Source organism: Streptomyces sp. NPDC016851 (assembly GCF_055562795.1).
In genome coordinates, this window is sequence record NZ_JBVHEP010000030.1 from 1 (window position 1) to 115,343 (window position 115,343).

Below are 115,343 nucleotides of genomic sequence, written 5' to 3' on the forward strand. Positions count from 1 at the left end.
TCCAACGGCCGCCCGATCGGCACCACGCCATTGAGACCACCGGAGTCACCCACCTCGTGCTGCGTCGCACACAAGGTCACCTCGGTCGGCCCGTAGAGGTGGCGTACCACCACACCCGGGTTGGCCTCCAGCACCCGCCGCACCGACCCGGCCGGCACCACATCCCCGCCCGTCAACACCTCCATCACACCGGCGAAACAGCCCGGATCCTGATCCGCCAGCACCCGCAGCAGACCCGCCGTCACATGCACATGCGACAAGCCGTGACCGGTGATCAGACGACGCAACACCGCCGCGTCCACCGCCTCGTCCGGCGCCACCACGACCGTGCCACCCGACAGCAACGGCACCCACAGTTCATAGGACGACGCATCGAACGCGTGCGGAGCATGGAACAGCACCCTCGGCGTCGCCCCCCAGCACCGGTCCCGGGCCAGCGCCACCACGTCCCGGTGCGTGGCCACCACACCCTTGGGCACACCCGTCGAACCCGACGTGTACATCACATACGCGGCCGCCGAGTCCTCCACAACCGGAAGCAGCCCCCCGTCCGAAACAGCAGCCACGGACACTTCCGCGATCCCGAGGTCCTGCCCGGCCGACGCCTCGCTCACCAGGACCAGTCCGGCGCCCGCGTCCGCGACCACCGCACGCATCCGCGCCACCGGCCACGTCACATCCAGCGGCAGATACGTACCACCGGCCTTCAACACGGCCAGCAACGCCACCACCAACTCCGCCGACCGCTCCATCAACACCGCGACAGCCGACTCCCGCCCCACCCCCGACGCCACCAGAGCCCGCGCCAACCGGTCCGAGCGCGCGTCCAACTCGGCGTACGACATCCCGGCATCGCCGCACACCACGGCCGGCGCCTGCGGATGCGCCGCCAGCCGTTCCGCGAACGCCTCCGGCAGCGACATGCCGCGCATCGGCACCGCGGTGTCGTTGAATTGCTCCACCAGCCGGGAAAACTCGTCCGGGCCCAGGACATCGGCCGAGCCGATGCGCATGTCGGGGTCGTCGGCCATCGCCGTCAGCACCCGCACCATGCAGCCCGCGATCCGTTCGACCGTGCCCGCGTCGAACAGGTCCGCCGCCCCCGTGACCACGCCCCGTAAGCCCGCCGGGGCGCCGTCGTCGAAGGCCTCGCCCAGCGACACCTCCAGGTCGAACTTGGCCGTGACACGGCCGAACGAGAGCGTGTCACCGCGCAGGTCGTGGAGGTCGGTCGGTGCCCCGGCGTCGAGCGGTGCGAGGACGACCTGGAACAGGGGGTGACGCGCCAGGGAACGGGTGGGGGCGAGTTCCTCCACGAGGCGCTCGAACGGCACGTCCTGGTGGCCGAAGGCGCGCACGGCCGTGGTGCGCACCCGGTCGATCACCTCGGCGAACGTCGGGTCTCCGGCGAGGTCGGCCCGGACCACCAAAGTGTTGACGAAGAAGCCGATCAGGTCGTCGAGAGCCTCGTCGGAGCGCCCCGCGGTCGGCGTCCCGATGGGAATGTCGTGACCGGAGCCGAGCCGCGACAGCGTCACGGCGAGCCCGGCCTGGAAGACCATGGACGGGGTGGCGCGGTGGCGGCGGGCCACCGCGGCCAGCAGGGCGTGAGTGCGGGCGGGCAGGCCGATCGCGACCGCGTGCCCGCGGTGGGAGGGTGTCACCGGGCGGGGCCGGTCGGTCGGCAGGGCCAGCTCCTCCGGGGCTCCCGCCAGGGCGTCACGCCAGTAGGCGATCTGGCGGGAGAGGACGCTGCCCTCGTCGGCCCGGCTGCCGAGGAGTTCACGCTGCCACAGGGTGTAGTCGGTGTACTGCACCGGCAGCGGGGCCCAGTCCGGGGCCCGGCCCTGGCTGCGGGCGGTGTACGCGGTCGCCAGGTCGCGGGTGAACGGGCCGGCCGACCAGCCGTCGGTCGCGATGTGGTGGACGACTGTCACCAGTACGTGCTCGTCGGGAGCCACGGCGAACAGCCATGCCCGTACGGGGATCTCCGTGGACAGGTCGAAGGTGTGGGCCGCGACGCGCGCGACCGCGCCGGGCAGGTCTCCGGCGTCGATCCGGCCCGTCGGCAGGTCACCGGTCGCCTCGGCGGTCGGCAGGGCCAGGACCGGTTCGTCCCAGCACAGTTCGTCCATCGTGTACAGCCGTTGGTACCGCGTACGGGCTTCGCCCCCGGTCACCTCGACCACGGGCAGTTCCCAGTCCAGTTCGGCGGCGGGCACGATCCGCTGGTGGGGTTCGCCGTCCACCTCGGGGAAGACGGTGCGCAGGGCTTCGTGCCGGGTGACGACGTCCCGCAGCGCGGCGTCCAGTGCCCGCCGGTCCAGATCTCCGGTCAGCCGCAGGACGGTGGGGCTGTTGTAAGTGGCGCTGGGCCCCTCGATCCGCCATTGCAGCCACAACCGCCGCTGAGCGAACGACGCGGGAATCATGTGAACCCCTTTCCTTCAGCGCATCGGGCGCAGCGCGGGCCTGGTGCTCCCGGTCCGGCCACCGTGCTCGGCAAGCCAGGCCGCGAGTGCGGCTGGTGTAGGAGTCGCGAACAGTTCCTCGATCGGCAGTTCCGCACGCAGCGAGGTACGGATGCGGGCGATGAGCCGGGTCGCCAGCAGGGAGTGCCCGCCGAGTGCGAAGAAGTCGTCGTCGACCCCGACGGACGGCAGGCCCAGCACCTCGGCGAAGGCCTGGCAGAGCAGTTCCTCCTCGGGGCCGGCCGGGGCACGGCCGCCGCCCGCGGTGTACGCCGGCGCCGGCAGAGCCCTGCGGTCCAGCTTGCCGTTGACCGTCAACGGCAGGACGTCCAGCACCACGAACGCCGAGGGCACCATGTACGACGGCAGCCGCTGCGCGGCGAACCCACGCACCAGCTCGGACAGCCCACCGGCGTCCACGCCCTCACCGGGAACGACATAACCCACGAGTCGCCGGTCACCGGGCGAGTCCTCTCGTACGGTCACCACGGCCTGGGCGACGGCCGGGTGGGCCGCCAGTACCGCCCCGACCTCGCCCGGTTCGATCCGGAACCCGCGGATCTTCACCTGCTCGTCCGCACGGCCCTCGAACACCAGCCGGCCGTCCGGGGTCCACCGGGCCCGGTCACCCGACCGGTACATCCGCTGCCCGCCCGCACCGAACGGGCACGCCACGAACCGCTCACCGGTCAGCCCCGGACGACCCGCGTAACCACGGGCCACCTGGGGCCCGGCCACGTACAGCTCGCCCGCCACACCCACCGGAACCGGGCGCAGCCACTCGTCCAGCACGAACACCGACAACCCGGGGAGCCCACGGCCGATCACACTGCCCTGCCCGCTGGTGTCCGGAGACAGGTCGTGATGGGTGACATGCACCGTGGTCTCGGTGATGCCGTACATGTTGACCAGCCGCGGCCCGGAGCCGCCGTACCGCTCCCACCAGCCGGCGAGCCGCGCGGGCTCCAGCGCCTCTCCGCCGAAGACCACCGTACGCACAGCACCGAGCCCACCCTCGCCGTCCGGCAGCGCGGCCGACAACTGGTAGAACGCCGACGGCGTCTGGCTCAGCATCGTCACCCGCTCGCGCTCGACCAGCTCCAGGAACTCCACCGGCGACCGCGACACCTCGAACGGCACCACCACGACCCGCCCGCCGTGCAGCAACGCCCCCCACAACTCCCACACGGAGAAGTCGAAGGCCAGCGAATGGAACCAGCTCCACACGTCATCCGCACCGAAGTCGAGCACCTCCCGCGCAGCGGCGAACAACGCCACGACGTTGCGGTGCGGCACCAGCACGCCCTTCGGGCGGCCGGTCGATCCCGACGTGTAGATCACATACGCCGCCTGATCCGGGCGCGCGGCCTCCAGCGGCTCTCCGCCGGTCTCCTCGTCGGACTCGGGAGCGTCCGTCACCACCACCGGCACGTCTTTCGGCAGGACCGACGCGAAGTCGGCCGTCGTCACGGCGCAGGCGGCCCGCGCGTCGGCCAGCAGGAACGCGATGCGTTCGGCCGGGTGGTCCGGGTCGACGGGCAGATACGCGCCGCCCGCCTTCAGCACCGCCAGCACCGCCACCACCAAGTGGGCGGAGCGCGGCATGAGCACACCGACGATCGACTCCGGGCCCACCCCGCGCCGCACCAGACGCCGCGCCAGCCGGTCGGCACGGGCGTCCAGCTCCGTGTACGACACGGCCACCTCACCCGCCGTCACCGCCGTCGCCTGCGGTGCCCTCGCCACCTGCGCCTCGAACAAGGACAGCAGCGTCGCTTCGGGTACCTCGGTGCCGGGGGCGTGGACCTCGACCAGCAGCCGGTGCCGCTCGTCGGCGGTCAGCAGATCCAGGTCGCCCAGGCGCCGCCCCGGGTCGTCGGCCACCTGCTCCAGCAGCCGGACGAGCCGGTCCAGGAGGGTCTGGACGGTACCGGCGTCGAAGAGGTCGGCCGCGTACTCGACCGTCCCCTCCACACCGGCCGGGGCTCCGCCACCGTCATGACGGTCGGTGAGGTTGATCATCAGGTCGAACCGGGCGGTGTCGGTGCCGACCGGCTCCGGCCGGGTGTCGAGGCCGGGGAGTTCGACGGCCCCGGGTGAGACGTTCTGGAGGCTGAGGCTGATCTGGAACAGGGGGTGGTGGGCCGGGGAGCGTTCGGGGTTGATCACCTCCACCAGGTGCTCGAAGGGGACGTCCTGGTGCTCGTAGGCGGCCAGGTCGGTCTCCCGGACCTGGTCGAGGAGGTGGGTGAAGGCCGGGTTCCCGCCGGTGTCGGCCCGCAGGACCAGCGTGTTCACGAAGCAGCCGGCGAGGTCGTCGAGCGCCTCGTCGGTGCGCCCGGCGATCGGGGCGCCCAGCGGGATGTCGGTGCCGGCGCCCAGCCGGGTCAGCAGTGCCGCCACGGCCGCGTGCAGCACCATGAACAGGGTGGCTCCCCGTTCCCGGGCGAGCCGCGTCAGCGCCTGGTGCACAGGCGCCTCCAGCCGGAAGCTCCGCAGGCCGCCGCGGCGAGAGGCCACCGCGGGGCGGGGCCGGTCGGTGGGCAGCTCCAGCCGGACGGGCAGCCCGGCCAACTGGTCCTGCCAATAGCGGATCTGGCGTCCGATCAGGCTGTCCGGGTCGCTTTCCGCGCCCAGCAACCGGTGCTGCCACAGGGTGTAGTCCGCGTACTGCACCTGCAGCGCCGCCCAGTCCGGCGCCCTGCCCCGGCTGCGGGCGGCGTACGCCGTGGCCAGGTCACGTGCCAGCGGGCCCACCGACCAGGCGTCGGCGGCGATGTGGTGCACGACCAGGACCAGTACGTGCTCCTCCGGCCCCTCGGTCAGTAGTTCGGCCCGCAGCGGCACCTCGCGGCTGAGGTCGAAGGCGTACCGTGCGGCGGCCTCGAGCTGCCCGGGCCCGCTCGCCCGGGTGGTCTCCAGCCGGGGGCGCGCCTCTTCCGGGGTGAGGATCCGCTGGCGGGGCGCCCCGTTTTCGTCCGGGAAGACGGTGCGCAGTGCCTGGTGGCGGGCCACGACGTCACCCAGCGCCGCCTGGAGGGCTTCTCGGTCCAGCGCCCCGGTGATCCGCAGTCCCAGGGGGACGTTGTAGGTCGCCGACGGGCCCTCCAGGTGGTGCAGGAACCACAGGCGGCGCTGTGCCGGGGACAGCGGCAGGGGGTCCGGGTGCGGTACGGGCCGCAGGGCCGGCCGGGCGGGCCCGCCCCTGTCCAGCCAGGCGTCCAGGGCCGACACCGTGGGCGCGGCGAACAGCGCCTTCATCGGCACCTCGGCGCCCAGGGTGGCCCGGATGCGGCTGATGAGCCGGGTGGCCGGCAGCGAATGCCCGCCGAGGGCGAAGAAGTCGTCGTCGACCCCCACCCGGTCCAGGCCGAGCACCTCGGCGAACAGTCCGCACAGGATGGTCTTCCGCGGGGTGCGCGGCGCGCGATCCGAGATGGGGAACACGGGTGCGGGCAGCGCACGCCGGTCGGCCTTCCCGTTCGCCGTCAGCGGCATGGCGTCCAGCGGCATCACCGTCGCGGGCACCATGTGTGCCGGCAGAGCGCGCGCGGCGAACCGGCGCAATTCCCGTGGGTCCGCGTCCTGCCCGGGGGTGGCGACCACGTAGGCCACCAGCTGCTGGGGGCCGCCGGGTGCCGTGCGGGGCACGACGACCGCCCGGCCGACCGCGGGGTGCCGAGTCAGTGCGGCCTCGATCTCGGCGGGCTCGACCCGGTATCCGCTGATCTTGATCTGGTCGTCGGCCCGGCCGGCGAACTCCAGTTGCCCGTCGGCGGTCCACCGCACCAGGTCGCCGGTGCGGTACATCCGCTGCCCGGCCGGCCCGAACGGGCAGGCCACGAACTGTTCCGCGGTCAGTCCCGCGCGCCCGGCGTATCCGCGGGCCAGTCCCGCACCGGCGACGTACAGCTCTCCCAGGGTGCCGACGGGGACCGGGTTGAGGACGTCGTCCAGCGCGTACAGGCGGGTGTTGGCGATCGGCCGGCCGATCGGCACCGTGTCGCCCACGGGTTGCCCGGGGGGTATCTCGAAGACGCAGCAGCCGACGACCGTTTCGGTCGGGCCGTAGTGGTTGACCACCACCGTGTCGGGCGCGTTGTCCCGCCAGGCCCGTACGAGGGCACCCGGCAGTGCCTCGCCGCCCACCACCAGCCGCCGGGCCGCGGAGCCCTGCTCGCGGGCCGTGAGCATCGTGGCCAGCAGCGGGAGGTGCCCGGGCACCATCTTGACCAGGCCGAACCCGTCACCGGCGCGCGCCTTCATCAGCGCGGCGAGCCCCTCGGCGCCGCCTTCGGGGCTGATGTCCACCGTGCCGCCGCACACCAGCGGTACCAGCACGCCGGTCAGGGGCAGGTCGAAGGCCATCGACGAATGCAGGGGCGATCGGTCGCCGGGGCGCATCCGGAAGAACCCGGCCGCCCAGAGGGCGTAGTTGGCCAGGCCGGCGTGGGTGACCGCGACCCCCTTCGGGACGCCTGTCGAACCGGAGGTGAACATCACGTAGGCCAGTTGGCCGGGCAGCAGGTCCCGCGACGCGTGCGGTTCTCCGGCCTCGGGGGCGGTCGTTTCGGGGGCGTCCGGGTCGATGAGCGGGACGCCACTCCCCCGCAGGTCGTCGAGGAGCTCCCCGGTGGCGATCAGCGCGGCTGCCCGGCTCTCGGTGAGCGTGAGGTGCGCCCGCTCAGCGGGATGTTCGGGATCCATCGGCAGATACGCCGCTCCGGCCTTCCAGGCCGCCAGCATCGCGGTCAGCAGGAGCGGGCCGCGCGGCAGGCACAGCGCGACCACCGACTCGGGGCCGATGCCGTGGCGGCGCAGCCGCCGGGCCAGTCGGCCGGCCCGCGCGTTCAGTTCCTGGTAGGTGATCTCCGAGGCGCCGCACACCACGGCGATCGCGCCCGGGTCGCGGGCGGCGTGCGCCTCGAAGCAGCCCAGCACGGTCCGGCCGCTGTCGCCGGTCCCGGTGCGGTTCCACGTCACGAGGACCTGCCGCCGTTCGTCCTCGTCCAGGGCGTCGATCCGGTCGGCGTACTCGTCGGCTGGTGCCTCGGCCAGCCGGCGGAGCACCGTGCGGAACCGGCGGGAGATCTCCGCTCCCGCTCCCGGCGCGTGCCGGTCGGGGTTGGTCTGCACGATCGTCCGGAGGCCGCCGTCCGTCTGGTCGTACATGTCGATCGTGACGTCGTCGACCGGGCCGCTCGACAGGCCGGTCCGCGTGGCGACGGCGTCCGCGAACCGCAGCGGCCGGTTCAGGAACATCAGGTTGACGCTCAGGTCGCGCAGCCGGCCGCGGCCGACGAGTCCCAGGTCGGCGAGGATGTTCCCGTACGGGTAGCGCTGGTGCCTCAGGCAGTCGGACACCGCGCCGGCGGTCCGCCGCAGGAGTTCGGCGACGGTGATGCCGCGGTCGACGGCCAGTCGGAGCGGCACCACGTTGGAGGTCATGCCGGGGATGCCGAGTTCCCCTCTGGTGGTCCGCCCGGTGACGGGGACACCGAGGACGACGTCGCGCGTTCCGGTCGAACGCTGCCGGTACAGGGCGGCGGCCGAGAGGGCGAGTCCGGCGAGGCTGGTGCGCAACCGGCGTGCCGCCGCCCGCAGGTCGGCGGCCGCGGCCGCGTCACTGTCGTGCACGTGCAGCAGCGGCGGCCCGGGAAGGTCCCGGGTGCGGTCTCCTCGCGCGCCGTCCGGGTCCGGCAGGTCCGACAGCGACTCGCGCCAGAAGGCCCGGTCCCGTTCGTATGCCGCCGACCGGAGGTAGGAGCTGTCCGCGTCGTGCAGTACGGACCACGGCTTCAGCGCGCCGTCCGTCGGTTCGCGCCCGGCCGCGAGCGCCGTGTAGACGTCCGCCACGCGGGCGGCGAACGTCGAGAGGCTCGTCCCGTCGAGGACGATGTGGTGGGCGCGCTGGTACCAGACGACCTGGTCCGGCCCCAGCCGGAACACGGCGTGGGCGGACAGCGGACCGGTGAGGAGGTCCGCCGGACGGTTCAGGTCGGCCGACATCCACTCCTCGGCCGCCGCGCGGGGGTCCTCGGCGGCGCTGAGGTCGGCGACGTGCACGGGAAGGTCCGCCGCGTCGTCGACGTACTGCCGGGGTGCCCCGTCCCGCAGCCGGAACCGGAGCCGACAGGTCTCCGCCTCGCGCACGGCATGCCGCAGCGCCGACAGGAGGAGCTCGATGTCCACGTCACCGCGGATCTCCATGTACTCGGCGACGTTGTACACGCTGCTGCCGGGTTCGAGTTGCTGGGCGTACCAGATGCCGAGCTGGCCGGACATCAGCTCCCGAAGGTCCTGTCGACGCATCGTCCTCCCCCCTCGAAGGCCTTCAGTCGGCTGTGAGTTCGGCCAGATGGGTGGTGAGCCCGGCGATGGTGTCGACGTCCCAGAGCAGGACGGGTTCGACGACGAGGCCGAGGTCGTCCTCGATGTCGCCGCAGAGCGCGAAGGCGTACACCGAGTCCAGTCCGTAGTGCGGCAGCGGAACGTCGGCGTCGATCTCTTCGGCGGGCACCTTGGCGTAGTAGGCGACGCGTTCGACGAGCCAGGACCGGATCTTCCCGGGCGTCGGCCGGGTGGCCGGCGGGTCGGAGGCTGACAAGAGGGTCCCTCCCTCGGCCCGGCGGGGCGCCAGGCGGCCGATGCGGAAAGTGCGCGGGGACTTGGATGAGCATCAGGGGCTCACGGCGCCCAATATGGCTCAGCCCCGAGCAGCGGATCAACCGTCGGCCGGGCCTACTTGGACGCCGTCGGCGCGCGTCCAACTGAGGGCGTTACCGCAGTTGGACGGGTGGACAGGGGGTGTCCAGGCCGACGCTTCGCACCCACTGCACCACGCCGGGGCCGCGTGCGATAGTGAGCCGCCCCGAAGACCAGGACGCAGCGGAACGGCACTGCCCTGCGCCGACGAGGAGGGAGAGGTGGCATGGGCTACGCCGCGGGCCGACGCGCCACGCACTTCGTCACGGTGGGCGGGGTCCGGCTCGCCTACGAGCGTTCGGGCCAGGGCGAGCCGGTGCTCATGATCATGGGATCGGGATCGGCCGGCCACGCCTGGACGATGCACCAGACACCGGCGCTGCACGCGGCCGGCTACGCCTCGGTCGTCTTCGACCACCGCGGCATCCCGCCGTCCGACGCACCACCGGGCAGGTACTCGCTCCTGGACATGACCGCCGACGTCAAGGGCCTGATCGAGGCGCTGGACCTGGCTCCGTGCCGGGTCGTCGGCACCTCCCTGGGGGCGATGATCGCGCAGGAGCTGGCGATCGGCCATCCCGAACTCGTACGGTGCGCCGTGCTCATCGCCACCCGGGCCCGCGAGGACGCCGCGCGGCGGGCCCAGACCCAGGCGGAGATCGCCCTGGTGGAGAGCGGCGTGCGGCTGCCGGCCGGGTACGAGGCCGCGACGACGGTGTTCAAAATGTTCTCGCCGGTCACGCTCAACGACGACGGCGCCGTGACCGCCTGGCTGGACATCTTCGAGTTGTCCGGGGGCGGGGACGCTCAGGCCCGGCATGCCTGGGCCGACCTCGCCGACGACCGCCGTCCGGCGCTGCGCGGCGTGACCGCGCCCTGTCGGGTCGTGACTTTCGCCGACGACCTCATCACTCCGCCGCACCTGGGCGCGGAGGTCGCCGAGGCCATCCCCGGCTGCGATCTCGTCGAGATCTCCGGCTGCGGGCACCTCGGGTATCTCGAACGGCCCGATGTGCTCAACGCGGCGATCATCGAGTTTCTCGACAACCACTGAGGAGTTTCTCCGTGACCCCAGGACACGACCCGACCATGGGCACGATCGGATTGCGCGTCGAAGGGTTGGTGGATCCGCAGCGGGTCAAACCCGGCACGTTCAAGCGCATCATTCCCTACGCCATGCGCTACCGCCGGGCACTGGCCATCGTGATGCTGGCGACGATCGTCGACTCAGTCATCACCGTGTCGATCCCGCTGATGCTCAAGATGATCGTCGACGACGGCATCGTGGCCGGCAAGGCCTCGGTCGTGTTCGGTCTCGCCGGGCTCGTCGCGGGCCTCGCCCTGCTGAACGTGGTGGCGATCTACATACAGGCCTGGTTCTCCGGCCGGGTCGGCCAGGGCCTCATCTTCGACCTGCGTACCAAGGTCTTCGCGCACATCCAGCGGCAGCCGGTGGCGTTCTTCACCCGCACGCAGACCGGTTCGCTGGTCAGCCGGATCAACACCGACATCGTCGGTGCGGAGCAGGCCCTCACGACGCTGCTCTCGCAGTCGCTGTCCACCATGCTGACGCTGATCCTGGTGCTCGGCGCGATGTTCTACCTGTCGTGGCCGATCACGCTGGCGGCGCTGGTGATGATCCCGCTGTTCTTCATCCCGGGGAAGATCATCGCCCAGCGGATGGAGAGGCTGGCCCGCAGCGGTATGCAGAAGGACGCCGAGCTGGGCTCGATGATGACCGAGCGGTTCAACGTCTCCGGCGCGATGCTCGTCAAGCTCTACGGCCGACCCGAGGAGGAGTCCGCCGAGTTCTCCAAGAAGGCGCGCCTCGTGCGCGACATCGCCATCTCGATGGATGTGCACGCCCGTCTGCTGTTCATTCTCGTCACCCTGCTCACCACGGTCACCACCGCCCTGGTCTACGGCTTCGGCGGCTGGTTCGTCATCGACGGCCAGATCCGGATCGGCACGCTGGTGGCCATGGTCGCCCTGCTGATGATGCTGTACAGCCCCATCAACCAGCTGACGAACATTCAGAGCGACATCATGACCGCGCTGGTCAGCTTCGACCGCGTCTTCGAGGTGCTGGACCTCCAGCCGCTCATCACCGAGCGGCCCGAGGCGCGCGCACTGCCGGCCCGGGTTTCGGAACACCGGAACGGCGTGGCGCCCCACGTCGAGTTCGACAGCGTCGCCTTCCGCTACCCCAGCGCCGAGGAAGTGTCCCTGCCCTCCCTGGAGTTGCTGCCGCTGCGCAAGAGCGAGCACGGTCCGGGCGCGCTGGTTCTGAACGACGTGAGCTTCCACGCCCCGGCCGGGCGGCTCACCGCGCTGGTCGGGCCGTCCGGGGCCGGCAAGACCACCATCACCCAGCTCGTGCCGCGGCTCTACGACGCCACCTCGGGATCGGTGCGGATCGGTGGTCACGACGTCCGTGACCTGACCCTCGACTCGCTGGGCGACACGGTCGGCGTCGTCACGCAGGACGCGCATCTGTTCCACGACACCATCCGGACCAACCTGCTCTACGCGCGCCCGGACGCCACCGAACCCGACATCGTCGAGGCGTGCGAGGCGGCGCTGATCTGGCCGACGATCTCGCAGCTGCCCGACGGTCTCGACACGGTCGTCGGTGACCGCGGCTACCGGTTGTCCGGCGGCGAGAAGCAGCGGCTGGCCATCGCGAGGCTGCTGCTCAAGTCGCCGCCGATCGTCGTCCTCGACGAGGCGACCGCGCACCTGGACTCCGAGTCCGAGCTGGCCATCCAGCGGGCGCTCAAGGCCGCTCTGACCGGACGGACGTCACTGGTCATCGCACACCGCCTGTCCACCATCCTGGACGCCGACCAGATCCTCGTCATCGACGGGGGACGGATCCAGGAGCGCGGCACCCACGAGCAACTGCTCGCCCATGGCGGGCTCTACGCCGAGTTGTACCGGACCCAGTTCGCCCACCAGCAGGGCCGCAGCCCCCAACCAGCCGAAAGTACGGCCGCCGGCAACGGGAACCGTGCTTTGGACTGATGCTGGAAAAGGCGGGGAATTCGAGGATGGGGACATGCCTCACGCAGACGCCCCTCCCGCACTTCACGCAGAGGGCTTGACGAAGAAATACGGCCGCCGCGGCAGGCTGGCCCTGAGCGACGTCAACCTCACCATCCCCGCCGGCCGTGTCATCGGCTTGGTCGGCCCGAACGGGGCCGGTAAATCCACCCTGCTGCACCTGGCCTGTGGGCTGACCGAGCCGACCTCCGGGTCCCTGGCCGTGCTGGGATCCCGTCCGGCGGCCAATGCCTCGCATCTGGCCCGGGTGGGGTTCGTCGCTCAGAACACGCCGGTGTACGGCTCGTTCACCATCGCCGAGCACATGAAGCTCGGGGCGAAGATGAATCCGAGCTGGGACCCGGTCCTGGCCGAGCGGCGTATCAGCCAGGTGGGGCTGAACCCGGAGCAGAAGGCAGGGCAGCTCTCGGGCGGTCAGCGGGCGCAGCTGGCGCTGACCATCGCGGCGGCCAAACGCCCCGAGCTGCTGATCTTCGACGAGCCGGCGGCGGCCCTGGACCCCCTGGCGCGCAAGGGGTTCCTCCAGAACCTGATGGAATTCGTCCTGGAACTCGGCGCCAGCGCCGTGCTCTCCTCGCATCTCCTCGGTGACGTCGAACAGGTCTGCGACTACATCATCGTGCTGTGCGACTCGCGGGTACAGGTCGCCGGTGACACCCGGGACCTGCTGGCCGGCCACGCACGACTGGTCGTGCCGCGCGGCGAGTTCGACCATCCGCCCGCCGGGGTCGAGGTGATCTCGATCGAGCACAGCGGCAAGCACAGCAACGCGATCGTCCGCACCAGCGGCGCGCCCGGGGAACTGCCCTACCAGGCGGAACCCGTCACGCTCGAGGAACTCGTCCTCGCCTACATGACCCGGGCGGCCGCCGTGCCCGCCGCCCGGACCGAAGCCGCAGCCTGGGGGGCCCCGCGATGATGTGGCTGAGCTGGCGGCAGTTCCGCGTCCAGGCGCTGGTCGGCGCCGGTGCGCTCGCCGTGATCGCCATGTACCTGGTGTATCTCGGCGGGGACATCCGTGACGCCCATGACGTCTACCGAGCCAACTGCGAGAACTCGGCCAACTGCGCGCAGGCGCGAGCCCAGTTCCGCAGCGCCTACCAGAACACGCTGCTGTTCATGGCGACCGGACTCGCCCTGATCCCTGCCCTCATCGGCACCTTCTGGGGCGCTCCCCTGGTCGCCCGGGAACTCGAGAACGGCACCCACCGGCTGGTGTGGAACCAGAGCGTCACCCGGCCGCGCTGGCTCCTGAGCAAGATCCTGCTCATGGGCGCGGCCGCCGTGGTCGTGACCGGCACTGCCGCGGCCCTGCTGACCTGGGCGGCCCGGCCCTTCGACAATGTGGTCAAGGAGCAGTTCGACACGTTCGTGTTCGGGGCGCGCAACATCGCCCCGATCGGCTACGCCGCGGTGGCCTTCACGCTCGGCACCGTGATCGGGCTGCTGCTGCGCCGGACCCTGCCGGCGATGGCGGTGACGCTCGTCGTCTTCCTCGCCTTCCAGTTCTTCTTCCCCAACGCGGTGCGGCCCAGCCTCATGCCGCCGGAGAAGGCCACGTTGCAGATGACGGAGCAGGCCATCAACCAGGCGCAGAATCTCGGCAGTCTCGGTGGCGGTTCGGTGATCGGCGGGGTGAAGATCCCGGGCGCACCCGACGCGTGGATCGCCGAGACGAGCCCGCTGCGCACCGCGGACGGGCAGACATTGAGCGGGACCAAGTTCAACGACTGCCTCGACAGCCCGCCCAAGACAGGGGCCGGCGGCACCTTCGGCGACACGGCGGTGTGCCTCGCCAAGCAGAACCTGCATGTCGATGTCCTCTACCAGCCGCGCAGCCGTTACTGGGCCTTCCAGGGGCTGGAGACCGGGATCTATCTGGTGCTCAGCGTGCTCCTCACCGCCTTCGGTCTTTGGCGAATCCGGCGACGGGTGAGCTGACCCCCGTCTCGACCGCCGCCGGTACGGGCGCCGCCGGGAATTCTCCCGGCGGCGCCTTTTTCTGTTGCGCGGCGCGTTTCCCCAGGTGTCCAGCCACGGGAAATCGTCCAGCCTTTGGGGGATGCCGGATCTGTGGAACGCTGACAAAAGAGTCACCAGCGCAATGATCACATCGGTGCGTTCCGGGAGGCCGAATGAGCACAGCACAGCACGAGGAATTCGACGTGGTGGTCGTGGGCGGTGGCCCGTCGGGGTCGACATTGTCGTCACTGGTGGCCATGCAGGGGCACCGCGTCCTGTTGCTGGAAAAGGAGAGCTTTCCCAGGTACCAGATCGGCGAGTCGCTTCTTCCGTCCACCATTCACGGCATCTGCCACCTGCTCGGCGTCACCGATGAACTCGCCGCGGCAGGATTTCCCCACAAGCGCGGCGGCACCTTCCGATGGGGCGCGAACCCCACGCCGTGGAACTTCTCCTTCTCCGTCTCGTCCAAGGTCTCCGGACCGACCTCGTTCGCCTATCAGGTCGAGCGGAGCAAGTTCGACAAGATCCTGCTCGACAACGCCGTCCGCAAGGGCGTCGACGTCCGCGAGAACCGCACGGTGACCGAGGTCGTGGAGGGCGACGACGGGCGGGTGAGCGGGCTGCGGTACACCGACCCGGACGGCACCGAGCGCGAGGTGTCGGCGCGGTACGTTGTGGACGCCTCGGGCAACACCAGCCGCATCTACAAGCGGGTCGGCGGCTCGCGGAAGTACTCGGACTTCTTCCGCAGCCTGGCGCTGTTCGGGTACTTCGAGAACGGCAAGCGGCTGCCGGCACCGAACACCAACAACATCCTGTGCGTCGCGTTCGGCAGCGGATGGTTCTGGTACATCCCGCTCAGCGACACACTGACCAGCGTCGGCGCCGTCGTCCGCCGGGAGGACGCGGCCAAGATCCAGGGTGACCCGGAGGCCGCGCTGCGCAACCTCATCGCCGAGTGCCCGCTGATCCAGGAGCACCTGGCCGACGCCACCCGTGTCACGGAAGGCCAGTACGGCCAGATACGGGTGCGCAAGGACTACTCCTACCACCACACGAACTTCTGGCGGCCGGGCATGGTGCTGGTCGGCGACGCGGCCTGCTTCGTCGACCCGGTGTTCTCCTCTGGAGTCCATCTGGCCACCTACAGCTCGCTGCTGGCGGCCCGCTCCATCAACAGCGTCCTGGCGGGGAAGATCGGCGAGCAGCGGGCCTTCGACGAGTTCGAGGCGAGGTACCGCAGGGAGTACAGCGTCTTCTACGAGTTCCTGACGTCGTTCTACGACATGCACGTCGACGAGGACTCCTACTTCTGGTCGGCGAAGAAGGTCATCAACAGCGACCACGCCGAACTGGAGTCATTCGTCGAGCTGGTGGCGGGCATGTCCAGCACCGACTTCGACCTCTCCGACGCCGAGTCGGGCGCCCTCCGGCTCAAGCAGCGGTCGGCGGAGTTCGCCGACGCCATCGACAGCCTGGTCGACCAGCGGGAGGAGAGCATGGCTCCGCTGTTCCGGTCGTCGGTGGTGCGCCAGGCGATGCAGGAGGGTTCGCAGGTGCAGACCCGGGCCCAGCTGGGCGAGCACGCGGGCGATGACGTTCCCGTCTTCGACGGCGGCCTCGTCGCCTCGTCCGACAGCATGTTCTGGGAGGAGCCGGATCCGGCCTGACCGTACGGCACCCGCCCCGCGGACGACGTGGAGGGCCCCGCTCGTGGGAGCGGGGCCCTCTGCGTCGTCGCGGGGGTTCAGCGCACCGCGTCCGCGCTCTCGAACTCGATGAACTCGGCCAGCCGTGCGATTCCCTTCTCGATGTCGGTGTGGGTCAGATAGCTGGTGGAGAGCCTGATGGTGTGGCCGCCGCCGCCCTGCGGATAGAAGTACGACATCGGCGTCCAGATGACCCCGAAGTCCTGTGCGGAGCGGGCCAGTGCGGCGTTGCCGGCACGGAACGGCACTTGGAGCGTCAGGAAGAAACCGCCGCTGGGCTCGTTCCAGCTCACCTGCAGTCGGCTCCTGCGCTCGGCCGGGAACTCCCGCGCCAGGCACTCCAGGGTGAAGCGCATGGCTTCCCCGTAGTGGGCGGCGGTCAGCGTGTTCAGCTCCGAGACGCGGCCGTCGCACTCCAGCAGGGCACCGGCCACCGCCGCCTGGCTGAGCGGCGAGGTGTTCACGGTGACCATGCTCTTGATCTTGGCGATCTGGTCCGCCAGGAGAGTCGTGCTGCCGTCCGGCGCCAGCACCGGCTGGTCCGCCACCGCGAACCCGATGCGTGCCCCGGGGAAGACGGTCTTGGCGTACGAGCCGAGGTGGATCACACGCCGGGTCCGGTCGAGGGACTTCAGCGACGCCACCTGTGCGCCAGGGCTGACGTGCCGGTACGGGCTGTCCTCGAGGACGAGGATGTCGAGCCGCTCGGCCAGGTCCACGAGGGCCAGTCTGGCCTCCAGCGGCATGCTGACGCCGGACGGGTTCGAGTGGTCCGGCACCAGATAGACGGCCCGCGGACGTCTGCCCCGCGCCCGCTCCGCCGCGACGGCGGCCTCCAGGGCGCCGCACGACAGTCCGTTCTCGCCCTCCTCGACGGCGGTCAGCCGGACGTCCAGCAGCCTGGCGGCCCCGGTGATCCCCACGTAGCAGGGGCTGGAGACCAGCAGCACGTCGTCCGGCCCGGACATGAGCGCACGCAGCGTCAGGAACATCGCTTCCTGGCAGCCGACCGTGACCACGATCGACTCGGGCGGCACGTCGATGTCCTCGTCCACCCGCAGGGAGTGGGCGATCAGCTCGCGGATCAGGCCCGCGGACGGCCCGTACTGGAACAGCGCGTCGCGCACCTGCGCCTGCGAACGGCCCTGCTCGGTCAGGTGATCCATGTAGCGGCGCAGGTAACCCATGACCTGATCGGTCTCGAAGAACCCCGCGTACGGTCGGCCGGGGGCGAAGGACACCGCCTCGGGGTAGCGCAGCGTCACCTCGTTCAGGAAGTTCATGGTGTCCATGACCGGGTCGGCGACGCTCGGATGCAGGTCCGCGATCCGCAGCGCTGCCCCGCCCCCGGTCTCGGTGTGCCCGTGCGCCGCGGCCGTCGCGGTGTCCGGGCGAGGAGCGCGCGGGGCCGGGCGGACGAGATCGGGGCCGATGTCCGCGACGGTCTTCAGACCGGCCAGCGACATGGCGTCGGTCAGTTCCTCCAGGAGAACGGAGAAGACGCCGGTCACCCCCTCGGCTCCGCCGGCCGCCAGGCCGTGCAGCACCGGGCGCCCGATGAGGACCGCGTCGGCGCCGAGCGCGAGCGCCGCGAGAACGTCCCGGCCCCGGCGCACCCCGCCGTCGAGGAGGACGGGGAGGCGGCCGCCGATCGCCGCCGTGACCTCGGGCAGGACGTCGAGCGTGGCCGGCACGCCGTCGAGCTGCCGGCCTCCGTGGTTGGAGACCACGATGCCGTCCGCTCCGGCCTCGGCCCCGCGTACCGCGTCGGTTCCGGTGAGGACCCCCTTGATCAGGATCGGCAGTGTGGAGACCGAGCGCAGCCAGTCCAGCACCGACCAGTCCAGGTCGGGATCGAACTCGGCACGCGAGTGCGCGGCCGGCGCCGCGAAGCCGTCACCCGCGAGGTTGGCGGGGATCATGCCCGGGGGCAGCCGGAAGTCGTTGCGCAGGTCCCGCAGCCGGCGGCCGAGGCGGGGCGTGTCCACGGTGAGGACCAGCGCCTCGAAGCCCGCGTTCTCGGCCCGCTCGATGAGGCCGCGGGTGACCGAGCGGTCCCGCATGCAGTACACCTGCAGCCAGAGGGGGGTGGTGGCCTCGGCGGCGATGTCCTCGAAGGTGCGTCCGGCGAAGGTACTGATCACGACCGGGACCTTGGCGGCCGCCGCTGTTCCGCGGACGGTGGCCTGCTCGCCGAGCGGGTCCGCGAGCGTGTGGTAGGCCACCGGGGCGACCGCCAGGGGCGCGTCCCAGGTCCGGCCCAGGATCCTGGTGGCGGTCTGCGGGCTGCCCGCCCCTGTCAGCACCGACGGCCGCAGCAGGACACGGTCGAACGCCGCGGTGTTCGCGGCGAGGGTCCGTTCCTCTCCGGCGCCGCCTTCGATGAAATCCCAGACCGCGGGATCCAGCCGTTCCTGGGCACGTAACGCGAATTCACCGAGCGACAGTTCCATCAAGGCCCCACTTCACGGCTCACGACGAGATATCTGCGGCGGTGCCTCATGCCAGGTGGGCGGTTTCCGCCGCCTGCTGGCGCTCCACGGCTTCGTACAGGGCGTGGATGTTGTTGCTGCCGAACGTGTGGGCCCCGCGGCGGTCGATCAGTTCCCAGAACAGGGTCCGCCTCGGGTGCGTCGACTCGGTGAAGATCTGCAACATGACCCCCGACGGGTCGCGGTCGGCGAGGATGTGGAGCGCGCTGAGCTCCTCCACCGGCACGCCGATCCGGCCCAGCCGCGCGGGCAGCATCTCATAGTAGCTGGGCGGCGTGGTGAGGAATCGCACCCCGCGTTCCCCGCAGGCGCGTACGGCGACGGCGATGTCGTCGGTGAGGAACGCGACGTGCTGCACGCCGGCCCCGCCATGGGACGCGACGAACGCGTCGATCTGGCCCGGGTCGCGGGTGGCGTCGGGCTCGATGATCGTGAAGGTGACCGTCTCGGACTCGTTCTGGACGACTTTGGAGTCCATGGCCTGCGAGCCCACGACGATCCGTTCCTCGAACGTCTGGGTGAGGCCGAAAGCCTCCTGGTAGTGGCGGACCGTCTCGTCCAGCTCACCGGCCGGCACGCACACCGCGAAGTGGTCGACCCGCTTCAGCATGCCGCCGGGCTCGTGGGGGACCGTCTCCTCGATGACGGGCGCGAACGGCCCGCGGGGGTTCTCCCGGGAGACGAAGCGGTGCTCCACGTCGCCGAACCCCGTCACCGACGCGAAGGTGACTCGCGCGCCGACGGGCCCGAACTCCTCGGGCGGGGCCGTCGGGACGGCTCCGCGCGCCACCGCTTCGGCGAACGCGGTGTGCGCGTCGTCCACGCGGATGCCGATCACCGCGACGCCATCGCCGTGCAGGCGAACGTACTCGGCGGCACGATGGTCGGCGCCGGAGGCCGTGGTCAGCAGCAGGGCGATGTCGTTCTGACGCAGCAGGACCGATTCACAGCCCTTCAGGCCGGTCGCCGCGCCGCCGCGGCCGGCGAGCGTGAAACCGAAGGAGTCGCACAGCTGACCTGCCGTCTTTTCCGCGTCCTCGACAAACAATTCGACGTGATCGATCGATCGTATCTCCATGGCCGCCTCCGTAAAGCTTCGTAGTGTGGACACTTCTCGGGGTCGCGCCCTTCCGCTAGCTCAGGTCCGAGGCATTTCGTTCGATACGTGATGCGATCTCGGACCATTTCTCGGCGCAGGAGCGGGCCAGTTGGGCCACCGTCTCCATGCGGTGCGGCGGAACACTTTCGATGATTCGGTTCCAGTCCTCGGACCGTACGATGTGAATGTTCAGAAGCCGCAACAGGTCGCGCCCGCTCTGGTTCAGGCGCAACGCGGGATCCGCGTGCAATCGCTTCACCACGAGGGCCGGCGCCGGCTTCGCCTCGCATTCGGCGGGGGCTTTCGTGACGAGTTCGGTCCGGTGGCCGCCGGTACGGTCGCCGGCACCTTGCTCGACGAGGTCGCGCGGCCGCGCCCTGGGAACCGGGTCCTCGCCGCGGAGCATCCGGTGTCTGACGTCTCTGACGGTCTCCGGCGAGATCCCCGCGGCACGGGCCACCTGACGCAGCGACAGACCGGGATCGCGGACGATCATTTCGTGGGCCAGCTTCCGGCCCTCGCTCACGTCGACCGGCCGGACCCGGCCGTCGCGTCCGATGCGGGTGGATCCTGCCGTCCCACCTGCGTCGGCAGTGCGGCGGATCTCGGCGACGGTCTTGGCGGACGTGCCGACGACCGAGGCGATCATCCGGTCGGACCAGCGGGGGTGCGTGGCGATGATGCGCTCGGCGGCGTGCCTGCGGTCGGTGGCCGACAGCGGCAGACCGTGCGTGATGTTCGACTTCACGGCCAGGACGAAGGCGTCCTCTTCGGTGCCGTCGAAGAACCTCACCGCGATCGTCTTGCGGCCCATGAGCATCGAGGCCCTGAGCCGGTGCATGCCGTCGATGACCCGTGTGGTGGGCCGGTGCACCATGATCGGTGGAAGCGGTACGTCGACAGCGGCCAGCATTTCCACGTGTTCCGGGCTCTCACCGGAAATTCGCGGGGAGTCCCCCATGGAAAGAGAGCTGATTTCCACTTCTTCTATCGGATGCAGGTCGTCGTGGTTCAGTGCTGACAGCAACGTCCAACTCCTTAGATCCGGCGAGAACCACACCTGTGCCGCAGACGGAACACAATGCCCCAGCGATTCGGCATGTCGCCACCGTGTTCGACTGCTGCCGTGCCGCAGTTGAACACCGTCGCCCGTGCTCGGTCGGCATGTGCGAAGGGCAGGAAAGACAGGCGTTTTAGCCCGGCGAGGCAAAGGCCGTAGAGTGGGTCGCTCAATTGCGTAAAGATCTTTTGTGTGCGGGAAATCAGCGCCAGGCTGCCGGGAACCCCCCGCGGGGAGGGACGTGACGTGCGGACGCTCCACGGGACCGGGGAACGGTCGGGTACCCTGCTCGTCACCGGACGCGGGAACGACCGGGTGACCGAACTCCCGCGCCCTGGCCGGGGGCAGGTCGACAAGGCTCCGAAGTCGCGGCACGCCGACGCCGTCCCGTGCACAGAACCGGACCACCCGCACCGCAGGTTCGATCCCCACCGCAGGCACCTCGTTCGCTGACCGGTCGTCAGAGGCGTCCGTCCCACTCCCTCGTCGCACGGCGTCCGACGTACGTCCGCCCGTCCCGCTGCCGGGAATCCGTGACTTCTCAGAGAGGCATACCTGTGCCCGGAACACTGCAAGGCAAGACCCACGCTGCGCACGCCGGATCAGGCGCGGAAAACCTCACCCAACTCGAATTCCTCGCTCTCAACAGCGAGTTCAACATCGCTGACGGACACGCCCGCCAGCCGCTCACACCCGGGCAGAGCAAGATCGTCAACGATCTCCCGCTGCTGTTCGAGGAGGGCGAGAAACGCCCTGTCGAGGAGCTGGAACGCGAGGCGCACGCGGCGTTCTTCAAGGCCCTCGGCCAGCACAGCTACCCGTCCGCCCCCGGCCGTGTGCTGAGCTGCTACTCCTCGTCGGTGGCCATGGAGATCCTCTCCCGCGCCCTGTCCGGCACCACCGGCACCGTGGCGCTGGTCCATCCCACCTTCGACAACATCGCCGACCTGCTGCGCGGCAACGGTCTGAAGCTGGTCCCCCTGGAAGAGGACCCCCTGCACGAGGACGATCTGGCCCCGGGCCTGCTGAAGTCCGTGAGCTGTGTCTTCGTCACCACGCCCAACAACCCGACGGGGCGGGTCATGGCTCCGGAGCGGCTGCGCCGGCTGGCCGAACAGTGCGCCGAGCACGGGGTCGTGCTCGCCCTGGACACCTCGTTCCGCGGCTTCGACACCCGCGCCCAGTACGACCACTACGAGATCCTCGATGCCAGCGGCGCACGCTGGGTCGTCATTGAGGACACCGGCAAACTGTGGCCCACCCTCGACCTGAAGGTCGGCATGCTGGCCCACTCCGAGCACCTGGGCCTGCCGGTGGAGAAGATCTACTCCGACATACTGCTCGGCGTCTCCCCGTTGATCCTCGGGATGGTCCGCCGCTTCTCGGAGGACGCCGCCGCCGGGGGGCTGGCGGAGCTGCACGAGTTCATCGCCGTGCAGCGTGCCGTCGTACGCTCCGGGCTGGCGGACCTGTCCACGGTCGGCGTGCCCGACCCCGAAAGCCGGGCCAGCGTGGAGCGGGTGCTGATCAAGCACATGAGCGGGACCCAGGCCTGGGACGCGCTGCGCGAGCACAACATCTACGCCCTGCCCTGTCGGCCCTTCTACTGGGCGGACCCGGACCGGGGCGACCCCACCCTGCGGCTGGCACTGGCGCGGGCGTCCGCCCCGCTGTCCCAGTGCGTACGGGCACTGCGTCACGTACTGACTCCGCGCTGATGGCACCGGCTGGCGAACGGGCTCTCCCGTACGGCGTCGCGCACGCGCTGTCGCACACGCGGCAGTGGCGTCGCGGTGTCGTACAGGAGGTCGCCCCCACGGGCATCCTCGATCTGGGGCCCGGGTACATCGAACCAGCACTCCTGCCCGTGGAACTGGTTCGGGACGCTTACGCACGCGCGCTGGAGGAGTACGGGTCGGCGACGCTCGGCTACGGCCACAACCCGGGTGCCCTGCCGCTGCGCGCCCAGCTGGCCGCCCGGGCCGGCGCACAGGGGGGACACCCCTGCGGCCCGGAGCACGTGGTCGTCACGGCGGGCACGTCTCAGGCCCTGTACCTGCTGGCGACCTCGCTCGCGGCCCCCGGCGACACCGTGCTCGTGGAGAACCTCGGCTACGACCTCGGGCAGCAGATCTTCAGGGACTGCTCGCTGCGTCCCCGCAGGGTCGCCATGGACGAGTCGGGAATGCTGCCCGAAGAACTCGACCGCGCTCTCACGGGCGACGCTGCCGGAGGTGACGGCGTGCGGGGCCGGATCGCGTTCGTGTACCTCGCCCCGACCCACCACAATCCGACGGGCGCCACCATGCCGTTGGAACGCCGTCGCAAGCTCCTCCGCGTGGCCGCGGAACACGACGTTCTGGTCGTGGAGGACGATGCCTACGGCGAACTGACCCTGACGGACGACCCCGTGCCTCCCCCTCCGCTGGCAGCCCTCGCCGGCTACCGGGGTGTCATCCGGCTGGGCAGCTTCTCCAAGACCCTGGGGCCCGGACTCCGGCTGGGCTGGCTGGAGACCGAGCCGGCACTGGCCGAACGGATCGCCTCGCACGGGCTGTTCGTCAGCGGGGGCTCCCTGAACCACATCACCTCACTCGCCGTGAGCGGGCTGCTGGCCGACGGTGGCTACGACCGGCATCTCGGTGTACTGCGCGCGCGACTGAGGCGGCGCCGCGACACGCTCGTGGACGTGCTGCGAGGGGCGATGGACCACCGGGTGCGGATCCGGCGTCCGCAGGGGGGCTTCTTCCTCTGGCTCCGTTGCGACCTGGGGCTCAGCGAGGACGACCTCCTCGCCCGGGCGGACAGGGCCGGCGTGCGGGTCGCCGCCGGTTCGCGCTTCGGCGTCGCCCACGTCCCGAGCGTGCGCCTGGCCTTCAGCTTCAACGCGCCCGCCCTGCTCAAACGCGCCGCGCGACGTCTGACCACCGCCTGGTCCAGCGGCACGCCGGGCCCTGAGAACGGAGAGGAACCGTGACGACCACCACCGCGCACAGCGAGGGGCATCCGGCTGCTGACCCCGGCACCGCCTCCCCTCGCGGATACAGCCTTCCGCTCTCCCCCTCCGGGAAGGCGTCCATGCTCACTCCTCCGCCGTGGCACTTCTCCGGCGAGATCCTCATGGTCGACTACCGCGTCGACCCCGATGCCGCCCGGCGCTTCCTCCCGCCGGGCCTCGGCCCCGGAGCGGATCCGGGCGCCGCGGCCGCCGTGTTCGCCACCTGGCAGTGGTGCTCCGAGGACGGCCGGGAGCTGGCCGACCCGGCCGCCTGCCGGTTCTCCGAGTTCCTGATCCTTCTCTCGTGCGCCTTCGAGGGCCGGCCGATGGCGCGCTGTCCCTTCGCCTGGGTCGACGAGCCCGTACCGATGATGCGCGGCTGGGTCCAGGGCATGCCCAAGCAGTTCGGTGCCATCCACCACACCAGACCGGTCACCATGGGCCGGGCGGGTTCACGGCTCGCTCCCGGCGGGCGTTTCGACGGCGCGCTCTCCGTCCATGGCCGGCGCCTGGTGGAGGCGTCGGTCACGATCGAGCACTCCACCGAGCGGGCCCCGGCGCTGCACGACGTCCCTCTGGCGCACAGCCTGGTGTTTCCGCAGTGGGTGTCGTCCGACACCCCGCCCCGGACGCGGCTGGTCGCCTCGGAGGTGAGCGGCGTCGAATTCTCGCGGATCTGGAGCGGTCCCGGACAACTCGCTTTCCTGGAAGGCCCGGTGGAGGATTTCGGGTTGCTCTCGCCGTTGGAGGTGCGCGCGGGCCATGTGTTCGCGTACGGGGAGACGCTGCACGGGGGGCGTCTTCTCGGGGAGTCGTGAGTTCCCTCGACCAGCCCCGGGCCCGGCAGCCCGTCGAGCCGAAATCCGGCATCACCCGCGCATGCCGAGCCGATCCCGTATCACCGCGCATACCGAGCCCGTCCCGTATCACCGCACATATGGGAGCACGATGAAGACGACGACAGTCATCGGCACCGGAGCCATCGGCACGTCCGTGGCGCTCGCGCTGACCCGGCGCGGGGTGAGCGTGCACCTGGAGGACGTCGACCGGGCGGCGGCCAGGACGGCGCAGGCCATGGGCGCGGGTTCCCTGGACACGCCGGACCAGCAGGTCGACCTGGCGGTGCTGGCCGTGCCGCCCGCCCAGGTCGGAAGCGTGCTCGCACGCGTCCAGGAAAGCCGGATGGCCCGCGCCTACGTCGATGTCGCCAGCGTCAAGAAGGTGCCGCACGACGACGTACGCGCCATGCGGGCCGATCCGACCAGCTACATAGGCAGCCATCCGCTGGCCGGCACCGAGCGCTCCGGGCCGCTCGCCGCCCGGGCCGACCTCTTCGAAGGGCGTCCGTGGGTGCTCACCCCGTCGGAAGCGACCGGCCAGGAGGTGCTGAACCGTGCGCTGGAGTTGGTGGCGCTGTGCGACGGCATGCCCGTGGTCATGGACGCCGGCGTGCACGACCACGCGGTGGCCCTGATCTCGCACGCGCCCCATCTGGTCTCCTCATTGCTGGCCGCGCGCCTGGAGCACGCGCCGGAGGAGAGCGTCAGGCTGGCGGGGCAGGGGGTCGCCGACGTCACCCGGATCGCCGCCGGTGACGCCCGGCTCTGGGGGGACATCCTCCGCTCCAACGCCTCGGCGGTGGCGGACGTCCTGGACGCGTTCGCCACCGGCCTGGGCCGGGCCATCGGTGCGCTGCGCGCCGTCTCCGACGCCGACGCCGACCCGGCGAAGCGCCGAGGCGCTCAGGAGGATCTTGAGGACCTGCTGCTGGAAGGTAACCGGGGATGCGCCAGAATCGCGCGCAAACCGGGAACATGGCGGACGGAACTCGCGACCGTCTCGGTGGCCATCTCCGACAAGCCGGGGGCCCTGGCCGAGCTGTTCACCTCGATCGGTGAGATCGGCGTGAACATCGAGGACGTCCGGATCGAGCATGCGCAGGACCAGACCCGCGGCCTCGTCGAACTGGTCGTGCAGAAGGATTCGGCGGCGGAACTGTCCCGCTGGCTGGGCGCTGGCGGCACCTGGGCCGTTTCGGGCTGATACCGGATACTGTCGGCTTTCCGGCCGCACCCGCCGACTTACGAGGTGAGTATTTCCCGCCGAAAGTTCGGTTTCGGCGGGAAATAATCGCCTCGCTTCGTACGACGTGGCTACGGGCGCGTAACCTTGTTCCATTGCACCGGAAAGGTCAGGCCGGCTCACCGAGTTTCTCGGCGAAGCACTGCCAGGCATCCCGGTAATGTTGCGCGAGATTGATGACCAGGGACCGGCAATGGGGAGGTACGGCGTCGGACAGGATCATCAGGTCCTGCACGCCGACCGCGTTCTGGCGGAGCAGGTGAAGCAGTTGACGGCCCCCTTCCTTGTGACGCAGGGAAGGGTCACGCAGCAGCTTCGCCAGTACGGGAACGGGATCCACGAAGGTCTGGCCGTTACGGGTGTCGGGTCCCGATCGCTGGGCGAGGTTCCCGTTCCTGTCGGTTTCGGGAGATTCGGCGGACTCCGGCTTGGACGGCAGGGGGGACTCCCCGGCGGCCAGCCGCCGGCGGACGTCGCTCACCGTCGCGGGCGACACCCCGGAGAGCCGGGCGACCTCGCGCAACGACGCCTCGGGATGCTCGGTCAGTACCGCCACGGCCCTGAGCCGGCCGTCGACCCCGTTCAGCGGCCGGATTCTGCCGTCGCGGCCGACCCGGCTGCTCAACTGCGGCACGGCGGCAGTCGAACTGCGCCGGATGCTCGCGACGGTCCTCGCTCCCAGCCCGGAGGCCCGCGCTATCGCCCTGTCCGACATCTGCGGATGGGACGACATGATCCGTGCGGCAGCGGCCCGGCGATCGGCCTGCGACAGCGGAAGCCCGTGCACCACGTTCGCCTTGACGGCGCGCAGAAAGGCCTCTTCCGGAGTTCCGTCGAACAGCTCCGCCTCGATCGTCCGGCGGCCGTTCAGCAGAGCCGCGAGGAGCCTGTGCATTCCGTCGATGACCCGCATGGTTCTTCGGTCGACGAGAATCGGCGGGAGTGGCGCTTCGATCTCCGCCAGTACCGCGACGTGATGTTGCTCGACACCTTTCGACCGTAATGACTCACCCGGTATCAGGGATTCTATCCGCACTGTGATCGTCTCTGATTCCGGCGGCCGTTCACATGCAACCTCCGCCGTCCGTACATCGAGCTGTCCAGCCGAAGGTAATTCCCTTCTCACTACCTGCGAGCGCTTCAATGCATTCCCCCTAGAGCACCCACCTCCAGTCACCGTCGCGCTGGGAGACCGCCGATAACCGCTGGTGGGCACGATGGACGTTGCGCCGGCTTGCACGTACGCACCAAGAATCACAAGTGCTCAGGGTTATGTCCAGGTGCGCTGCAGAACTGACCCAAGTTCCGCCCGACGCACGACCGTGGCGGAAGTGGGAATTCCGGAATATCGTCGGGTGCGCGATGGTCTGGCACCCCAGCCGGAATTCGGCATTCAGTGAAGATCCTCAATGGGGACGGCACCCGTCAATCCGGTGTCTGTGAAATCGATGTGAGCGCTCCCGGGCGCTCCATGCTGCGCGTCGGCACCGGTGGGGCCGGGCCGCGGCGTCACTTCAGCAGCCGGGACATCCTGCGGTCCGCCAGCGGCTTGCCGCCCGTCTGGCAGGTCGGGCAGTACTGGAGCGAGGAGTCGCTGAAGGACACCTCACGGACGGTGTCGCCGCACACCGGGCAGGGCTCGCCGGTGCGGCCGTGCACGCGCAGGCCGCTCTTCTTCTCGGCCTTCAGCCGGCCGGCCGCCACGCCCCGGGAGCGTTCGACCGCCTCGGTGAGCGTGTCGCGCAGGGCCGCGTACAGCCGGCCGGTCTCCTCCTCGCTCAGGGACGCGGCCAGCTTGAAGGGCGACATCCTCGCCGCGTGCAGGATCTCGTCGCTGTAGGCGTTGCCCACACCCGCGATCAGGCTCTGGTCGCGCAACGCGCCCTTGAGCTGCCGCCGTTCACCGGCCAGGAGTTCCGTGAAGCGCCGCTCGTCGAAGTCGTCGGCCAGCGGGTCCGGGCCGAGCCGGGCGATGCCCTGGACCTCCTGCGGGTCCGCCACGACGTACACCGCGAGCCGCTTCTGGGTGCCGGCCTCGGTCAGGTCGAAACCGGCGCCGGTCTCCAGGGCCACGCGCAGCGCGAGGGGGCCCTTGCCGGGGCGGGGCGGGCCGTCGGGCAGGCGGTCCTTCCAGTGCAGCCAGCCGGCGCGGGCCAGGTGCGTCACGAGGTGCGGTCCGTCCGCGGCCTCGATGTCGAGGAACTTGCCGTACCGGCGTACCGCGGAGACCTCGTGACCCTCCAGCGCGGACAGGGGCGGGTCGTACGTCTTCAGGACGCTGATCGCGACGGGCAGCACCCGTACGATCTCGTGGCCGACGAGATGCTCGGTGAGGAAGTCCTTGAGCGCCTCGACCTCGGGGAGTTCCGGCATAGGTCCAGAGTGCCACGCGGGGTCAGTCCTGGCCGGGCACCACGAACTCGCACCACACGGCCTTGCCGCCGCCGCGTGCCTCCACGCCCCACACGTCGGTGAGCAGCTCGACCAGCAGCAGGCCCCGGCCGGAGACGCCCGACTCGCCCGCCTCACGGCGGCGTGGCAGGGCACTGGAGGAGTCCTCGACCTCGACGCGCAGCCGGCGCTCGGAGCCGGTGAGGGTCCGCAGGGTGACGATCGCGGAGCCCTCGGTGTGCATCAGGGCGTTGGTGATCAGCTCGTCGGCGACGAGTTCGATGTCGTCGGCGCGCTCCCGGGCTCCCCAGACGCCGACCGCGGTACGGATCATGTGCCGGGCCTCGGCCAGGGCCGCCGGGTCGCCGGGGGCGACGTGCCGCTGGAGCCGCTGGCCGGACCGCGGGCTGTCCGGGCCGCGCCGGCGCAGCAGGAGCAGCGCCACGTCGTCGTCGCCGCCGCGCTCGGCGGCCACGTCGATGAGCCGGTCGGCGAGGTCCCGTACGTCGTCGGGGCCGGTGTCGACGAGGGCGGTGAGGGTGCGCATGCCGTCGTCGAGGTCGGCGCCGGGCTGCTCCACCAGGCCGTCGGTGCACAGCAGCAGCGTCTCGTCCGGGTCCAGCTCCACGGTGCTCACCGGGTAGTCGAGGCGGCCGAACTCGGCCGACAGGCCCAGCGGCAGGCCGCCCGGGACGGTGACGCGGCGGCAGGAGCCGTCGGTGTGCCGCACGAGCGGATCGATGTGGCCGGCCCGGACCATCTGGAGCACGCCCGTGGACAGGTCGGCCTCCGCGTAGAGGCAGGTCGCGGAGCGGTCGGTGTCGAGTTCGTGCAGGAAGACGGAGGCTCGGGCCATCACGGTCGCCGGGGTGTGCCCCTCGGCGGCGTAGGCGCGCAGCACGATGCGCAGCTGGCCCATGACGGCCGCCGCGTGCGTGTCATGGCCCTGGACGTCGCCGATGACGGCGCCGACCCGGCCGCCGGGCAGCGGGATCAGGTCGTACCAGTCGCCGCCGATGTCCCGGCCGACGGAGCCGCCGATGGTGGCGGCGCGGTAGCGGACGGCGACGTCGGCCCCGGGCACGCTCGGGATGGTCCGGGGCAGCATGGCCTGCTGGAGACCTTGCGCCAGGTCCATCTCCTGCTCGTAGAACATGGCCCGCTGCAGGCTCTGCGCGATGCTGCTGCCGAGGGCGACGAGGATGTTGCGCTCCTCGGGGGTGAAGCCGCGCCGGTCGCTGTAGAGCAGGCCGATGGCGCCGATCGGCCGTGCCTGGACGATGAGCGGCAGATAGGCGGCCGAGGTGATGTTCAGGCCGGTGATGTGCGGCCAGAGGATCGGGTAGCGCTCGGCGAACTCCTCCGGCGACTCGATGAAGCAGGGGCCGAGGGTCCGTACGGCCTCGCTCATCGGGTAGGGCTCGTCGATCCGGGTGATGCGGGTGCCGGGCACGAAGCTGTCCGCGGGGCCCTCGGCGACCAGGCGGATGCGGCCCGCTTCGACCAGGCCCATGACGAGGCTGGCGGCGCCCAGGTGGGTGAGGCCGTGGGTGTCCTTGAGGACGTCGATGACGTCCTGGACGGTGCGGGCGTGCGCGAGGGCGGCCGTGGTGAGTTCGACGACGCTGGTCTGCTGCCGGCGGGCCTCGTCCTGGGCGGCCTCGTCGCTGCGGGCGTCGCTCTCGGCGAGTTCCCGGGTGGCGTCCCGGACGATGCCGATGATGCGGCGGGGCCGTCCGGTGTGGTCGCGGCGGATGTAGCCCTGGGTGTGGGTCCAGCGCAGGGAGCCGTCGCGGCGGCGGATGCGGAAGTAGGCGCCGTAGTTCTCGCTGCCGTCCTTCAGGGCCTGGGAGACCGCGGTGTCCAGGCGCCGGGACTCACCGGGCGGGACGCGCTTGGCGAGCGTCTCGGGATGGTCGTCGTACTCGTCGGGGCGCACGTCGAAGATCTCGTGGGCCTGGGCGTCCATGTGCATCAGGCCGGTGTCCAGATCCCAGTCGAAGCTGCCCATCCGGTTGAGCGCGAGGATCGGGTCCGGGTGGGCGGGCCAGTCGTCCGGGAGTGACAGGGCGCTCGCTCCCCGATCAGCCATGGGCCCACCTTGCCAGGATTCGTCCGATTCTTCGACCGGATGTGCTGAGTTTACGGGCCGCTCCGCCGAAGCGGCCCTCAGTTACCGAAGATGTCCGTGGGGCTGCCGAGGATGACGTCGGCGGCCCGGTCGTCGGGAATCAGCCCGGCTCCGTCGGGCGCATCGGGAGTGTCCGGCACGGCGTCGGGGCCGACCTCGCCGGTGTCGGGGCCGGCGGGGTCTTCGGGGTCTTCAGGGTCTTCGGGGGAGGGTTCGCCGGGCGGCGGGCCGGGCTCGTCGGGCGGTGGTGCGTCCGTGACGGTGAGCGGGGAGCTCACGTCCCAGGGGGACGCGCTGTCCGGGTCCGCGGAGACGCCGGGCTCGCGCGGAACGGGGGGCGGCGGCTCGGACGCCACCGGTGCCGGTGGCGGCGGCTCCGTCGCCCAGACCGGTGGCGGCAGGGCCCGGTCGTGGCGTACGTCGTGGCCGGTGCGCCGTTCGATCCAGGTGCGGGTGCTGACGTCGACGATCGTGAAAGTGGTGATCGCCTGCGGGGCGGGGGTCACGACGACGACCCCGCCGGGCCGGTAGCCGGGCCAGGCGGTGCCCTCGGTCTCCGGCGTGCCGCGCAGCGCCACGGGAGGGCGCAGGGGGTTGCCGCAGGCGCACCGGACGCGCGGCACACCCCGGTCGTCGACCAGGACGGCGGTGCCCGCCTGGAGGACGGCTTGGTGGCCGGCGGCCCGGCCGGTGTGGAAGCCGTGGTCGGTGACGCGGGTGTCGGCGCGCAGCACGACCGGCGTCAGTGCGCGCAGGTGGTCCGGGACGGAGGCCGGGGAGACGTCCGCGACCCGGGCGAAGGCGCGCGTCCTGGCCGGGTCGCGGATGAGGTGGCCGATCTGCCGGGCGATGTCGCAACTGCCGGTCCGCTCGATGCCGCCATACAGGCCGGGCGTTCCGCCGGAGAGCGAGCGCAGGCCGCTCAGGTCGGCGGAGACCGGGGCCGCGTCGCCTGCGCCGGCCGTCTGAGGCGTTCGGGGGATGGGGGACGGGGTAGCCGTCGTGGTGGCCGTGGAGTCCGTGAAGGGGTTCGGCCCCTGGGCCGCGGCCGGCTGGAGGAAGAGTGCCCCGCGGGTGCCCGCGGCGTCGCCACCGCCGCCGCTGTCGCCGCCGCAGCCGGAGAGGAGGAGCGCCACCGCGAAGAGCGCGCAGGCCGTGACGAAGGTCCCGGTAGGTGTCCGCACCTCGCCCTCCAGCTCACTTCGTCACATGACGTCACACATACATGACGTCACAAATATGGCACTTCATCACTATTGTTTGCTTCGCTCACTCGGGTTACGCAACCGGAGCGGTGGCATACGGAGCGTGACACCGGGGTCCGGTGCCGCACTGGGAGGAACGCACGGCCGTGGACTGGTTCACCGCATCCGACTACTGGCTGACCCGGCTGGTCTTCCAGCGGGCGCTGGCCGCCATGTACCTGGTCGCGTTCCTGACGGCCGCCCTGCAGTTCCGCGCGCTGCTCGGGGAACGCGGCATGCTGCCGGTGCCGAAGTTCGTCGAGCGGGTGCCCTTCAAACGGGCACCGAGCCTGTTCCGGCTGCACTACTCGGACCGCTTCTTCGCCGTCTGCGCGTGGACGGGCTGCGCGGTGTCGGCGGCGCTGCTGGCCGGGCTCGACTCGGCTCTGCCCCTGTGGGGCGGCATGCTGCTGTGGCTGGTGCCGTGGGCGTTGTACCTGTCGATCGTCAATGTCGGGCAGACCTGGTACTCGTTCGGCTGGGAGTCACTGTTGCTGGAGGTCGGCTTCCTCGCCGTGTTCCTCGGCAACGACGAGGTGGCGCCGCCCGTCGTCGTGCTGTTCCTGCTGCGGTGGATCCTGTTCCGCGTGGAGTTCGGCGCGGGGCTGATCAAGATGCGCGGCGACGAGTGCTGGCGCAAGCTGACGTGCCTGGACCACCATCACGAGACGCAGCCGATGCCGGGCCCGCTGAGCTGGTTCTTCCACCATCTGCCCCGGCCCCTGCACCGGGTCGAGGTGGCCGCGAACCACGTCACGCAACTCGTGGTTCCCTTCCTGCTGTTCACCCCGCAGCCCGTCGCGTCGGCCGCCGCCGCGTTGATGATCGTCACCCAGTTGTGGCTGGTACTGTCGGGCAACTTCTCCTGGCTGAACTGGATCACGATCGTGCTGGCCCTGTCGGCGGTGGAGTTCCCCACCGATCCGCCGTCGGTGCCCGGGGCGCCGCTGTGGTACGAGGTCGTGGTCCTCGCGGTCGCGGCGCTGCTGCTGGGGCTCAGCTACCAGCCGGTCCGCAACATGATCTCCCGCCGGCAGGTCATGAACCGCTCCTTCGACCCGCTCCATCTGGTCAACACCTACGGCGCGTTCGGCAGCGTCAGCCGGGTCCGCTACGAGGTGGTCGTGGAGGGCACGGCCGACGACGTGCCCCGCGAGGACTCCGACTGGCGGGAGTACGAGTTCAAGGGCAAGCCGGGTGATCCCCGGCGCTGGCCGCGCCAGTTCGCGCCGTACCATCTGCGCCTCGACTGGATGATGTGGTTCGCGGCCCTCTCCCCCGCGTACGCCGGGTCGTGGTTCGGCGCCCTGGTGGAACGGCTGCTGGAGAACGACCGCGACACGCTGAAGCTGCTGCGCCGCTCCCCGTTCCCGCCCGACGCGCCGCCCCGTTTCGTCCGCGCCCGCCTCTTCCGCTACCGGTACACGACCTGGCGCGAGCTGCGGGAGACGGGCGCGTGCTGGGAGCGGACGTACGTACGGGAGTTTCTGCCGCCGACGCGGCTGACCGGGGTGGCTCAGAGGTCGTAGACGCGGGTGGCGGTGGCCCCGAAGATCTCCGCCTGGTCGGACGGGCCGGTCAGCCGGCGTGCCGTGTCGAGCACCTCGTCGTAGGAGGCCGCGAGGGTGCACACCGGCCAGTCCGAGCCGAACATCAGGCGGTCCGGGCCGAAGGCCTCCAGCACGGCGTCGGCGTACGGGCGCAGGTCGTCGATCGTCCAGGACGCGAGGTCGGCTTCGGTGACCATGCCGGAGAGCTTGCAGACGGTGTTGGGCAGCGCGGCGAGGGCGCGGAGGCCGGACGCCCAGGGTTCGAGGGAGCCGGAGGCGATGGGCGGCTTGCCCAAGTGGTCCAGGACGAAGGTGAGGTGCGGCAGGGACGCTGCCGCCTTGGTGCAGGCCGGGAGCTGGTGGGGCAGCACCACCAGGTCGTACACCAGCCCCGCGTCGGCCACGGCGGTCAGGCCCCGGCACACGTCCGGACGCAGCAGCCACTCCGGGTCCGGCTCGCCCTGGACCTGGTGCCGGATGCCCTTGAGGTAGCGCCCGCCGGGCAGTTCCCGCAGCCGGGCCAGTTCGTCGGACACGTCGGGGCGGGTGAGGTCGGTCCAGCCGACCACCCCGGCGATCAGCTCGTGCTCGTCGGCCAGGGCCAGGAACTCCGGGGTCTCCTCGGGGACGGTGACGGTCTGGACGAGGACGGTGCGGTCGACGCCCGCCGCGCGGGCCTCGGGCGTGAGGTCCTCGATCGTGAAGTCGCGCCGTATCGGGCTGTCTTCCGCGATCCAGTCCTGGTCCCGCACGGACAGGTCCCACACGTGGTGGTGCGCGTCGACCACGGTCATGACGGCAGCTCCCAGACGACGGGCAGGCCGGCGTCCGCGCCGTCGCCGGAGTAGTCGTGCACCACGTCCAGCAGCTCGGCCATGCGGGCCTGCCAGGCGACGTTGACCGGCAGTTTCTCCAGCTCGGCGAGGAGGCGGGCGTAGTCCTCGCACTCCAGGACGTGGAACAGGTCGGTGCCGCTGCGCCAAATGGTCCAGGAAGTGGCGCCGGCGGCGCGGATGGCGTCGGTGAGCTCCTCGGGCACCTCGCGGTGGGCGGCCTCGTAGTCGGCGATGCGGTCGGCGCGGACCTTGGTGTGCAGGGCGACTCTCATGACGGCTCCTTGGCCGGGGCCGTCGTGGAGGACGGCTCCTCGCCGGGGACGGGGGCGTCGGCGGGCAGCAGGCCCTTGGCGCGCAGCTCCTGCCAGAACGCGGCGGGCACCCGGGCGGCGAACTGGTGGGCGCAGTCGCGGACTTCGTGTGCCGAGCGGGCTCCGACGAGGACGCTGGCGACGGCCGGGTGGGCGGCGCAGAAGGCCAGGGCGGCGGCGCGCAGTGTGGTGCCGTGGCGGTGGGCGACGGACTTCAGGCGCAGCGCCCGCTGGACCAGGGCGGAGGGGGCGACGGTGTAGTTGTACTTCGCGCCGGGCTGCGGATTCGCCAGCAGGCCGGAGTTGAAGGCGCCGCCGAGGACGACGGACTTCCCGCGTTCGTGGGCGGCGGGCAGCAGGCCGGTGAGGGCGCTCTGGTCCAGCAGGGTGTAGCGGCCGGCGCACAGCACCACGTCGACGTCGGTGTCGCGGACGAAGCGGGTGAGCATCTCCGCCTGGTTCATCCCGGCGCCGATCGCCCCGACCACGCCCTGCGAGCGGAGCTTCTCCAGCGCCGGGTAGCCCTCGCGGAAGGCCCACTCGGCGTGCTCGTCGGGGTCGTGGAGGTAGACGATGTCGACCCGGTCGAGGCCGAGGCGTTCCAGGCTGGCCTCCAGGGTGCGGCGGATGCCGTCGGCGCTGAAGTCCCAGACGCGCCGGTGGGTGGCGGGCACGGCGAAGCCGCCGGCGAGGTCGTCGCCGGTGCCGTCCGCGGGCTCCAGACGGCGGCCGACCTTGGTGGAGATCGTGTACCGGTCGCGGGGGCGGTCGCGCAGGGCGGCGCCGAGGCGGCGTTCGGACAGGCCGAGGCCGTAGTGCGGGGCGGTGTCGAAGTAACGGATGCCCCGCTGCCAGGCGGCTTCCACGGCCTCGTGTGCCTGTTCCTCGCCGACCTCGGTGTACAGGTTGCCGATCGCGGCCGCGCCGAAGGACAGGGCACTGACCCGGACGCCGCTGCCGCCGAGCCGGTTCACCGGGCCACCGGCCGCAGCCGCAGGCCCTGCATGCCGCCGTCGACGGCGAGCGAGGTGCCCGTGGTGGCGCCGGACAGGGGGCTCGCCAGGTAGGCGATGGCGCCCGCGACCTCGGCGGCGCCGACCAGGCGGCCGGTGGGCTGGCGGGCTTGAAGGGCGGCGCGTTCGGCGGCCGGGTCGGGGGCGGCGTCGAGGAGGCGGCCGACCCAGGGCGTGTCGACCGTGCCCGGGTTGACGCAGTTGACGCGGATGCCCTCGCGGACGTGGTCGGCGGCCATGGCGAGGGTCAGCGAGTAGACGGCGCCCTTGGTGGCGCTGTACAGGGCGCGCTGCGGCAGGCCCGCGGTGGCGGCGATGGAGCAGGTGTTGACGATCGCCGCGTGCGCGGAGGCGCGCAGGTGGGGCAGGCAGGCGCGGGCGGTGCGCACCATGCCGACGACGTTGACGTCGTAGACGCGGTGCCAGTCGTCGTCGGAGTTGTCCTCGACGGTGCCCTGGGCGCCGATGCCCGCGTTGTTGACCAGGACGTCCAGCCCGCCGAGTTCGGCGACGGCCGCCGCCACGGCCTCGCGCACGGACGTGTCGTCGGTGACGTCCGCCCGGTAGGCCAGCAGGGGCTTGTCGACCGGCGACGGGTCCAGGTCGAGGACGGCGACCTGTGCGCCGCGCTCGGCCAGCAGTTCCGCGGTCGCCCGGCCGATGCCGGAGGCGCCGCCCGTCACCAGGGCCCTGATGCCCTCGAAGTCGCTCATGCAGCCCGACCCTTCTTCTGTTCGTCGAGGTCGGCGGCCCAGAACTCGCCGCCCGGGTAGGTGTACCGCGCCAGCGACTCGGGCCGCATGGCGGCCGAGAAGCCCGGCGCGGTGGGTGCCTTGTAACGACCTTCGCTGATGACGACCGGGGCGAGGAAGTGGTCGTGCAGATGATCGACGTATTCGATGACCCGGTCCTCGGTGGTTCCGGTCAGGGCGACGTAGTCGAACATCGACAGGTGCTGGACGAGTTCGCACAGGCCGACGCCGCCCGCGTGCGGGCAGACCGGGACGCCGAACTTGGCCGCGAGCAGCAGGATCGCGAGGTTCTCGGGGACGCCGCCGACACGGGCCGCGTCGATCTGGACGACGTCGAGCGCGCCGGCCTGGAGGAGCTGTTTGAAGACGATCCGGTTGTGCACGTGCTCGCCGGTGGCGACCTTCACGGGGGCGACGGCCCGGCGGATCGCGGCGTGGCCGAGGATGTCGTCGGGGCTGGTGGGTTCCTCGATCCAGTAGGGGTCGAACTCGGCGAGGGCCTTGGTCCAGCGGATGGCCTCGTCGACGTCCCAGCGCTGGTTGGCGTCGATGGCCATGCGGACGTCCGGGCCGATGACGGACCGGGCCACGCGGCAGCGGCGGATGTCGTCGTCGAGGTCGGCGCCGACCTTGAGCTTGATCTGCCGGAAGCCGTCGGCGACGGCCCGGTCCGCGAGCCGCGTGAGTTTCTCGTCGTCGTAGCCGAGCCAGCCGGGCGAGGTGGTGTAGGCCGGGTAGCCGTGTTCCAGCAGCCGGGCCGTGCGCTCCTCGGCGCCGTGTCTGCCCCGGCGCAGCAGGGTCAGCGCCTCCTCGGGGGTGAGGGCGTCGGTGAGGTAGCGGAAGTCGACCTGGCGGACCAGCCATTCGGGTTCGGCCTCGGCGAGCAGCCGCCACAGTGGCAGGCCGGCGCGCTTGGCGGCCAGGTCCCACACGGCGTTGACGACGGCGCCGATCGCCATGTGCATCACGCCCTTCTCGGGGCCGAGCCAGCGCAGCTGGCTGTCGCCGATCAGGTCGCGGTTCAGGGTGGACGGGTCGGCGCACAGGTCGTCGACGGAGCGGCCGGTCAGGTGTCCGCGCAGTGCGTCGATCGCGGCGACCTGCACGTCGTTGCCCCGCCCGATGGTGAAGGCGAACCCGTGCCCCTCGTGCCCGTCGGCGGCGTCCGTGCGCAGGACGACGTAGGCCGCCGAGTAGTCGGGGTCCGGGTTCATCGCGTCGGAGCCGTCGAGCTCGCGCGAGGTGGGGAAGCGGATGTCGTGGGTGTCGACCGCGATGATGCGGGCGGGCGTCGGGGACACGGAGGGCCTTTCGGGTCGGGTGCGGAGACGGGCGGTTCAGTCCTGGGCGCGGCCGGTGGTGACCCGGGCGATCATGAGGGCGACCAGGATGATCCCGCCGTAGATGGCCTGGATCCAGAACGACGGCACCTGGGCGAGGGTGAGCAGGTTCTGCACGACGCCCAGCAGGAGGACGCCGGTCAGGGCGCCGAACATGGTGCCTTTGCCGCCGTCGAGGGCGATGCCGCCGATCACCGCGGCCGCGAACACCGTGAAGATCATGTTCTGGCCCTGGTTGGCGCTGATCGCGCCGACGTACCCGGTCTGCATGATGCCGCCGACGGCGGCGAGGACGCCCGCGACGACGAACACGCCGAGCATGACGCGCTCCACGCGGATGCCCGCCGCCCGGGCCGCGTCCGCGTTGCCGCCGATGGCGTACAGGGCGCGGCCGACCCGGTGGTACTTCAGGACCAGCCCGGCCACCGCGAAGGCGATCGCGGCGAGCCACACCGACAGCGGGACGGTGAGGAAGGTGGTGGTCGCCAGCGAGTAGAAGCTGTCGGGCATCCCGAACAGCGTCTTGCCCTTGGTCGCGCCGACCAGCAGGCCGCGCAGCACGATCAGCATGGCGAGCGTCACGATGAACGCGTTGAGCTTGAACTTCACGACGAGGACGCCGTTGAAGGCGCCCACGGCCGCGCCCGCGACCAGGACCGCCAACAGCGCGAGTGCCGCCGGGAGTTCGGTGCCCCAGCCGGACGCGGCGGCGGGCAGCACGAGCAGGGCGCCCACGGCGGGTGCGATGCCGACGACCGATTCCAGGGACAGGTCGAACTTGCCGGTGATGAGCACGAGGGACTCGGCGAGCACGACCATCGCGAGGGCGGCGGAGGCACCGAGGATCGAGACGATGTTCCGCTCGGTGAGGAACGAGTCGTTGACCACCGCGCCGAGCACGAGGAGCAGCAGCAGGGCGGGCACGAGGGCGAGTTCGCGGGCGCGGCGGAGCAGGACGGCCTTGGCGGCGCGCGGGTCGGTGGCGCGCGCGGGCGCGAGCGGCGGGGCCGCCTTGGTGTCAGCCATGGTCCACTCCTTCGATGGAGGCGATGAGCTCGTGGTCGCGCCAGCCCGCCGGGTGCTCGGCGACGACACGGCCGTGGAAGAGGACGAGGACCCGGTCGCAGCGCCTGAGGTCGTCGAGTTCGTCGGAGACGACGAGCACGGCGGTGCCGTCCTCGCGGGCGCTGTCCACCCGGGCGAGCAGGGACTCCTTGGACTTCACGTCGACGCCCGCGGTCGGGTTGACGAGGACGAGGAGCCGCGGCTCGGAGGCGAGGGCCCGGGCCATGACGACCTTCTGCGCGTTGCCGCCGGACAGGTCCGAGACGGGCTGGTCGGGGCCTTCCGCGTGGATGTCGAGGCGTTCGATCAGCGCCGTGGCGACACCGCGCTTGCGGTCGGTGCCGACGAAGCCGAACCGGCCGAGCCGGTCCAGGACGCTGAGGGTGGCGTTGTCACCGATGGACATGCCGAACACCAGGCCCTCGTCGTGCCGGTCGCGGGGGACGAAACCGACGCCGGCCTTCAGCGCGGCCTGGACGTCACCGAACGGCAGCGGGGCGCCGTCGATCCGGGCCGTCCCACTGGTGGGGGTGTGCAGTCCGGTGAACGACTCGGCGAGTTCGATCTTGCCGCTGGCGCTGGATCCGGCGAGTCCGACGACCTCGCCGCGCCGGACGGTGAGGTCGACGTTCTCGTACGCCGGCGAGGTGAGGCCGCGGACGTCGAGGAGGACGGGCCCGGCGGCCGCGACGGTCCTCAGCCGCTCGGCCTGTTCGGCGATCGTCTCCCCCGCCATGGCCTCCACCAGGGCCCCGCGGGGCAGGTCGGCGACCGGCGCGGTGGTGATCCAGCGGGCGTCGCGCAGGACCGTGACGGTCTGGCAGACCTCGTACACCTCCTGGAGGTGGTGGGAGATGAACAGGAAAGTGACGCCCGAGTCCTGGAGGGCGCGCATGCGCGTGAACAGCCGCTCGATCTCGCGGTTGTCGAGCTGGGCGGTGGGCTCGTCGAGGATGATGAAGCGGGCGCCGAAGCTGAGGGCCCTGGCGATCTCCACCATCTGCCGGTCCTCGACCTTGAGGTCGGCGGTGCGGGCGCCGGGGTCGACGCGCACGTCCCAGGTGTCGAGGAGCCGGGCCGCCTCGGTCTGCAGGCGGCGCCAGCTGATGAACCCGCGCCGGAGCGGCTGCCGGTTGATGAACAGGTTCTCGGCGACGGTCAGTTCGGGGACGACCGTCGGGTGCTGGTAGACGCAGGCGACCTTGCGGCGCCAGGCGTCGCGGTCGGTGAGCGGGGGCGCGGGGTCGCCGTCGAAGCGGACGGTGCCCTCGTCGGGGGCCTGAAGGCCGGTGAGGATCCTGACGAGGGTCGACTTGCCTGCGCCGTTGCGCCCGACGAGGGCGTGGGACTCGCCCGGCAGGACGGTGAGCTGTCCGTCGGCGAGGGCGGTGGTGGGGCCGTACCGCTTGACGATGCCCCGCGCTTCAACGAGTGGGCGGCTCATTTGACCGTGTTGCCCCAGAGCTTGGGGTCGTCGACGTTGTCCTTCGTCACCAGCGGTGCGGGCAGCTGGTCCTCCAGGATGCCGCTGGGCAGCTTGACGATGGTCGAGTCGTGGTCCGTCGGGCCCGGCTTGAACGTCTTCCCCTGCATCGCCGCCTTGATGTAGTACATGCCGTACTTGGCGTAGGCGTCGGCGGGCTGGGAGACGGTCGCGTCGATCTCGCCCTTGCGGATCGCGTCGAACTCCTGCGGGATGCCGTCGTTGGAGACGATGGTGATGTGCCCCGGCTGCCCGGCCTTCTTCAGCATTCCCTTGGACTTGAGGGTCTGGAGGGTGGGCGCGAGGTAGACGCCGCCCGCCTGCATGTAGATGCCCTTGATGTCGGGGTTGGCGTTGAGGAGGGTGTCGAGTTTCGAGGCCGCCGCGTCGGACTCCCACTTGGCGGGGATCTCCAGGACCTTCAGCTTCGGGAAGTTCTTCTTCACGCAGGCGCGGAACGCCTCGGAGCGGTCGCGGCCGTTGACCGAGGCGAGGTCGCCCATGATCTGCACGACCTTGCCGGAGGTGATGTGCTCGCCGAGGTACTGGCAGGCCTTCTCTCCGTAGGCGACGTTGTTCGCCCGGACGACCATGGCCACCTTGCCCTTGTCGGGCGCGACGTCCACGGCGACGACCGGCACGCCCTTGCGCTCGGCCTGGTCGAGGCCCGCCTCGATGGCGGCGCTGTCCAGCGGCGCGACGACCAGGCCCTTGACGCCCTGGTTGAGCTGGTTGTTGATGTCGGTGATCTGCTGCGAGGGATCGCTGTTGGAGTTGACGGTCTTCATCGCGTCCACGCCCTCGGACTTCGCCATCTTCGGCACGTAGTCGTTGTACGACTGCCAGAACGGCGAGGTCAGCAGGGGCAGGACGACCCCGACCTTGCCGCTGCCGTCACCGCCGCCGGCACTGGAGGCGCCGGTGTCCTTGGTGCTGCCGCACGCGGCGAGCAGGAGGGAGGCGCCGGCGGCCAGGGCCACCGTGCCGACGATCCGGGACCTGTACCGCTTGCGGGCTGTGCTTCCGGGCATCTGAGGCCCTCCCATCGACCGGTGTTCGAGCAGATGCCCGCATACTTATCAGACCACTCCCTCGCCGGAACACCCCACGACGCCAGATTTTCGCGCTCCTGACGCATAGTGGTCCGACCACATCGGCGATTAGACTGCGCCGCAGCCGGTGATCGGAGGAATGGCGTGGACGACGAGACAGCCCCGCAGAAGGGCACCGTGACGCAGCGCGCCATAGAGCGGATCAAGGCGATGATCGGCGAGGGCCGGCTGGAGCCGGGCCAGCGGCTGCCGACCGAACGTGACCTGGCCGCGCAGCTCGGCATGTCCCGCAGCTCGATGCGGGAGGCGATCCGCGCGCTCACGGTGCTGGGCGTGCTGGAGGCCCGGCACGGATCGGGCATCTACGTCACGCAGCTGGAGGCCGGCGACCTGCTGGAGACCTTCGGGGTCGTGGCGGACCTGTCGCGCGGCCCGCGTCTGGTGGAACTGCTGGAGATCCGGCGGATCCTGGAGTCGACGGCGACCGCGCTGGCCGCAGCCCGGATCACCGCGGACCAGCTGGCCGAGGTCGAGAAGCACCTGGCGGCGATGAACGCCACGGACGATCCGGAGGAGATCCTCGCCCACGACCTGGCTTTCCACCGCGAGATCGCGGTGGCCGCGGGCAACGAGACGATGGCCGCGATCCTGGAGGGCCTGTCGTCGCGGACGTTCCGCGCCCGTGTCTGGCGCGGCTACCAGGAGGAGGGTGCCTTCGCCCGCACCCGCCGCGAACACGCCGCGATCCACCGCGCCCTGGCCGCCCGCGACCCGGAGGCGGCCCGCGCGGCGGCGGCCGCGCACGTGGGCGAGGTGGAGGAGTGGCTCCGGGCACAGCTCGGGCCCTAGGGACAGACACTCCCCAGGGCCCGAGCTGCCGTGGCTACTTGAACTGACCGGGCTGGTAGTCGCCCGCCGGCTGCTGGAGGACGACGTTCAGCCGGTTCGCCGTGTTCATGAAGGCGATCAGGGTCACCAGCGCGACGAGCTGCTCTTCGTCGTAGTGCTTGGCGGCCCGCTCCCACACCTCGTCCGGCACCCCGCCGGCGCCGTCCGCGATCCGGGTCGCCTGCTCGGCCAGCTCGAAGGCGGCCCGCTCGGCCTCGGTGTAGACCGTGGCCTCCCGCCACGCGGCGACCAGGTTGATGCGTACGGAACTCTCGCCCGCCGCCGCGGCCTCCTTGGTGTGCATGTCGATGCAGACCGCGCAGCCGTTGATCTGGCTCACGCGGAGCGAGACCAGCTCCCGGGTGGCGGCCGGCAGCGGAGACTCCACGACCAGCCGCCCCAAGGACATGAACTGCTTGATGACCTTGCCGGCGCTCGGGATGGCGAAGACGTCCAGACGCGCGCTCATGGTGAGCTCCTCTGTCGTTGTCGATGCTTACGCCCTTATGAGCCGGCGGCTCGATCCGATGTGACATCGGGGAAGGTGACGTGGACCACAATGGACCGTATGCGACTGCGGGGCACGGCCTGGGTCACCGCCGGACTGCTGGCGGCCGTCGCGATCGGCTGTACCGGCGGCGGGGACGAAAGCGCGCCCGAGGCTTCCCCGACGTCCACCCGGGCCACGAGCGAGCGGCCTCGCACCACGCCCTCCCCCACCCCGGCCGACCCCGTCTCCCTCCCGGCCCTGATGCAGCGGAAGCACACCGGCTCCGGGCTGCGGCTCGGGGACGTGCTCGACCGGACCTCCGCCTACACCCGCTACGCGGTCACCTACGAGGCGAACGGTCTGACCATCTCCGGGATCATGAACATCCCGGAGGGCGAGGGCCCGTTCCCGGCACTGGTGCTGGCGCACGGCTACATCGACCCGGACGTCTACGTCAGCGGCCAGGGCATGCCCCGGGAGCAGGACCGCCTGGCCCGCAGCGGCTACGTCGTCCTGCACACCGACTACCGCAACCACGCCGGCTCCGACGACGACCCCGACAACGACGTCGGTCTGCGCCTCGGCTACACCGAGGACGTCATCGGCGCGGCCCTGGCACTGCGGGACTCCGGGCGCCCCGAGATCGACGGCGACCGGATCGGCCTGTTCGGCCGGTCGATGGGCGGCGGGGTCGTGTACAACACCCTGGTCGTGGCGCCCGGCCTGTTCGACGCCGCGGTGGTGTACGCGCCGGTGAGCGCCCGCCCGGAGGAGAACATCGACCACTTCCAGCGCCCCGACGGCGACCCCGTCGTGGCCGAGATCGAGGACAAGCACGGCACGCCCGAGGAGAATCCGGCGTTCTGGCGGGCCGTGTCACCCCTGACGTACGCCGAGCGCGTCACCGAACCCCTGCTGATCCAGCACGGCACGGCGGACGACACCTGCCCCCTCACCTGGTCACGTCAGGTCGCGGCCGCGTTCGAGAAGGCGGGCAACGACGTGGAACTGCGCACCCACGCCGGCGAGGGACACACCTTCGGGCCGCGGTGGCCGGCCTCGATGGACCTCACCGAGGCCTTCTTCGCCCGCCACTTGCGCTGAACCGCTCGGATCATCCGGCTGCCGAGGGCCTCGACGTGCGCCCTTGGCCGGTGCACAGTTCTCCCTACGTACTCGCCAGTAATCCCGTCCTTCCACGCCGAGGAGCCTCTGTGACCACCTGGGCCGGCCGCACCGCCGCCGAGATATCCGCCGCCGTACGCGAGAAGCGGGTCACCCCGCGCGAGGTGGCCGCCGAGCACCTCGCACGGATCGAGCGGCTCGACGGCCGTGTCGGGGCCTTCCGCACCGTGCGCGCCGAGGCGGCGCTGGCCGAGGCCAACGAGGTGGCCGCACGCGGCGACTTCGACCGCCTGCCCCTGGCCGGGGTGCCCGTGGCCGTCAAGGACAACCTCGCCGTGCGCGGCGAGTCCACCCGTGTCGGCTCGGCCGCGACACCGGACACTCCGGCCGACCGGGACCATGTGACGGTGGCCCGGCTGCGGGCGGCGGGCGCGGTGGTCGTGGGGCTGACGAACGTGCCCGAACTGTGTGTCTTCGGCACGACGGACGGCGTGCTGGGCACCGCCCGCAACCCCTGGGACCCGACGCGCTCGGCGGGCGGCTCGTCGGGCGGCAGCGCCGCCGCGGTCGCCGCCGGGATGGTGCCGATCGCCCTCGGCAACGACGGCATGGGTTCCCTGCGCATACCGGCCGCCAACTGCGGCCTCGTCACCATCAAGCCGGGACACGGAGTGGTCCCGGCGGGTGACGGTGACGGCGGCTGGTTCGGCTTGTCGGAGAACGGACCGCTCGCCACGACCGTCGAGGACGCCCGTCTGATGCTCTCGGTGCTCGCGGACGACGAGCCCGCCCTCCGCGCGGACACCGGTCCCCTCAGGGTCGCCGTGTCGCTGCGCAGTCCGGTCGCCGGCGTCACCATCAGCCGGCCGTACGCGGCGGCCGCACGGGAGGCCGCCGGGGTGCTGATGAAGGCGGGCCACCAGGTCCGGCGCGCCGACCCGCCCTACCCGCTGTCGCTCGCCACGACCTCGCTGGCCCACTGGACGGCCGGCACCGCCGCGGACGCCCAGCACCTCGACGCACGTCTGCTCACCCGGCGTACCCGCACCCACGCGAGACTCGGCCGGCTCGTCATGGGCAGGGTGCGCTCCGGGACGGCCCGGGAGCAACTGCGCCGGCGGCTGGAGCCGTTCTTCACCGAGTACGACGTGCTGCTCACGCCCGCGCTCGCCCGCCGCTCCCCCAAGGCCGCGCCCTGGCACGAGCGGGGCTGGCTGAGCAACCTCCTGGCGAACACGAACTACTCGCCCCTGACGCCCCCGTGGAACCTGACCGGCTGGCCCGCGATGTCGGTCCCCTGCGGAACCCTCCCCTCCGGCGCCCCTTGTGCCGTGCAGCTGGTGGGACGCCCCGGCACGGAGTACCAACTCCTGGAAGTGGCCCAGCAGTTGCAGGAACGTAATCCGTGGCGGCGTACGGCGCCGATGAACTAGAGTCGGCCGGGTGACTGCCGGGTCGGCCGTAGGCCATGCACGAGTGAGGCGCCCGGCCTCGGAGTGAGCGCGGCGGGGGTGACCCCGCCCGGGCCCGCCCGAGAGCCGGAGAGGGCACGAGCCCCGCCTCCCGTCTCCGTGTCCTCATCCCCTCGCGCCCACTGCGGCGCTTCACCACGGATCCCGAGACCCGGAGACTCTTCAGACTCATGTCCCACACACACCACACCCCCGAACTCCCGGCCACCGTCGCCCGCCTCGACCACACCGTCGTCTTGGCCTCGGACCGCCAACTGTCGGCGGAGTTCCTGGCGGCGGTCCTGGGCCTGAAGGTGGGCGCCCCCTTCGGGCCGTTCCTGCCCGTCGACCTGGGCAACGGCGTGACCCTCGACTACTACGAGAAGACCGACGAGCCGATCCAGGGACAGCACTACGCGTTCCTCGTGCCCGAGGACCAGTTCGACACCATGATCGCCCGGCTGGAGGCGCTGGGGGTCACCTACTACGCCGACCCGAGCCACACCGAGCCCGGCCGGGTCAACGGCCTCTTCGGCGGCCGCGGCGCCTACTTCGACGACCCGGACGGCCACAACATGGAGATCATGACCCGGCCGTACGTCCGCCCCTGACGGCCCCGGTCACGGTCTCCCCGCTGCTCCGGAGCGCCCGGTACATGATGTGCAGCCCCACGAGGCCGTGCCGGGGATGGTCGAACGCGTCGGGCACCGTACCGAGGATCGTGAAGCCGAGGGAGGACCACAGTTTCACGGCCGGGTTGGTCTCGACGACGGCGTTGAACACCATGCCCCGGTAGCCGGCGGCCCTCGCCTCGGTCAGGAGGTGTTCGGCCAGGGCGCGGCCGTGGCCCCGCCCGCCCTGGTCCGGGTCGACCATGAAGCCGGCGTTGGCGATACGGGCGGCGGGTCCGCCGTAGTTGGGGGTGAGGTACGCGGAGGCGACGACACTGCCGCCGTCGTCCTCGACGACGTAGACGCGTTTCGCCGGATTCATCCACAGGACCCGGGCCTCCTCCTCGGAGGTGCCCGGGTCCCATGCGTAGGTCTCGCCCGCGGCGACGATGCGGTGCCAGAACGGCCAGATGCGCGGCCAGTCGTCAGCCGTTGCTTCCCTGATCAGCATGGGCGCGAGTCTGGCACGCCCACGCGCTCGCGAACGCGGAGGGGCCGCGCCCGGTCAGTCGACGCTGGGCAGGATGTGGGGCTCGGCGAGGTCCTCCTCGTAGCCCGCGAGGCGGATGGGGGCCGACCGGGCCCACACGTCGAGGCTGCCGAGTTCGTCGGACCGGCGGCCCTTGCGCTCCGTGCGTTCCTTGGGGCGTTGCTCGCGATTCGTCTTCTCCGGTGTCACCGCGCACTCCTTATGTGTCGGTCACCCTCGGGACGTTGCGCCATCCTGCTCTGCGCCTGACGCCCGCTCGGGTCTGATGCCAAATGCAGTTCGGACGCGGTGGCGCCGGTAACTCGCGGGAGCGCAGGCCGTGGTGTACCGGCTAGTCCCATGACGGACCGTGGGTGTGGGTCCCGTCCTGCTGTCCGTCCGCCTCAGGTTAACCAAATGAGCGGCCCCCCGCTCGATGGGGCTGAAAACAAGCGGTAACGATCGCGCGTCATCCCGTGTTCAGCTCGGGTTTACGCACCGATTTGCCCACGGAAGGACGTTTTGCAGATCACCCGAACGGGGTAGACCCGCACCGGCGGTTTCCAGACGTCGGCCGGGGGGCCGGGAAGCCCTACCACTTGCCCGGCGCGTAGTCCTTCAGAAAGACGCCGTACAGGTCCTCCCCCGCCTCGCCCCGCACGATCGGGTCGTAGACCCGGGCCGCACCGTCGACCAGGTCCAGCGGCGCGTGGAACCCGGCCTCCGCGAGCCGCAGCTTGTCGTAGTGCGGCCGCTCGTCCGTGATCCAGCCCGTGTCGACCGAGGTCATCAGGATGCCGTCGGTCTGGAACATCTCCTGCGCACTGGTCCGCGTCACCATGTTCATCGCGGCCTTCGCGGCGTTGGTGTTCGGATGCCCCGCACCCTTGTAGCCGCGGCCGAACACGCCTTCCATCGCCGAGACGTTCACGACGTACGCGCGTCCGCTCGCCGCCTTCTTCGCGGCCTCGGCCATGACCGGGCGGAGCCGGCTGATGAGGATGAACGGCGCCGTGTAGTTGCACAGCTGGGTCTCCAGCAGCTCCACCGGGGAGATCTGTTCGATCGTCTGCACCCAGGTGTTGGAGTCGACGACGTCGGGGACCAGCCCGCCCGCGTCGATCGCCGTGCCGTCGAGGTGCCGTTCGACGCTGGCGTTGCCCGCGACCAGGGCGAGGTCGGCGACCTGCTGGGCGTCGAGGCCGCTGGTGCCCAGGGGCAGCGCGGCCAGGCCGTCGACCGCGCCGGAGTTGAAGGCGCCGATGACGTGGTGGGCGGGCAGCTCACCTGCGGGCAGCGCGGCGCTCTCGCCCTCGACCAGCGCGGCGTAGGCGGAGGGCAGGCGGCGTACGGTCTGGGTCGCGTTGTTGACGAGGATGTCGAGCGGACCCGCCTCGGCGACCTGCTCGGCGAGGGCCACGGCCTGGGCCGGGTCGCGCAGGTCGATGCCGACGACCTCCAGGCGGTGGATCCAGTCCGCGGAGTCGTCCATCGCCTTGAAGCGGCGGATGGCGTCCTTGGGGAAGCGCGTGGTGATCGTGGTGTGCGCGCCGTCACGCAGCAGCCGGAGCGCGATGTACATGCCGATCTTGGCGCGGCCGCCGGTGAGCAGCGCGCGCTTGCCGGTGAGGTCGGCGCGGACGTCGCGCTTCTCGCGGTTCATGCGGGCGCAGTCCGGACAGAGCTGGTGGTAGAAGTAGTCGACTTCCACGTACCGGGTCTTGCAGGTGTAGCAGGAGCGCGGGCGCTGGAGTATCCCCGCGATCCGGCCCTCCTCGGTGCGCGAGGAGGGCAGCAGGCCCTCGGTCTCGTCGTCGATGCGCTGGGCGGAGCCGGTCGCCGTGGCCTCCGTGACCGCCTTGTCGTGGGCGGTCTTGGCGGCCCGGCGCTCCTGGCGGCGGCGCTGCTTGACCGTGCGGTAGACGCCCGCGGTGGCGCGGCGCACGGCGACGGCGTCCGGGTGGTCGATCTCCAGCTTGTCGAGTTCCTCGAGCACGCTGAGGCAGACGGCCAGCCGCTCCGGGTCGATGCCGGGTCCGTACGAGAGCCCGCTCGCCTCGTCCATGGCCTGCGGGCCGTCCTCTGTCACCGTCATCGCCGCTGTCGTTCCCTGCTCTGCTGTGGTGGCGCGCCGGTCGCGCCCGCTTTCGAAGGGCGAATTTTACGTCAGCGGCGGGCCACACCGCCAAACGCGGCCGACTCAGGACCGGCAGGCGGCGCTCAGCGTGCGCACCTCCTCCGCGACGGCCTCGGCGAGCCGGTCGAGGTCCGGCACGGCATGGCCGTCGGCGACGAGCCCGTAGTGGACGCTCCCGCGGTACGTCGAGACCGCCACCGCCAGGGAGTGGCCGGGGGCCAGCGGGGCGAACGGGAAGACGGCGGTGAGCGGGTTGCCGCCGAGCTTCAGGCCGAGGCTGGGCAGGGGGACGCTGGTGACCAGGATGTCGAACCAGAGCCGGGCCGCCTGGCCGACCAGCGGTCCGCCCAGCCGGTGGGCCAGGGCCGGGACGTGGTCGGCGAGCAGGGCGACGGCGCCCGCGCCCCGGTTGGGGCCGGCGTCCTTGTTGCGGTCCATGGCCGTGCGGACCGAGGCGAGGCGGGCCAGCGGGTCCGGGTCGTCCACCGGAAGCCGTATCAGGTAGCCGGAGAGCCGGTTGCCCTGCGGATACGCGGTGCGCGGGCGGCGCTTGGAGACGGGGATCAGGGCGCGGGGCGCGACGTCCTCGCTGGCGTCGCCGCGCTCGTCGAGCCAGCGGCGCAGCGCGCCCGCGACGACCGCGATCAGGACGTCGTTGACGGTGCCGCCGACGGTCTTGCGGACGCGGTGCACGTCGTCGATGTCGAGCAGCACTCCGGCGGTGCGGCGGGTGCCGCTCGGCTCACAAGTGAGCGCGGGGGCGGAGCGCACGTCGAGGGAGGAGAGGGCGACGGAGGCGCCGATGTCGAGGGCCCGGGCGGCGTCGGACAGGGCGCCGCGCACCATCCCCGGCAGCTCGCGTACGTCCGGCAGCAGGCCGCGCGGGGGCCCGGCCGGGCGGGGCCGGGGCGCGGGCATGTCCATCGGGTCCATGACGCCGGCGGCGAGGGTCAGCGCCCGCAGCCCGTCGGCCAGGGCGTGGTGGAACTTGAACAGCACCGCGAAGGAGATCCCGTCCTCGCCGGGCAGCACATGGGCCTCCCACGGCGGCCGGCCACGCTCCAGCGGACGTCCCATGAGCCGGCCCGCGACCGAGTGGAAGTCGCCGGTCGGGGCGTGCAGCCGCACATGGTTCAGGGGGTCGAAGTCCGGGTCGGATTCGCGGGCGGCGCCGCCGAAGGCGAGGGGCCGGCGCAGCGCGGCGGGCAGCGGCTGCCACACGTTGCGGATGCGCATCCGCAGTCCGGGTACGCCGGCGGCGCGGGCCGCGAGCAGATCGGCCGCGTGGGCGCCGGCGGCGGGCGAGTGGGCCGAGAAGATCCCGAGCGCACCGAGGTGCATCGGGTTGTCCGCGGACTCGATGTTCCAGAACGCCAGGTCGAGAGGAGCGAGCAGGTCAGCAGTCAAGGGCTTGCCTCGCGTCGACGACGGGTGGGCCAGCAGTCAATCGCCCCCAGCCGATTACGGTCAAGTACGATCAGGCTACGTACAGTTAACAGCAGATTAAGTCCCGCCCCGATGAAAGGGGCGGGACTTATGGTGCATGTGGGGTCAGTCCAGCACAGGACGCGGCGCCGGGCACCCCGTGGGAGTCACCCGGGAGGCGTCACGGATCAGCGCCTGGTGGGCTGACTTCAGCCGGGCCGTGTCCGGTTTGAGCACGGCCCGGTCGTACGTGAGGAAGCCGTTCAGTTCGCCCTCGACATCGGCGATCTGGGTGTACACGGCCCCGTTGCTGCCCCGGCACACCAGTGCCCGGACCTCGTCCAGTTTTGTCAGGTAGTCGTCCGTATAGGTGGCCGGGTCGACGTCGACGTACGACTGCTGCACCGACCAGGCGTGGCCGGGCACCGCGAGGCCCAGGCCGCCGTACTCGCCGCTGACCAGGGCGCGCTCGCCGTCGGGGCGGGGCGGCAGGGCCGGGCTCGGGTAGCCGTGCTCGTCCATGATGTCGCCGGTGCCGCCGTCGGCGCCGAGGTTCAGCCCGGACTGGCCGTTGACGAGGCGGGTGGGGTCCCAGGCCTTGGCCTGCTCGGCGACGCGGCCGACGTCGTACTGGCCCCAGCCCTCGTTGAAGGTCACCCACATGACGACCGACGGGCTGCTGACGTGCTCGTCGATCATCTCCTTCAGCTCGCGCTCGTAGCGGGCGCGGGAGGCGGGGCTCGGATTCACCCCGGCCGTCATCGCGGGCATGTCCTGCCACACCAGCAGCCCGAGCCGGTCGGCCCAGTGGAACCAGCGGTCCGGCTCGACCTTGATGTGCTTGCGGACGGAGTTGAAGCCGAGCCGCTTGTGCGCCTTGAGGTCGTAGGCGAGGGCCTCGTCGGTGGGCGCGGTGTGCAGGCCGTCCGGCCAGAAGCCCTGGTCGAGGGTGGCCATCATGAAGACGGGCTCGCCGTTGAGGACCGTGCGCGGGACGCCGTTGACCTTCTCGACGGCGATGGAGCGCATCCCGAAGTAGCTGCCGACCCGGTCGGCGCCGACCTTCACCTTCAGGCCGTAGAGGAACGGGTCGTCGGGCGACCACAGGTGCGGGTCGCGGACGGTGAGTGTCAGCGGGCTGCCGGTGCGGCCGCTCGCCGTGGCCACCTCGCGCCGGCCGTCGTACGCCGTCGCCGTGATCGGTACGCCGTCCCGCACGCCCCGGGCCTGAACGGTCAGCTTCTCCCCGGCCACGTCGGGGACGAGCTTCAGGGAGTCCACATGGTCGCGGGCCACCGGCTCCATCCAGACCGTCTGCCAGATGCCGGAGGACGGGGTGTACCAGATGCCGCTGGGGTCCAGGCGCTGCTTGCCGAGGGGCGGGTTCTCACCGGAGACGGCGTCGGTCGGGTCGTAGACACCGACGATGAGTTCCTGGATGCGGCCGGGCTTGAGCGCGTCGGTGATGTCGGCGCTGAACTTGTCGTAGCCGCCCTCGTGCTCGACGACCTTCGTGCCGTTGACGTACACCTCGGAGCGCCAGTCGACGGCGCCGAAGTTGAGCTTGAGCCGCTTGCCGGAGCCGATCCGCCAGTCGGCGGGGACGGTGAAGGTGCGGCGGTACCACATGCGGTCCTCGTGCCGTTCGATGCCGGAGAGCTGGGACTCCACCGGGTACGGGACGAGGATGCGCTCCTTCAGCGTCCTGCCCACGGGCGGCTGCTCGCCCGGTTCGGCGGCGGCGAACTGCCAGCGGCCATTGAGGCCCTGCCAGGCGTCCCGGGTCAGCTGCGGGCGCGGGTACTCCGGGAGGGCGTTGCCGGGTCCGACCTCGTCGGCCCAGCGGGTGCGCAGCTGGTGGGTCGAGCGGTTGGGGCCGCTGGTCCAGAACTCCTTGACAACGTTGCCGTCGGTGTCGGTGAGGCCGCCCTGCCCGTCGTAGCGGACGTCGGCGGTGCCGCGGGCCGTGCCGGTCTTGTTGCCGACGACCGGTTCGTCGAGGGTCACCAGGAGGGAGGTGGGGTCGGAGGGGTCCGGCCGTGCCGCGCCCAGGGGCCATTCGGCGCCGCCGATCACCGCCTTGAGGTGGTCGGTGAAGCTCGCCGGGGGTGCGGCGAGGGGCTGGGCGAAGTCGAGCTTGAGGGTGCGGCCGGTGGGCTGGACCGTGGCCGCGAGGGCTCCGTCGTAGTCGAAGCCGTCCGGGAGGCGGAAGGCCGACTGCGGGACGGGCTCCTTGTCGCCGCCGGGCTGGGTCCAGCGCAGGTGGAGGTTGGAGCCGCCGTAGTGCTCGAAGTACTCGACCTTGATGTCGTAGGGCATGCCGGCGGTCAGGTCGACGGGCTGCGCGGTCTGTTCGCGGTCCCAGTCGTCGACCCAGTGGTCGATGGCGAGCCTGCCGTCGATCCAGAGGCGGAAGCCGTTGTCACCGATGACCGAGAACGTGTGGGGGCCGGTCTTCTCCGGGACGAGCTTGCCGGTCCAGCGGACGCTGACGTCGTCGGACTGCCCGGTGGTGAAGTTCAGGCGCGGTTCCAGGTTGTCGAAGTCCAGGTCCTGGTCGAAGGTCGTCGCCTTGAGGGTGTGGAAGTCGAAGGCGCCGGGGGCGGAGTGCGTGTAGTACTCGCCCTTGAGGCCGTGGATGTCGGCCGGGTCGTCCGCGAGGGCGGGTGCCGCGGTCAGGCCGGTGAGGGCGAGGAGCGCGGCGAGCAGTAACGCGAGTCGGGCTCTGAGGCGTCTGGTGTGCACGGAACCTCCACAACAACGTTGTCATGGACATGAGTTGGCATGACAACATCACGGATTCCGTGCTTCGTCCAGAGGCAGGACAAAGTCCCCCGGCCGCTCCTCCTCAGGTGACCAGCTGCCCCTTGCCGAGGGCGATGACGCCGCCCTTGGACACCGTGTACAGCTCCGCGTCGCGCTCGGGGTTGACGCCGATCGTCGCGCCCGGCGGCACCTCGACGTTCTTGTCCAGCACGGCGCCGCGCACCACCGCGCCCCGGCCGATGTGCACGTTGTCGTGCAGCACCGACCCCTGTACGACGGCCCCCGGGTCGACCACCACACCCGGCGACAGCACGGACCGCGTGACCTGCCCGCGGATGAGGCAGCCGGCGCTGATGATGGACTCGCTGGCGATGCCCCCGGCGTTGAAACGGGCCGGCGAGAGCTGGTACGAGTGCGTGTAGATGGGCCAGCTGCGGTTGAACAGGTTGAAGGCCGGGCGCTCGGCGATCAGGTCCATGTGGGCGTCGTAGTAGGCGTCGAGCGTGCCGACGTCCCGCCAGTAGCCCTGGTCGCGGGTGGTCTCGCCGGGCACGTGGTTGGCGCTGAAGTCGTACAGCGCGGCCTCGCCCCGGTCGGTGAGCTGGGGCAGGATCGAGCCGCCCATGTCGTGCACGGAGCGCTCGTCCTCCGCGTCCCGCTGGAGCGCCTCGATGAGGGCCTTGGTGGTGAAGATGTAGTTGCCCATGGAGGCGAAGACCATCTCGGGGTCGTCGGCCAGGCCGGGCGGGTCCGTCGGCTTCTCCAGGAAGCGCTCCACCGTCTGGCCGTCCGAGCCCGGCGTGATCACGCCGAACGCGGAGGACTCGGTGCGCGGCACCCGGATCCCGGCCACCGTGACGCCCGCTCCGCTGTCGATGTGCTGGGTGAGCATCTGGCGGGGGTCCATGCGGTAGACGTGGTCGGCGCCGAAGACGGCGACGTACTCGGGGCGCTCGTCGTAGATCAGGTTCAGCGACTGGAGGATCGCGTCGGCGCTGCCCAGGTACCAGCGGGGGCCGAGGCGCTGCTGGGCGGGCACGGGCGTGACGTAGTTGCCGAGCAGGCTGGACATCCGCCAGGTGGTGGTGATGTGCCGGTCCAGCGAGTGCGACTTGTACTGCGTCAGGACGCAGATGCGCAGCACGTCGGCGTTCACCAGGTTGGACAGGACGAAGTCGACCAGGCGGTACGTACCGCCGAAGGTCACCGCGGGTTTCGCCCGGTCCGCGGTCAGGGGCATCAGACGCTTGCCCTCTCCGCCCGCCAGCACGATTCCCAGGACCGAAGGACCACCACGACGCATGGCCGCTCCCCTCACGCAGATTTCCCGATGCCTGCCCCTGAGCAGCTCGTACTAAGCCTGTTTCAGGATCTCCTCGTAGAGCCGGACCGTGCGGCGGGCCACCGCGTCCCAGCCGAACTCGCCGACCGCGCGTTCCCGCCCGGCCTCACCCATCCGCCGGGCGGCCGCCGGGTCGCCCAGTACGGAGTCCATGGCCCGGGCGAGTCCCGCCTCGAAGCCGTCTCCGGGCGGGACCAGCAGGCCCGTCCTGCCGTCGTCCACGACCTCGGGGATCCCACCGACCGCCGAGGCCACCACCGGCGTGCCGCAGGCCATCGCCTCCAGGTTCACGATGCCGAGCGGCTCGTACACCGAGGGGCAGACGAACAGGGCGGCGTGCGTGAGGAGCTGGATCACCTCCGGGCGCGGCAGCATCTTCGGAATCCAGAAGACGCCGTCGCGGACCCGGCTCAGCTCCCCGAACAGCTCGCGGAACTCCTGGTCGATCTCCGGCGTGTCCGGCGCGCCCGCGCACAGCACGACCTGCGCGGCCGGGTCGATGTCCCGCACCGCGCGCAGCAGGTGGGGCACGCCCTTCTGGCGGGTGATGCGGCCGACGAACAGCACGTACGGACGGGAGCGGTCGAGGCCGATGCGGTCCAGGGCGTCCGTGCCGTGGTCGGGCCGGTACAGGCTCGTGTCGATGCCGTTGTGGATGACGTGGACCTTCTCCGGGTCCAGGGCCGGGTAGCAGCCGAGGATGTCCTCGCGCATGGCGCCCGACACGGCGACCACCGCGTCGGCGGCCTCGATCGCGGTGCGCTCGGCCCAGCTCGACAGCTCGTAGCCGCCGCCGAGCTGCTCGGCCTTCCAGGGGCGCAGGGGCTCCAGGGAGTGGGCCGTCATCACGTGCGGGATGCCGTAGAGCATCTTGGCGAGGTGGCCGCCCAGGTTGGCGTACCAGGTGTGGGTGTGGACCAGCTCGCGGCCTTCGAGGGCGGCGGCCATGGCCAGGTCGACGGAGAAGGTGCGCAGCGCGTCGTTGGCGCCGTCGAGCGTGGACCAGGGGCGGTGGCGCAGCACGCCGTCGGCGCGGCCCTCGCCCCAGCAGTGCACGTCGAGGTCGACCAGTGGTCTGAGCTCCCGGGCGAGGAACTCCACATGGACGCCTGCGCCGCCGTACACATCCGGCGGGTACTCCCGGGTCAGCAGTCCGACGCGCACCCGCAACTCCCTGCTCTCAGCGGCCGTTCCCTTTCATGGTCACCCAGATGGGGCCTGTGGGGAAGAGCGGGGCGGCCGTGTGAAGCAACAGTCACCACACAGGCCCCCGCCGGGCACGCGGTAGTACAGACAGCAGCTGCGGCGCCGGAAGGCCGTGCCGGTGAGGGTTGCGGCGCCGGTCAGCAGGGGGTGCGCGAGGAGTTCCGCGGTCAGGGAACGGGCCCGGGCGGCGGCGTCCGTACGGCCGTGCCGCCGGGTCCAGCGGTCGAGTTCCCGGGCGGCGCCCGCCAGCGCGGAGGCGGCGTTGCCCCGCAGCAGGCCCGGGGCGAGGCGGTAGTGGGCGCGCAGGGCGGCCGAGAGGGGGTCGAGGTGGCGGTGCAGGATGAGGTCCGCCAGGACACCTCCTAGGGTCTGCGCGTTCCCGGGGAGCGGCCGTACGTCCGACAGCCACAGGTCGTCGGGGGTGCCCGCGTCGGCGTCCCAGTGCAGCAGCCGGGGGTCGAGGTCGGGGACGCGGCCGTAGAGCGCGGCGCAGCCGAGTGCCACGGACCAGAGTCGGGCCGCGAGTCCCAGGTGGGCCACGGACGCCGCGACGCGCGACTCCGGGACCCGCAGGGCGCTCGCGACCTTGTCGACACGGAAAATCAGGGAATTTCCGTACACATCCGGTGACATGGTGGCGTAGGCCTGTGCGAGAGTGGGGAGAGGCCCGGCCGCCGCTCCTCCTGTGCGCAGCACGAAGTAGCCGCCGAGCGGGCGGAGCGCGGCAAGGTCGGGGTCGAGGTCCACGGAGAGCAGTAATACCAAGGCCCCTAGGGGATGCGACCCGGTGCCCCCCGACCGGGCCGCCCACCCTGGGGATGACGGGGGTCCCCTCATACTCCATCGGCAGTAGGACCCAATGAGTGCTCAGGGACGACGACGGGAAGACCTGGACACGGCAGGGTGTTGGTCATGAAAGCCCACCTTTCGCCGCGCCGGGCCGAGCGCCCCCGCCTGACGCAGAGGAGCAGCCGATGAGCGCCCTCGCGTTGTCCGTCCTGCTGTCCCTCGTGTCCGCGTTCGCCTACGCGGGCGGGGCGATCATGCAGGAGCGGGTGGCGGAGTCGTCGCCGGACGAGCAGTACGCGCCGCTGCGGCGGCCGGGCTGGTGGGCGGCGGTCGCGCTGAACGGCCTCGGCGGTCTGCTCCACGTGGTGGCGCTGGCGTACGGCCCCCTCAGTCTGGTGCAGCCGCTCGGCGCGCTGACCATCGTGGTGGCCCTGCCGATGGCGGCGCTGTTCGTCGGCCGCAAGGCCGGTGCCACGGCGTGGCGCGGCGCGATCATGGCGACGGTGGGGCTCGCGGGTCTGCTGTCCCTGGTCGCCGCGTCCGACGCGCGGTCGCTGGACACGGCGCAGCGGGTGGGCGTGGCCCTGGTCACGGCCGGTGTGGTGGTGGCGCTGATGATCGCAGGCCGGGCCGCGCACCGGCACGCGGCGGTCCGCAGCATGCTGCTGGCGACGGCCTCGGGTATCGCGTTCGGTATGTCCTCGGTGTTCACCAAGACCGTCGCGGTCGACTGGACCGGCGGTGTGTCGGCGGCGGACGTGCCGTCCCTCGCCGTGATCGGCGTCCTGGCCACGGCGGGCATGCTGCTGTCGCAGGCCGCGTACCGGGGTGCCGGCCTCGCGGCCCCGCTGGCCACGCTGACGGTCGTGAACCCGGTGGTGGCGGCCGCGGTCGGCATCACGATGTTCGGCGAAACCTTCCGCTACGGCACGACGGGCACGGCGCTCGCCCTCAGCTGCGGCGTGGTGGCGGCGGGCGGCCTGATCCTGCTGACGACGGAACGGCTCACCCACGCCCGGCCGGAGCCTGCGGGAGCCGCCGGGCTGGAGGTCGCCGGGACGGTGGACTCGCTGCTCCCTGAGACGGTGGACGCGCTGCTTCCCGAGCCGGTGGGCGCATCGGTGCCCGGGACGGTGGACGCGCTGCTTCCCGAGCCCGTGGCCGTGTCGGTGCCCGAGCCCGTGGGCGCGTCGCTGCCCAGGACCATGGGTGCGCCGCCCGTCGCCGTCGGGGCGCTGCCCAGGGCGATGGGTGCCGAGGTCGGCCGAGGGGCGTCAGGGGACGTGCCGGTGCCTGCGGTTGCCGGTACCGGTACCGGTACCGGTGAACCCGAGGCCGGACCGGACGTCGCGTACGAGAGCGGGGAACGCCCGCTCTCCTACGCTGCCTGCTACGGCATCCCGTACGTGCCGATGCCCACGGTGGACCGGCACCGCACCCGTATCAGATCCTGACGCCGCCGGCCCTCAGGTAGGCGATGGGGTCGACGTCCGAGCCGAAACCGGGCCCCGTCCGCACCTCGAAGTGCAGATGCGGGCCCGAGCTGTTCCCGGTGGAGCCGGAGCGGCCGATGCGCTGGCCCGCGCTCACCGTCTGCCCGTCCCGCACGGAGATCGCCGACAGGTGGGCGTACTGGCTGTAGCGGCCGTCGCCGTGCCGGATGACGACCTGGTAGCCGTACGAGCCGCCCCACCCCGCGCTGACGACGCTGCCCGAGGCGACGGCCTTGACGGACGTGCCCGTGGGCACGGGGAAGTCGACGCCGGTGTGGTAGCCCTTCGACCAGGACGAGCCCGCCTTGCGGTAGGGCGTCCCCATGGAGGCGCTGACGGGGGCGACCAGGCCCTGCCGGGTGGCCGTGGACCGTGCGGCGCGCTCCTTGCTCTCGTCCTTGGAACGGTCCTTGGCACGGTCCGGGACTTTCGATGACGGCTTCTTCGCCGGCTTCTTCGCCGGCGTCTTCGTCGACGGCTCGGCCGACGGGGTGGCGGCACGCTCGGGCGCGGGACGCGTCTTCGTGGCGCCCTCGCCGCTCAGCGCGAGCCGCTGGCCCGGCACGATGAGATCGGGATCGCCCCCTATGGCCGTGCGGTTGGCCGCGTACAGACCGCGCCAGCCGCCCCGCACCTCCCGCTCCTCCGCGATCCCGGAGAGCGTGTCGCCCCGCACCACCGTGTACATCTCGGCGCTGCCCGCCCGCGACTGCGGCGTGGACTGCGGCCGTACGTCCTCGATGGAGGTCTTCGGCCTCTGCTTCCGGTCCGCCTTCTCGCTCTTCCTCGTGCTCTCGGCGGCCGGCCGGATGTCGGGCTCGGCTCCGTCCCGGGTCAGCCCGGCCCGTACGGAGCACACCGGCCAGGCGCCCGGGCCCTGCCCGTCGAGCACCTTCTCGGCGACGGCGATCTGCTGGTCCTTGCCGGCCAGGTCCGCGCGCGCCGCGTAGGCCCGGCCGCCGTACGCCTCCCAGGTGGACTGGGTGAACTGGAGCCCGCCGTAGAACCCGTTGCCGGTGTTGATGTTCCAGTCGTTGCTCGACTCGCAGGCGGCGACCTTGTTCCAGGTGTCCACGTCCGCCGCCTGGGCGGTGCCGGCGCCCATGAACGGGAGCGCCATGCCCGCGCCGCCCGCCGTGACGGTGAGTGAGGCGCGGTTGATCCTGTTCGGCTGATACCGGCGATGCCGGCCGCGTACGGCCATCGAGAGCCCCCCTAGACATGCGTCAGGAGGGGCAAAAGTAAGCGCTGCGAACCGGCCAGGACAAGGCGGCTATCGGCCGCCCGGTTGCCCAAATGGCCGGGATGAGGCCCCTGTTGCGCGTCGTGCGCCTCGGCGGTGCACCGTGTACGTCACCCGGTGCGCGGGTGCGGCGCGCGCGGGGACGCGTACCTCGGGTGAGTGCGACGGGGGCTCTTGTGCGTATCTGCGTGCGCGACGTCGTACGACCCGCGCGTGCGGACGTAGGAGCGGCACGTCAGGATGGGCGACGGGGGCATGCTGGTGGACGCGGTGGACACGCCGGTGGACACCGTCCGCAGCACCGATACCGAGGTCTTTAGGAGCCAACCGAATGAGCAGTACAGCGCAGATCGGCGTCACGGGTCTCGCGGTCATGGGCCGCAACCTCGCCCGCAACTTCGCCCGCAACGGCTACACGGTGGCGGTGCACAACCGGACGCCCTCGCGCACGCGCGCCCTGGTCGAGGAGTTCGGCGGGGAGGGGGAGTTCGTCGCGTGCGAGACCGCCAAGGAGTTCGTGGCCGCGCTGGAGCGGCCGCGGCGGCTGGTCGTGATGGTGAAGGCCGGTGAGCCGACGGACGCGGTGATCCAGGAGTTCGCCCCGCTTCTGGAGCCCGGCGACATGATCATCGACGGCGGCAACGCGCACTTCGCGGACACCCGGCGCCGGGAGCGCGACCTGCGCGAGCAGGGCATCCACTTCGTGGGCATGGGCGTCTCCGGCGGTGAGGAGGGTGCGCTCAACGGGCCGAGCATCATGCCGGGCGGCCCGAAGGAGTCCTACGACTCGCTGGGCCCGATGCTGGAGAAGATCTCGGCCAAGGCGGCCGACGGTTCGCCGTGCGTCTCGCACGTCGGTCCGGACGGTGCCGGGCACTTCGTGAAGATGGTGCACAACGGCATCGAGTACGCGGACATGCAGCTCATCGGCGAGGCGTACCAGCTGCTGCGCGACGTCGCCGGGTACTCCCCCGCCCAGATCGCGGAGATCTTCCGCACCTGGAACCAGGGCCGCCTCGACTCGTACCTGATCGAGATCACGGCCGAGGTGCTCTCGCACGTGGACGCGCGGACGGGCGAGCCGTTCGTGGACGTGGTGGTGGACCAGGCGGAGCAGAAGGGCACCGGCCGCTGGACCGTGCAGATCGCGCTCGACCTGGGCGTGCCGGTGTCCGGCATCGCCGAGGCGGTCTTCGCCCGTTCGCTGTCGGGCCATGCGGCGCTGCGGGAGGCCTCGCGCGGGCTGGCCGGCCCGAAGGCGAAGCCGCTCGGCGAGGCGGAGGCCCAGGCCTTCGCCGACCGGGTGGAGCAGGCGCTGTACGCGTCGAAGATCGTGTCGTACACGCAGGGCTTCCACGAGATCGACGCGGCGCGCGACGAGTACGGCTGGGACATCGATCTCGGCGCGGTGTCCGCGCTGTGGCGTGGTGGCTGCATCATCCGCGCGGCCTTCCTGGACCGGATCCGCTCCGCCTACGACACCCGGCCGGATCTGCCGAGCCTGCTGTCGGACGCGACGTTCGCGCAGGAGATCGCGGACGCCCAGGACGACTGGCGCGAGGTGCTGGTCGCGGCCACCCGCCAGGGCGTGCCGACGCCCGGTTTCGCCGCGGCGCTCGCCTACTACGACGCCCTGCGCGCGGAGCGGCTGCCGGCGGCGCTGACGCAGGGGCAGCGGGACTACTTCGGTGCGCACACCTACCGGAGGGTGGACCGGGACGGGTCGTTCCACACGCTGTGGGGTGGGGACCGGTCGGAGGTCTCCGCGTAGGCGCTCCACGCTGATGCGAACGGTACGGGGCCGGTGGACGGCTGTGACAGCTGTCCACCGGCCCCGTGCTCGTGCGGGTTCTCCTGCCGCGCTCCGGGCTCAGGAGAGCGGCGGGCCCGGTTCGGGGTTCGGTACGGGTTCCGGCCCCGGCGGGATCGGCGACGGGTCGGGTCCCGGCACCGGGTCGGGGCCCGGGGGTGCCGGCGGGGTCGGGCCCGGTGGAGTCGGACCCGGGGGCGTCGGACCCGGCGGTGTCGGGCCCGGGGGCGGGACCGGGGACGGGGGCGGTGGGGTCGGCTCCGGGCCCGGCGGCGGCTGCGGGTTCGGCACCGGATCGGGGTGCGGCTCCGGGGGCTGGGGCTCGGGGCCCGGCGTCGGCCCCGGCGGTACGGGGTCGGGATATGGATTCGTCATGAGGTCCTCCAGCCAGTCGCTCGACTCCGGCTCTGGACTACTCCCCCGCCTACCCGTCGGCTCCTTCCCCAGTCACCCCCGCGCAGGACGGGGAGGGGCCAGGTGGAGGTAGCGGGGGGCGGGGGCGGGTCCGGACACCGCGCGTCCCGGCTCGGGAGTCCGGAGCCGGGAGTCAGAAACGGCCGGGGTGTTCAGCCAGCCACTCCTTCGCCGCCGCCAGGAGGGCCTGGTCTGCCGGTGGGGCCTCGTCGGGGTGGCGTTCGGACCACTTGGCGACGTAGGGGCAGAGCGGGGCGACGGCGCTCTGCTCGCGGGCGGCGATGCCGTAGAGCTCTCGCGCCAGCGCACCCGCGATGCCCTGGCCCTCGTGGGCCGGTTCGACGATCGTGTGCACGGGCACGAGCGCGCGTTCGGGGCTGTCGAGGACGAAGTACTCGATGCGGCCGACCACTTCCCCGCCGGACACCGCCTCCAGGCGCCCCGCCTCGCGGTCGTCGCGGATCACCAGGTCCCTCATGGACACGCTCCTGTCCCTGTACGTCGGTCAGGCCCGGACGGCCTGCGGGCTGCGCTGCTGGTCCGAGCCCGGTACCGGCTCGGACGGGTCGGCGCCGAGGTCCACGATCCGGTTGTCGCGGTCCACGTGCACGACCCGGGGGGTGAGTGCCCGGGCCTCGGCGTCCGTCACCTGGGCGTAGCTGATGATGATCACCAGATCGCCGGGGTGGACGAGGTGGGCGGCGGCCCCGTTGATCCCGACGACGCCGGACCCGCGCTCGCCCTCGATGACGTACGTCTCCAGCCGGGCGCCGTTGGTGATGTCCACGATGTGCACGAGCTCGCCGGGCAGCAGGTCGGCGGCGTCGAGCAGGTCGGCGTCGATGGTCACGGATCCCACGTAGTGCAGGTCGGCCTGGGTGACGGTGGCGCGGTGGATCTTGGACTTGAACATGGTGCGAAGCATGAAGAAACTCCCGACATGTCTGCTCCCTGCCTGCTTTGTGCAGGTCAAGGGCGGTCGTCCACGGAGGCTACATCGATTCGCGTGTCCGGTCAGCTGTCGCCCGGTGTTTCCGTACTCACACCGAGACTTCGCCGGGCGGTCCCGCCGTCGGCCGATACCGTGCGAAGCCGCATCGACGACCCGAGAGCTATCGGACGCACCGCCTGCTGACGCCCTGCCGGCAGCCGCCCGCGACGCCGGCCTCTGCACACCCCAGCCGTCAACAGGAACTGCCGCAGGACGACGAACTGCTCCCACAGGACGACGAACTGCTGCCGGAGCAGGAGGAGGAAGCGCCGCAGGAACCGGACGGCGAGGGGTCGCAGGCGTCGCCCGCGGCGTACCAGGAGGAACTGCTGGACGCCGCCGTGCCGGCGACTGTTGTCGCTGATGCCGCGCTCGTACCGCTGATCGCCGGCCCCGCCCCGTACCGCTGCCCACTTCCCCGGCCGTAGCCGGACGCCTGCCAACCCAGATCGGCCCAGGCACGCCGCCAGGCCCGACGTACGAGCCAGGTACACAGAACAGTCATCGCCAGCATGACAACGGCCACCACGATCAAAGCAGTCACGGTCACTTTCCCCCTTCACCGGGACAGGCGCACCGGTTGCCCGGACCATGCCCCCCGCCCTGGCGACTTCAATCTCCCCTTGAGCAAGCCAAGAGGTTCCGCAGCGCCGACGCGACGGTGTCGGCCATCGCGCGGCGCGCCGCGATCTCGCCGAGTTCCGCCTCCACCCACAGGCCCTGGGCATGCGCCCAGCGCGCCGCCGCGCGCGTGGCGCCGACGTTCTCGGCGTGCGGCAGCGCGGACGCGTCGAGCATGACGGATCCGAAGCCGCAGTCCTCCGCGCGGCGCAGCAGCGCTTCGTCGGTGACGTGGTCGAGGTGCAGGGCCACGGGGACGTTGGCCGCCTCGGCGAGTGCGGCGGCGGCACGGGCCATCGGGGCGAGCCGGCCGCCGTGGAACCGCACGGCGTTCTCGCTGATCTGGCAGATGACCGGGCGGCCCGCGGCTTCCGCCCCGGTGACCACGGCCTCGGCGTGCTCCAGGGTGATCACGTTGAACGCGCCGACGGCACGTCCGTCGCGGCACGCGGCGCTCACCACGTCGGCGGTGGGAGTCAGCGACACGGACGGCCTCCTGTGGCGGTGTGGGAGGGACGCGACTGCCGCAGCCGCAGCCGCAAGGGCAGCAGCAGGCAGCGGGGGGTGTGCGGGGCGTGCAGGGTTTTGCTCGTTTGAGGACCATAAAAACCCAATCAAGCGCTGTGCTTTCATGGAAATGCGCACATGGCTGCGCACATCACCGACAGGGAGTTGTGAGACATGGCGGCACCGCAGGCCCGGTGGAGTGCGCTGCTGGAGATGCTGGCGCGCGACGGACGGATCGAAGTCGAACCGGCTGCCGAGGAGTTGGGTGTCTCCGCTGCGACGATCAGGCGCGACCTCGACGAGCTGGCCCGCCAGCAGATGGTCACCCGCACGCACGGTGGCGCGGTGATCAACGCGATCGCCTACGACCTGCCCCTGCGTTACAAGGCCGCGCGCAAGGCTCCGGAGAAGGAGCGGATCGCGGACGCGGCCGCCGGGCTGGTCAAGGCCGGCGCCGTGGTGGGGCTCAACGGCGGCACCACGACCACCGAGGTGGCGCGGGCACTGGCCACACGGGCCGACCTGAGCTCCGGCGGCGCGGAGACGGCGGTCACCGTGGTGACCAACGCCCTGAACATCGCCAACGAGCTGGTCGTACGGCGCCATGTGAAGCTCGTGGTGACGGGCGGGGTGGCCAGGCCGGCGTCGTACGAGCTGATCGGGCCGCTGGCCACCGAACTGCTCGCGGAGATCGCACTGGACCAGGTCTTCATCGGGGTGGACGCCATCGACGTGGCCCATGGGGCGACCGCCCACCACGAGGGCGAGGCCAGCATCAACCGGGCGCTGGCCCGCCGCGCGCAGCAAGTCGTCGCGGTCGCCGACTCCTCCAAGCTGGACCGGCGGGCCTTCGCCCGCATCTGCCCGGTGGAGGACATCGACATCCTGATCACCGACAAGGCCGCCTCGGACGAGCTGACCGAGGCGTTCACGGCGGCCGGCGTGGAGGTCATCCGCGCCTGACACCGCACGCAGACGGGCTCCTTCACCGCTCCGGTGCGGCTGCGGCTGACAGGTCCGGCGCCTCGTACACCGGGGAGGCCAGCAGGGACGGCGTCACCTGGACGACGGTCGGCACGGCCACGCCGGGGGGCGCGGCCGCCGCGCAGGACGTCGGGGTCTTCATGACCGCGGCCAACGGCTGGAACGGCGCTCGGGGCATCGCCACGTTCGACGGATACACGGTGGCCTGATCTCCGTGAGCGCGACGAGGACCGGCCGGGCACCTTCCCCTCGGGTTCGGTCGGTCGCGTCGGCGCTGACCGGTGAGTGTCAACTCCCCCCAGTTCTAATTAGGTTAGGCTAAGCTAAGCGGCACTCGCGAGTGCAGTGTGTGCGGTGCGTCATCAGGGGAGGGAACCGCCGTGGGCTTGCCGACCATCGACTCGTACCCGATGCCGGATCGTTCCTGCCTCCCCCGCGCGCACGTCTCCTGGAGGATCGATCCGGCCCGTGCCGCGTTATTGGTCCACGACATGCAGAACCACTTCGTCGGGGCGTTCCCGGCGGGGCGTTCCCCCGTGGTCGAGCTCGTCGACAACATCGTGGCGCTGCGCGAACTCGCCGACGCCCTGGGCCTGCCGGTCGTCTTCAGCGCGGAACCGGCCGGACAGCCGCCGGGCACGCGGGGTCTGGTCGCCGACATGTGGGGTCCGGGCATCGGGGACGAGCCGGATGCCGCCGGGATCATCGCGCCCCTCAGGCCCCGGCCCGGCGAGCATCTGCTGGCCAATGTGCGGCACAACGCCTTCCTGCGCAGCCATCTCGGCAGACTGCTGCGCTCCAAGGGCCGGGACCAGCTGATCATCTGCGGGGTGCACGCACATCTCGGTGTCCTGCTGACGGCGGCGGACGCCTTCATGAACGACATCCAGCCGTTCGTCGTCGCCGACGCGGTGGCCGACATCTCCGCCGAGGAACACTCCCTGGCCCTTCGCTGGTCCGCGCGCAGCGGTGTGGTCTGTACGACCGACTCCCTGCTGCGCGGTCTGCTCCTCCACAAGGAGCGGCTGAACGCGTGACGACGCTCTCCCCCGTCCGCCCGAAGTCCCGGGCCTGCCATGAATGGAGTGGCTCCGTGAGCGTGACCCGAACCGACCAGGTCGCGACCTGCTTCCCCGAGGACCTCCGACCGCCACAGGAGCTCAGGGGCAGCACGGTCGTCGTCAAGTACGGCGGCCACGCCATGGTGGACCCGGGCCTCCAGCGGGCGTTCGCCCACGACGTCGTGGAGTTGTGGCGCGCGGGCCTGCGCCCGGTCGTCGTGCACGGCGGGGGACCGCAGATCAGCGCGATGCTCGACCGCCTCGGCCTGGAGAGCCGTTTCGAGGCGGGCCTCAGGGTCACCACCCCGGAGACCATGGACGTGGTGCGCATGGTGCTGACCGGCCGGGTCCAGCGGGAGCTGGTCGGCCACATCAACGCCCATGGCCCCCTGGCCGTGGGCATGACGGGCGAGGACGCGCACACCATGACGGCCGTACGGCGGCCGGCCTGGGTGGACGGCCGGGCGGTGGACATCGGCCTGGTCGGCGACGTCGTCGACGTGAACCCGCGCGCGGTGCGCACGCTCCTGGAGCAGGGGCACATCCCCGTGGTCTCCCCCGTGGCCCGCGGTGAGGACGCGGAGGTCTACAACGTGAACGCCGATCTGGCGGCGTCGGCGCTGGCCGTGGCGCTCGGCGCCGCCCGCCTGGTGGTGCTCACCGACGTGGCGGGACTGTACGCCGACTGGCCGCACAGCACCGAGGTGATCGAGCGGCTGACAGCCGCGGAACTGGCCGCGCTGCTGCCGGGGCTGGCGGCCGGGATGCTGCCGAAGATGGAGGGCTGTCTGCGGGCCGTGCGCGGCGGCGTGGACAGGGCGCACGTGTGCGACGGCCGTGTACCGCACGCACTGCTGAGGGGCGTACTGGGCAAGAGCGGCTCCGGCACCGAGGTCGTGCCGGAGCACGGCTCCGACATCCCGTGCGCCGAAGCGAGTTGCGCCTGAGGATCCGACGCCGTCACAGGGTTCGCGCGAGGACGCGCGCGTTGCGGCGCGGGTCCAGGGACGTCACCCAGGCCGCAGGCGCGAGGCGCACGCCGGCCGGGGCGAACCCGTGCCGCAGGAAGAGACTGCCGCCGCCGACCGTCGCGGTGAACAAGGAGTCCACCGGCAGGGCACGCGCCCTGGCCAGCATGACGTGCAGCAGCCGGCCTCCCAGTCCGCTGCCCTGCCGGTGCCGGGCCACACAGAAGTTGTAGAGAACGCCCGCGGGACCGCGACTCCCCTCCGCGTCGGCCGCGTGGACGCGCAGGGCCAGGGAGCCCTCCAAGGCGCCGTCGGGTCCCTCGGCCACGAGGAAGTCGGCCGCGTGGGCAGCATAGAGGGAGACGGGTCGCCGGCGTAACGCCCCTGAGGACACGAAGGGTTGGGACAGAGCGGCGAGTGCGGTGGCGTCCTCCGGGCGGGCGGGGCGTACGACGGAGATCGCTGCGACAGGAGTATGCGGCAACCGCGGTGCGGTGCGCGGCGTAGCCGTGTTCAAGGCTTGCCTTCCCCGCTTTCGAGTCCACCGTCGCGTCGGTCACGGCCGTCGACGTACGTCGCCACCACCTCGATGTCGCCGATGCGGGAGGTGTCGACGTTCCGCGGGTCGTCGCCGAGCACGACCAGGTCGGCGCGCTTGCCCGGGGAGAGGCTGCCGGCGCTGTCCTCCCAGTGGCAGGCGTAGGCCCCGGCCACGGTGTAGGCGCGCAGCGCCTCCTCGACGGTGACGCCCTCCTCCGGACCGATCACCTGGCCGGACGCGGAGGCGCGCTCGACCATGAACTGGACGGCGCGCAGCGGGGATCCGTCGGTGACGGGCCGGTCGGAGCTGCCGACGAGGGTGATGCCGTGGTCCAGGAACGCCTTGCCCCGGTACAACCACGGTGCCCGCTCCTCGCCCATGATCGCCGCGTAGTCGTCGCCGAAGTAGCGCAGGAAGTTGGGCTGGACGACCGCGCTCACGCCGAGCCGCGCCATGCGCGACAGCTGGTCGGGGCGGATGAGGCCCGCGTGTTCGACGCGGTGGCGGACTCCGTGGCGTGGCCGGAGGCGCTGGGCCCGCTCCAGGGCGTCGAGGGCGACGTCGGCGGCGCGGTCGCCGATGGCGTGCACGGCGAGCTGCCAGCCGGCGAGGTGGCCGGCCACGATCGTCTCGGTGAGCGTCTCCGGGTCGTCCTGCAACTGGCCCGCGTGGTCCAGCCCTTCGTACGAGCTGCTCAGCGCGGCGGTGCGGGCCATCATGCCGCCGTCGGTGTAGATCTTCAGGGCGCCGACGGAGAGCCAGTCGTCGCCGAAGCCCGTGCGCAGGCCGAGGTCGAGGGCCCTCGGGATGCCGTCGGCCTCGTGCGCGGCGACGGGCCGCAGCCGGTCCGCGGCGACCATGAGCTGCACCCTTAGCGGCAACAGGCCCTTTTCGCGGGCGAGTTGGTAGGCGCCGAGTTCGACGGGGCTGTGCCCGAAGAGGGCGCCGCCGATGCCTGCCTCGGCGCAGGCGGTGACGCCTTCGGCGACGCAGGTCCGGGCGGCGCGTCCGATGGCCTCGGCGAGTTCCTCCTGGGAGTACGGCAGACGCAGGGCGCGGGCGGCACCCATCGCGCCCTCGGCGAGGAAGCCGTTCTCGTGGGGGACACCGGCGGGGAGCCGGTCCAGGACCGCGGTGTTGACGACGCAGCCGTGTCCGGAGTCGTGCAGCACGAACACCTTGCGCCCGTGGCTCACCCGGTCGAGTTCGGCGGCGGTCAGATGGCGGCCCAGGGCCCGCTGGTCGTAGCCGGCGATGCTGACCCAGGCGTCGGGCGAGGCCGTACGGCGGACGGCCTCCGCCACGACGGCGAGCACGTCGTCGATCCGCGTGCGGCCCGCGATGCTCGGCGTGTTCTGCTTGAAGCCGGTCCAGGCCAGATGCACATGGGCGTCGATGAACCCGGGCAGCACGGTGGCGCCCTGAAGGTCGATCACCTCCCGCGCGGGCAGCGAGGACACGGCCTCGTCCAGGCCGACGATCCGGCCCCGCCAGATGCCCAGGTCATGGGCGACGGGGTGGGCCGGGTCCATGGTGACGAAGCGGGCGTTCGTCAGTCTGGTGCAGAGCATCGGGCGTCAGGCGTCCACGGACTCGGCGAGGGAACGGGGGCGCAGGTCCGTCCAGTTGGCCTCGACGTACTCCAGACAGGCGTCCCGGGTGTTCTCCTCGAAGGCGATGGTCCACCCCCCGGGCACGTCCGCGAAGGACGGCCAGAGCGAGTGCTGGCCCTCGTCGTTCACGAGGACGAGGAAACGGCCGTCGGCATCGTCGAAGGGGTTGGTGCTCATGTGCCGTACCTCCTGGAACATTAGGTTAGGCTCGCCTAATCGCAAGTGAGCTTAGCCTTCTCCCTTTTCGCTCCACAAGGAGACATCCATGAGGTTGGTGGGGGACGACACGTTCGCCGCGTTCGGACTGCCCGGCGCACCCGGGACCGACGCGTTCTGGGCGGCCGCGCGGTCACCCGCGTCGATACCCGGCGGCGACGGCTGGACCACCCTCTTCCTGTGGCGTGGGGCCGGTGCGGCGACCATCGACTTCGAGAGCTGGTCCGAGCCGGTGCCGCTGGCCCGGTTCGGTGACACGGACTGCTGGTACGCCGAGGTGCGCATGCCCGCGCGGCTGCGGGTGACGTATCAGTTCCGCGTGGGCGAGGAGGCGTACGCCGATCCGTTCAACCCGGTCGGGGCCGGCGGTGACCGGTCCATCGCCGCGACACCGGACGCGCCGGCCCAGCCGCACTGGCCCGCCGTCGGCGCGGACGGTGTGCTGCCCCTCCCCCGTACCCGGATCCGCTGGGCCGGCGAACGGCTGGGCGGGCGGCGGACCGTGCGGGTGCATCCTGCGGGCGGTGGCGGGCCGGTGGTCCTGCTGCTCGACGGGGACGACTGGCTGTATCTGCACCCGGCCATGACCGCGTTCGACTCGGCGGTCGCCAGTGGGGAGATGCCGCCGGTCACGCTCGTCTTCCTGCCGGCCAAGGACAGGGGGGCGGAGTTCGCGTGCCGGCCCGAGCTGTGGGAGGCGGTCCGGGACGAACTGCTGCCGCTGGTGGCGGAGTCGGGGGTGACCGCCGAGATCAACCGGCTGGTCGTCGCCGGGCAGAGCCTCGGCGGGCTGAGCGCGCTGTACGCGGCGCTGGAATTCCCGGACCTGGTGACCCGCGTCGCCTGTCAGTCGGGGTCGTTCTGGTGGACACCCGACGCCCTGGGCCTGGCCGACCCCTTGGGCGGGCCGGTCGGGGGCACCATCGCCGCGCGCCTGCGGGAGCGCCCGGACCTGTCCGGCCTGCGGGTCGCGTTCGACGTGGGAGAACACGAGACGCGGATGCTGCCCCACTGCGAACTGACCGAGACCCTGGCAGAACGGGCCGGCGCCACCGTACGGGTCTCCCGGTCGCCGTCGGGCCACGACCGGGCGGGCTGGCGTCACGCCCTGCTCAGGGATGTCGCCTGGGCACTCGCTTGAGGCGTGCCGACCGGCGAGCAGGTTGCGCCGGGTCCGGCGGTACGGCCCGCTGCCCCACGGTCCTCGTCACCCCCGCTGGGGCGGGATCAGCGCTGACGCGGGGGCCAGTTCCCGGCCGCCGTCCTGGCCGTCGGGGAACGCCGCGTCGTGCCCCGGCGGGTCGTCCCGTATCAGGTTCTCGGGGATGAGGACGGCCGCGGTGGCGCCGCCGCTGTCCGAGGGGCGCAGTTCGACTCTCAGGCCCTGCCGGGCGGCGATGCGGTTGACCACGAAGAGGCCGATCTGCTTGGCGTCGAGCAGGTCGATGTTCTCGGACTGGATCTTGCGGTTGGCCTCGGCCATCGCCTCCTCGTCCATGCCGAAGCCGCTGTCCTCGATCTCGATGAGGAGGCCGTCGCGCAGCCGCGCGGCCCGCAGCCGGACCTGGGTACTGGGCGGTGAGAACGAGGCCGCGTTCTCGACGAGTTCGGCGAGCAGGTGGATGACGTCGGCGACGGAGCCGCCGTTGACGGAGACGCGCGGTACGGGCCAGAGCTGGATCCGGCCCGGCTGCTCGATCTCCGCGACGGCGGCCCGCAGGACGTCCGCCAGCGGGATGGGGTCGCGCCACCCGCGTCCGGGTGCGATGCCGGACAGGATGAGCAGGCTCTCGGAGTGGCGGCGCATCCGGGTGGCGAGGTAGTCGACCTGGTACAGCTCCTGCACCTCGGCCGGGTCGCGCGGGCGCTGCTCCAGTTGGTGGAGCAGGTCGAGCTGGCGGTGCAGCAGCACCTGGCCGCGGCGGGCGATGCTGACGTACGCCCCGGAGATGCCGCTGCGCAGCTCGGCGCGCTCGGAGGCGGCCTTGAGCGCCGCCCGCTGCACGGCGGTGAGTGCGGTGCCCACCTGGGCGAGTTCGTCGCCGACGAGGCGGCGCATCGGGGCCTCGGCGTCGATGTCCACGCCGTGCCCGGCGTGCAGTCTGCGCATGGCCTGCGGCAACCGGCGCCCGGCGACCTCCAGGGCGGAGTTGCGCAGGTCGAGCAGTTCGACGATGAGGCCGCGGCCGACGCCCACGGACACCAGCAGCGACAGCAGCACACCCATAAGACCGAGGATGACGGCGATGCCCGAGGCGCCCAGCGTGTCCCAGCCGAACGGGTTCGCCTTGGCCGTGGCGCCCGTGCCGGCGTTCGACTCGGCCTCGGCGAGGTCCTTCAGCACGGCGTCGGCGTCCGTGTCCCAGTCCTTCAGGAAGCCCGCGGAGACGGCCGGGGCGCCGGGTCCGGCGCCGCGTACCCGGTCCTCACCCGCCGCGAGCCCGTCGTAACTGTGGTCGGCCAGCACCGCGTTGTACACGGCCCGGTGCGCCGGCTTCAGGTCGGCGACGGCGGGCTTCAGCAGCGCCCGCTGGGTGGCGACGGCCCCGACGAACAGTGTGTACTGCTCCGTGGTGAGCTTTCCCGCCCCGCTCCCCGCGGCGAGGAGGGACTGTTCCTGGGCCACCGCCTCGCGGGCGCGGGCGAGTTCCAGGACGACCCGAGCCTCGGACGCGGCGTGAGTGCCGTTCTCCCCCGTGAGCGCGCCGGTGACGGCGAAGGCGTCCTCGATGATGGCCGAGTACCCCGTGAAGGCCGTCTGAGCGGTGCCCTTCGCGTCGGTCTTCGCGCGCAGCTCCGTGAGTCCGCGCGCGTCGGCTTCCAGACGGTCGATGCGGGCGGGCAGGCCCGCGTCGAGGAGCTCGGCGTCCGCCGCGGCGGCGTCGGCGCCGCGCCGGACCGCGGCGGCGGCCTCGTCGGTGGCCTTCCGTGCCTCCTCGACCGTGTCGGAACCGGACGGGTCCGGCGCGGCCGCGTTGCGGGTGACGGCGGTCCGCTCGGCCTGCAACGCGGTGACGAACTCGTCGAGGGGGGCGAGCAGTTCGGCGTTGACGTCCTTGACCCGCTGGGTGTCGCCGATGCTGGAGGCCGTCGTCACCGCGGCGAAGCCCCACAGGGCCATGAGGGACACGATGGGCAGCATGAGCAGGGCGACGATCTTGGCCCGGACCGATCGGGGGCGCAGCCGTTCCATTGCTCGGGTGACAGGCATGGGCTACCTCTTCGACGGTGGGTGCTGTGCGGCTCTGCGGACGTACGGCTCAGGTCGTGGTCGCAGTGGGGGCGGGGGTGGTGGCGGTCGCGGTGGAGAGCTCGACCTCGCGCAGCAGTTCGGCGGCGACGGACTCGGCGCGCTTGCCGGTCGGGGAGAGCGCGACATACGCGGAGGCGAGGAAGAGGAACGAGCCGAGCACGACGGCGAGCGGGAAGAGGAACTCGGTGGCCGTGGCCCCGGGCAGCTCCGCGCTGCTGGGCGTGAGGCTGACGTCGACGGCGTACATGGCGGTGTAGTGCATGCTGCTGACCGCGAGTCCCATGACGAGCGCGGCGACGGCTGCGAGGGCGGGGCCGCGCACGATGAGGGTGAGGGTGAGCGCGGCGCTCGCGGCGACCACGGCGATCGCGACGGAGGCGAAGACGAGGAACGGGTCGTAGCCGATGCTGCCGTGCAGGTTGAGCGCGTACATGCCGGCGTAGTGCATGGCGGCGACGCCCAGTCCGGTGCCGAGCCCGCCGAGCGCCACCGCCGTGATCCGCGAACGTCCGTACCCGGCGGTGAAGACGCCGGCGCCGACGACGGCGATGGCCATGACGAGGCTGAGCACGGTGAGCGGAACGTCGTAGCGGATGGGGGTGCCCTCGACGCTGAAGCCCATCATCGCGACGAAGTGCATGGTCCAGATGCCGGAGCCGATCGCGAACGAGGCGAGCACCAGCCAGTTCCGTTTCGAGGCGCCGTCGGCGTCCAGGGCCCTGACCGTGCACCGCAGACCGAGCGCCGAGCCGACGCAGGCCATGACGTAGGAGAGGACGGGGGTGACCCATCCGGCGCTGAAGTGGTCCATGTGTCCCACGGGGAAACCCCTCTCGCCCGCCGGGCGGAGAGCTCAGCGCGCACGTAAGTACCGCCGGTAACAGAGACCCGGGGGAACGAGATCGCGCCACTGCTTACCGAAGGTCGGTGAGGATTAAAGTACTGCGGTGTGGGTTACGGACGCGTTTGCACGCAAGCGCTTCACATATCCCTTACGTCGCCTGTACTTTCACCGCCGACCGGCTCGCCCGCGCCGCGCACCACCGAGGCAGCCACCATCTGGAACAGCGGAACGTCAGGGAGCAACAGCGCTCCGTACACCGCGCGTGTGGCCGAAAAGTGTTCGGAGGGCGGTCACGGAGATCCCGGTCGGCCGCGACGGCCGCCCGCCACAGCGGTCACCGGGCGACCGCCAGGCAGTAGTCCTCGTTCGTGGCCAGGAGGTTGCGATGGGTGTCCTCGGCGGTGACGACGCCGTCGTCCAGGACGAGGACCCGGTCGGCGGCGTCCAGGAGGGCCGGGCTGCTGGTGAGGACGATGGTGGTGCGGCCCCGGCGCAGCTTCGCGACGTTGCGGGCGATGAGCTGTTCCGTGACCGCGTCGACGGCCGTCGTCGGGTCGTGCAGGACGAGGACGTCGCTGTCGGCGGCCAGGGCGCGGGCCAGGGAGAGCCGTTGGCGCTGTCCTCCGGAGAGGTTCGCGCCGCGGTCGCGGACGGCGTAGTCGAGGCCGTCGCGGTGGAGGGCGACGACGTCGGTCAGCATGGACGCCTCGACCGCCTCGGGGACCATGCGGCTGGTGCCCGACGGGTCGATGTTCGAGCGGAGCGTCCCCGCGAAGATCTCCCCGTCGTACGGGTTCACCAGCACGTGCTCGCGGACCGCCTCGACCGACAGGTCCGCCAGGTCCCGCCCGCCGACCCGCACCGTTCCCTCGTACGCGCCGGGCGGGACGTTCACGGCCAGGATCGACGCGAGGTCGGCGGCCGTGCGCGGCTGGTAGGCGGCGATCGCCACGAACTCCCCCGCCGACACCTGGAACTTCAGCTTGCGCAGGGTGCCGTACCGGACGCAGTCGAGCTCCACGTCCCCGCTCTCCGCCGGGCGTTCGGATCCCGGCGTCATCACCGGCGGCGCGGTCAGCACCAGCGCCATGCGCTCGGCCGAGGCGCGCGCCATCATCACGTACTTCGGCATCTCCGAGAACAGTTTGAGCGGTTCCATGATGAACTGCGCCAGCCCCACGGCCATGACCAGTTCGCCGATGCTGATCCGGCCGTCGAACGCCAGCCAGCCGGCCAGCAGCGTCACGGCGCCGGCGAGGACCGCGTTGAGGGCCAGGGCGGTGCCCGCGTAGGCGCCGTTCACCTTGGCGACGGTGATCGCCTGGACCTTCGCCTCCGTGCTGACCTCGCGGTAGGACCGGAACGCCGCGTGGTTGCCGCCGAAGCCGTGCAGCGGGCGCAGGCCGGTGATCAGGTCGGCGACCTTCGCGCCCGCCCGCGCCACCCGGGCCTGCTGTTCCTGGGTGCTGGTGCCGATCTTCTTGGACAGCACGCTCAGGCAGGACAGGATCGCGACGGTTCCCACGATCACCAGCAGGCCGAGCCTGATGTCGGCCAGGCCCAGGGCGACCGCCGCGACCACCACCGCGACCAGCGAGCTGATCAGCAGCGGCACGACCTCGATGATGTCGGCGGTCTGGTCGGCGTCCTCGGTGGCGATGGTCAGCACCTCGCCGGACTTGAGGTCGACGTCCCTGGCCACCGGCTGGAGTCCGCAGCCCGCGACCTTGACGCGCCAGCGGTGCGCCTCCGTGGTGTTGGCCTTCTGCAGGATGCGCATCCCGAACCGCCAGGACAGCGACACGGTCGTGATGATCACGGCCAGGACGGCGATCGAGAGGCCGAGCGCGCCGAGGCTGCGGTCCCGCATCGTGTGCTCGACGATCAGGCCGAGCGCGATGGGGAAGGCGGTCTCGCCCGCCTGGTACAGGCCCATGAGGAGGGTGCCGCCGGCCATGGCGCCGACGTTGCGGCGCAGGGCGGTGCGGAGGATGTCGGACCCCGAGCGGGGCCGCTGCGTGTCAGGAGTTGTCATCGAGGTGGCGGGCAATCGCTTCCGGGGTGCGCAGGGTGAACAGGTCTCGGATCGTGATCACTGGACCGTACTCGCGGCGGAGCAGCCCGATCAGCCGCACCGCCAGCATGGAGTGTCCTCCGAGGGACACGAAGTCGCTCACCGCGCTCACCTCGTCGTCGTCCAGGTCCAGTGCCTCGGCGAAGTACTCGCACACCACGGTCTCGGTCTCGGTCTCGGGCCCCCGCTCCCCCACCGTGGTCAGCGCGCCCAGCGGCTTGGCCTCCGGCAGCGCCTTGGTGTCAGCCTTCCCGTTCACCGTCAGCGGGATGCTGTCGACCTGGGCGTAGTGCGTGGGGCGCAGGAAGTCCGGCAGTGCGGCGCCCACTTCGGCCGCCACCGCCGCCAACTCCGCCCCGCCCAGCACCAGATAGGCGGCCAGCCGGTACGCGCCGTCGACCTGCGGGTCGGGCTGGGCGACCGCGGCGGCGAACCGCACCGCCGGGTGCGCCGCGAACGCGGCCTCCACCTCGCCGAGTTCGACGCGGTGCCCGCGGATCTTGACCTGCTGGTCGGTGCGGCCCAGGTACATCAGGTTGCCGTCGGGCCGGCGGACCACCAGGTCCCCGGTGCGGTACATGCGCTCGCCGGGTTCCCCGAAGGGGCAGGCGACGAAGCGGTGCGCGGTCTGGGCGGGCTGCCCGAGGTAGCCGCGCGCGATACCGATGCCGGACACGTACAGCTCACCGGGGACGCCGTCCGGCAGGGGGCGCAGCCAGGGGTCGAGGACGTACACGTCGGTGTTGTCGATCGCGACGCCCACCACCGGGTCCTGGCACTCGAAGGTGCCGACGCCGAGGGTGTTGATGGTGTACTCGGTGGGTCCGTAGAGGTTGTAGCCGACTGTTCCCTCGGTCTCGGCGAGGCGCTGCCACAGGGTCGGGGTGACGGCCTCGCCGCCGAGCAGCACCAGCGGCGGCCGGCGGTCCGGGTCGTCGAGCAGGCCCTCGGCCACCAGCTGCTGTGCGTAGGTCGGGGTCACGTTGATCACGTCGATCGCGTGCTCCAGGCAGTACTCGACCAGCCGGGGCGCGTCCCGGCGCAACTCCTCGTCGCAGATGTGCACTTCATGCCCGTCGGCGAGCCAGAGCAGCTCCTCCCAGGACATGTCGAACGCGAACGACACGGTGTGTGCGATGCGGAAGATCCGGTGGCCGTGCTCGGCCAGCACCGGCTCGAAGATGCGGCGCTGATGGTTGATCAGCATGTTGGTGAGTCCGGCGTACTCGGTCACCACGCCCTTGGGTTTGCCGGTCGATCCCGAGGTGTAGATCGTGTAGGCGGGGTGCCGCAGGCGGTCGGGGTCGTCCGGTGCGAACGTCACGTACGGCGCGGCCTCGGGCAGCGGGCGGTCCAACTCGATCAGGTCGGCGTCCAGCGAGGCCAGCCGGGGCGACACGGCGCTCACGGTGAGGATCACCTCCGGGCGGGCGTCCTCGACGATCGCGGCGATCCGCTCGTCCGGGTGGTCCAGCTCCAGCGGCACGTACGCGGCGCCGACCCGCAGCACGGCGAAGAGCGCCACGATCGAGTCGAGGGAGCGCGGGATCGCGAGCCCCACGTTCGTCTCGGGGCCGATGCCCCGCCGGGCCAGCACGCCGGCCACCGCGCGGCTGCGGTCCCGGAGTTCGGCGAACGTCATCGTCGACCCGTGGGCGACGAGCGCGACCCGATCCGGTGCGCGGTCCGCCGCCTGGTCGAACCGGTCGACGACGGTGTCCGTGCCGACGTCCGTACGCTCGCCCCGCGCGGGCTCCGGCCCTAGGCCCCGCAGCGCGCCCACCGGGCCGGTCGCCCGGGCCAGGTCCTCCAGCACGCGCAGGTAGTCGTGGAGGAGACGACGGGCGTTCTCGGTGTCCTGGTCGCGGTACTCCAGCTTGACGGTGAGCCGGTCGCCGGGCGTGACGACCCAGGTGAACGGATAGTGGGTGGAGTCGTCGGCCTGCACCGAGGTGATGCCGTGCCGGGCGTTCATCTCGGCGAAGGCGTCCAGGTCCAGGAAGTTCTGGAGCACGAACAGGTTGTCGAACAGGGTGTCGTGCCCGCTGGCCCGCTGGATCTCACCGAGCCCCAGGTGCTCGTGCTCCATCGCCTCGACCCTGGCCGTCTGCACGGCCGAGAGGTAGTCGCGGACCGTGTCGTCCGGCCGGGGCCGCGTCCACATCGGCACGGTGTTGAGCAGCACGCCGACGATGTCGGACAGCCCTTCGCCCTCGCGGCCCGAGACGGTCACGCCGAACACGGCGTCACTGCGGCCCGTGTGGGCGCCGAGGAGCAGGCCGAACGCGCCCGTCAGCACGGAGTTCAGCGTGACGCCGTGCGCCCTGGCCGCCTCCCGCAGCAGGTCGCACTGCTCGGCGGACAGCACGTGCACGAGCGCGCGCGGCAGGTCGTCCGAGAAGGACGGCGCCGGTCCGGCGAGCAGCGTGGGGCCGGGGAGACCGGCCAGGTGCTCCGCCCAGAAGCGCTCCGAGACGGCGGAGTCCTTGGCGTCGAGCGCCCGGGCGTAGTCCTCGAAGCCCGGCGTGGCCGGAACCGCGTCGAGGGGATCGCCCGCGACGGCGGCCTCGTAGGCGTCGAACAGGTCCCGCAGGACGATCTCGCGGGACCAGCCGTCCCACAGCAGCAGGTGGTAGCTGAGCAGCAGGCCGTCGCGGTCGCCGGGCAGACGCACCACGGTCAGCCGGATCAGCGGCGGCTCGCCCGGGTCGAACCCGGTATCGCGGTCCCGGGACCGCAGGGCGTCGACCTCGGCGTGCGTCGACAGCTCGATGGTACGGACGTCGACGCGTCGGCCTGCCTTGAGGACCTGGACCGGATTGCCGTCGGAGTCGGTCGTGAAACCCGCGCCCACGACCGGGTGCCGGGCGATCACGTACGCCATCGCCTCGGCCAGCGCACCCGTGTCCAGGCGCCGGTCGAACGTGAACCAGCTCTGCGCCACGTAGTGCCCGGCCGAGCCCGCCATCTGGGCCTGGAAGAACAGGCCCCGCTGGAGCGGGGTGACCGGTGCGGTGCGCTCGGCCGTCGTCGCGGCGTCCGCGATGCGCCGGAGGGCGCGGTGCCAGTGCTCGGTGATCTCGTCGGGAATGCCCTCGGCGAGGGTGAACTCCGCGTGCAGGCTGCCGGTGGTCTCGTCGAGCCAGGCGTTGACCTCGACGGCGTACGGGCTGCCCTGGTCTCCGCCGGTGAGGTGCACCGCCCGGGACTCGCTGCCCCGGCCGAGGTAGTTGAACAGCACTTGCGGATGGGTGGAGTTGAGCAGCGGGGCCGTCTGCGGGTTGAGATACCTGAGCTGTCCGTAGCTGACGTGGGCGCGCTCGTCCGGCTGGCGTTCGGCGACCTCGCGGGCCGCCGCGACGGGGTCGGTGTGCGCGGTGAGGCGTACGGGCGCGATGGCGGTGAACCAGCCGACCGTACGGGTGTAGTCGTGGTGTTCCAGCACCGGGGCCCGGCCGTGCCGCTCCAGGTCGATCGCGAGGTCGGTGGGCGAGGGCTGGATGTGGGTCAGCGCGGTGCGCAGGGCTCCGCACAGCAGTTCCGTGAGGCCGACGCCGAGTGCGGCGGGGGCGGTGCGCGTCACGCGGTCGGTCGCTTCGGGCGGGAGGACGACCGTGGTCTCCCGCAGTCCCTCGACAGCGGGGAGCAGCGGGGGCGCTTGGAGCGTGGTGAGCCAGTGCCCGAGGTGGTCGGTCGCGTGGGCGGACCGGAGGGCCAGGGCTTCGGCGTACTCGGCGTACGACGTCGTCGGTGCGGCCAGGGCTTCCCCGCGCAGGGCGGCGGCCAGGTCGTCCAGCAGGATCAGCCAGGACACCGAGTCGACGGCGAGGTGGTGCGCGGTGACGACCAGGGTGCGGCTCGCCTCCAGCCACGCGAAGGCGACGAGCTCGCCCGACTCGGGGTCGAGCCGTCCGGCGGCGTCGTTCGCGGCGGTCGTGGCGTCGGGGGTGTCCGGGCGTACGACGGTGATGTCGCGGGCGGGTTCGGTGCGGAGGGTCCACACTCCGTGTTCGGTACCGAGCCTCAGTCGCAGGGTCGGGTGTGCGGCGACCACGGCGTTCGCGGCGCGCTGGACGTCCGTGAAGGTGGTGCCCTGGGAGGCCTGAAGGGCCCGGGCCTGGGCGAAGCGGGTGAGTGAGCCGCCCAGTTCGCGTTGGCGCAGGATGATCGGCGTCGGGGGGAGGGGGCCGTCCTCGCGGTGCGTGGGGGCGGTGGCTTGTGGTGTGCGCGTTGGCAGGTGTGCGGCGAGCGCGCGGGGGGTCTTGTGCAGGAACACGTCCCGGGGGGCCATGGGCAGGCCGAGTGTCCTGGCCCTGTTCACGACCGTGATGGCGATGATGCTGTCGCCTCCGGCGTGGAAGAAGTCGGTGTCGGCGGTCACTTCCGTGCCGGGCAGTGTCTCTGTGAAGATCTTGGTGAGTGCGGCTACAGCTGAGATTTCGTCTGCGGGTGCGTCGTGGCTTGTCGCGCAGTTCCCCGCGCCCCCAAGTGCCCGCTCGGCCAAGGCCTTTCGATCCAGCTTGCCGTTCACCGTCAGCGGCAGGGCGTCGATCGTGAGCACTTGCCCAGGCACCATGTGCACGGGCAGCCTCACGGCCAGTTGCTCGGCGAAGTCCCCCGGCACCTCGCCCACCACGTGCGCCACCAGGTGATCCCCGCTGTCCGCCACCGTCACGGCCACGTCGGTCACGCCGTCGAGTTCGCGGATCGCGGTCTCGACCTCGCCCAGCTCGATGCGGAAGCCCTTGAGCTGGACCTGGTCGTCGGCGCGGCCGATGAACTCCAGCTCGCCGTCGAGGGTGCGGCGGGCGAGGTCGCCCGTGTGATACATGCGGGAGCCGTCGCCCGCGAAGGGGTTCGCCACGAAGCGGCCCGCGGTGAGCCCGGGCCTGCCCAGGTAGCCGAGCGACACCTGGTCGCCGGCGACGTAGATGGCGCCCACCCGGCCCGGCGGCACCGGGCGGAGCCGGTCGTCGAGGAGGTGGGTGACCAGGCCGGGTATGGGGCCGCCGATCGGGCTGATGTCGTCGCCGGGGGCGAAGTCCTCGTCCGTCAGCACGCGGTGGGTGACGTGGACGGTGGTCTCGGTGATGCCGTACATGTTGACCAGCTCGGGCGAGCCGGTGCCGTGCCGCTCGACCCAGCCGCGCAGTCGCCCGAGGTCCAGTGCCTCGCCTCCGAAGATGACGCGGCGGAGTGCGGGCAGGGGCTCGCCGGCGTGCCGGTCGGCCTCGATGAACTGGTAGAAGGCGGAGGGCGTCTGGTTGAGCACGGTCACCCCGCGCTCGCGGACCAGCCGGTGGAAGTCGACCGGGGAGCGGGTCAGCCCGTACTCCGGCACCAGCAGCTCACCGCCGTGCGCGAGCGCTCCCCACAGCTCCCAGACCGCGAAGTCGAAGGAGAAGGAGTGGAACTGGACCCAGACGTCGTGCGGTCCGAAGTCCATGTCGGGCTGGGTGTTGGCGAGGAGCGTCACCACGCTGGAGTGCGGGACGACGACGCCCTTGGGCCGGCCGGTCGATCCGGACGTGTAGATCACGTACGCGGGGTCGTGCCAACCGGCCCCCGGGCCCGGCTTGGTCGTGGTCTGCGGAAGGTCGTCTCCCTGGACGAGTACCCGGGCCTGTACGCCCGTACGGGCCAGGAGTTCCGTGAAGCGGTCGCGCTGTTCTCGGTCCACGAGGACGACCTGCGGGGCGGCGTCGGCGAGGATGTACTCCAGCCGTTCGTCCGGGTAGGCCAGGTCCAGCGGTACGTAGGCGCCGCCCGCGGTGACAATGGCGACCAGGGCGACGACCTGCTCGACGGACCGTGGGACGGCGACGGCGACCCGTCGGCCCGGGCCGACACCGGCCGCACGCAGAGCCGAGGCCAACTCGTTCTTCGCCGCCGCCAGTTCGCCGTAGGTCAAGGACCGGGTGCCGCCGTCGAGACCGCACTGCGTGACGGCGGTGGCGGCCGGGTCGCGCCGTGCGGCGGTGTCGAACAGGCTGCCGAGGGTGGTCGGCGTGATGCGCGCGGGGCGCCGGTCGCCCTCGGAGGTCACGTCGTCGACCAGGGTGTCCGGTCGGGTGAGCAGGGCGGTGAGGGTGGAGGTGAACGTGCGCAGGATCGCCTGGGCGGTGGTCTCCCGCAGCAGCTCGCCGTCGTAGATCAGGTTGAAACGCGGGCGGCCGTCGAGTGCGCGTTCCACGACCAGCGTCAACGGGTAGTGCGGTGCGCCCTCGTTGACGAGGTCGGTGACGACCAGGGTGTCGCCGGGCCGGCGCAGTGCGCCCACATCGGTCGCGACGTCGAAGACCACCAGGGTGTCGAACAGGGAGCCCGCGTCGGCCTGGCGGCCGATCCTGGCGAGTGAGACGTGCTGGTGCGGCAGGACCGCGCCCTGGTGTTCCCGGACCGAGGCGAGCAGGTCCCGGGCGGTGGTCGTGGCGGTCCAACGGGCGCGGACGGGGATCGTGTTGATGAACAGGCCCACCATGTCCTCGATGCCGGGCACGTCCGCGTCGCGGCCGGACACCGTGGAGCCGAACACCACGTCCTGTCCGTGCAGGATGCCGCCCAGCGTCACCGCCCAGGCACTGTGCACGGCCACGCTCAGCGGCACACCGGCCGACCGGGCGGCCGCGTCGATGTCCTGGTCCGGCCGCACGGCGGTGTCGGCGAACCGGTCGGACGGAGTGTGCCCCTCGGCGACCAGCGACGGACCGGGCAGGTCCGCGAGCTGCTCGCGCCACACCCGGTCGCTCTCGTCGGCGTCGCGTCCGGCGAGCCAGCGTACGTAGTCGGCGAAGCCGCCGATCGGGTACACGGTCCCGGGCGTGTGGTACTCGGCGAGCAGCGAGCGGAGCATCGGCGGCACCGACCAGCCGTCGGCGATGATGTGGTGCACGGTCTGCACGAGGACGTTCCGGCCGGGACCCGAGCGGATGAGGGTGTAGCGCATCAACGGGCCGGTCGCCAGGTCGAATCCGGCGCGGCGGTCCCGCTCGGCCAGGTCGCGCAGCTCGGCGTCGGTGATGCCGGGGCGGTCCAGGGTGGTGAAGGGCGCCTCGACGCCGCTCTCCAGTACGGAGACCACGCGGCCGTCGGCGAGGGCCACGAAGCGCGCGGCCAGGTTCGGGTAGAGGGTGAGCAGCCGGGTGGCGGCCGCCGCGAGCCGGTCGGCGTCCACCTCACCGTCCAGGGTGAGCAGTTGCTGTTCGACGTAGGCGCCGGCCGAGTCGTCGTCGAAGACGGAGTGGAAGTACAGGCCCTCCTGCAAGGGCGTCAGCGGCAGGATGTCCCGCAGCGCCGGGCCGTCCAGGGCGTCGACGTCGGCCTGGGTCAGCGGCACCAGGGGGAAGTCGCTGGGCGAGTGGCCGCCCCGCGGGTCGAGTGCGGCCAGTCCGGCCAGGGCCTCCCGGAAGTAGCCGCCGATGGTGGCGATGTCCTCGTCGGTGAACATGCCGTCGGGCCAGGAGATGGTGGTGACCAGGTCGTACTCGCCGGTCGGGGCCGGTTCGGCGATCGCGTTGAACTCCAGGGCGCGCGGCAGCCGCATCCGCGGATCGCGCTTCTCGCCCAACTGACCGGTCGTCTGCGCCAGTTGCCAGTCGCCGGGCTCTCCGGCGGCGAAACGGCCCAGGTAGTTGAAGAGCACCTGCGGTGCGGGCGCGTCGAACTCGGTGTCGGTCAGGTACCGCAGGGCACCGTAGGAGACGCCGTTGTCCGGCACCCGGGCGAGGTCTTCCTTGACCGCCTTGAGGGCGGCGGTCAGGTAGGCGGGGGCGGTGAAGTCGGCCGCCGTGCCGGGGTCGACGGTCACCGGGAAGAGAGTGGTGAACCAGCCGACAGTTCGCGACAGTTCGGGCTCGAAACCGGCGGAGGGCGCCACGAACTGTCCTTCGCGGCCGTGGCCTTCCAGTTCGATGTGCGCGAAGGTCTGGTCCTGTCCCAGGTCGCGGCGCCACCGGGCGAGGGCGACGGCGAGCCCGGTCAGCAGGACGTCGTTGACGCCCGCGTGGAACTTCGCGGGGATCTCGCCCAGCAGCGCGGACGTGATCTCCGGGCCGGCCGAGACGGTCCGCAGTCGCTCCGTGGCGACAGTGTCGGCCTCGGACAGCGCGCGCCTGCCCACCGGTTGGTCCGCTGCCGGCCGCGGACGCCAGTAGTAGGAACTGTCCGCGTCGAACGCGGCGCGCTCCAGCAGCTGCGTCCAGCGGCGGAAGGACGTGCCCACCGGGGGCAGCTCGATGGGGCTGCCCGAGGCGAACTGCCGCCAGGCCGTGGCCAGGTCGTCCATCAGGATCCGCCAGGAGACGCCGTCGATCACCACGTGGTGGGCGACCAGGACCAGCTGCCTGGCCGCGCGGCGCCAGACGGCGCGCAGCATCACCCCGTTGTCGGGGTCCAGGGCGTCGGTGGCGAGTGCGACGCACGCGTCGAGCGGCCGGTCGCTCTCCTGCCATCCGGCGACGGCCCGGTCGGGTTCCGGGATGTCGAAGCTCCAGCGGCCTGCGCGCGCCAGCCTGGCGCGCAGCATGTCGTGCCTGCGGACCACGGCGGTGAGGATCTCGTCGAGGGCGTCGGCGGTCAGGTCCGGCGGGGTGTTCAGCACGACGGACTGCACGAAGCCGTCGATGGCGTCGGTGGTCTCGCCGAGCCACTGCACGATGGGCGATCCCACGACGGGCCCGGTCGCGACATCGCGGTGGTCGACCGTGGAGACGTCCTCCCGGCTCGCGACCGCGGCCAGGGCCCCTACGGTGCTGTGGGTGAAGATCTGCCGTGCCGTGACGTAGAGGCCCGCGTCGCGCAGCGCGGTCAGCAGCGAGATCGCCAGGATGCTGTCGCCGCCGAGCTGGAAGAAGTCCTGGTCGACGCCGACCTCTTCGAGCCGCAGCACCGCCGCGACCGCCGCGCACACCGCGCGCTCGTTCTCGGTGGTGGGCCGTAGGAGCGTGCCGGTGCCGATCGTGGGCTCCGGCAGGGCGTTGCGGTCGAGCTTGCCGTTGGCGGTGAGCGGGAACTCCGTGAGCACCACGATGTGGGCGGGCACCATGTACTCGACCATGTGCTCGGTGGCCCACGCCTTGACCTCGTCCGCGCGCAGGTCCTCGCTGCCGGCGGCCGGGATGACGTAGCCCACCAGGTAGGTGCCGCCCGCCGCGTTCTTCCGGGCGACGACGCAGGTGTGCCGTACGCCGGGGTGCTCGGCGAGGCCGACCTCGACGTCCTCGATCTCCAGCCGCATGCCGCGGATCTTGATCTGGTTGTCGGCGCGGCCGAGGAAGTCCAGGGAGCCGTCCGGGGCGAACCGGGCGAGGTCGCCGGTGCGGTAGAGGCGGGAGCCGTCGTTCGCGAAGGGGTTGGCGATGAACCGGGATGCCGTCAGACCGGGCGCGTTGACGTAGCCGCGCCCCAGGAGGAAACCACCCACGTACAGTTCGCCGCCGACTCCGACGGGGACCGGGCGCAGTTCCTCGTCGAGGACGTAGAGCTGGGTGTTGGGGTTGGCCTTGCCGATGGAGGTCGACAGGCGTTCCGCCTCTCCCCGGTAGATGACGTGGGAGACGCCGATGGTCGTCTCGGCCGGGCCGTAGCCGTGGTACATGGGGATGTCGAGCTTGGTGCGGAACCGCTCGTAGAGCTCGGGGGTGAGCACCTCGCCGCCGCACCACACGTGCCTGAGGCTGTCCAGGCGGCCGGAGTCGCCGGCGATCTCCAGCAGCACGTCCAGCATGGACGACACCAGATACGTGAAGGTGACGCGCTGTTCGGCGATGACGCTCAGCAGGTGGTGCGGGTCGCGTTCGCCGCCGGGGCGCAGCACCACGAGCCGGGCGCCGGACACCAGCGGCAGGAATATCTCGTTGATGGAGATGTCGAAGGACAACGGCGCCTTGAACAGCGAGGCGTCGTCGTGGCCGAAGCCCAGGATCTCGTTCACCTGCCACAGCAGGCGCTCGCTGATCGCCTCGTGCCGGATCATGGCGCCCTTGGGCCGTCCGGTGGAGCCGGACGTGAAGATCACGTAGGCGAGGGCGTCGCCGTGGACGGTGACGCCGGTTCCCTCGGTGGGGTGGGATCCGTGGCGCCAGTCGTCGAGGTCGACGGCCACGGCCGGCGGTTCGGCCGGGTCGTGCTCGCCCGAGGCGTTGAGCTGTACGACGACCCGGGCGTCCTCGACGACGACGGCCCGGCGCGCGGCGGGCCATTGGGGGTCGAGCGGCACGAACGCGCATCCCGCCTGGAGCACGGCGAGCAGCCCGACGACCATCTCGGCGGAGCGGCCCAGCGAGATGCCGACGACCTGTTCGTGGCCGAGGCCGCGCTCGATCAAGCGGTGGGCCAACTGGCTGGAGAGCTCGGCTGCCTGACGGTAGGTCAGTGAGCGGCGTTCGTCCACGATGGCGACGGCGTCCGGCCTGGTCCGCGCCTGTTCGTGGAACATCTCGACGATGGTGGGGCGGCTGCGGTCGGCCTCGGTGTCGTTCCAGCGGGCCAGGAGTTCGAGTCTCTCGGTGACGCTGGAGGGTCCGATGGTGCCGAGGGGCCGGTCCGGGAAGTCGGCGAGGTCGCCCAGGGCGAGCTGTGCTTCGGACGGCGAGACGCCGTCGGGCACGCGGATGCTCCGGCCGTCCGCGCCGACCTCCCAGCCACCGGGTCCGGCCCCGCCGTTGTCGACCCATCCGAGGACGTCGGCGAACAGGGTGCCGGGGGTGAGGTCGATGCCGTCGGGGCTCTCGCCCGTCGTCCAGTACGACAGCCCGATGGCGCAGGCTTCGGTGATGGTCCTGTCGGAGTGGTCGCCGGTCCGCCGGCGTACGTCGGCCAGGCGTGCGGGAGAAAGCCGTACGAGACGAGCGCTCGGTTCCATCATCGAAGACTCAGCACCCTTTCAAGGAAACCAGAAATCAAGCCCAGCCCGGCTCGGGCCTGCCTAACTACCCTCGCGCCATGCCTGCCACAGCCGGGCGTACCGGCCGCCCAGAGCCACCAACTCGTCGTGTGTGCCCTGCTCGACGACACGGCCCGCGTCCAGCACGGCGATCCGGTCCGCCGCCATCGCCTGGGTCAGCCGGTGCGCCACGAACAGGGTGGTCCGGCCCGCGCACGCGGCCACGACCGCGCGTTCCAGCTCGGCGGCGCCCTCGCTGCCGGCCTCGGCGGTGGACTCGTCGAGCACCACCACGGGCGAGCGGGCCAGCACCAGGCGGGCCAGGGCGATCTGGGCGACCTTGGTGACGTCGAGGCGCTCGCCGCCCTCGCCGACCCTGGTGTTCAGCCCGTCGGGCAGCGCCTGGACCCAGGCGTCGGCGCCGACGGTGCGCAGCGCGTCCGCCAGTTCGGCGTCGGTCGCCCCGGGCGCGGACAGCCGCAGGTCGTCGGCGAGCGGGCCGGAGAACACGTGTGTCTCCTGCGTCAGGATGCTCACCAGGGCCCGCGCCGCGGCCTCGTCCAGACCCGCCAGGTCGGTCGCGCCGATGTGCACCGATCCGGTCTCGGGCGTGCCGATGCCCGCGATCAGCGCGGCGAGGGTCGTCTTGCCCGCACCCGTCGCGCCCACCAGCGCGAGCGAACCCCCGGCCGGAATCGTCAGATCGACGTCTCTCAGCACCGGTTCCTCGGCGCCGGGGTAACGGAACGTCAGCCCCCGCACCGTCACCGGCAGCGGCTCGGCGTCCGCCGGCGCGACGGCCGGGTCACCCACCAGCCGGCCCTCACCGGCCTCCCCCAGCACGCCGACCAGCCGGGTCAGGCTCGCGCCCGACTTCTGTGCCTCGTCGAAGGTGAACATGATGAGGCCCAGCGGGCCGAACAGCCGGTGGAACAGCAGCGGAGCCGCCGACACCTCGCCGAGGGTGGCGGCGTCGGCCTCCAGCAGGGCGTACCCCACCAGGAGGATCAGGACCAGCCCGATGAACTCGGCGCGGTTCTCCCGGCCGACGAACCGGCCGAAGAACCGGAACACCTCGATTCCGAGGTCGCGCACCCGCCAGGACTCGCTGGTCACCTTCTCGCGGAAGGCGCCCTCCAGACGGTACGCCCGGACCGTGTCGATCCCGTTCAGACCGCTGATCAGCGCCTGCGCACGGTCGGCCTGGGCCACCCGCTGCTTGCGGTAGAGCGGCGCGGAGCGGGGGAGGTACCAGCGCAGGGCGAGCGCGTACGCGGGCAGCGCGCCGGCGCCCGCCAGTCCGAGCCGCCAGTCCAGGCCGAACATGCCGAACGTGGCGATGGCGACCAGCACTCCGGCCGAGAACACCGTGGGGATGGCCGTACGGATGCCCTTGGAGATGACGGCCACGTCGTCGCCGACCCTGGAGAGCACGTCTCCCCGGCCGACCTGTTCGATGCGGGCGCTCGGCATCCCCAGCACCGCCCGGACGGCTCCTTCCCGCAGCCGCGCGAGCAGGTCGGCGCCCAGCCGGCCGATCAGGTAGGTCGACACCGCGGTGGCCGCCGCGCCGAGCAGCGCGGCGGCCCCGATCAGGACCCCGATGGTGACCAGGACCGAGCGCGACTCGCCCTCGACCACGCCGTCGACCACTCGGCCGAGCAGCAGGACCGGGAGCACCTGGAGCGCCGCGCCGGCCACCGTGGTGAGCACGGTGGCCGCCGACAGCCAGGGCACCTCGCGGCAGTGCGCCGCGACCCATCGGGACGCCTCGCGCCCGGTCGCCGTGTGCAGCGTCGCCGGGGCGGGGCGGGTGGCGGTCGCGCTCACACCGCGACCCGGGCGGGCAGGGGACAGGACAGGGTGACCGGCATCGCTACTCGGCCGCCGACTTCACGAGCTCGTCGACGGCGTACGGCATGGACAGCAGGGTGCCCTGGGAGATGGCCGCGCCGACCGCCGGGCCCTCGCTGTCCAGCAGGTAGGACACGTTGCCCTTCTTCACGGCGTCGAGGTTGGCGAACAGCTTGAACTTCTTCAGGGCCGCCGTGTCGGCCTTGTCGTTGATGACGAAGATGCGGTCGACGTCGACCAGGTCGACGCGCTCGGGCGAGAGCTTGGTGTAGAAGCTGCCGTCGGCGACCTTGTCGATCTCGGTCTGGTACTGGAAGCCGATGCCCGTCACGAGCCGGCCGCGCACATCGGTGGAGGTGAACGGCGCCACCGAGTTCTCGTACCAGGACAGTACGACGGCCTTCTGCTTCGCGAACTCGGGGTGCGCCTTCTTGGCCGTGTCCAGCTTGCCCTGGATGTCCTGCACCATCTTCTCGCCCTCCTCGGCCTTGCCGAGTGCCTTGGCGATGTGCAGGGCGTTGTCCTGCCAGGGGGCGCTGAACGGCTCCTTCTCGGCCTTGGTGCGGGCCACCGTCGGCGCGATCTTGGAGAGCTTGTCGTAGCCGGCCTGGTCGATCTCGGAGTAGACCGCGATGATCAGGTCGGGGCGCAGGGCGGCGATCTTCTCGTAGTTGGGGCCGGTGTCACCGTTCTTCATGATGACCTCGGGCTTGGTGTCGCCCCACTTGTCCTTCACCCAGGGCCACTGGGTGTTGATGTCGGGGCTCTGGCCCGCCGGGTTCGGGTACTGGTCGGTCATGCCGACCGGCTTGATGCCGAACGCCAGGACGCTCTGGTCGTCGGTGTAGCCGACCGTGACGACCCGCATCGGGGCCTCGGTGACCTTCGTGGTGCCGAACGCGTGCTCCACGGTGACCGGGAAGGCGCCGGCCGCGGCGGTCGAGGTGGTGTCGCTGCCCTTGTCCGCCGAGTCCGATTCGGAACCGCACCCCGCGAGGAGGCCGACGCCGAGCGTGGCGGCGGAGAGCAGTGCCGCGACCCGCCGCCATGGCTTCCTGCGCGTCGTTCTGTGGAGGAGCATCCGTCAATCCTCTTGCTTTTTCGCACTGTCCAGTACGCCCCCGGTAAGGGCAGGCAAACCGTATCGCAAGGCAGTAAGGTAAGCCTAGCCTTACTTATGTAACTTTCTGGCGAACTAGTCGAGTTGGACGTGCGTGCGACCGATCGGGACGATGAGCGGCCGGTCCCCCACCGGGTCGTCGATGATTTTGGCGCGCAGTCCGAACGCCTCCTGCAGCAGCTCGGCGGTCAGCACGTCACGGGGATGGCCCTGCGCCAGGATCGACCCCGCCCGCATCACGATGAGGTTGTCGCTGTAGCGCGCGGCCAGATTGAGGTCGTGCAGCACCATCACCACGGTGCATCCCGACTCGTGCAGATCGTCGACCAGATCGAGCACGTCCATCGCGTGCGCCAGGTCGAGATAGGTGGTCGGCTCGTCCAGCAGGAGCAGATCGGTGCCCTGGGCCAGGGTCATCGAGATCCAGACGCGCTGCCGCTGTCCGCCGGACAGCGCGTCGACCGGGCGGTCGGCCAGGTCGGACACCCCGGTCATGGTCAGCGCGCGCTCCACGACGTCGGCGTCGTCCGAGGACCACTGCCGCAGCCAGCTCTGGTGCGGATGGCGGCCCCTGGCGACCAGGTCGGCCACCGTCAGCCCCTCGGGCGCGACCGGCGCCTGAGGCAGTAGTCCGAGTTTCCTCGCCACGTCCCGCGTCCGGAGCCGGGCGATGTCGTCGCCGTCGAGCACGACCGTCCCCTTGGACGGCTTGAGCAGCCGGGACAGGGTGCGCAACAGGGTCGATTTCCCGCAGCCGTTGGGGCCGATGATGGTGGTGATCACGCCGGGGGGTATCGCCACGTCGAGATCGTCGATGACGGTCCGGGCGCCGTAGCCGACCGTGACGCCCCTGGCTGCCAGCCGTGAGGCTTGATCGGACTTCGACTCGACCCCGGTGACGGACTGAGTGACCACAAGGCCCCCTTACTTAGGCTCGCCTGACTTTGTACCAGCTATCTGCGGTTCGCCCGTACCAGCAGATAGACGAGGAAGGGGCCGCCGATCGCCGCGGTGACCACGCCGACCGGGAGACTGACGGGCAGTGCCGTGCGGGCGACCAGGTCCGAGCCGGTCAGCAGCAGCGCGCCGACCAGCGCGGAGGCCACCATGGGCGGCGTCGGGCAGCGCGCCAGCCGCATCGCCACCTGCGGGGCGACCAGCGCCACGAACGGGACCGGGCCCGCCGCGCTCACCGCCACACCCGCCAGCAGCACCGCGCACAGCAGGAGGACCGCCCGCACGGCCGAGTAACGGACGCCCAGACCGGCGGCGACGTCGTCACCGAGGTGCATCGGCTTGAACTGGAACGCGGCGCCCGTCACGACGAGCAGGAGAACGAGCGTGCCCCACAAGGCCACTTGGACCTCGTCCCACGACCGGTCGTCCAGCGAGCCCACCAGCCATACCTGGGCTTGGGCGACGTCCCTGATGTCGGCCGTGACCAGCAGCCAGGTCGTGAGCGCCTCCATCACGGCGCTCACCGAGATGCCGATGAGGATGAGCCGCATGCCGTCGATGCCGCGCCGCCAGGCGAGGAAGTACACCAGCAGGCCGGTGCCGAGACCGCCCATGAGGGCCGCCGCCGACAGGCCCACGGAGTTGACGACCGCCGCGGCCGTCCCGCCCGACGCCGTCACCAGGAACACCGCGACCGCGCTGGCGCCGTTCGTGATGCCCAGGACGTCCGGACTGGCCAGCGGGTTGCGGGCGATGGACTGCGTGAGCGCTCCGGACACCCCCAGCGCGATACCCACGACGAGCCCGGCCAGGGCCCGCGGCATCCGCAGGTCCATGATCACGAACTCGTCGACCCGCTCGCCACTGCCGAAGAGCGTGGCGATCACCTGGGGCAGTCCGATGGGGAAGTCCCCGACACCGATGGACAGACAGAACACCAGGAACGTCGCCGCCGCGAGCAGCAGCGAGACGCACACGATCCACGGCCGCCACACGAACGACACCCGGCCGAGCCGCACGCCCGGCGTCACCGACGGTTTCACGTCTGTCCTGTTCATGCGCGGCTTCACGCCTGTCCTGTTCATGCGCTCTTGAACTTTCCGCGCCACACCAGGGCCGCGAAGAACGGGGCGCCCAGCAGGGCGACGACGACACCCGCGTCCAGCTCGCTCGGCCGCACCACCAGGCGGCCCACGATGTCGCAGACCAGGAGGACGACGGCGCCGAGCAGACCCGCGTACGGCACCAGCCAGCGGTAGTCGGGGCCGGTCAGGTACCGGGCCACGTGGGCCACCATGAGCCCGAGGAAGGCGATGGGTCCGCAGGCGGCCGTCGCGGCGCCCGCCAGCAGGGTGATGGCGGTGATGCCGACGGTCCGGCTCAGCGTGATGTTCACCCCGAGCCCGCGCGCCACGTCGTCACCCAGGTTGAGCAGGTTGAGGGCGGGCAGCGTGATCAGGGCCAGCACCAGTCCGGCCGCGATGAACCCGGTCACCGGCCAGATGACGCCGAACCCGACGCCGGCCACGGAGCCCGCGTTCCAGAACCGCAGCGCGTTCAGCGACTTCTGGTCCGACAGGGCGATCGCCGTGGTCATGGCCGCGAGGAACACCGTGACTCCCTGCCCGGCCAGGGCGAGCGTCAGCGGGTTCCCGGCGCCCCGGCCGATGCTCGCAAGGCCGAACACCACGACACCGGCGACCGCCGCCCCGAGGAACGCGAACCAGATGTACTGGAACGGGTCGGAGAGCCCGAACACGGCGATCACCGTCACGACGGTGAACGAGGCGCCGGAGTTCACGCCCAGCAGGCCCGTGTCGGCGATCGGGTTGCGCGTGTACCCCTGGATCAGCGCCCCGCCGACCCCGAGGGCGACGCCCGCCACGATCGCGAGCACCGTCCGGGGCACCCGCACGGTCTCGACGATGAGCCTGATCTCGGTGAGCCGCTGGTCGGACTCCGGCGGCGCGAACAGCGCGTGCCACACCTCGCCGGGGCTCAGCGCGCGCGCCCCGACGGCCAACGACACCGCCCCCGCGGCCACGAGGACCAGCACCAGCGCGCCAAGTCCCACAACTCGCCGCCGACGGGCCTGAGTTGTGACCTTGGACGCGGGACGCTCCACTGCGATCGTGCCCATGTCGACGTACGTTATCCCTTTGTTCAGTGCCGCCGTGCCTGCCGGGTGGGTCGGACTAACGCGCCGTGCTGCCCGTTCCGTCGGCGACCGTCCGGGCCGCGTCGGAGACGGGCTTGCGGCCCCGGTCGAGGAGCGAGTCGAGGATCTCGCCGACCCTGATGGCGGTGTTGGACAGCAGGGACGAGGTGATGCCGTGCGTGTGCTCGGTGCCGCCCTGGAGGTAGATGCCGCAATGCAGATCCGGCTCCGTCGCGATGCGGTAGTCGCGCTCGACACGGACCCGGCCATCGTCGTCACGCAGGCAGCGGTCGGCCACCTCGCCGAGGAGACCGACGGGGTCGGCGGGGCTGTAGCCGGTGGCGAAGACCACGACATCGGCGTCGAGGAAGGTTTCCTCGCCGGTGACGAGGGAGGTGACGGAGGCCGTGACCTTGTCCGGCGTCTCGGTGACGCCGGTGAGCCGGGAGACGTTGAGGAAGCGCAGGCGCTCGGTGCCGAGGACCTTCTCCTGGTACATCTGCCGGTACAGGTCGTCGATCAGGTCGATGTCCACCACGGAGTAGTTGGTGTTGCCGTGGTAGTCCATCAGCCGGCGTTTGACGTCCTTCGGCGCCGCGAAGAACTCGTCGACGGCCTCGGGGTCGAAGATCCGGTTGGCGAAGGCACTGTCGTCGGCGGGGCTGTAGCCGTAGCGGGAGAAGACGGCGCAGACCTCGGCCCCGGGGAAGCGCCGGTGCAGGTAGGCGACGTTCTCGGCGGCACTCTGCCCCGCGCCCACGACGACGAACCGGGACGGCGAGGTGCCCTCCAACGCGTCGACCCGGCCCAGCAGTTCGGAGTTGTGCCAGACGCGGTCGCTGCGCTCCACGCCCTCCGGCATGAGGGGGCGCAGGCCGGTGCCGAGGACGAGGTTGCGGGCCCGGTGGACCTCCAGACCCTCCCCCGAACGGACCGTCACATCCAGGTACTCCACAACGCCGTCGCGCATGACGGGCATGACGCCGACGACCTCGTGGCCGTAGGAGACCATGTCGTCGACCTGGCCCGCGGCCCACTCGAAGTAGTCGTGGAACTCCACCCGCAGCGGGAAGAGGTTCTTGTGGTTGATGAAGTCGATCAGCCGTCCCTTGCTCTTGAGGTAGCACAGGAAGCTGTACTCGCTGGCCGGGTTCCGGAGCGTCACCAGGTCCTTGAGGAAGGACACCTGCATGGTCGCGTCGTCGATGAGCATGCCTCGGTGCCAGCCGAAGCGCGGCTGCTGCTCGAAGAAGTGCGCGGAGACCGCCTCTTCCCCACCGGCGCGCGCGTTGTGCTCGCTGAGCGCGATCGCCATGGCCACGTTGGACGGCCCGAAGCCGATGCCAATGAGGTCGTGGATCAAAGGGGCGTCGCCAGGACGAGCCTGTGCCATGTCACTCCCATCGTACGAAGTCGGGCACGCCGAAAGAGGCACCACCCAAAACTTAGGTAAGGCTAAGCTCATCCCGTAGGGCTGTCTATAGACAAAACGGACACGTGAGCAGCGCCCGATCGTCAACACGCCCACAAACCGGCCCCGTTGACCACTTAGGTAAGCCTTGCTTTACTGGCCACGGCCATTCCCTGCTTCTAGGAGGAACCCCATGCGGGTCGTCATGTTCGGTTACCAGACCTGGGGCCACCGCACCCTCCAAGCCCTCCTGGACTCCGAGCACGACGTGGTCCTGGTCGTGACGCACCCCAAGAGCGAGCACGCCTACGAGAAGATCTGGAGCGACTCGGTCGCCGACCTCGCCGAGGAGAACGGCGTACCGGTCGTGATCCGCAACCGCCCTGACGACGACGAGCTGTTCGAGCACCTCAAGGAGGCCGACCCGGACATCATCGTGGCCAACAACTGGCGTACGTGGATTCCGCCGCGCATCTTCGACCTGCCGCGTCACGGCACGCTGAACGTGCACGACTCGCTGCTGCCGAAGTACGCCGGCTTCTCGCCGCTGATCTGGGCGCTGATCAACGGCGAGCCCGAAGTGGGCGTCACCGCGCACATGATGAACGACGAGCTCGACGCCGGCGACATCGTGCGGCAGGAGGCCGTGGCGGTCGGGCCGGCCGACACGGCGACCGACCTGTTCCACAAGACCGTCGACCTCATCGCCCCGGTCACCATCGGCGCGCTCGACCTCATCGCCTCGGGGCAGACGGAGTTCACCAAGCAGGACCGCTCCCGGGCCAGCTTCTTCCACAAGCGGTCCATCGAGGACAGCCGCATCGACTGGACCTGGCCGGCCGAGGACCTGGAGCGGCTGGTCCGCGCCCAGTCCGAGCCGTACCCCAGCGCCTTCACGTTCCACAAGAGCAAGCGGCTGGAGGTGCTGGCCGCGGTCGTCTCCGAGGGCCGGTACGGCGGCACACCCGGCCGCATCTTCTACCGCGAGGGCGAGGGCGTGGTGATCGTCGCCGGAGCCGACGCCCGCACCGGCCGCAACCGCGGCCTGGCCATCACGCGTGTCCGGACCGAGGACGGCCGGGAGCTGCCCGCGACCGAGTACTTCACCGCCATGGGCGGTTACTTGACCAACCAGCCCTGAGCCCCCTGTGAAACTTCTGTGCAACGCGTGCGACTTCAAGTTTCAAGATTCCGTCGGCGGACGGCGGCTGCGACAGTGAGTCCCATGGGGGCAGTACTTGACGTCGAGTCGAACCACCGGGACCTCAGTTGGCCTACCACGACACGTACCACCGGACAGCCGCCGCACTCCTGAGCCCCGTCCTCGGCTGGGTCCTGGCCCTCACCGGGGCCGTGGTGCTTCCCCTGACCGTCGCGACGGCCCTCGAACCGGAACCCGGGCAGTGGCATGACCAGAGCCCCGGCCTGTACACCGTGCGGATCGCGGAGGATGCGGCGAAGAAGCCGGGCGTCCCGGCGCCGAAGACCGACGGCCCGCCGTAGTCAGGGGGTCACGCCCGCCAGGCGTACCGCCGTTCGGGCCGGCCGGCGACGCCGTAGCGCAGGGACACCTCCGCGCTGCCGGTGCCGTGGAAGTACTCCAGGTAGCGGCGGGCGCTCACCCGGGACACGCCGGTCAGCGCGGCGCACTCGGAGGCGGACAGGGTGCCGTCCGCCTCGCGCAGGGCCCGCTCGACGAGTTCGGCGGTCTCCACGCTCATGCCCTTCGGCAGTGCGGGGGCCGGTGCGGGGACGCCGGCTCCGGCCAGCACCCGGTCGATGTCGGCCTGGCCTCGCACCACCGCCGTGAGCAGCCGGCCCCGCTGGGCGGCGTAGCGCTCCAGGCGGGAGCGCAGGTCCTCGAAGTCGAAGGGTTTCAGGAGGTAGTCCACGACCCCCTGCCGGACGGCGCCGCGGACCGCGTCGGCCTCCTGCGCGGCGCTGATGACCATGACGTCGCAGTCGTGGCCCGCGGTGCGCAGCCGGGGGATGACGTCCAGACCGAAGAGGTCGGGGAGATACAGGTCGAGCAGGACGAGGTCGGGGCGCAGTTCGTCCACGGCCTCGATCGCCTGTCCGCCGGTGTGTGCCACGCCGACGACCCGGAACGGCTCGACGCGTTCGACGTAGGCGCGGTGGACCCGGGCCACCATGAAGTCGTCGTCGACCACGAGGACGTCGATCGTGCCCGCCTTGGCATCTGTTCCGGTCGGGCCGTCCCCTCCGGCCGTGTCGCCTGCTCTGATCATGTCGCCCAGTCTGGTCGTGTCGCCCGGTCTGGTCATGGGGCCGCTCCTTCCGCCACCGCTTCGGGGAGGTGGCTGACGGTCATGCGTGCGGTGAACACGGCCCCGTCGGGGGTGTTGGCCACCGAGATCTCTCCCCCGTGCCGTTCGCAGACCAGCTTGGTCAGGGCCAGTCCGATGCCGCGCTCGCCCTCCCGGGCGGCCTTGGTGGTGAAGCCGTGGGAGAACACCTCGCGGGCCAGTTCGGGAGCCACGCCCGGCCCCGAGTCCCGTACCGCGATCTCCACACTGGAGGCGTCCTGCCGCAGCGCCACCTCGACCCACCGTTCCCCGGCGTGCGCCGCGGCGTCGACGGCGTTGTCCACGAGGTTGCCCACCACGGTCGCCACGTCGGCGGCGTCCTCCGGGGCCAGCCGCTCCAGCGCGGTGTCGTCCGAGATGCGCAGGCTGACCTTCCGTTCGGCCGCGAGGGACGCCTTCGCCATCAGCAGCGCGGCCACCGCGGTGTCCCGGACGCGGCGGCTGAGGGTGACGTCCAGGGACTGGCGGCGCTGGTTCAGCGCGCGGATGTAGCGCACCACTTCGTCCTGCTCGCCGATCTGGATCAGCCCGGAGATGGTGTGCAGCTGGTTGGCGAACTCGTGCGCCTGCGCCCGCAGCAGCTCCGAGGAGCTGCGGAAGGAGCCGATCTCCCGCTCCAGGCGGGCCAGTTCCGTGCGGTCGCGCAGGGTGGTGACCGAGCCGAGGAGCCGGCCGTCCTTGGTGACGGTCATCCGGTTCATCACCAGGACCCGGCCGTGGCGGACGACGACCTCGTCCCGCTTGCCCGCGGCGGTGCCGGACAGCACGTCGCGCAGCCGTCCGTCGATGCCCAGGCCGTCCAGGCTCTGGCCGACGCAGTCCTCGGGCAGGTCGAGCAGGCGGCGGCCCATGTCGTTGACGAGGGTGAGCCGGTGCTGTGGATCCAGGGCGACCACGCCCTCGGCGATCCCGTACAGCATCGCCTCCCGGTGCTCGGCGAGTCCCGCGATCTCCCCCGGCTCCAGCCCGAGGGTCTGCCGCTTCACCCGCCGCGCGAGCAGCCAGGAACCGGCCACGCCGAGCCCGCTGGCGATGCCCAGATAGGCGAGCAGATACGAGGAGGCGCCGCTGAGCCGCTGCCAGACGGTCGGATCGGCCTCGCCGATCATCACCGTGCCGAGGATCCGGCCGAGGTTCTCCTCCGCCGCCCCGAGGACGGGGACCTGGGCGGCCAGCTCGCGGCTGCCGTCCAGCGTCAGCTGCCCCGACCAGCCCCGCGCCTGGTCGGCGCCCGGCTCGGCGGGCAGCCGCTCGCCGACCACCGTCGGGTTCGTGGAGCTGACGATCCGGCCCGAGGCGTCGGCCACCGTCACCGAGGTCACTCCGGACTGCGCCTGCGTGGCCAGCACCAGCGGGGCGAGCGTCTCCCCGGGCGCGGGACGCACCAGCTGGCTGCGCACCAGGGGGTTGGCGGCCAGCTGTTCGGCCAGCGCGCTCACCCGGCGTCCCTCGACCCGGTTGAAAGTGGCCTGCGACTGGGCGAGCGAGACCGCGGCGACCGCCAGCAGCACCATCACGACGATGGCGAGCTGGAGCACCAGCATCTCGCCCGCGAGCGAATGGCGACGAAAGGTGGCGACCACAAGGAACTCACTTCGGTGCCGACACAGGTGGGGCGGCTCATGTGCCGAGTCGCACAATCATGACCCCGGCCAGGCAAAACCGGAAGTGAGGTGTCAGGAGAGGTACCGGACCGAGGCCCGGGCCGGCGGCTGGTTCCTCCGGCAGCGGTGACGTCAGGAGGCGCTCGCGTCCGGGCCGGTGCCCCGCAACTCCCTGACCGTGCCGCCGAGTTTCGCGCGGAGGGGCTCCAGCATCTCCGGCTTGGCGCTGACCACCCAGCGCATGCCGACGAGGTACTTGCCCCCGTAGACGCTGGCCGACTCCAGCCACGTCTCCTTGAGCTTCTCCTCGGGGAAGGTGGTGATGAGGTAGTCACCCTTCTTCGTGTGGCAGACGCCCTCGCGCAGTTCCTCCGCCTCGGTGCGGATCTTCACCTTGCAGCCGGTCAGGCCGGCGATCACCTCCACCTTCGCCGGCGCGACGACGCCGGCGGCGGGAGCGGCGGACCCGCTCGGGGTCGCCGTCCTGCCGCGGGCGGCGGGCTCGGCGTCGTCACCGCCGCCGCAGGCGGTGACGACGGGGAGCATCACCAGTGCGGCGGCCGGTGCGGCGGCGCGCAGCCGCCGGGCCCGGGGCAGGGACCGGCGGCTGGATCGTGCGTGCGGTTGCTGCTGGGACACGTCGTCTCTCCGGATGCGGACCGTCCCGCCCTCGCGGGCGGGCAGGAGTGCTCGTCAGGGGTACGGACGCGCTCCCGGAGCCGTTCACCGAGGTCGGGCGTGTTACGCGGCGGCCTCCTCCACGACCGTGCTCTGCGTCCCGCCGAACTGGGTCCGGTACAGCTCCGCGTACCGCTCCCCCGCCGCCAGGAGTTCCTCGTGCGTGCCGCGTTCCACGATCCGGCCGGCCTCGACGACCAGGATCTGGTCGGCTGTCCGGATCGTGGAGAGCCGGTGGGCGATCACGACCGCCGTCCTGCCTTCGAGGGCTTCGGCCAGTGCCTCCTGGACGGCGGCCTCGGAGGTGTTGTCCAGGTGGGCGGTGGCCTCGTCGAGGATGACGACGCGCTGTCGGGCCAGCAGCAGCCGGGCGATGGTCATGCGCTGGCGCTCGCCGCCGGAGAGCCGGTAGCCGCGTTCGCCGACCACCGTGTCGAGACCGTCGGGCAGCGACCGTACGAGGTCGTCGAGACGGGCCCGGCGCAGGGCGTCCCACAGGTCGCTCTCCGTGGCCGAGGGACGGGCCAGGAGGAGGTTGGCGCGGACGGTGTCGTGGAAGAGGTGCCCGTCCTGGGTGACCATGCCGAGCGTCTCCCGCAGGGAGCGCGCGCTCAGGTCGCGGACGTCGACGCCGCCGACGCGTACGGCGCCCTCGTCGACGTCGTACAGGCGCGGCAGCAGCCCCGCGACGGTCGACTTGCCCGCGCCGGAGGAGCCGACGAGCGCCACGGTCTGCCCCGGCTCGGCGCGGAAGGAGATGCCGTGCAGGACCTCGTCGCCGCCCCGCTTGTCGAGTGTGGCGACCTCTTCCAGGGAGGCCAGGGAGACCTTGTCGGCGGCGGGGTAACCGAAGCGGACCCGGTCGAACTCGACCGCCACGGGCCCGTCGGGCACCCGGCGCGCGTCCGGCTTCTCCTCGATGAGCGGCTTCAGGTCGAGCACCTCGAAGACCCGCTCGAAGCTCACCAGGGCGCTCATGACCTCGACCCGCGCCCCGGCCAGCGCGGTCAGCGGCGCGTACAGCCGGGTCAGGAGCAGCGCCAGCGACACGACCGCGCCGGGTTCCAGTGTGCCGCGCAGGGCGAGGGTGCCGCCGAGGCCGTAGACCAGGGCGAGGGCGAGCGCGGAGACCAGGGTGAGGGCGGTGATGAACGCGGCCTGGGCGGTCGCCGTCCGGACGCCGATGTCCGCGACCCGGCGGGCGCGTTCGGCGAACTCCGCCGACTCCTCCTCGGGGCGCCCGAAGAGCTTGACCAGGGTGGCGCCGGGTGCGGAGAAGCGCTCGGTCATGCGGGTGCCCATGGCCGCGTTCAGCGTCGCCGCCTCCCGCTGCATACGGGCCATACGGCTGCCCATGCGCCGGGCCGGGATCACGAACACCGGCAGCAGCACCAGCGCGAGCAGGGTGATCTGCCAGGACAGCGTGAGCATCACGGCGAGGGTGAGCAGCAGCGTGACGAGGTTGCTGACCACTCCGGACAGGGTGTTGCTGAACGCGCGCTGGGCGCCGATGACGTCGTTGTTGAGTCGGGAGACCAGGGCGCCCGTACGAGTGCGTGTGAAGAACGCCACGGGCATGCGCTGCACATGGTCGAAGACGGCGGTCCGCAGATCGAGGATGAGGTGCTCGCCGAGCGTCGCCGACAGCCTCCGGCCGAGGATGCCCAGCGCCGCCTCCGCCACCGCGATCAGCGCGATGAGCAGGGACAGGCGTACGACGGTGCCCTCCGTGCCGTCCGAGACGATCGCGTCGACGACACTCCCGGCCAGGACCGGGGTCGCCACGGCGAGCAGGGCGGTCCCCACTCCGAGCAGGACGAACAGGGCGATACGGCGCCGGTGCGGGCGGGCGAACGCTCCGATGCGGCGCAGGGTGGCGAGGGCGAGGGGGCGGCGCTCCTCCTGGGCGTTCATGACGCTGTGCAGTTGTGTCCACGCTGTGGTCTCCATACTCATGACAGAGAACGTAGAACCTCAAGCAATCTTGAGGTCAAGGCGCTCGCACATCGCCCCGACATCCCGCACAATCGGCCCGTTCCCCCTCTTCCCGCTCCCCGACTCCCCGATCCCGTCTCCCCGTTCCCCCCGCAAAGGCCCCCATGACGTTCTCCTCCCAGCCGCTCCCCGTCCGTAAGACGCCGTCCGCACGTCCGCAACCCGCCGTTGGCGGGGCATGGGAAGCCTCTGCTGACGTGACAGCGGTAGAACTCCCCGAACTCCGCCCGGGACGGCTCCCCCGTCGCGTCCCGGTCCGCCGCCTGCGTCAGATCCTGTGTCTGCTTCCGCTCCTGCTGGTCACCGTGGTCGCGGTGCGGCACCGGTCCGTACTCGCCGAGGGCTTCGCGCATCTGGGCGACGCCGAGTGGCCGTGGCTGCTGGCCGCGGTCGGCGCGACCTGTCTGACCTGGGTCGCCGCCGCCTGCACCCGGCAGGGGGCGGTCGTCGAGCGGCTGCCCCGACGGCGGCTGCTGGCCACGCAGTTCGCGGCCGGTGCCGCCAACCACCTGCTGCCGACCGGGCTGGGCGCGAGCGCGGTCAACCTGCGGTTCATGACGGTGTGCGGGCTGCCGCTCGCCCGTTCGTCGGCGGCTCTCGCCCTGTATCTGCTGGCGGAGAGCATCGGCCGGGTGGCCCTGCTGGGTGCCCTGCTCATCGCGTTCCCCGACGCGCTGCGGCTCGGCACACTGGTTCCGGAGACGGCGTTCGGCCCCCTGCTGGCCGGTGCCGGTGTGGTGTTCGTCATCGCGGTGGCCGTGCTGACCCTGGTGCGGCGGGTGCGCTCGGCCGTGCTGTCCTTCCTGCGGACGGCGCTCGGCGAGGCCCGCTCCGTGCACACCCGTCCGGCCCGGGCCTTCGCCCTGTGGGGCGGATCCTTCGCGTTCCCCGCGTTGCAGGCGACCGTCCTGGTTCTGGTGGGCCGGGCGATGGGGCTGGACGTGCCGCCCGCGCACATGGCGGTGGCCTACCTGGCGGCGACGGTCGCCGTCGCGCTGGTACCCACGCCGGGCGGGATCGGCTCGGTGGAGGCGGCGCTGGTCGTGGCGCTGGTGGCGGCGGGCGGCCCCGCCGCGGTGGCCACGGCCGTGGTCCTCGCCTTCCGCGTCATCACGGTCTGGCTGCCGCTGCTCCCGGGCGCGCTGACGCTGGCGGCGCTGGTACGGCTGAAGGTCATCTGACGGCCAGGCAGGCCCCGCAGTCCCTGGCGGTGTTCCCCGGCTCGGTCCGTTGCCCGGTACGAAACCCCGTGCGGAATGCGGCAGGATGAACGGTCGTGCCGACCGCAGGTCAGGGTGGCCGGGCACGGCGGAACATCCCGCAGGACGAACAGGTGACGACGTGACGAAACTTCACATCCGGCCGCCGGAAACGGCGTTCGCCGCAGTTCTTCTTCCCGGAGGTGACAAGTGAACCGGGAGCTCACCGCGGACGATCTGGTCTTCGCCGGCATCGCCATGGCGTCGGGCCTGCTGGCCGCCTTCGCGCTGCGCATGCTGCTGCGCTGGCTGGGCAGGCACGCCGACCGGACCCGCTGGAGCGGGGACGACGTCATCGTGCACGCGCTGCGGGCCGTCCTGCCGTGGGCCGCGGTGGTGGGCGGCGCGGCGGGCGCGGCGGCGGTGCTGCCGCTGAACCGGGCGGTGCAGCACACCACCAACCAGGTGCTCACCGTGCTGCTGATCTTCGTGGCGACGGTGTCGGCGGCGCGGGTGGTGGCCGGCCTGGTGCGCTCGGTCACCCAGTCCCGTTCCGGGGTGGCCGGCTCGGCCACGATCTTCGTCAACATCACCCGGATCCTGGTCCTGGCGATCGGCTTCCTCGTGGTGCTCCAGACCCTGGGGATCTCCATAGCCCCGCTGCTCACCGCCCTGGGTGTCGGTGGTCTCGCGGTCGCGCTGGCACTGCAGGACACCCTCGCCAACCTCTTCGCGGGCATCCACATCCTCGCGTCCAAGACCGTCCAGCCCGGTGACTACATCCGCCTCAGCAGCGGTGAGGAGGGCTACGTCGAGGACATCAACTGGCGGCAGACGACCATCCGCAACCTGTCCAACAACCTCGTCGTGATCCCCAACGGCCAGCTCGCCCAGGCGAACATGACCAACTTCATGCGGCCGGAGGAGCAGCTGACCATCCTGGTCCAGGTCGGGGTGGCCTACGACAGCGACCTGGACCAGGTGGAGCGGGTGACCAACGAGGTCATCGCCGAGACGATGACCGAGGTCGAGGGCGCCGTGCCGGACCACGAGCCGATCATCCGGTTCCACACCTTCGGCGACTCCCGCATCGGCTTCACGGTGATCCTGGGCGTCGGGGAGTTCAGCGACCAGTACCGGATCAAGCACGAGTTCATCAAGCGGCTGCACAGGCGCTACCGCGCGGAGGGCATCCGCATCCCGGCACCGGCCCGAACGGTGGCGCTCCAGCAGGGCGGGGTGGTCATCCCGCAGCAGCGCACGGGCGAGATCGAGCCGAACGAGATGTCCTCGGCCCGGTTCGACTGAGGCCTCGCGGGGGCGGCTGCGGTGCTCTTTGGCAGGCGGCCGCCACCGTGACCTGCACCAGCCGGGGGCTCTTAGCGAGCGAGACGAGTCGGGTGGGCGATCTCCTCGCCGATCGGACGGCGGGCGCCGGACGGCGGGCGCCGGGCAGCGGACGCCGGCGGACGGGCGGCGGTGGCCAAGCGGCGGACGCCGGGGGCCGGGCGGCCGGGGGCCGGGCGGCCGGGGGCCGGGCGGCCGGGGGCCGGGCGGCCGGGGGCCGGGCGGCCGGGGGCCGGGCGGCCGGGCGGCTGGGTGGCCGGGCGGCCGGGGGCCGGGCGGCCGGGCGGCTGGGTGGCCGGGCGGCCGGGGGCCGGGCGGTCGGGCGGCTGGGTGGCCGGGCGGCCGGGCGGTCGGGGGCCGGGCGGTCGGGGGCCGGGGGCCGGGCGGTCGGGGGGCCATGAGGGAGCGAGACGAGTACGGGTAGGCGACCCGCTCGCCGATCGGACGGCGGGCGCCGGACGGCGGAGGGCGGGCGCCGGTAACCGGGCGCGGACACCAGTGGCCAGAGGGCGGACGCCCGTGGCCGGGCGGCGGTGACCGGGCAGCGAACGCAGGGCGGCCGTGGCCCGGAGGGCCACGAGCGAGCGAGACGAGTACGGATAGGCGACCCGCTCGCCGATCGGACGGCGGGCGCCGGACGGCGGAGGGCGGGCGCCGGTAACCGGGCGCGGACACCAGTGGCCGGGGGCAGGCGCCGGTGGCCGGGCGCGGACACCAGTGGCCGGGGGGGCAGGCGCCGGTGACCGGGGGACGCCGGTGGCCGGCGGTGACCGGGCAGCGCACGCCGGTGGCCGGGCGGCCATGGCCGGACGGCGGACGCCGGTGGCCGGGCGGCCATGGCCGGACGGCGGGCGCCGTGCGCCGGACGGCGGCGGCGTGCGGCAACCCGTCGGCATTCCGGCCCGGGCGTTCGCGGCGAGCTGACGAGCGGGCGAGGCGGCCGGGAGGCGCGGCTGAGGCCGGAGAAGCCGGGGCCGCCGAGAGCGGCGGCCCCTCCAGCCCGAAGCCGTCGCCGCGCCGACCAGGGCAGTCGCGGGGCCGTCACCCGCCGCACCGTCTCCCCGGCCCGGGTCCCGGGGCGGTCGGTGGCGCGAAACTGGGCGTGGACCCCTGTCGAGACCAGGTCGGTCAGGAGATATCTTGATGTCGAGCAATGTTGCAGACGTGGAGCGGAGCACCCGGTGACTGACTCGACCATCATCTATACGCACACTGACGAGGCCCCGGCCCTGGCAACGTATTCCTTCCTGCCGGTGGTCCAGGCGTACGCCTCGCAGGCGGGTGTCGCCGTCGAAACCCGCGACATCTCGCTGGCCGGGCGCATCATCGCCCTGTTCCCGGAGTACCTCACCGAGGACCAGCGCATCCCCGACGCGCTCGCGGAGCTCGGCCAGCTGGCCAAGACGCCCGCCGCCAACATCATCAAGCTGCCGAACATCTCGGCGTCGATCCCGCAGCTCAAGGCCGCCGTCGCCGAGCTCCAGGGCCAGGGCTACGCGCTGCCGGCCTACCCGGACGACCCCAAGACCGACGAGGAGCGCGAGATCCGCGCCCGCTACGACAAGGTCAAGGGCTCCGCCGTGAACCCGGTCCTGCGTGAGGGCAACTCGGACCGCCGGGCCCCCGCCTCGGTCAAGAACTACGCCAAGAACCACCCGCACCGCATGGGCGCCTGGTCCGCCGACTCCAAGACGAGCGTGGCGACCATGGGCCAGAACGACTTCCGCTCCACCGAGAAGTCCGTGGTGATCGCCGAGGACGGCGCGCTGCGCATCGAGCTCGTCGGCGACGACGGCACCACCACCGTGCTGCGCGAGTCCGTACCCGTCCAGCAGGGCGAGGTCGTCGACGCCTCCGTGATGCGGGTCGCCGCGCTGCGCGAGTTCCTGGCGGCGCAGGTCGCCGAGGCCAAGGCCCAGGGTGTGCTGTTCTCGGTGCACCTGAAGGCGACGATGATGAAGGTCTCCGACCCGATCGTCTTCGGCCACGTGGTGCGCGTCTTCTTCCCGAAGACGTTCGCGAAGTACGGCGACAAGCTCGCCGCGGCCGGCCTGACCCCGAACGACGGTCTGGGCGGCATCTACAAGGGCCTGGACGCCCTGCCGGAGGGCGCCGAGATCAAGGCCTCCTTCGACGCCGAGCTCACCGAGGGCCCGGAGCTGGCGATGGTCGACTCCGACAAGGGCATCACGAACCTGCACGTGCCCTCGGACGTCATCATCGACGCCTCCATGCCGGCCATGATCCGCAGCTCCGGCCACATGTGGGGCGCGGACGGGCAGGAGCACGACGCCCTTGCGGTCATCCCGGACTCCTCCTACGCGGGCGTCTACCAGGCCGTGATCGAGGACTGCAAGGCCAACGGCGCCTTCGACCCGTCCACCATGGGCACGGTGCCGAACGTCGGCCTCATGGCCCAGAAGGCCGAGGAGTACGGCAGCCACGACAAGACCTTCGAGATCGCCACCACGGGCACGGTCCGCCTGGTCGACCAGAACGGCACCGCGCTCATCGAGCAGACCGTCTCGGCCGGTGACATCTTCCGCGCCTGCCAGACCAAGGACGCGCCGATCCGGGACTGGGTGAAGCTGGCCGTCACCCGCGCCCGCGCCACCGGCGACCCGGCGGTGTTCTGGCTGGACGAGACCCGCGCGCACGACGCCAACCTGATCGCCAAGGTCAAGGCGTACCTGCCGGAGCACGACACCGAGGGCCTGGACATCCGGATCCTGAACCCGGTCGAGGCCACGAAGCTGTCGGTGGAGCGCATCCGCCGCGGCGAGAACACCATCTCGGTGACCGGCAACGTGCTGCGCGACTACCTGACCGACCTGTTCCCGATCCTGGAGCTGGGCACCAGCGCCAAGATGCTGTCGGTCGTCCCGCTGATGGCGGGCGGCGGCCTGTTCGAGACGGGTGCGGGCGGCTCGGCGCCGAAGCACGTCCAGCAGCTGGTCAAGGAGAACTACCTGCGCTGGGACTCCCTGGGTGAGTTCTTCGCCCTCGTGCCGTCCCTCGAGCAGTTCGCCAAGGTGACGGGCAACGCCCGCGCCCAGGTCCTCGCCGACGCCCTCGACCGCGCCACGGCGACCTTCCTCAACGAGGACAAGTCGCCGACCCGCCGCGTCGGCGGCATCGACAACCGCGGCAGCCACTTCTACCTGTCCCTGTACTGGGCGCAGGAGCTGGCCCAGCAGACCGACGACGCGGACCTGGCGAAGGCGTTCGCGCCGATCGCCGAGACGCTCGCCGCCAACGAGCAGAAGATCGTCGACGAGCTGGCCGCCGTCCAGGGCAAGCCGGCCGACATCGGCGGCTACTACCAGCCCGACCCGGCGAAGGCCGCCGAGGTCATGCGCCCGTCCGCCACGTGGAACGAGGCGCTGGCGTCCCTGAGCTGACGCCCCGGGCCCCATCGGCCCACCCGCTCCGCCCCGGCCGGCGCACCGCCCGGCCGGGGCGGAGTTATGTTCGAAGAGGCCGGGCTTTCAAGCGAAGCCCCCCGACCACGTCCCCGTGGAGCCGCCGCGTGACCGACGACCCCTCGTCCTTCGACTCCCCGTACTCCGCCACCCCGTACTCCGACTCCCCGTCCTTCGACGTCCTGCCCGGCGCCGGGCACTCCCCCGTCATCCTGCATGTCCCGCACTCGGCGCGGGAGATACCGCCGTCCGTACGGGCGGACATCGTGCTCGGCGACAACGAGCTCGCGCGGGAGCTGGACCACATCACCGACGCGCACACGGCTGAGATCGCCGAGGCGGCGGCCGGGGCGGCGGGCGTCGTCCCGTGGCGGTTCGTCAACCGGCTGTCGCGGCTGGTCGTCGACCCGGAGCGCTTCCCCGACGAACGGGAGGAGATGCGGGCCGTCGGCATGGGCGCGGTCTACACCCGGACCACGCACGGCGATGTGCTGCGGTCCGGGGACGTCGAGGCCGGGCCGCTCGTCGCACGGTACTTCCTGCCGTACGCGCGGGCGATGACACAGGCCGTGACGGACCGGCTGGCGGCCACCGGGCGGGCCGTGATCATCGACGTGCACTCGTATCCCCGGGCCCGGCTGCCGTACGAGCTGCACGGGGAGGGGCCCCGGCCGCCGGTGTGTCTCGGCACCGACTCCTTCCACACCCCTCCCGGACTGCTGGAGGCCGCGCGGCAGGCCTTCGGGGAGATCGGGGAGACGGGGCTCGACAGCCCGTTCAGGGGCGCCTACGTGCCGCTCGAGTTCTACGGGACCGACCCGCGGGTCGAGGCGCTGATGGTGGAGATCCGCCGGGACACCTACATGACCGAGCCGGGCGGCCTCGCCGGTCCCGGTCTGGAGCGGCTCGCCGCCGCGCTGGCCCGCCTGGTCGACGCCGCCTCCGGCTGACCGGCACCGGCTGGAGCACTCCCGCGCGACAAGCGGCGGGGGCGCGGTGAGGGTGGGTGCATGACGGAGGAGACCACGACGCTGACCGGCCAGGCACCACCCCCCGTACGGGACTGGCCCGCCCTCGACCTGGACGGGACGGAGTTCGACCCGGTCCTCGCGGAGCTGATGCGCGAGGGCCCGCTGACCCGGATCCGGCTGCCGTACGGCGAGGGGTGGGCGTGGCTGGCCACCCGTCACGACGACGTGAAGCTGATCACCAACGATCCGCGGTTCAGCCGCGCGGAGGTGACCGGGCGTCAGGTGACGCGGATGGCACCGCACTTCAAGCCGCGGCCCGGTTCGCTCGCCTTCGCCGACCAGCCCGACCACAACCGGCTGCGCAAGGCCGTCGCGGGCGCCTTCACCGTCGGTGCGATGAAACGGCTGCGGCCGCGCGCACAGGAGATGCTCGACGAGCTGGTGGACGGGGTCGTACGGGACGGGCCCCCGGCCGATCTCATCGAGCGGGTTCTCGAACCCTTCCCCATCGCCCTGGTCAGCGAGGTCATGGGCGTGCCCGCCGCCGACCGGGAACGGGTGCACGGCTGGACCCGGCAGATCATCTCCACGTCGGGCGGGGCGGAGGCCGCCGACCGGGCCAAGCACAGTCTGTACGGGTGGATCACGGAGACGATCCGCTCCCGGGCGCACGGCACCGGCGCGGACGTGTACTCCCTGCTGGGTGCCGCCGTGGCCGCAGGCGACCTCAGCGAGACGGAGGCGGTCGGCCTCGCCGGACCGCTCCAGATCGGCGGCGAGGCCGTCACCCACAACTGCGGGCAGATGCTCTACCTGCTGCTCACCCGGCCCGAGTTGCGGCAGGCGTGGCACGAGCGGCCCGGGGCGCGCGACGCGCTGCTGGACGAACTGCTGCGCTACATCCCGCACCGCAGCTCCGTCGGGCTGGCGCGGATCGCCCTGGAGGACGTCGACCTGCGCGGGCACCGCATCCGCGCGGGCGACCCTGTCTACGTCTCGTACCTCTCCGCCAACCGCGACCCGGACGTCTTCCCCGAGCCGGACCGGATCGCCCCGGACCGCGACCCCAACCCGCACCTGTCCTTCGGCAACGGACCGCACTACTGCACCGGCGCCGTCCTCGCCCGCCTCCAGACCGAGCTGCTCGTGGGGACCCTGCTGGACAGACTGCCCGGGCTACGGCTCGCCGTCCCCGCGGACCAGGTGGCCTGGCGCCGCAAGACGATGATCCGAGGGCCGAGGACGCTGCCCTGCACCTGGTGACCCCATCAAGGCCTACGCCCGCAGCCACTCCGTCACCACCACGTCCTCACCGGTCCGCAGCCGGAGGGCGAACGGGCCCGACGGGGGTGTGGCGGCGATGAAGCGGCCCAGGTCGTCGGCCGTGAGCGGGGAGCCGGGGCGTGGTCCGCCCAGGACCTCGATCCTGGCCGGCTGCGGCGGCAGTACCTGGCCCATCAGCCCCTGGGCGGTGACCTCGACGTCGACGGTCACCTCGCCCGCCTGGAAGGTCAGCATCCGGGGCACGTCGCCGGCTCCCCGGACCGGGAGGGCGTCGACCAGCGAGTCGAAGGTGAGTTCCGCGACGCGGGCGTCCAGGTCGTGCAGCGCGTAGGCGTCGACGGCGATCTGCTGGAGCTCCGCCGGCAGGGGGTCCAGGACGGCGGCGGCCCGCCGGAGCTCCTCCTCCAGCAGTCCCGTGTCCAACTCCTCGTCCCCCCAGTCCTCTTCGCCGAACAGTTCGAGTTCGTCGTCGTTCATGCCGCTCACATCGCCCCCCGCGCTTCGAGCCGGGCCCGCAGGCGCCGCAGACAGCGCTGGCGCAGCGGGCCGATGCTGCCCACCGCGATCCCGAGCGCGGCGGACACGTCCTGGTAGCTGGGCGGCGGCGTGGCCATCAGTACCCGCAGCAACTGCCGGCACCGCTCGCCCAGTTCCTCGAACTCCTGCCACAGCCGACGTACGCGTTCGCTCTGGGCGGCGGCCTCCTCGGAGTCGAGCAGCGACTGTTCCGGCGTGCCGTCCTCACTGACCCGGTCCAGGAGCTGCGGGTCGTCCGTGAGGGTCAGCCGCTGCGAGCTCCGGATGACCTTCAGGCATTCGTGGCGTGCGGTGCTCGCCAGCCACGCGCCCGCCTTGCCGGGTTCCCGGATCCGCCCGAGGTGCTGGGCGAAGCGGAACCAGGCGGTCTGGTAGACCTCGTGGGCGTCCGCGTCGGACAGCCGGTGGGCCCGCACCACGGACCACACCAGGGGGCTCAGCCCTTCCACGAGCGCCTTCCAGGCCGCCGCGTCGCCGTCGGCGGCGGCCTGGACGAGCGCGCCGGCATCAGTACGGTCCACGGCAGCCCCACCCCTCGAGTACGGCACGTCATCGTACGCCGTGGAGGGGGCGGTTCCGGCCCTCACAGCCCGGGGGTGGGGCGCATGACAGGGACGGGGCGCCAGGTGGGCGGGCGCAGCGCGGGCACCTGCGCCCCGCGCACGTCCGCGACCCGCGTGACGGCGGCGAGCAGTTGGCGCCGGGCCGCGCGCGGGTCGGTCTCCTTGTGCGCCGTCATGTGGGCGGCGACCAGGCCGGCGGTCACGGGGGTGGCGAAGGAGGTGCCGCTCCACTGCGCGTACCCCTCGAACATCACCTGGTCGGGCTTGGCGGCGGCGTTCTCGTCGCTCAGCACCCCGGTGTGGCGGGGGTGCCGGCAGGTGCAGCCGTAGGTGAAGCCGTAGCGGCAGGCGTCGTACGTGGAGTGCTGGTACACGTACGGGACGGGCGTCTCGAAGCCGGTGAGGGCGCTGGTGAGGCGCTCGCCGGGGGCGTAGACCTTCACCCAGGGGCCGTGGTTGGTGAAGCAGGCGCCGGACTCGCCGTCGCTGCGCAGCGCGCCGACCGACAGCACGGAGTCCTCCCAGCCGGGCAGGTCGGCGTAGGCGGCGGGCCAGAAGGGGGTGGCGCTGCCGTTGTTGCCGGCGGCGGCGACCAGCAGGGTGCGCTGCTCGCGCAGTTCCCGCATGAAGTTCTCCACGCCGAGCAGGCCGTCGGTGCGGCCGTTGGAGGTGCCGGCGGAGAGGCTGAGGACGTCGGGCCAGCCGCCGGCGTCGACGGCTTCGAAGAGTTTCTCGCCGAACTCGGACTCCAGGATGGCGCCGGCGTCGTTGAGGCTGCCGCGCACGGTGATGTCGGTGTTGGGCGCGACGGCGGCGACGAGCCCGGCGATGAACGTGCCGTGTCCGACGTACTGCTGGAGGATCCCCTGCTCGTCGCACTCCTGTACCTGGGCGTCGCCGTCGGTGTGGGCGAGGAGCGCGCAGGAGCGGTAGTCGTGCGTGAGGCCGGTGTCGACGACGAGGACGCCGACGGCGCTGTCCGGGTCGTAGGCCGTGTCCGCGGCGGCCGGGTTGGGCGGCTCGCTCGCCGGGACGGGCACGGGTTCGTCGCCGGGGCAGGCGTTGACCGCGATGTGCACGACGTGGTTGCGGGCGACCATCCGGTGCCCGGCCCGGTCCTCGCGCTCGTGCACGGCCCGCAGCGCCTGCGCGACGGCCCGGTCGGTTCCCCGGCTTCCCTCGCCGGGGTCGCCGACCCGGATCCGGGTGACGCCGCTGCGGTTGGCCTGCGGGCCGGCCCGGCGGACCTGGTCCTGGTCGAGGTCGGGTGCCGCCGTGAAGTGCGCCCGTACGGTGTCCTCGACGACCCGGGCCTCCTCGCCGTCGCGGACGAGGACGACGCCCTTCTCGTACATGAACTCGGCCGAGTCGTCCGGTCCCATCGCCAAGGGGACGTCGGGCATCGAGCGCTGGATCTGGTCGAACTGCTCGTGGAATCGCTGAGGTGCCATGCGGGTCCTCCCACTGGGCGACGGCTTCGGTCGGTGCGGCGAACGGTCGTCGGTGCTCGTCGACAAGAGCCGCCGGACGGCTTTTTGATACAGAGCCAACCCTGTGTGCCGCGGTTCGGGGGCCACTACCATCCGAGGAGTGACAGCGGGAAGCGGCTCGGTGCAGGAACTGCTGCCGATGGTGTTCGCCGACCCGGGCGAGGCTCTCGCGAGGGCCCGGGCGCTGCTCGACGCCGATCCCGTGCCTCTTGACGCCTCCGTCGCCCATCAGGTGATCGGCATCTGGCAGCGGGACTTCGGTGATCTGCGGCTCGCGCTGAAGCATCTGCGGCGGGCCCGGGAGTTCGCGGCGCGGGCGGATTCGGCCGACCGGGAGGCGGACGTGCTGGCCACCCTGGGGGTGGCGCTGGTGCACGCGGGCCGTACCCGGGAGGGCCTGGCGGCGTTCGAGCGGGGGGTCGCGCGGGGCGGCGGGCACACGCGGGCGCGGGTGCTGTACCGGCGGGCGTACGTGTGGTGGGTGCTCGGTCACCATCGCGAGGCGTTGGAGGACGTACGCCGGGCGATTCCCGTGCTGCGGCAGGCGGAGGACGTGATCTGGACGGCGCGGGCGCTGACGTTGCGGGCGACCGTGCACCTGGCGCTGGGCGCGGTGGAGCGGGCCGAGGCGGACTTCACCGCGGCCGAGGCGCTGTGGGACACCACCGGCCAGGAGCACGACAAGGCCGACGCGGTGGAGAGCCGGGGGCTCGCCGCGTTCCGGTCCGGTGACGTGCCGGCGGCGCTGCGGCTGCTCGACGAGGCTCAGGAGCGCTACGCCCGGCTGAGCACACCGACGTTCATGCTGAACATCCGGCGCTGCGAGGTGCTGATGGCGGCCGGGCTGGCTCCCGAGGCGCTGGCCGAGGCGGACGCGGCGATCGGGAAGCTGGACGGGATCGGCGGGCAGTCCACCCGCAAGGCGGAGCTGCTGCTGGCCGCCGCGCGGGCCGCACGGCTGGCCGGCGACCCGCACACCGCGATCGCCCGTGCCGCCCTGGCGGTGCGGCTGTTCGCCGGGCAGCGCCGCACCTGGTGGGAGACGCACGCCCGGCTGGTGCTGATCGAGGCGCGGCACGCGGCCGGGCGCGGCTCGGGGCGCTTGGTCGCCGACGCCGCCGCGGTGGCCGAGAAGCTGGCCGCTTTCGGCGCGCCGGCCGCGCCGGAGGCGTCGCTGCTGGCAGGACGTATCGCGCTGGGGCTGGGCTGGACGGCGGACGCGGAGCGGCACTTGGCCGTCGCCGCCCGCAGCCGGCACAGCGGCCCGCCGCTGGCGCGGATGACGGGCTGGGCGGCGCAGGCGCTGCGGGCCCGGGCCGCCGGGTCCCCCCGGGGCGTGCTGGAGGCGTGCCGGCGCGGCCTGGACGTGCTCGACGACCACCGGATGACGCTGGGCGCCTCGGAGCTGCGGGCCCGCGCCACCGAACAGGGCGCGGAACTGGCCGCGTTGGCGCAGCGGGCCAGTCTGGTCTCCGGCGGGCCGCGGCGGCTGCTGGTGTGGAGCGAGCGCTGGCGGGCCACCGTGCTGTCCACCCCGCCGACCCGGCCGCCCGCCGACCCGGAGCTGCTCAGCGGCATGACGGCCTTCCGGGAGATCGCCTCCCGCGCGGAGGCCGCCCGGATGGAGGGCAGGCCGGTTCCGGCGCTGGAGCGTGAACAGCGGCGCCTGGAGCGGCAGATCCGCTCCCGGACCCTGCACATGCGCGGCGAGGCCCCCGGTGGCGGCGACCGTTTCGACGTCGGCCGGCTGCTGGAGCGGCTGGGCGACGAGGTACGGCTGGTGGAACTCGCCGTGCTCGACGGGCGGGTGCAGGTGCTGCTGTGCGGGCAGGGGCGGGTGCGCAGGTTCGAGGCCGGGCTGCTGGCCGAGGCGGAGACCGAGGCCGAGCACGTGCAGGCGGGGCTGCGGCGGCTGGCGCACCCCGGGGCCGAGGCGCGGCTTGCGGTGGTGGAGGCCGCGGGGCGGCGGCTGGAGGAGCTGCTGCTCGGACCGGCCGCGACGCATCTGGGTGGCGGTCCGGTGGTGATCGTGCCGCCGGGGCGGCTGCACCGGGTGCCGTGGGCGCTGCTGCCGTCGCTGCGGGAACGGGTGCTCAGCGTGTCGCCGTCGGCGGGCAGTTGGCTGCGGGCGCGGGAGACCACGCCTCCGCCGGACGGCCGCCATGTGCTGGTACGCGGCCCGGGCCTGGCCACGGGCGGCGCCGAAGTGCCCGAACTGGCCGGCCGGTACGCCTGCGCGACGGTCCTGGAGGAGGACGAGGCGCGGGTGCCGCGGGTGCTTCAGGAGCTGGACGGGGCCGCGCTGGCGCACATCGCCGCGCACGGCACGTTCCGCGCGGACAGCCCGCTGTTCTCCTCGCTGCGGATGGCCGACGGCCCGATCGTCGTGCACGACTTCGAGCGTCTGGACCGCAGCCCCTACCGGATCATCCTGTCCTGCTGCGACACCGCCCTCCTCGCCTCCGTCGGCGCCGACGAACTGCTCGGTCTGGTCACGGCGCTGCTGCCGCTCGGCACGGCCGGGGTGGTGGCGTGCAGCGCGCCCGTCAACGACGCCGCGGTGGTGCCGCTGATGCTCGCGCTGCACAAGGGCCTGGGGGCCGGGCTGTCCCTGGCGGAGGCGCTGCGCGACGCCCGGGCCGCCCTGCCGGGCGACGCGCTGCACCAGGCCACGGGCTGGGCGTTCTCGGCGTTCGGGGCGGCCTGACCCGTCCCCTGTTCGGGTCAGGCCGCCGGTCTGGGTGGTGCCCTCAGGCCGGCTGGGCCTGCGGGACTTCCGTCAGCCAGGGCAGGGCGCCGCGGTCGCTGGCGCCGAGGCGGGCGTAGGCGCTGTACAGGTGGTTGCCGACGGTCCGGATGGACAGGGTGAGGCGTTCGGCGATCTGCCGGTTGCTCAGGCCGGCCGCCGCGAGCGTGACGATCTGCCGTTGCCGGGCGGTGAGTTCGCCGAGGACCAGCCCGGACAGGGCGGGTGTGCGGGCGCCCTGGCAGCGCCGGGCCAGGGCGACGGCCCGGGTGCGCGAGTGGCGGGCGGCGCTCGGATCACGGTGGGCGCGCACGGCCTGGGCGTGGGCCTCCGCGGCGAACAGCGTGAACCCGCGCCGCTCCAGTTCCTCGGCCACCTCGTCCAGAGCCGGGCCGTCAGCACGGGTGAGCGCGTCGGCGTGGCGGGCGAACACGCCGGTCAGCCGGTCGATGACCTTCTCGGGGCAGCCGAGGCGCACGGCGTCGTAGGGGTCGGCGAGGGCATCGAGGTCCAGGTCCCCGCCGCTGTCCACCGGTGCGCAGGCGCGGGCGAGTTCCGCCCGGCACGCGGCGTCCCCGGGATCGCCCCGCAGGCCCTCCCGTGCCCAGGCCGCGGCTTCCCGCAGCTCCCCCCGCAGCCGGGCGAACCGGGCGCGCACGGCGGCGTACCGGCCGGGCAGCGGGCCGCCCTCGGCGACCAGCCACTCCCCCACCGGCGTGGGCGTCGCCCGTACGTCGTCCTGGTCGATCCGGCGGGCCAGGGCGGCCGACTCGGCGTCGAGGGCGGCGGCGTACGCGTCCGGTGTCCGGGCCAGCCGGCGTGCCCGCAGCCGGCCCGCCGCGGCTCTGAGCACCGGGCCGTGGAGGGGATGGGCCAGGCGGACGCCGCCCAGGTCGTCGACCTCGATCAGGCCGTCGGACTCCAGGACTTCGAGCGCCCCGAGGTCCAGTTCGTCCAGCGGCAACGACAGCGGTTCGGCGAAGGCGAGGCGATCGAGGGTCTCCCGTTCGAGCGGATGGGCGCGGCCGAGGACGGGGGCGGTGCGCTCACGGACGGCCGTGGTCAGCGGCACGGGGCCCCGCCACGCCCGTTCGCCGGTGTCCGGTTCGAGGGTGAGCCGCCCCCGCACCGCCCCGAGCAGGTCGCGCAGCAGCCGCAGGTCGCCCCGGCTCAGGCGCAGCAGCCGGTTGGCGGTGAGCGCGTCGAGAGGTCCGGCGCCGGCGGTGAGCAGCTGCGCGGTCTCCTCGTCGGGCAGCGGCTCCAGAGCGAGCCGCGGCAGGAGTTCCCCGGTCCACAGCCGGGAGATCGCGCCCGGCACCGGGCTGCCGTCCGTGGCGACGACCAGCAGGCGGGTGCGGCCGTGCACGGCGAGCTGGTGGACCAGGGCGGCGGAGGCGTCGTCGAGCAGCTGGGCGTCGTCCACGACCAGCGTCCGTACGCCCGACAGGAGCTGGACCGCGCGGTGCAGGGTGACCGACTCGGGCAGCAGATGGGCGAACGCGGCGAAGGGGATGGCCCGGCTCTCGGGCGTACCCGCCGCCCGGGCACAGCCGGTGCCGCGGAGCGCCTCGGTGACGAGGCGGGTCTTGCCGCAGCCCGCCGGGCCCGTCACCACGATGCCGCGGCGTCCGCCCGCCAGGGACCGGCGGACCAGTTCCAGTTCGTCCTCCCGCCCGGCGAACGGCCAGGGCAGCTCCAGCGTCGTCGCGTCCCTCTCGTAAGTCGTCACACAGACATGAGCGCGGCTACTCACTTCTGATACAGGGCGACTTGAGTAGCCCCCGACTCAGGCGCCCGGGACCGGCCGCGGGGCAGGCTGTGGGCCATGACCGCACGCTACTGCTCGCTGGCACAGGCGCCGGCGCCCGCCTTCGCACCGGGGCTGGCGGCCGAGCGGCTGAGCGCGCTCGCGAGCGGGCGGCGGATGTGGGTCAACGGCACGGTCCTGCACTACTGCTTCTTCGACCGTGACACCGACGCGTCCGTCATCCCCGTGCCGGGGACGGGGATGACGCGACGCGTGCCGTGGACCGGGTCCGAGGAGCAGCGGGACGTGGTGCGCGGGGGCTTCGCTCAGTGGCAGGACCTCGGCATCGGGATCACCTTCGCCGAGGTCGACGACCGCTCCGAGGCGGAACTGCGCATCGGGTTCCAGCTCGGCGCCGGCTCCTGGTCGGCGGTGGGCCGGGACGCGCTGCTGGCCGGCCGGCACGAACGGACCATGAACTTCGGCTGGGACCTGACCGCGCCCGGGGAGCGCGGGACGGCCCTGCACGAGATCGGGCACGCGCTCGGCATGCTGCACGAGCACCAGAGCCCGTTCGCCGGCATCCACTGGGACGACGAGGCCGTGTACGCCGAACTGGCGGGCCCGCCCAACCACTGGAGCCGGGAGACGACGCACTACAACATCCTGCGCAAGCTCGGCCCGGACGAGGTCAACGGCTCCGTCTGGGACCCGCACTCGATCATGGAGTATCCGTTCTCGTCGGGGCTGGTCCTGGAGCCGGAGCAGTACCGCGCGGGTCTCAACCCGCCCGGCACCCTGTCCGCCGCCGACAAGGAGTTCGTGCTCCGCTGGTATCCGCCGGCGG

At 71.8% G+C, this 115,343-nt stretch carries 81 protein-coding genes and 1 pseudogene (1 of these 82 running past the window's edge); 29 read left to right on the forward strand and 53 right to left on the reverse strand.

From position 1 onward, the window contains the following. The 3 genes from ACZ3I3_RS35145 to ACZ3I3_RS35155 all read right to left on the reverse strand — a co-directional run. Nucleotides 1-2,432, reverse strand: a 2,432-nt coding sequence (locus ACZ3I3_RS35145; protein WP_467371758.1) for a condensation domain-containing protein, incomplete at its 3' end; no start/stop codon positions are given. A gap of 15 nt (nt 2,433-2,447) precedes the next feature. Next, nucleotides 2,448-8,783, reverse strand: coding sequence for an amino acid adenylation domain-containing protein (locus ACZ3I3_RS35150; RefSeq protein ID WP_467371760.1), 6,336 nt, complete (start codon nt 8,781-8,783; stop codon nt 2,448-2,450). 22 nt (nt 8,784-8,805) lie between these two features. Beyond that, nucleotides 8,806-9,078, reverse strand: coding sequence for an acyl carrier protein (locus ACZ3I3_RS35155; RefSeq protein WP_467371762.1), 273 nt, complete (start codon nt 9,076-9,078; stop codon nt 8,806-8,808). Between the two features lie 324 nt (nt 9,079-9,402). On the opposite strand from ACZ3I3_RS35155, the gene ACZ3I3_RS35160 reads away from it, so the two are divergent. The 5 genes from ACZ3I3_RS35160 (at nt 9,403) to ACZ3I3_RS35180 (ending at nt 15,874) form a co-directional block, all read left to right on the forward strand. Next, on the forward strand, nt 9,403-10,230 hold the full coding sequence (locus ACZ3I3_RS35160) for an alpha/beta fold hydrolase (RefSeq protein ID WP_467371764.1): 828 nt from the start codon (nt 9,403-9,405) through the stop codon (nt 10,228-10,230). A gap of 11 nt (nt 10,231-10,241) precedes the next feature. After that, on the forward strand, nt 10,242-12,200 hold the full coding sequence (locus tag ACZ3I3_RS35165) for an ABC transporter ATP-binding protein (RefSeq protein WP_467371766.1): 1,959 nt from the start codon (nt 10,242-10,244) through the stop codon (nt 12,198-12,200). Nucleotides 12,201-12,276: 76 nt separating this feature from the next. Continuing rightward, nucleotides 12,277-13,158, forward strand: a complete 882-nt coding sequence (locus tag ACZ3I3_RS35170) for an ABC transporter ATP-binding protein (protein WP_467371768.1) — start codon at nt 12,277-12,279, stop codon at nt 13,156-13,158. Then, entirely contained in the window at nt 13,155-14,180 is a 1,026-nt protein-coding gene (locus ACZ3I3_RS35175; RefSeq protein WP_467371770.1) for an ABC transporter permease subunit, read from the forward strand. Before ACZ3I3_RS35170 ends, ACZ3I3_RS35175 begins: the two co-directional genes overlap by 4 nt. A 194-nt stretch (nt 14,181-14,374) precedes the next feature. Further along, on the forward strand, nt 14,375-15,874 hold the full coding sequence (locus ACZ3I3_RS35180; protein WP_467371772.1) for a tryptophan 7-halogenase: 1,500 nt from the start codon (nt 14,375-14,377) through the stop codon (nt 15,872-15,874). Between the two features lie 77 nt (nt 15,875-15,951). On the opposite strand, the gene ACZ3I3_RS35185 is transcribed toward ACZ3I3_RS35180, so the two are convergent. From ACZ3I3_RS35185 to ACZ3I3_RS35195, 3 genes are read right to left on the reverse strand one after another with little or no spacing between them, the layout of a single operon-like run. Further along, a complete protein-coding gene (locus tag ACZ3I3_RS35185; protein WP_467371774.1) occupies nt 15,952-18,366 on the reverse strand; it encodes an aminotransferase class I/II-fold pyridoxal phosphate-dependent enzyme in 2,415 nt (804 codons plus the stop codon). Nucleotides 18,367-18,412: 46 nt separating this feature from the next. After that, the gene (gene hppD / locus ACZ3I3_RS35190; RefSeq protein WP_467371776.1) at nt 18,413-19,483 is read right to left on the reverse strand and encodes a 4-hydroxyphenylpyruvate dioxygenase; all 1,071 of its coding nucleotides are present in this window, start codon (nt 19,481-19,483) and stop codon (nt 18,413-18,415) included. A gap of 55 nt (nt 19,484-19,538) precedes the next feature. Next, on the reverse strand, nt 19,539-20,531 hold the full coding sequence (locus ACZ3I3_RS35195; protein ID WP_467371778.1) for a streptomycin biosynthesis protein: 993 nt from the start codon (nt 20,529-20,531) through the stop codon (nt 19,539-19,541). Between the two features lie 590 nt (nt 20,532-21,121). Between ACZ3I3_RS35195 and mppP the strand changes: the two genes are divergently transcribed. From mppP to ACZ3I3_RS35215, 4 genes are all read left to right on the forward strand, one after another. Continuing rightward, nucleotides 21,122-22,282 (forward strand): enduracididine biosynthesis enzyme MppP, encoded by a 1,161-nt coding sequence (mppP, locus tag ACZ3I3_RS35200; RefSeq protein ID WP_467371780.1) that lies wholly within the window; start codon nt 21,122-21,124, stop codon nt 22,280-22,282. Further along, nucleotides 22,282-23,541, forward strand: a complete 1,260-nt coding sequence (mppQ, locus tag ACZ3I3_RS35205) for an enduracididine biosynthesis enzyme MppQ (protein ID WP_467371782.1) — start codon at nt 22,282-22,284, stop codon at nt 23,539-23,541. Before mppP ends, mppQ begins: the two co-directional genes overlap by 1 nt. Next, entirely contained in the window at nt 23,538-24,380 is an 843-nt protein-coding gene (gene mppR, locus ACZ3I3_RS35210) for an enduracididine biosynthesis enzyme MppR (protein WP_467371784.1), read from the forward strand. The genes mppQ and mppR overlap by 4 nt, the downstream gene beginning before the upstream one ends. A gap of 130 nt (nt 24,381-24,510) precedes the next feature. Continuing rightward, nucleotides 24,511-25,605: a prephenate dehydrogenase gene (locus ACZ3I3_RS35215; protein ID WP_467371786.1), complete on the forward strand. Its 1,095-nt coding sequence runs from the start codon at nt 24,511-24,513 to the stop codon at nt 25,603-25,605. A 148-nt stretch (nt 25,606-25,753) separates the two neighbouring features. Here the strand turns inward: ACZ3I3_RS35215 and ACZ3I3_RS35220 are convergent, their stop codons facing one another. From ACZ3I3_RS35220 to ACZ3I3_RS35235, 4 genes are all read right to left on the reverse strand, one after another. Further along, nucleotides 25,754-26,557, reverse strand: a complete 804-nt coding sequence (locus ACZ3I3_RS35220; RefSeq protein WP_467371788.1) for a transcriptional regulator — start codon at nt 26,555-26,557, stop codon at nt 25,754-25,756. A 596-nt stretch (nt 26,558-27,153) separates the two neighbouring features. Further along, nucleotides 27,154-28,017, reverse strand: a complete 864-nt coding sequence (locus tag ACZ3I3_RS35225) for an Fpg/Nei family DNA glycosylase (protein ID WP_467371790.1) — start codon at nt 28,015-28,017, stop codon at nt 27,154-27,156. Between the two features lie 22 nt (nt 28,018-28,039). Further along, a complete protein-coding gene (locus tag ACZ3I3_RS35230) occupies nt 28,040-30,127 on the reverse strand; it encodes a SpoIIE family protein phosphatase (protein ID WP_467371792.1) in 2,088 nt (695 codons plus the stop codon). A 77-nt stretch (nt 30,128-30,204) separates the two neighbouring features. Continuing rightward, on the reverse strand, nt 30,205-31,350 hold the full coding sequence (locus ACZ3I3_RS35235; protein WP_467371794.1) for a DUF6777 domain-containing protein: 1,146 nt from the start codon (nt 31,348-31,350) through the stop codon (nt 30,205-30,207). A 167-nt stretch (nt 31,351-31,517) separates the two neighbouring features. Between ACZ3I3_RS35235 and ACZ3I3_RS35240 the strand changes: the two genes are divergently transcribed. Beyond that, the gene (locus ACZ3I3_RS35240) at nt 31,518-32,939 is read left to right on the forward strand and encodes a lipase maturation factor family protein (protein WP_467371796.1); all 1,422 of its coding nucleotides are present in this window, start codon (nt 31,518-31,520) and stop codon (nt 32,937-32,939) included. Here ACZ3I3_RS35240 and ACZ3I3_RS35245 read toward each other — a convergent pair. The 8 genes from ACZ3I3_RS35245 to ACZ3I3_RS35280 are packed head-to-tail and all read right to left on the reverse strand — an operon-like array spanning nt 32,927 to nt 40,791. Next, entirely contained in the window at nt 32,927-33,754 is an 828-nt protein-coding gene (locus tag ACZ3I3_RS35245) for an amidohydrolase family protein (protein WP_467371797.1), read from the reverse strand. The genes ACZ3I3_RS35240 and ACZ3I3_RS35245 overlap by 13 nt on opposite strands. Beyond that, nucleotides 33,751-34,068 (reverse strand): L-rhamnose mutarotase, encoded by a 318-nt coding sequence (locus ACZ3I3_RS35250; protein WP_467371799.1) that lies wholly within the window; start codon nt 34,066-34,068, stop codon nt 33,751-33,753. Before ACZ3I3_RS35250 ends, ACZ3I3_RS35245 begins: the two co-directional genes overlap by 4 nt. Continuing rightward, nucleotides 34,065-35,081 (reverse strand): aldo/keto reductase, encoded by a 1,017-nt coding sequence (locus ACZ3I3_RS35255; protein WP_467371801.1) that lies wholly within the window; start codon nt 35,079-35,081, stop codon nt 34,065-34,067. The genes ACZ3I3_RS35250 and ACZ3I3_RS35255 overlap by 4 nt, the downstream gene beginning before the upstream one ends. Then, nucleotides 35,078-35,833 carry an SDR family NAD(P)-dependent oxidoreductase gene (locus ACZ3I3_RS35260; protein ID WP_467371803.1) on the reverse strand — a complete coding sequence of 252 codons (756 nt, stop codon included), beginning with the start codon at nt 35,831-35,833 and terminating at the stop codon, nt 35,078-35,080. The genes ACZ3I3_RS35255 and ACZ3I3_RS35260 overlap by 4 nt, the downstream gene beginning before the upstream one ends. Next, complete coding sequence (locus ACZ3I3_RS35265) at nt 35,830-37,173, reverse strand: L-fuconate dehydratase (RefSeq protein WP_467371805.1); 1,344 nt, start codon at nt 37,171-37,173, stop codon at nt 35,830-35,832. The genes ACZ3I3_RS35260 and ACZ3I3_RS35265 overlap by 4 nt, the downstream gene beginning before the upstream one ends. Before the next feature lie 36 nt (nt 37,174-37,209). Then, nucleotides 37,210-38,238, reverse strand: coding sequence for an ABC transporter permease (locus ACZ3I3_RS35270; RefSeq protein WP_150484393.1), 1,029 nt, complete (start codon nt 38,236-38,238; stop codon nt 37,210-37,212). Next, nucleotides 38,231-39,721, reverse strand: coding sequence for a sugar ABC transporter ATP-binding protein (locus ACZ3I3_RS35275; RefSeq protein ID WP_467371808.1), 1,491 nt, complete (start codon nt 39,719-39,721; stop codon nt 38,231-38,233). Before ACZ3I3_RS35275 ends, ACZ3I3_RS35270 begins: the two co-directional genes overlap by 8 nt. After that, a complete protein-coding gene (locus ACZ3I3_RS35280; RefSeq protein ID WP_467371810.1) occupies nt 39,718-40,791 on the reverse strand; it encodes a sugar ABC transporter substrate-binding protein in 1,074 nt (357 codons plus the stop codon). The genes ACZ3I3_RS35275 and ACZ3I3_RS35280 overlap by 4 nt, the downstream gene beginning before the upstream one ends. 165 nt (nt 40,792-40,956) lie before the next feature. Between ACZ3I3_RS35280 and ACZ3I3_RS35285 the strand changes: the two genes are divergently transcribed. Further along, a complete protein-coding gene (locus ACZ3I3_RS35285) occupies nt 40,957-41,661 on the forward strand; it encodes a FadR/GntR family transcriptional regulator (protein WP_467371812.1) in 705 nt (234 codons plus the stop codon). 34 nt (nt 41,662-41,695) lie between these two features. Here the strand turns inward: ACZ3I3_RS35285 and ACZ3I3_RS35290 are convergent, their stop codons facing one another. Continuing rightward, on the reverse strand, nt 41,696-42,169 hold the full coding sequence (locus ACZ3I3_RS35290) for a carboxymuconolactone decarboxylase family protein (protein WP_467371814.1): 474 nt from the start codon (nt 42,167-42,169) through the stop codon (nt 41,696-41,698). Nucleotides 42,170-42,259: 90 nt separating this feature from the next. Here ACZ3I3_RS35290 and ACZ3I3_RS35295 point away from each other — a divergent pair, with 90 nt between their 5' ends. The 3 genes from ACZ3I3_RS35295 to ACZ3I3_RS35305 all read left to right on the forward strand — a co-directional run bounded on the left by ACZ3I3_RS35295 (nt 42,260) and on the right by ACZ3I3_RS35305 (nt 45,377). Further along, the gene (locus ACZ3I3_RS35295; protein WP_467371816.1) at nt 42,260-43,294 is read left to right on the forward strand and encodes an alpha/beta hydrolase family protein; all 1,035 of its coding nucleotides are present in this window, start codon (nt 42,260-42,262) and stop codon (nt 43,292-43,294) included. Between the two features lie 110 nt (nt 43,295-43,404). Further along, complete coding sequence (locus ACZ3I3_RS35300; protein ID WP_467371818.1) at nt 43,405-44,748, forward strand: amidase; 1,344 nt, start codon at nt 43,405-43,407, stop codon at nt 44,746-44,748. Between the two features lie 209 nt (nt 44,749-44,957). After that, nucleotides 44,958-45,377, forward strand: coding sequence for a VOC family protein (locus tag ACZ3I3_RS35305; RefSeq protein ID WP_467371820.1), 420 nt, complete (start codon nt 44,958-44,960; stop codon nt 45,375-45,377). Here ACZ3I3_RS35305 and ACZ3I3_RS35310 read toward each other — a convergent pair. The 8 genes from ACZ3I3_RS35310 to ACZ3I3_RS35345 form a co-directional block, all read right to left on the reverse strand. Further along, a complete protein-coding gene (locus ACZ3I3_RS35310; protein WP_467371821.1) occupies nt 45,349-45,888 on the reverse strand; it encodes a GNAT family N-acetyltransferase in 540 nt (179 codons plus the stop codon). The genes ACZ3I3_RS35305 and ACZ3I3_RS35310 overlap by 29 nt on opposite strands. A gap of 54 nt (nt 45,889-45,942) precedes the next feature. Further along, entirely contained in the window at nt 45,943-46,116 is a 174-nt protein-coding gene (locus ACZ3I3_RS35315) for a hypothetical protein (protein ID WP_010037330.1), read from the reverse strand. Between the two features lie 382 nt (nt 46,117-46,498). Next, nucleotides 46,499-48,001 (reverse strand): SDR family NAD(P)-dependent oxidoreductase, encoded by a 1,503-nt coding sequence (locus tag ACZ3I3_RS35320; RefSeq protein ID WP_467371824.1) that lies wholly within the window; start codon nt 47,999-48,001, stop codon nt 46,499-46,501. 105 nt (nt 48,002-48,106) lie between these two features. Then, complete coding sequence (locus ACZ3I3_RS35325; RefSeq protein ID WP_467371826.1) at nt 48,107-49,450, reverse strand: wax ester/triacylglycerol synthase family O-acyltransferase; 1,344 nt, start codon at nt 49,448-49,450, stop codon at nt 48,107-48,109. 144 nt (nt 49,451-49,594) lie between these two features. Next, complete coding sequence (locus ACZ3I3_RS35330) at nt 49,595-52,213, reverse strand: PA14 domain-containing protein (protein ID WP_467371828.1); 2,619 nt, start codon at nt 52,211-52,213, stop codon at nt 49,595-49,597. 103 nt (nt 52,214-52,316) lie between these two features. Continuing rightward, complete coding sequence (glgC, locus tag ACZ3I3_RS35335; protein ID WP_403839124.1) at nt 52,317-53,537, reverse strand: glucose-1-phosphate adenylyltransferase; 1,221 nt, start codon at nt 53,535-53,537, stop codon at nt 52,317-52,319. Between the two features lie 51 nt (nt 53,538-53,588). Beyond that, complete coding sequence (gene glgA / locus ACZ3I3_RS35340; protein WP_467371830.1) at nt 53,589-54,740, reverse strand: glycogen synthase; 1,152 nt, start codon at nt 54,738-54,740, stop codon at nt 53,589-53,591. A 39-nt stretch (nt 54,741-54,779) separates the two neighbouring features. Continuing rightward, nucleotides 54,780-55,529, reverse strand: a complete 750-nt coding sequence (locus ACZ3I3_RS35345) for a (2Fe-2S)-binding protein (RefSeq protein ID WP_467371832.1) — start codon at nt 55,527-55,529, stop codon at nt 54,780-54,782. Nucleotides 55,530-55,756: 227 nt separating this feature from the next. Here ACZ3I3_RS35345 and ACZ3I3_RS35350 point away from each other — a divergent pair, with 227 nt between their 5' ends. Beyond that, on the forward strand, nt 55,757-57,025 hold the full coding sequence (locus ACZ3I3_RS35350) for a DMT family transporter (RefSeq protein ID WP_467371834.1): 1,269 nt from the start codon (nt 55,757-55,759) through the stop codon (nt 57,023-57,025). Here ACZ3I3_RS35350 and ACZ3I3_RS35355 read toward each other — a convergent pair. After that, nucleotides 57,015-58,268 carry a peptidoglycan DD-metalloendopeptidase family protein gene (locus tag ACZ3I3_RS35355; protein ID WP_467371836.1) on the reverse strand — a complete coding sequence of 418 codons (1,254 nt, stop codon included), beginning with the start codon at nt 58,266-58,268 and terminating at the stop codon, nt 57,015-57,017. The two genes, ACZ3I3_RS35350 and ACZ3I3_RS35355, sit on opposite strands and share 11 nt — an antisense overlap. 370 nt (nt 58,269-58,638) lie before the next feature. On the opposite strand from ACZ3I3_RS35355, the gene gndA reads away from it, so the two are divergent. Then, complete coding sequence (gene gndA, locus ACZ3I3_RS35360; protein ID WP_467371838.1) at nt 58,639-60,078, forward strand: NADP-dependent phosphogluconate dehydrogenase; 1,440 nt, start codon at nt 58,639-58,641, stop codon at nt 60,076-60,078. A gap of 586 nt (nt 60,079-60,664) precedes the next feature. Here gndA and ACZ3I3_RS35365 read toward each other — a convergent pair. The 3 genes and pseudogenes from ACZ3I3_RS35365 to ACZ3I3_RS35375 form a co-directional block, all read right to left on the reverse strand. Beyond that, nucleotides 60,665-61,009, reverse strand: a complete 345-nt coding sequence (locus ACZ3I3_RS35365; RefSeq protein ID WP_467371840.1) for a GNAT family N-acetyltransferase — start codon at nt 61,007-61,009, stop codon at nt 60,665-60,667. Nucleotides 61,010-61,036: 27 nt separating this feature from the next. Further along, nucleotides 61,037-61,456 carry an aspartate 1-decarboxylase gene (gene panD, locus ACZ3I3_RS35370; protein WP_086598998.1) on the reverse strand — a complete coding sequence of 140 codons (420 nt, stop codon included), beginning with the start codon at nt 61,454-61,456 and terminating at the stop codon, nt 61,037-61,039. Nucleotides 61,457-62,188: 732 nt separating this feature from the next. Further along, nucleotides 62,189-62,629, reverse strand: a pseudogene (locus tag ACZ3I3_RS35375) (class II fructose-bisphosphate aldolase); the annotation flags it as partial. Nucleotides 62,630-62,824: 195 nt separating this feature from the next. On the opposite strand from ACZ3I3_RS35375, the gene ACZ3I3_RS35380 reads away from it, so the two are divergent. Beyond that, entirely contained in the window at nt 62,825-63,613 is a 789-nt protein-coding gene (locus ACZ3I3_RS35380; protein ID WP_467371842.1) for a DeoR/GlpR family DNA-binding transcription regulator, read from the forward strand. Nucleotides 63,614-63,635: 22 nt separating this feature from the next. Here the strand turns inward: ACZ3I3_RS35380 and ACZ3I3_RS35385 are convergent, their stop codons facing one another. Next, a complete protein-coding gene (locus ACZ3I3_RS35385) occupies nt 63,636-63,818 on the reverse strand; it encodes a hypothetical protein (RefSeq protein WP_467371844.1) in 183 nt (60 codons plus the stop codon). 196 nt (nt 63,819-64,014) lie between these two features. Between ACZ3I3_RS35385 and ACZ3I3_RS35390 the strand changes: the two genes are divergently transcribed. Continuing rightward, the gene (locus tag ACZ3I3_RS35390) at nt 64,015-64,671 is read left to right on the forward strand and encodes an isochorismatase family protein (RefSeq protein WP_467371846.1); all 657 of its coding nucleotides are present in this window, start codon (nt 64,015-64,017) and stop codon (nt 64,669-64,671) included. A gap of 62 nt (nt 64,672-64,733) precedes the next feature. Beyond that, nucleotides 64,734-65,642: an acetylglutamate kinase gene (argB, locus tag ACZ3I3_RS35395; protein WP_467371902.1), complete on the forward strand. Its 909-nt coding sequence runs from the start codon at nt 64,734-64,736 to the stop codon at nt 65,640-65,642. 13 nt (nt 65,643-65,655) lie between these two features. Here argB and ACZ3I3_RS35400 read toward each other — a convergent pair whose 3' ends face one another. The 3 genes from ACZ3I3_RS35400 to ACZ3I3_RS35410 form a co-directional block, all read right to left on the reverse strand. Continuing rightward, nucleotides 65,656-65,991 carry a GNAT family N-acetyltransferase gene (locus tag ACZ3I3_RS35400; protein ID WP_467371848.1) on the reverse strand — a complete coding sequence of 112 codons (336 nt, stop codon included), beginning with the start codon at nt 65,989-65,991 and terminating at the stop codon, nt 65,656-65,658. A gap of 185 nt (nt 65,992-66,176) precedes the next feature. After that, on the reverse strand, nt 66,177-67,775 hold the full coding sequence (locus tag ACZ3I3_RS35405) for an amidohydrolase (protein ID WP_467371850.1): 1,599 nt from the start codon (nt 67,773-67,775) through the stop codon (nt 66,177-66,179). A 6-nt stretch (nt 67,776-67,781) separates the two neighbouring features. Beyond that, entirely contained in the window at nt 67,782-67,994 is a 213-nt protein-coding gene (locus ACZ3I3_RS35410) for an MbtH family protein (protein ID WP_467371852.1), read from the reverse strand. 88 nt (nt 67,995-68,082) lie between these two features. On the opposite strand from ACZ3I3_RS35410, the gene ACZ3I3_RS35415 reads away from it, so the two are divergent. After that, nucleotides 68,083-69,174, forward strand: coding sequence for an alpha/beta hydrolase-fold protein (locus ACZ3I3_RS35415; RefSeq protein WP_467371855.1), 1,092 nt, complete (start codon nt 68,083-68,085; stop codon nt 69,172-69,174). A gap of 66 nt (nt 69,175-69,240) precedes the next feature. Here ACZ3I3_RS35415 and ACZ3I3_RS35420 read toward each other — a convergent pair whose 3' ends face one another. The 10 genes from ACZ3I3_RS35420 to ACZ3I3_RS35465 form a co-directional block, all read right to left on the reverse strand. Continuing rightward, nucleotides 69,241-71,244 carry a sensor histidine kinase gene (locus ACZ3I3_RS35420; protein ID WP_467371857.1) on the reverse strand — a complete coding sequence of 668 codons (2,004 nt, stop codon included), beginning with the start codon at nt 71,242-71,244 and terminating at the stop codon, nt 69,241-69,243. A 49-nt stretch (nt 71,245-71,293) separates the two neighbouring features. Further along, complete coding sequence (locus ACZ3I3_RS35425) at nt 71,294-72,106, reverse strand: MHYT domain-containing protein (protein ID WP_467371859.1); 813 nt, start codon at nt 72,104-72,106, stop codon at nt 71,294-71,296. 358 nt (nt 72,107-72,464) lie between these two features. Beyond that, complete coding sequence (locus ACZ3I3_RS35430; RefSeq protein WP_467371861.1) at nt 72,465-74,165, reverse strand: ABC transporter ATP-binding protein; 1,701 nt, start codon at nt 74,163-74,165, stop codon at nt 72,465-72,467. Further along, a complete protein-coding gene (locus ACZ3I3_RS35435) occupies nt 74,152-85,068 on the reverse strand; it encodes a non-ribosomal peptide synthetase (RefSeq protein ID WP_467371863.1) in 10,917 nt (3,638 codons plus the stop codon). Before ACZ3I3_RS35435 ends, ACZ3I3_RS35430 begins: the two co-directional genes overlap by 14 nt. Nucleotides 85,069-85,128: 60 nt before the next feature. After that, complete coding sequence (locus ACZ3I3_RS35440) at nt 85,129-86,916, reverse strand: ABC transporter ATP-binding protein (RefSeq protein WP_467371865.1); 1,788 nt, start codon at nt 86,914-86,916, stop codon at nt 85,129-85,131. A 46-nt stretch (nt 86,917-86,962) separates the two neighbouring features. Then, nucleotides 86,963-88,021: an iron-siderophore ABC transporter substrate-binding protein gene (locus ACZ3I3_RS35445; RefSeq protein WP_467371867.1), complete on the reverse strand. Its 1,059-nt coding sequence runs from the start codon at nt 88,019-88,021 to the stop codon at nt 86,963-86,965. A gap of 114 nt (nt 88,022-88,135) precedes the next feature. After that, nucleotides 88,136-88,975 (reverse strand): ABC transporter ATP-binding protein, encoded by an 840-nt coding sequence (locus tag ACZ3I3_RS35450; RefSeq protein WP_467371870.1) that lies wholly within the window; start codon nt 88,973-88,975, stop codon nt 88,136-88,138. Between the two features lie 38 nt (nt 88,976-89,013). Beyond that, nucleotides 89,014-90,075, reverse strand: a complete 1,062-nt coding sequence (locus tag ACZ3I3_RS35455) for a FecCD family ABC transporter permease (RefSeq protein WP_467371872.1) — start codon at nt 90,073-90,075, stop codon at nt 89,014-89,016. Nucleotides 90,076-90,098: 23 nt separating this feature from the next. Continuing rightward, entirely contained in the window at nt 90,099-91,157 is a 1,059-nt protein-coding gene (locus ACZ3I3_RS35460; protein ID WP_467371874.1) for a FecCD family ABC transporter permease, read from the reverse strand. A 55-nt stretch (nt 91,158-91,212) separates the two neighbouring features. Continuing rightward, the gene (locus ACZ3I3_RS35465) at nt 91,213-92,568 is read right to left on the reverse strand and encodes a lysine N(6)-hydroxylase/L-ornithine N(5)-oxygenase family protein (RefSeq protein WP_467371876.1); all 1,356 of its coding nucleotides are present in this window, start codon (nt 92,566-92,568) and stop codon (nt 91,213-91,215) included. Between the two features lie 211 nt (nt 92,569-92,779). Here ACZ3I3_RS35465 and ACZ3I3_RS35470 point away from each other — a divergent pair, with 211 nt between their 5' ends. After that, nucleotides 92,780-93,727: a methionyl-tRNA formyltransferase gene (locus ACZ3I3_RS35470; RefSeq protein ID WP_467371878.1), complete on the forward strand. Its 948-nt coding sequence runs from the start codon at nt 92,780-92,782 to the stop codon at nt 93,725-93,727. A gap of 128 nt (nt 93,728-93,855) precedes the next feature. Further along, nucleotides 93,856-94,089, forward strand: a complete 234-nt coding sequence (locus ACZ3I3_RS35475; RefSeq protein ID WP_467371880.1) for a hypothetical protein — start codon at nt 93,856-93,858, stop codon at nt 94,087-94,089. Nucleotides 94,090-94,097: 8 nt separating this feature from the next. Here ACZ3I3_RS35475 and ACZ3I3_RS35480 read toward each other — a convergent pair whose 3' ends face one another. From ACZ3I3_RS35480 to ACZ3I3_RS35495, 4 genes are all read right to left on the reverse strand, one after another. Continuing rightward, nucleotides 94,098-94,835, reverse strand: coding sequence for a response regulator (locus ACZ3I3_RS35480; RefSeq protein WP_467371904.1), 738 nt, complete (start codon nt 94,833-94,835; stop codon nt 94,098-94,100). Nucleotides 94,836-94,867: 32 nt separating this feature from the next. Then, on the reverse strand, nt 94,868-96,496 hold the full coding sequence (locus ACZ3I3_RS35485) for a sensor histidine kinase (protein ID WP_467371882.1): 1,629 nt from the start codon (nt 96,494-96,496) through the stop codon (nt 94,868-94,870). A gap of 153 nt (nt 96,497-96,649) precedes the next feature. Then, on the reverse strand, nt 96,650-97,156 hold the full coding sequence (locus tag ACZ3I3_RS35490; RefSeq protein WP_467371884.1) for a hypothetical protein: 507 nt from the start codon (nt 97,154-97,156) through the stop codon (nt 96,650-96,652). Nucleotides 97,157-97,258: 102 nt separating this feature from the next. Beyond that, the gene (locus ACZ3I3_RS35495; protein ID WP_467371906.1) at nt 97,259-99,145 is read right to left on the reverse strand and encodes an ABC transporter ATP-binding protein; all 1,887 of its coding nucleotides are present in this window, start codon (nt 99,143-99,145) and stop codon (nt 97,259-97,261) included. A 326-nt stretch (nt 99,146-99,471) separates the two neighbouring features. Here ACZ3I3_RS35495 and ACZ3I3_RS35500 point away from each other — a divergent pair, with 326 nt between their 5' ends. The 5 genes from ACZ3I3_RS35500 to ACZ3I3_RS35520 all read left to right on the forward strand — a co-directional run bounded on the left by ACZ3I3_RS35500 (nt 99,472) and on the right by ACZ3I3_RS35520 (nt 107,392). After that, nucleotides 99,472-100,371 (forward strand): lysylphosphatidylglycerol synthase transmembrane domain-containing protein, encoded by a 900-nt coding sequence (locus ACZ3I3_RS35500; RefSeq protein WP_467371908.1) that lies wholly within the window; start codon nt 99,472-99,474, stop codon nt 100,369-100,371. A gap of 228 nt (nt 100,372-100,599) precedes the next feature. Next, complete coding sequence (locus ACZ3I3_RS35505) at nt 100,600-101,697, forward strand: mechanosensitive ion channel family protein (protein ID WP_467371886.1); 1,098 nt, start codon at nt 100,600-100,602, stop codon at nt 101,695-101,697. Nucleotides 101,698-102,917: 1,220 nt separating this feature from the next. Continuing rightward, nucleotides 102,918-105,137, forward strand: coding sequence for an NADP-dependent isocitrate dehydrogenase (locus ACZ3I3_RS35510; protein WP_467371888.1), 2,220 nt, complete (start codon nt 102,918-102,920; stop codon nt 105,135-105,137). A gap of 128 nt (nt 105,138-105,265) precedes the next feature. Continuing rightward, the gene (locus ACZ3I3_RS35515) at nt 105,266-106,108 is read left to right on the forward strand and encodes an N-formylglutamate amidohydrolase (protein ID WP_467371890.1); all 843 of its coding nucleotides are present in this window, start codon (nt 105,266-105,268) and stop codon (nt 106,106-106,108) included. Between the two features lie 60 nt (nt 106,109-106,168). Continuing rightward, nucleotides 106,169-107,392: a cytochrome P450 gene (locus ACZ3I3_RS35520; RefSeq protein WP_467371892.1), complete on the forward strand. Its 1,224-nt coding sequence runs from the start codon at nt 106,169-106,171 to the stop codon at nt 107,390-107,392. A gap of 12 nt (nt 107,393-107,404) precedes the next feature. Here ACZ3I3_RS35520 and ACZ3I3_RS35525 read toward each other — a convergent pair whose 3' ends face one another. From ACZ3I3_RS35525 to ACZ3I3_RS35535, 3 genes are all read right to left on the reverse strand, one after another. Next, nucleotides 107,405-107,890, reverse strand: a complete 486-nt coding sequence (locus tag ACZ3I3_RS35525; RefSeq protein ID WP_467371894.1) for a hypothetical protein — start codon at nt 107,888-107,890, stop codon at nt 107,405-107,407. A gap of 5 nt (nt 107,891-107,895) precedes the next feature. Beyond that, nucleotides 107,896-108,471, reverse strand: a complete 576-nt coding sequence (locus ACZ3I3_RS35530; protein WP_010044855.1) for an RNA polymerase sigma factor — start codon at nt 108,469-108,471, stop codon at nt 107,896-107,898. A 62-nt stretch (nt 108,472-108,533) separates the two neighbouring features. Next, a complete protein-coding gene (locus ACZ3I3_RS35535) occupies nt 108,534-109,964 on the reverse strand; it encodes a S8/S53 family peptidase (protein ID WP_467371896.1) in 1,431 nt (476 codons plus the stop codon). Nucleotides 109,965-110,142: 178 nt separating this feature from the next. On the opposite strand from ACZ3I3_RS35535, the gene ACZ3I3_RS35540 reads away from it, so the two are divergent. Then, nucleotides 110,143-112,710 (forward strand): CHAT domain-containing protein, encoded by a 2,568-nt coding sequence (locus ACZ3I3_RS35540; protein ID WP_467371910.1) that lies wholly within the window; start codon nt 110,143-110,145, stop codon nt 112,708-112,710. A 43-nt stretch (nt 112,711-112,753) separates the two neighbouring features. Here the strand turns inward: ACZ3I3_RS35540 and ACZ3I3_RS35545 are convergent, their stop codons facing one another. Next, on the reverse strand, nt 112,754-114,478 hold the full coding sequence (locus ACZ3I3_RS35545) for a LuxR family transcriptional regulator AbsR2 (protein ID WP_467371898.1): 1,725 nt from the start codon (nt 114,476-114,478) through the stop codon (nt 112,754-112,756). 96 nt (nt 114,479-114,574) lie between these two features. On the opposite strand from ACZ3I3_RS35545, the gene absR1 reads away from it, so the two are divergent. Further along, nucleotides 114,575-115,343, forward strand: partial view of a beta-glucuronidase AbsR1 gene (absR1, locus tag ACZ3I3_RS35550; RefSeq protein WP_467371900.1) — the 5' portion only. The gene runs 317 nt beyond the window's last position; the window shows 769 of its 1,086 coding nt (coding positions 1-769); it begins with the start codon at nt 114,575-114,577; the stop codon falls past the right edge of the window.

Coding starts and splice junctions, on each gene's coding strand:
- ACZ3I3_RS35150 (WP_467371760.1), bottom strand. CDS start 8,783: ATGCGTCGACAGGACCTTCGGGAGCTGATGTCCGGCCAGCTCGGCATC.
- ACZ3I3_RS35160 (WP_467371764.1), top strand. CDS start 9,403: ATGGGCTACGCCGCGGGCCGACGCGCCACGCACTTCGTCACGGTGGGC.
- ACZ3I3_RS35175 (WP_467371770.1), top strand. CDS start 13,155: ATGATGTGGCTGAGCTGGCGGCAGTTCCGCGTCCAGGCGCTGGTCGGC.
- ACZ3I3_RS35180 (WP_467371772.1), top strand. CDS start 14,375: ATGAGCACAGCACAGCACGAGGAATTCGACGTGGTGGTCGTGGGCGGT.
- ACZ3I3_RS35185 (WP_467371774.1), bottom strand. CDS start 18,366: ATGGAACTGTCGCTCGGTGAATTCGCGTTACGTGCCCAGGAACGGCTG.
- hppD (WP_467371776.1), bottom strand. CDS start 19,483: ATGGAGATACGATCGATCGATCACGTCGAATTGTTTGTCGAGGACGCG.
- mppQ (WP_467371782.1), top strand. CDS start 22,282: ATGGCACCGGCTGGCGAACGGGCTCTCCCGTACGGCGTCGCGCACGCG.
- ACZ3I3_RS35215 (WP_467371786.1), top strand. CDS start 24,511: ATGAAGACGACGACAGTCATCGGCACCGGAGCCATCGGCACGTCCGTG.
- ACZ3I3_RS35220 (WP_467371788.1), bottom strand. CDS start 26,557: ATGCGGGTCATCGACGGAATGCACAGGCTCCTCGCGGCTCTGCTGAAC.
- ACZ3I3_RS35225 (WP_467371790.1), bottom strand. CDS start 28,017: ATGCCGGAACTCCCCGAGGTCGAGGCGCTCAAGGACTTCCTCACCGAG.
- ACZ3I3_RS35230 (WP_467371792.1), bottom strand. CDS start 30,127: ATGGCTGATCGGGGAGCGAGCGCCCTGTCACTCCCGGACGACTGGCCC.
- ACZ3I3_RS35245 (WP_467371797.1), bottom strand. CDS start 33,754: ATGACCGTGGTCGACGCGCACCACCACGTGTGGGACCTGTCCGTGCGG.
- ACZ3I3_RS35250 (WP_467371799.1), bottom strand. CDS start 34,068: ATGAGAGTCGCCCTGCACACCAAGGTCCGCGCCGACCGCATCGCCGAC.
- ACZ3I3_RS35260 (WP_467371803.1), bottom strand. CDS start 35,833: ATGAGCGACTTCGAGGGCATCAGGGCCCTGGTGACGGGCGGCGCCTCC.
- ACZ3I3_RS35270 (WP_150484393.1), bottom strand. CDS start 38,238: ATGGCTGACACCAAGGCGGCCCCGCCGCTCGCGCCCGCGCGCGCCACC.
- ACZ3I3_RS35275 (WP_467371808.1), bottom strand. CDS start 39,721: ATGAGCCGCCCACTCGTTGAAGCGCGGGGCATCGTCAAGCGGTACGGC.
- ACZ3I3_RS35280 (WP_467371810.1), bottom strand. CDS start 40,791: ATGCCCGGAAGCACAGCCCGCAAGCGGTACAGGTCCCGGATCGTCGGC.
- ACZ3I3_RS35290 (WP_467371814.1), bottom strand. CDS start 42,169: ATGAGCGCGCGTCTGGACGTCTTCGCCATCCCGAGCGCCGGCAAGGTC.
- ACZ3I3_RS35295 (WP_467371816.1), top strand. CDS start 42,260: ATGGACCGTATGCGACTGCGGGGCACGGCCTGGGTCACCGCCGGACTG.
- ACZ3I3_RS35305 (WP_467371820.1), top strand. CDS start 44,958: ATGTCCCACACACACCACACCCCCGAACTCCCGGCCACCGTCGCCCGC.
- ACZ3I3_RS35310 (WP_467371821.1), bottom strand. CDS start 45,888: ATGCTGATCAGGGAAGCAACGGCTGACGACTGGCCGCGCATCTGGCCG.
- ACZ3I3_RS35320 (WP_467371824.1), bottom strand. CDS start 48,001: ATGACGGTGACAGAGGACGGCCCGCAGGCCATGGACGAGGCGAGCGGG.
- glgC (WP_403839124.1), bottom strand. CDS start 53,537: ATGCGTCGTGGTGGTCCTTCGGTCCTGGGAATCGTGCTGGCGGGCGGA.
- ACZ3I3_RS35350 (WP_467371834.1), top strand. CDS start 55,757: ATGAGCGCCCTCGCGTTGTCCGTCCTGCTGTCCCTCGTGTCCGCGTTC.
- ACZ3I3_RS35355 (WP_467371836.1), bottom strand. CDS start 58,268: ATGGCCGTACGCGGCCGGCATCGCCGGTATCAGCCGAACAGGATCAAC.
- gndA (WP_467371838.1), top strand. CDS start 58,639: ATGAGCAGTACAGCGCAGATCGGCGTCACGGGTCTCGCGGTCATGGGC.
- ACZ3I3_RS35365 (WP_467371840.1), bottom strand. CDS start 61,009: ATGAGGGACCTGGTGATCCGCGACGACCGCGAGGCGGGGCGCCTGGAG.
- panD (WP_086598998.1), bottom strand. CDS start 61,456: ATGCTTCGCACCATGTTCAAGTCCAAGATCCACCGCGCCACCGTCACC.
- ACZ3I3_RS35380 (WP_467371842.1), top strand. CDS start 62,825: ATGGCGGCACCGCAGGCCCGGTGGAGTGCGCTGCTGGAGATGCTGGCG.
- ACZ3I3_RS35405 (WP_467371850.1), bottom strand. CDS start 67,775: ATGCTCTGCACCAGACTGACGAACGCCCGCTTCGTCACCATGGACCCG.
- ACZ3I3_RS35410 (WP_467371852.1), bottom strand. CDS start 67,994: ATGAGCACCAACCCCTTCGACGATGCCGACGGCCGTTTCCTCGTCCTC.
- ACZ3I3_RS35415 (WP_467371855.1), top strand. CDS start 68,083: ATGAGGTTGGTGGGGGACGACACGTTCGCCGCGTTCGGACTGCCCGGC.
- ACZ3I3_RS35420 (WP_467371857.1), bottom strand. CDS start 71,244: ATGCCTGTCACCCGAGCAATGGAACGGCTGCGCCCCCGATCGGTCCGG.
- ACZ3I3_RS35430 (WP_467371861.1), bottom strand. CDS start 74,165: ATGACAACTCCTGACACGCAGCGGCCCCGCTCGGGGTCCGACATCCTC.
- ACZ3I3_RS35435 (WP_467371863.1), bottom strand. CDS start 85,068: ATGATGGAACCGAGCGCTCGTCTCGTACGGCTTTCTCCCGCACGCCTG.
- ACZ3I3_RS35445 (WP_467371867.1), bottom strand. CDS start 88,021: ATGCTCCTCCACAGAACGACGCGCAGGAAGCCATGGCGGCGGGTCGCG.
- ACZ3I3_RS35455 (WP_467371872.1), bottom strand. CDS start 90,075: ATGAACAGGACAGACGTGAAACCGTCGGTGACGCCGGGCGTGCGGCTC.
- ACZ3I3_RS35460 (WP_467371874.1), bottom strand. CDS start 91,157: ATGGGCACGATCGCAGTGGAGCGTCCCGCGTCCAAGGTCACAACTCAG.
- ACZ3I3_RS35465 (WP_467371876.1), bottom strand. CDS start 92,568: ATGGCACAGGCTCGTCCTGGCGACGCCCCTTTGATCCACGACCTCATT.
- ACZ3I3_RS35470 (WP_467371878.1), top strand. CDS start 92,780: ATGCGGGTCGTCATGTTCGGTTACCAGACCTGGGGCCACCGCACCCTC.
- ACZ3I3_RS35480 (WP_467371904.1), bottom strand. CDS start 94,835: ATGATCAGAGCAGGCGACACGGCCGGAGGGGACGGCCCGACCGGAACA.
- ACZ3I3_RS35495 (WP_467371906.1), bottom strand. CDS start 99,145: ATGGAGACCACAGCGTGGACACAACTGCACAGCGTCATGAACGCCCAG.
- ACZ3I3_RS35520 (WP_467371892.1), top strand. CDS start 106,169: ATGACGGAGGAGACCACGACGCTGACCGGCCAGGCACCACCCCCCGTA.
- ACZ3I3_RS35525 (WP_467371894.1), bottom strand. CDS start 107,890: ATGAACGACGACGAACTCGAACTGTTCGGCGAAGAGGACTGGGGGGAC.
- ACZ3I3_RS35535 (WP_467371896.1), bottom strand. CDS start 109,964: ATGGCACCTCAGCGATTCCACGAGCAGTTCGACCAGATCCAGCGCTCG.
- ACZ3I3_RS35540 (WP_467371910.1), top strand. CDS start 110,143: ATGGTGTTCGCCGACCCGGGCGAGGCTCTCGCGAGGGCCCGGGCGCTG.